Origin of the sequence: Flavobacterium arsenatis (assembly GCF_031456785.1) — a bacterium.
GTDB lineage: Bacteria > Bacteroidota > Bacteroidia > Flavobacteriales > Flavobacteriaceae > Flavobacterium > Flavobacterium arsenatis.
Genome location: NZ_JAVDVI010000010.1, coordinates 1 through 115,343 on the forward strand (window position 1 = coordinate 1; position 115,343 = coordinate 115,343).

Here is a 115,343-nt window from a genome sequence, read left to right on the forward strand (position 1 = left end):
TGCAGTTACACTGGAAGGATTTCTGATAAAACTAACTTTATTTGTCTTCGGGCTCCAATTAAACAAATCAATTAAATAGCAACTTGAATTAAATACTATTTTTTTTATTTTTTCTTCAAAAAATGCACTTCATTTACTTAATATCAGTAATTCTCGTTTTTCTGTTATAACTTTCTTTTATTTCAACAACCAAAAAGCTATATTTACTTTTTAATAAAGATAAATATAGCTTTTTTGCATTTTATGAATTCCGATAACAATACGATTTTAGACGAGATAGAAAAAGAAATTACCGAGCCACAGCTGAATATCCTACTCACTACAGATGAAGATGATTTTAGACCAGTTTACATCTCCGGGAATTTTAATGAATGGCGAACTCAGGACAAGGAATTTTTGATGGAAAAAATAGGAGAGGGTCTGTATCACTTCAAGTTTCCGCATGATTTTGTTTATCCAAAGGAGTTGCTCTACAAATTTACTAAAGGAGATTGGAGTGAGGTTGAAATCGACAAATACGGAAATAGGACGGAAAACCGTTCGTGTAAGCAAAATTCTGGTGTAAGGAAGGAACACGTAGCGAAATGGAGAAAAAATTGGCTTCCGTTCAAGCCCGATTTTCTGCCACAGGTGAAGTTGATTTCAGATGAATTCGAAATCCCACAGCTCAATAAAAAGCGAAAAATTTGGGCGTTGTTGCCACACGATTATGATCTTTCGAGCGAAAGCTATCCGGTTTTATATCTGCAGGATGCCCAGAATCTCTTCAACGAAAAAGCTAAATATGGCAATTGGGAAATAGATAAGAAGCTTGCTGTTATGGCAGAATATAAGATTGGTAAAATCATCGTTATCGCCATCGAGCATGCCGAAAAGGACAGGATAAAGGAGTACAATGTAGGGAAAACCATTTTGGGTTCAGGACAAGGAAAACAATACATCCGTTTTGTAACCGATACTTTAAAGCCCTTTATTGATGCTAATTTCAGGACAAAACCAGAGCGGGAATTCACAGGAATCGGAGGAAGCTCGATGGGAGGTTTGGTGAGTATTTTCAGCGGACTGATGTATCCGGAAGTTTATGGAAAATTGATGATTTTTTCACCTTCACTATGGGTGGTTCCTAAAATGAACATCAATAATGATTTTGAAGAAGAGGCTCAAGATACCAAAATCTACCTCTATGCAGGAGGAGATGAAAGTGCCACAATGATTGATCATGTGAAGAGATTCAAGAAAAAGATACTCAAAAGCGAGTTCATCAACGATAAGATGAAGATAAAATTGAGCATCAATATGGAAGGAAAACACAGTGAGAATTACTGGAGTGATGAGTTTCCGAAAGCAATTGAATGGTTATTTTTTAATACTAAAGACAATTAAATGCAAACAAAAAACATAAATACCCTAGAGAAATATTCAGGAACAATCTTGATTCCGGTTTTCGAAACCCATTCAAAAAGTTTGGTGCCAATTGAGTTTCACGGTGTTTCGGTTGTTTCTAAAGTGTTCTATGGAAAAAAAGATACGCATTACCTGGTTGAAAAATACGATTGTACACACGTTTTTATTGGCTTGGGAAAAGAGATTGATTATAAATCCTTAAAAACAATTTTCAGACGAATTGCCTCCAAACATAAAGATGTTTTTGGGAAAGAAGTAGTTTTGGTGTTGCCAGAACAATTTGATAAGGATAAAGTAGAAGCAAGTATCTCTGGTTTGATGCTTGGAACTTATAATTTTGGACATTTCAAGAAGAGTGATAAGCATCCTTTTCTGTTGGAAGGTTTTGAATTGAATTTGTTTTCAAAAACTGATTTTATTGAAACTGCTGCAAGAGCCGTCAAGATTGCAAAAGCCCAATTGGAAACTTACAATTTGGTCGATTTGCCTCCAAATGTAGTCACACCAAAGTATTTAGCGGAATGGGCAACTGAAAATGGAAAACAATTTGGCTTTAAGGTAGAAATCCTTGGAGCAGAAGCCTGCAAGGAAAAAGGTCTTGAAGCTTTTTTATCGGTAGGAAAAGGAAGCGACAAGGAACCACAGTTTGTCATTATGGAATATGTTCCAGAAAAAACGGATGCAAAAACTAAACATGTCGGTTTGGTAGGAAAAGGAATCACCTTTGATACTGGAGGATTGAACATTAAAACCGCAGGAATGGTTCATATGAAATGTGATATGGCTGGTGGTGGGGCGGTTTTTGGTGCGATGCGATTGATTGCCGATTTAAAACTTCCAGTAAAAGTGACGGCGATTGTGCCTTGTTGCGAAAATTCTGTCGACAGCAAAGCTTTTTTGCCGAGTGATGTGATTGGAAGTTACAGTGGACATTCAATAGAAATTATCGATACCGATGCCGAAGGAAGATTGATTCTAGCAGACGGTTTGTCGTATCTTATCAAAAATTATAAACCAGAAATCATTGTCGATATTGCTACTTTAACGGGAAGCAGTGTCGCAACTTTAGGATTTGAATGTGGTGCTTTGTTCACAAATAATAATGAGATTTCTCAAAAACTGCAACGATCTGGAGATGCAGTTGGAGAACGTTTATGGCAATTGCCACTTTGGGACAGTTATAAATCGGATATTGAAAGTGATATTGCCGATGTGAAAAACTACAGCGGAAAGCCTGTTGCTGGAGCCATCAGTGCCGCTAAATTTTTAGAATATTTTACAGACGAACATAAAGCCTGGGCCCATTTGGATGTGGCGGGAGTAGCTTTTGGGGACGACGAATTTGCAAAGAGTAAACATGCAACAGCCTTTGGTGTACATTTATTAACTAAATTTATTGAAAATCTTTAAGCTATGGAAAATTCTACTAAAACATTCGTTTGCATTTCTAATTATTTCAAAGGAGCTGATTTTTTAATCAATTTAAAAAAGCTCGGAAATACAGTATTTTTAGTTACTTCGGAGAAACTTCGAAACAAGCCTTGGCCATTTGAATATATAGACGAGGTTTTCTATATGGAAGGTCAGGACATCGATTGGAATTTGGAGCATCTATTGCTAGGTGTCGGAAATTTGATGAAGAATCATAAGATCGATGCCATCGTCGCTTTGGATGATTTTGATGTTGAAAAGGCTACTTTTTTGCGTGAAAATCTTCGTATTGATGGAATGGGACAAACAACTGGCCGTTATTTCCGTGATAAATTGGCAATGCGAATGAGAGCCAAAAGTTTCGGGATTCCAATTCCTGCCTTTGCACCACTTTTTAATGATTATGAAATCAATGATTTTGCCGATACAGTTTCGCCTCCATGGGTTCTAAAACCGCGTTCAGAAGCTTCGGCATCGGGAATTATAAAAGTGCACGACAAGGAAAGTTTGTGGTTGCACATCAACGAGCTGGGAAACAATCGCTTTAAATATTTGGTGGAACAGTTCAAGCCTGGCGATGTCTATCATTGTGATGGATTGAATCTGGAAGGCAAGGTTTTGTTTAGCGTTACTTCTAAATATTTGGCCACTCCGATGGAAATTTCCCAAGGTGGTGGCATTTTCAGAAGTGCCAACATCGAATATAATTCTGCCGATGACAAAGCCATCAAAAAGCAGAACGAGGCTGTAATGAAAGCCTTCGGAATGAAACACGGAGCCACACATACGGAATTTATCAAATGCAAGGAAGATGGAAAAATTTATTTCTTGGAAACTTCTTCACGAGTTGGAGGAGCTCATTTGGCAGAAATGGTCGAGGCCGCTTCGGGAATCAATCTTTGGGGAGAATGGGCTAAAATTGAAGATGCTTTAATTAGAGATACAACTTATAAACTCCCAAAACCAAAGAAAAATTATGCAGGAATAGTATTGACTTTATCCAAATATGAATATCCAGATTTGTCTTCTTTTTCAGATGAAGAAGTATGTTTCAGGGTGCCACTGGAATATCATGCCGGATTAATTGTAAATTCGGATAAACACGAAAAAGTATTGGAATTGTTAGACAATTATGCTGATCGTTTGGTGCGTGATTTTGCAGCAGTTGCAAAGCAAGAAAGTGTAAAAAACCTGCATTGACAAAAAAATAATTAGGTATGATAAAAGCTGTCCGTATTTTATCGGACAGCTTTTTTTTGATTTTAGAGAAGCATATGAAACAAATTGGGCACTTTTTCGTCAAAGAAAGATAGAATTTAACTACAATCCGTTAGTATCCTGTTGTATTAAATAGAATCAATGCATTAAATTTGTAAAATGACTCGAAGTAATAAAATCTTAAAAAAATTTTACATCATAACCTTTTTGGTTATGTCTTATTCCTGCTTTGCAGTTATAGACTCAAAGAAGCATTGTGATTCGCTTATCACTGAAGGTCTTCGTGCCTTATGGAAAAAAGACCATGTTAAATCCCTTGAACTTTTAACCGAAGCAAGGGCCATTGCCGAAAAAAATCTTTGGTATGAACAGATGTTTTCTTCTATACAAAGCATAGGCGGAAACTATTATATGATGCTGGATTATGGCGAAGCACTTTCCTATTATCTTAAAAGCCATGAAATCGCAGTAAAGCATCTTGATCCGAGTTATGAGTTCATTATCCTTAATAATATTGCCATAATTTATACAAGTGAAAAAAAATATGATAAATCTGAAAACTATCTAAAACAGGCTCTTGCATTATCCCTGAAGCTAAAAGATTCGGTCAAGGTTGGGTATAGCTACATCAATCTTGCAGAATTGGCCAATAATAAAAAACAACTGTCACAGGCCCGAAATTATGTAAAGCAATCCTTGATTTATCTCAAGGATGCCAAGGATATCAGGGATTTTGCTTCGGTTGTTTTAATCCAGAATGATTTGCTTTCGGGTAATACAGCAAAGGCCAGAACAGACGCCTTAAAATTACTTCAAACCATCAATGCTGACCAATATCCTGAAAATGTTGTGCATCTTCATATCGTTATTGCAAGGTCCTATTTTGAGGAAAAGGACTTTAATAAGGCTTTAGAATATGCCTTCCAAGCTATTTTAGACAAGCCCAATCTTGAAATAAAAAATGAGGTTTTCCAGCTAATGTCTGAAATCTATTTTGAGATGAAGGATTATAAAGGAGCCATTCGCTATAAGGATTCCATAAATGCAACCGACAGAAAGTTGCACGAAATCAAAAACAGCCAGCTTTTTAAAACCAATGAGGTAAAATTCCAGATGCAGAATTACCAAAGGGAGATTGCCGAGAAAGACATCAAGATAGCCTCTGAACGTAACTTTTTCTACAGCATTTTAGCCATAGGAGTTATAGTGATTTTATTTTTAATATTCGTTTTCAGACAACAGCGAATTAAAAACAAGCAGATTAAAGTGATTGCACAGCACAATCAGGAAATCATTGAGTTAAAGCTCCAGAAAGAAATTGATGATAACCTTATTTCGAAGAAAAAGGAAGAAATTGCGTTGTTGGAGCAAGAACGACTGCTGAAAGAAATTGAACTCAAAAATCAAAAGATATCTTCAAAGGCTTTGTTTTCTTCCGGAAGGGACGAAATATTGGAGCAAATCTTAAATTCACTTTCGGATATTCCTCAACTTTCTGGTAATAAGATACTAATCAACCATATCAAGACACTAAAGAATCACATCAAGGCCGATAATGACTGGGAAGATTTTATACTTCATTTTGAAGAGGTCAACCACAGTTTTTTGAAAAAACTAAAAACAAAGCATCCTGATCTGACTCCCAATGATATTCGATTCATTGCCTATATTTATATGGATCTGACTTCGAAAGAAATAGCCTCGATGTTGAGCATTACACTTGAAGCCTGTAGGAAAAGAAAGGAAAGGATTATCCAGAAACTTGGAATTCCTGAAGATGTTTCTTTGAATAGTTATTTGGCGAGTGTTTAATTTTTTTCAACTACAACAATCTCCTCTTCAGGATTTTTAATCCGAATCTTGATCAGTTCGTATTTCCAATTGCCGTTGTCCTTTACAGCAGTAACATCCATTTTACCTTTTCCCTTGGTTCCCGTTACTCTAAAAGTGAGGTCAACAGCGTTATTATCTTCGGCATAAACGACATTACCTTCTATAATCGTCAACTTATCAACGGGTTGGAGATTGCCTAGAACTTGAATCACTCTTTTGTTTTGGCGGGCTTTTTCCAATGCATTTTCATAAAGCGAAGGTTCAGTGTAGGCTTGTGCAAAACTGGTCAAACCGCTAGTGAGGGATAGAAAAGCAATAATTAAAATCAGGAGCGCCGTTATAGGAACAAGCCATTTCCAATTTCTTTTTCCCCAGTTCTTTTCTCGGATTAATTCGTTCATTGTTTTACGATTGGTACTACCAAATGTAATCAAGTTTCAGAATGGCGGTTAAAGAATTATATATTTTATAACATTTTGATTTTTATGATTTGATGAATTTCAAAGTTTTTAAGCCATCTGGTTTTATAAAATACGTTCCATCGGCCAAGTCAGCTACCAAGATAGGCTGATTGCTTTTAATCTCAAAAGATTTTACTTTTTGTCCCAAGACGTTGAAAATGCTTCCGCTTAAGTTTTCCGGAGCATTCGAAAAATAAATATAATCCGAGGATGGGTTCGGATAAAGAACAATTTGCAAAGCATCAACTTCTGGATTCTTCAGGGTTTGATTTGTTAGTTTGGCTACAAAAGGATAGCGTTCGTATTCATCGGCTTCAACCAAAAAACCATCAAAAGCAACATTTCCGGAAGCAAGTCCGGCAACAAAGATGGAGCCATCAGTCCCAATATTAATGCCGTCAATCCGGTCTTCATCATCGCCTCCAAAGGTTTTTGCCATTAAGATTTCGCCATCAGGGCTATATTTCAATACAATTGCATCCCTGTTGCTAAACCCTATGGTTGAGGTTGTAATGGTTGAGCTCCAGTTGACTGTTCCCGTCGTATAACCTCCAAAATAGATATTTCCCTCAGCATCCAAATCCAGTATATTCCTTTCGCCACTCATCAGCGATCCAGAACCAGGAACTTCGCGAACCCATTGAAAATTCCCTGTTGAGTTTAGCTTGGCAATATAAGTGTCCTGATACCCGTCAACAGGTCCTTGGGCAACAATATTGTCAAACGAATACGGTTCAAAAAGTTCTGAAGTCAAATATACTTCGTCTGGAGATTTTGCTTTCACTTGAGGCAACGGACATGTAATGTTATCCAGATATTTCACCCATTGAAATACTGCTGTTGGAGAATATTTGGCAATATAAACGTTATAAGGTAAATCACCAGGAAGTGGAGCAGGTACGTTTCCGAAAGTTGCTCCGGGTTCTGCACAAGAACCAGCCACATAGATATTTCCAGCATTATCTACACTCAAAGAGGAAATTGATTTCACAAATCCTTGGGTAATGGTAGTTAAGGTTTCTCCTGAAGGACTGAATTTTTCAATATAGGAATTCATAAAATCATCATAGCTCACGTAGATATTGTCTGTTGCATCAACAGCAATTCCTCTAGCACTCGAAACAGACGAATTGGGTAAATAAAATTCATGGAACCAAAGAACATTTCCGGCAGGATTAAATTTCACCATCATATAATTGACACCCTGATTGATGCTGATCAGGTCCAAAGTATCGATACTGATATTGTTTACAAAACCTAACATCATGATTACGTTTCCTGCAGAATCTGTTTCCAAGTTATAAACATTGACATTGCCATTGATTTCTTTTGAGAAAAGCAAATTCCCATCAGTGTCGTATTTCTTGTAGAATTGGGTTCCCATGATGTTTTCATATACAAAAGTATTGTCCTTGAATCCTGTCATATAAACATTTCCAAAAGCATCCGAAGCAATGTTGTAGCCAATCAAGCCAGCATTACTGTCGAAATTTATTGTTGGTGTATCAAGCCATTCAACATTTTGAGCTTGGCTGATAAACATGCAAATAGAAAATAGCGGTAGTAGTAATTTTATCTTCATTTTTTTGTTTTTGTTGGTTTCTATTCAGATGTAAAAACACGTAAAAGGTTGCTTACTTTTTTTCTTTTCTGATAATATCATTGGTTTTAAATAAAATATTAAAAGAAAAGAAAGGAATACTATAATGAATTCAAATGTAGAAATAATAACTTTCGTTTCCCAAAAACAGAAAAACAATTTAAATTAAATGATATGAAAGCATTATGGAGAGGTGGTATTAGTTTCGGACTTGTGAATATTCCTGTTCGTTTGTTCAGTGGTTCCGTGACGCATCGGATAGATTTGGATATGATCAGGAAAAAGGACCAATGTGCCATTCAATATGTTCGGGTTTGCAAAAAAGACGGAAAGGAAGTTTCCTGGGACGACATTGCGAAAGGATACAAAAAAGAAAATGGTGATTATGTAATTCTAGATAAGGAAGATTTTGCAAAAGCGATGCCCGAGAAAACCCAAACTATCGATATTTTCGAATTTGTCTTGGAAGATGAAATCCCGTCACAATACCTTGAAAAGCCTTATATAGTAGAACCAGAAAAGGCGGCAAACAAAACTTATGCACTTTTAAGGGCGGCCTTAAAAAAGTCGGGAAAGGTCGGATTATGCAAGTTTGTATTGAGGAGTACCGAACATTTAGGAATCCTGAAGGTGGAGGACGATGCGATTTTATTGATCCAAATCAGGTTCGATCAAGATTTGCGTGATTCATCGGAAGCAAAAATTCCAACGAATATAAAAATTGAAAAGAAAGAACTTGACATGGCATTGACAATTATCGATCAATTGACCGAAAAGTTTGAGCCCGAAAAATACAAAGATACTTACAAAGATGAATTGATGAAACTCATCAAGAAAAAATCAAAAGCACCAAAAGGCAAAAAAACCACTACAAAAGAAACGGAAGCAAAACCTAAAACCTCTAAAACTGCCGCTGATGATTTGTTGGAACAATTAAAAGCAAGCTTGGAAGCGATTAAAAACTAATTCAAAAGCTATGGCACTTGAAAAATACAACGAGAAGCGCGATTTTAATAAGACGAAAGAGCCAAAAGGAGTTAAGAAAAGCTCCAAGGACAAGCTGCGTTTTGTGGTTCAAAAGCATGCCGCTTCTCGTTTGCATTATGATTTCCGGTTGGAGATAGATGGTGTCTTGGTGAGTTGGGCGGTTCCAAAAGGACCTTCGTCCAATCCTTCTGATAAAAGATTGGCGGTTCAAACCGAAGACCATCCGATGGATTATATCGATTTTGAAGGCACGATTCCCAAAGGCGAATACGGTGGCGGAACAGTTATGGTTTGGGACATCGGAACCTATCATGCCGAAGGCTCAACTACTTTGGCAGAAGACAAACGTGTTTTGCGAAAACAACTCAAAGAAGGTTCTATAAAAGTAACGCTCGAAGGCAAAAAACTGAAAGGTTCTTGGCACATCGTTCGGATGAAAGGCGAAAACAGGCAATGGCTTTTGATGAAAGCAAAAGACGATTATGCAAATCAGAAAGAATTTGAAGGCAATTCGGTTTTGTCTGGATTGGATTTTAAAGGAATCGAAAAGACTGATGCGGTTTGGGGCGAAACCAAAAGGCCAGGAGATGATAAAACAGTTTCCAAAAGAACTTCTTCCAAAAATAAAAGTACTGCCAAAGAGGATACTTCAACCGTTGGCTTTACGGCTTCTGATTTGGAAGATGCTGTAAAACTGACAAAATTCCCATACGATTGGCGACCACAATTGGCCACCCTTGCCGATGAGGCTTTTGATAACGAGGAATGGCTTTTTGAAACTAAATTTGATGGTTATCGGGCATTGGCTCAGATAAAAGAAAATGATGTACAGCTTATTTCTAGAAATGGCATCTCCTTCAATGCAAAATATCCTGCTATTGTGGAAGCACTGAAAACCATCAACAAGGACATGATTCTCGATGGAGAAGTGGTGGCGGAAGATGCCAAAGGAAAGAGCAATTTTCAATGGTTGCAACATCTGGAAGATTTCCCCGACAAGGGAAAACTGAAGTTCTATGTTTTTGACATCCTGTATTTCGCAGGGTTCGATCTACGTCAATTGGAATTACTCGATCGAAAAAAAATACTCAAGGCATTGCTTCCCAAACACAAGAGCATCATCTATTCCGATCATGTAATTGGAAATGGAATCAAGGCTTTCGAAGATATAAAAAAGAAAAACGGAGAAGGAATCATCGCCAAGAAAGCGACTTCAAAATACCACGACGGAAAGCGAACAAAGGATTGGCTAAAAATCAAAACCGACCAACAGCAGGAAATGGTTATTGGCGGATTTACCGATCCTAAAGGTAGCAGGAAAGGACTTGGAGCCTTGCTTTGTGGCTATTATAAGAATGGAGATTTTCATTATTCAGGCAAAGTAGGAACAGGTTTTACAGAAGCAATATTGGACGATTTAAGAAAAAAACTAGCCAAGATTGAACGCAAAACGGCTCCATTTATCAAACCACCAAAAATGTCAGGCATCTATTGGGTCAAACCCGAATTGGTAGCCCAAATCAAGTTTTCGGAGTTCACCGAGACAGGAAGCATGCGTCATCCTGTTTATCTAGGTTTGCGGGACGACAAGAAAGCATCCGAAGTTACAATCGAAGAGCCGAAAATAGAAGCCGAAACAATAGCAAATAAATCAAAGTCTGGAAGTAAGCCATCAAAAAAATCTACAACTAAAAAAGGAAGTGATAAGGTAGAATTTACAAACTTAGATAAGTTGTTTTGGCCCGATTTAAAGATTACCAAAGGCGATGTAATTAACTATTATGATGCTGTCGCAGATTATATCATGCCGTATCTCAAGGACCGACCACAATCTCTAAGAAGAACGCCAGACGGAATCAAAAGCGAAGGTTTTTTTCAGAAGGATGTGGCCGGAAAGGTGCCAAAATGGATCAAGACCCGAAAGATAAAATCAGATTCCAAGGAAGAATCTATTGAATATCTGCTTTGCCAAGACAAGGACACCTTATTGTTTATGGCCAATTGGGGATGCATCGAGCTCAATCCGTGGAGCAGTAGGGTAGGTTCGCTCAACAATCCCGACTATATTATTTTCGACATCGACCCGAAGGATGCTCCGATGAAGAACGTAATTGCCACGGCACTCAAGGTAAAAGAAATCCTCGACCAGCTCAAGGTTCCTGCCTATATCAAGACTTCGGGAGGCAATGGCTTGCATGTTTTTATTCCGGTCAAGCCGAAATACACCTACAATCAAACCCGCAATTTCTCGCATTTGGTCAGCCAGATGGTACACCGCGATTTACCGAAAATAACAAGTCTCGAAAGAATGCCGGCCAAGCGAAAAGGCAAAGTTTATCTAGATTTTCTACAAAACGGAAAAGGAAAAACCATGGCCAGTATCTATTCACTTCGTCCGAGAGAAGGTGCAACAATCAGTGTTCCGTTAGATTGGGATGAGGTAAACAATAAACTAGACCTCAAGAAATTCAACCTTAAAACCATCACCAAAAGGTTAGAGGAGAAAGGCGATCTGTGGAAGGATTTCTTTTCGGATGCTGTTGATTTGAAGGAGGTTTTGAAGGGGATGGGGTAGATTTTGAACGTTTTTCAGCTTGGTGGAGGTATTAGAAGCACAAATGTAAATAAAAAGGACTAACGTTCAATTAAGCACGTTAGCCCCCATTATGCCAAGCCGATTTTGGTGGCATTTTTTTTATTTTCTCATTAGGTCAAGTCCTTGCTCAATTGTTACAAATGTTTTATATCCGAGTTCTTTTCTTGCTTTGCTGTCGTTTGTAATAAACTCTACACCCAATACATTTACAAGTCCTTTGTAAAGTGGCGGGTGTCCTTTCAAATTAAATGTTTTCCATACAAATTCCATTACAGTCACCGCACGTTTTGCCATTGCCAACGAAACACTTTTGTCAGGAACGGTTATGCCTTGAGTAGCTACATATTTTTTAATGAAGTCTTTGAATACAGGTGTTTCACCGTCTGTAATAAAATAGGTTTTACCGTTTTGTTCTGATTGGTCAGCTAAGATTAAAGCGTGGCAAACGTTGGCAACATGGCACGTTACTAATCGGTGTTTGCCTCCATCAATAAATTGCATTCTTCCTTTTTTAGTGGCTTCCATAACACCAACCAATGTGTTAGGGTCGCCTTTGCCCCACACTAATGGTGGTCTTACTGCAATGGTTTGAAAGTTTTTTTTGTTTGCTTTCAATACCAATTTTTCGGCTTGTAGTTTTGTTCGTGAATAACCGTCAATAATGTTGTCTGAAACAAAGGTTTCGTCAGCGTTTACGATTGGTTTACCATTCATAATTACCGAAGCGGCACTTAAATACACGAACCTTTGAATATTAGCATTTTGGGCTACATTCAATAAAAGTTCAGTTGCATCAACGTGCAGTTTTTTAAGTTCTTTTTCGGAAGCAAAAAAATCAACCGAAGCCGCTAAGTGAAATACCGAAGTACAATCTTTTACACCATTTGTCAAAGCTTGTTTATCATTTAAATCGCCTTTTACGGCTGTTGCACCTAATTGCTCTACCTTTTGAATGGCTTGTGCCGAACGTGCCAACGCTTTTACCTTGTAGCCATTTTTTATGAGCATTGGGATTAGATTTTGACCTACAAAACCCGACCCACCTGTTACAAATACTTGTTTCATTCTACTATTTATTTAATTACTTTTTGTCCAAATGCTAGTTTGCCCGAATAGTGAAATACCTACATAGCCACGAACTTTAAGTGTATTGTCGGCTTGAAGTGTCAAATAGCAAGAATAGGTCTTCCCACTTCGTGCATCGTAAATGGTGCCGTTTTCCCAAGTGGATTTACCATCAAACTCAAAATTTTTCAACATTACCAATCCTATGATTGGGTCGTTGTGTTTTGATTTGTCAGGGTTTTTAATGTCGGTTTTTGGTTTGCCATTTTCGTTTGGTTCTTTAAGCCATACGATTTTACCAAAGAACTTTTCACCCTGTTGATAGATTTCAACCTTGGCAGCTTTCTCTTGGTTAAGCCAAGTGCCAACAATAGCTGTTTTGGAAGATTGGGCAGTAAGTGTCAGGCCTAGAAATAGAAAGCCTATGAGCATTGTGGTGAGTTTGCCTTTATTAAGGCTTCTCCATCCTAAATTGATGTTGTCCATACTTTGAATTGTTTTATTTTACAATGCAAAGTTGGTAGATGAGAAAGGTAAAAACGTTTACAAAAGACAAGAAAGAAAAACGGTTACGATTTTTCTACAATTCTTTTTCTGATACGGCTCAGTGAAGTGGCTGTAATGCCTAAATAGGTGGCAAGCATATGTTGCGGAACTCGTTGCAGGATTTCAGGATTTTGAGACAGCAATTTTGTATATCGTTCTTCAGGACTGTCTAAAATGAAAGATGTTAATGCTTGTTGAAACTGAATTAACGTTAGTTCTAAAGTCTTTCGCACAAACTCGTTCATTAGCGGAATTTCTTTATAGAGCCTGTCCAAGTCTTTTTTGTTGAGGACAAGCAATTCGGAAGGCTCAAGTGTTTCAATGGTTTCTTTGCTTGTAGTTCCGGTAATAAAACTGTCAAAAGCACCAATAAAACTATTTTCAGTTGTTATGTAAACCGTTATTTGTTGTCCGTCTTTTACATAGTATTTTCTAAGGCAACCTTTGAGTAAGAAGAATAATTTGTCTGTCCGCTTGTCGTATGAAACAAGTTCAGTTTTTGTGGTCACTTGTCTAAAAGACAATGCAGAAGCCAATAGTTCTTTATCAGCTTTTGTGAAGTTCACAATTTTGTCGGTATATGTAAAAAATGTTTCTGTCATTTTTTGTATGCTGTCTGTTTAAAATTGCCACCAACTTGTTTATATATCTGACGATATCAGACATATCTACACAAAAAAGGCTGTATATGTCTGATAAGAGCCATTATTATTCTACATAAATATATATAGACAAAGCTTTCTTCAAGTAAAAATATACAAAATTTACTTACAAACCTCAAAACAATAACTATAAACTCGTAAATAATTTGAAAAAAGAACCCATATATTATACAGATTTCATCTGAGAAAAATCTTTTGAAGCAATGAAGTCTGTGGCAAAAAAAAATGGCACAGAATAAATATCCTGTGCCATTTACCAAATAAACTAACTCAAACCTTATTCGTACACTCTTATATAATCGATTATAAATTCTTGAGGAAAAATGCTGTCGTCAACTTCAGGACCTCCGAAATTACCTCCGATTGCCATGTTTACTAGAATATAAAATGGTTGGTTGAAGGGCCAAATTTCTTCAGTTTTGTTTTCTGGAGCGAACGTGTAAACCAATTTTCCGTCTACAAAAAAGTCCATTTTATCCTTTGTCCAATCTACTGAAAAGATGTGGTAGCCTTCCTCGATGTCCTCAAATTTTGTTTTCTTGGTATTGATGGTGTTCCCGTGGCTGTCCTTTGTATGAAGCGACGTAAAAACCATATCCGGCTCACGACCTACGTATTCCAAGATATCTATTTCGCCACATTTAGGCCATCCCACCTTGTCGATATTGGAGCCAAGCATCCAGAAGGCAGGCCAAATGCCGTGGCCAACAGGAAGTTTTGCTTTGGCTTCGATTCTTCCGTATTGGAATTCCTTTTTTGCTTTTGTGGTGATTCGGGTTGAGGTATATTTATCGCCGTCCTTCCTTGCAGTAATCACTAGTTTTCCACCCACCAATTTATGATTGTCCTTGGTGTAGAGTTGGCGTTCGTTGTTTCCCCAGCCACAGTTTGGGCATCCGTCACCAATTTCGATGTTCCAGACTTTTTCGTTTAGGGCTTTGCCATCAAAGTTTTCTTCCCAAACTAATTTTCGCTTCGCTTGCTGAGCAAATGAGATATTGCATATAATTAATAAGACTAAAATTTTCTTCATTTTAATTTCTTTTTTTGACACGAATTGCACGAATTTGCACTAAATTTTTTGCCACAGATTTTACGGATTTTACGGATTTTTTTTTTGAATCTGTGAACTTATTTGAATCTGTGTTTAATTTTATTATTTAAAAATTTAAGAGGTTTTCTGCTTAGACAATACCTTTTAAACCCATAACCTGTCAACTTTTAACCTATAACCTATTATAACCTGTAACTTTAACCTTTATATTCAAAACTTCCTTCCAATGTAGCATCCGAGCTTCCTCCGATGAATACTTTGAAATCGCCTGGTTCGGCTTCCCATTTGTTGTTTGCGGTATAGAATTCAATCAACTTGCTATCGATTGTAAAGGTTACTGTTTTGGTTTCATTTGCTTTAAGCGAAACTAGCTCGAAGCCTTTTAGTTCCCTCACAGGTCTTGTTACACTTCCAAAAAGGTCTTTCAAATACATCTGAACCACTTCTTTACCTTCGACATTGCTGTTGTTTTTTACATTCACAGAAACGGTTATTTTTCCATCGGCAGTAAAAGAGGTATTGCTTACTTTCAAATCGGAATATTCAAATTTAGAATAGCTCAAACCATAACCGAAAGGGTAGAGCGGGGTGTTTTTTTCATCGATAAAATGCGACCAGAAAACGCTTTCTCCACCTGGTCCGGGACGTCCGGTTGTTTTTTGATTGTAATAGATTGGCACTTGCCCAACGCTTCTTGGAAAGGTCATTGGAAGTTTTCCGCTTGGATTATAATCACCATATAAAACCTGAGCGATTGCATTGCCACTTTGAGTTCCCAATTGCCAAGCTTCTACAATGGCTGGAATATTTTCATCTGCCCAAGTGATGGTTAGGGGACGACCGTTGTTTAGAACCAAAACAATGTTTGGATTTGCATTGAAAACGGCTTCCAGAAGTTCCTGTTGCACACCTGGCAAGTCAAGGTTGGTTCTGCTTCGTCCTTCTCCAGTTTGAAAGCCTACTTCACCAAGTACCATGATTACAACATCGGCATTTTTGGCAGTCGCTACGGCTTTGTCAAAACCACTCTTGTCGGTCGTGTTGATTTTTGTTTCCAAACCAAAAACGGGAGTTCCTAGATATACATCGGCACCTTTTTCATAAACAATTTCGTTTCCTTTGTATTTTTGAAGACCTTCTATAACCGAAACGGCACTACCATCTTTAGAAACCCCTCTCCATCCGCCAAGAGGACTGCTCTTGTCGTTTGCCAAAGCACCTATCACGGCAATTTTTTGTCCGGATTTCTTTAGCGGAAGCAAATTATTCTGATTCTTTAGCAATACAATTGACTTCTTGGCCATATCCAAAACACCTTCGTGCATGACGGCATTGCCAAGAGTTGCTTTTTCTCTTTTTTCGTCGCAGTATTTATAAGGATCATCAAACAAGCCTAGTTCGAATTTTACTCTCAAGATTCTTCTTGCCGCATCGTCAATCACTTCTTGTTTTACTTTTCCTTCTTTTACCAATTCTACCAGATATTCAACATATACGTTCGATTCCATATCCATATCCGAACCTGCATTGGCGGCCAATTCGGCGGCATGCTTGTTGTCCTTGGCATAACCGTGAGCGATCATTTCGCCCATCGAGCCCCAATCGGATACCATGAAACCTGTAAAATTCCATTCGCCTTTAAGTAAATCCCTTTGAAGGTATTTGTTTCCAGTTGCTGGAATTCCATCCAACTCATTGAAAGAATTCATAAAGGTTCTGACACCTGCATCTTTAACTGCTTTGAAGGGTGGAAGAATTATATTGTGTAGGGTTGAGTGATTCACATCAGCGGAATTATAGTCGCGTCCAGATTCGGCAAAGCCATAACCTGCGAAATGTTTGGCACAAGCCAGTATATTTTTATAGCTTGAAAAATTCTCTCCTTGAAAACCCTGTACTCTTGCCACGCCAATCTTGCTTCCAAGATAAGTATCTTCACCAGCACCTTCCATCACACGACCCCAACGAGCATCACGCGAGATATCGACCATTGGAGCAAATGTCCAGTTTAAACCGACAGCGGCAGCTTCTTCGGCTGCCAATGCCGCTGATTTTTTTATGGCTTCCAAATCCCAACTTGCAGCTTCGGCAAGCGGAACAGGACTTATGGTTTGGTAGCCATGGATGACATCATACCCAAAAATAAGCGGAATACCCAATCGGGTTTCCTCTACGGCAATTTTTTGCAAGGCTTTTACATCTTTTACTCCTACAACATTCAGCATCGATCCGACCAAACCTTTTTTGAGGTGGTCGTATTTTTTAGCCGCCTGTCCGTCTTTTGGAGCAGGACCAGTTACTTCCCAGAAACCATTGTATTGGTTCATCTGACCCACTTTTTCTTCCAAGGTCATCAGTTTTAAAATGGAATCCACCCTTTGTTCGATTGGATTTCGTTTTATAACTTTTTTGGATTTTTTTTGAGCCGATGCATTTTGGCTAAACAAGGCAAGTGCTGTTAGGACAACGGATGTATATAGAAACCTTTTTTTCATTGTTTTGTTTTTGGATTATTGGATTCAAAAACAAGGAGGCTAGATGGACTAACCTCCTTTTTTTGAATTGTTTTTGGTATTTATTGGTAAACTCTCACGTAATCAACTTCCATGGTTGACTGAACAAATGCAGGATCAACTGGTCCTCCAAATGTTCCACCCATTGCTACATTTAGGATGATGAAGAAATCGGCATTGAAAGGAGTTGTTCCGTTATTGTTGAACGTGTGAAACAAGTTATCGTCTACAAAGAACCTGATTGTAGAAGCCGTCCATATTACAGAATAGTTATGAAATTCACTTGACACATTGGCAACCGTTGTAGATTGAGTTGGACCACCTCCGCCTGAAAAGCCAGGATAGTGCAAGGTTCCATGGATTATGCCCGGTTGAAAACCTTTGTGCTCCATGATATCTATTTCGCCACAGGCAGGCCAGCTCACTTGACTAAAGTTAGAGCCAAGCATCCAGAAGGCTGGCCAAGTACCTACTCCTTCAGGAAGTTTTATACGAGCTTCTACTTTTCCATAGGTCCAGTCTTGTTTTCCTTCTGTTTTGATTCTAGCAGAAGTGTATGGAGCTCCGCTGAAAGTTTGTTTTTTAGCTGTTATTTTTAGGAAACCACCTTCTACTTTTACATTGTCGGCATGATCGCGGTAGAATTGTAATTCGCCGTTACCCCATCCGCCAGCACCAAGGTCATAACCCCAGTTGGCAGGATTTGGAGCACCAGGAACATCAAATTCATCTGCCCAAACAAGATTTTCAAAAGTTTCTCCAACACCACCGCCACCTTGCACAGGTTTTGTAGTTGTGAAAATATGATACCACGCTAGAGCTGGATCATTCCCCATTATTGCACGAACAACCATTCTATTTTCTGTAATTTCAATAATTTCATAAACAGTTTGGTTGACGAAGTAGCCCATAAAGCCTCCATCAGAAAATGTCATTGTTGTTTTACGGCTTTGATCGGGTGTCAATACAGATTCCGATGGACTCAAGAATACTGATTTCTGTCCAGAAGTGTTTAAATCAAGACACAAATCTCCACCTCCAAAACTATGGAAAGCGGCATTATAGAATGTTCTTCCACCGTTATCCAATTCATATTTCAATTGACCATCTACTAAAGAAAAAGTAAGCTCATTGTCATACAAGCAAGAGCTATCAGGGCTTCCCGCTTTTTCAAAAGGCTGTGCGGCATACCAAATTGGTGAACCATTTTCTCCAGCGTTGTCGTTGTTGGGACCTACACCAAGATGACCTACTTCATTTGCAGCGAAGTACCATTTTTTAGAACCTCCACCTGTTAAGAAATCTATTGCCGCAGGATCTTTAAAGTTACTGAAAACAGTTATTTCAAAACTCATACTTGAGCTTACGCCAGCTGTTCCCGAAGCTAAAACGGTTACGGTATAGGTTATAGTTCCCTCCGTTGTAAATGTTTTTTTAGCTATTCCGCTAGGCGAATTGATTTCGGTACCGTCGCTAAAGATGTATTTAAAGTTGGTAGCATTTTTGGCTTTTGCAGTGAAATCTACCTTACCAGAACCATCTCCATCTGGAAATTCTTCGGAAACACCTAGGATCACCGCTTCCACTTCGATTCCACTTGGAGAGTTGATGTCTCCAAAGGTTTTATCGTCGTCCTGACAGCTTGAAAAAGTCAATAATACCGTAAGTACTATTGCTATATTCTTGATATATTTTTTCATCTTATTTTATTTATTAATTATGGAAATAAACGTTGTCTACGTAAACCGTTGCCGATCCAGTAGGAACAGCTGCATATATAAGCTGTGCAATATGGGCTCTTGTGGTTAGTCCTGTAAAATCACTCAAAGGAATATCTAAACTCAACCATGTGTTTTGGGCTGGTGAGGTAATCACAATTTCGTGTTCTTTATCATCTCCACCTGCATAAGCACCATTGGCTCCAAAATCGACCAACTTGATTTTGAAAGTAGTTGCATTTCCAGTCCATATATCGGTGTGAAAATGTGTCATACTTGTAGCATTGATCATATTAGCTCCTGTAGTTTCGATTCCTACGAAGTCTAAATTTGAATATTTTTTAGTATCATTTCCTGCAATTTGAACTTCTTCCAAAGCAGCACTAGACCAATCTGTTTTCCATGTATTAACTCCTACATTTGTGTAGGCATTACTAAACATCGAAATCACTTGAGATGCTGGAAGAGTAGGAGTTGGTGCTGCAACTGTTGGAACAGCACTTTGTTTGTAGAAATAAACATTATCAATATAAACGCTTGCAGTTCCGGCTGGAGCTCCAACATAAATTAGCTGTGCAATATGGGCACGGGTTGTTAGTCCTGTGAATGCACTTAAAGGAATATCAATTCCAACCCATTGCTCTTGAGCAGGATTTGAAATTACAATTTCGTGTTCAACATCATCGCCACCACCATAGGCTGCATTGGCTCCAAAATCTACAAGTTTTATTCTGAATTCGGTTAAGTTATTCGACCAGATATCGGTATGGAAATGCGTCATTTGTGTGGCATTAATCATAGAAGTAACGGTTTCGATACCCACGAATGTTAGATTAGAATATTTTTTTGTGTCATTTCCGCTGATTTGAAGATCTTCTAGGGTTGCACTTGACCAGTCGGTTTTCCATGTGTCTACCGGAACATTGTCATAAGCATTACTGAATAGCGAAATAACATCTGCACCATTTAGAAGAGGATCTGGAGCAGGTCCTAAATCAAACACTACAATGGTTTCGGTATATTCAGTTGTTGCGGCACCACCACTCAAAGCAACTACTTTTATTTCATAGGTTCCTGCTGTGGCATAGATGTGGCTAACGGTTTCACCTTCCATAAAATCCACAGGGGTTTGATCAGGATCTTCTCCAAAATATACTTGGAAGAAAGTCTCCAGGTTTGCTTTTGCTGTTACCGTAACCGAGCGACTGGCACCTGGAGTAATGGTTACATCCAAATCAGTTGGTTGCAAGAAGGAAACTGTCAATTGCTGTGTAAATTCAGTTTTTAAACCGTTTAAAGCAATTCCGTAGATTTTTACGGTATATACACCTTCGGCATAAATATGCTCGGCAACACCTCCAGCTGGAATCATTGCAGGTTCAAGGGTTCCGTCTCCAAAATATACTTCATAGGAAGTCAATCCATCACCATTTGGTCGGATGGTCACTCGACCAGAGTTGTCCTGCTTTATGGTGAACAGAGCAGAAATGTTTGATGGTGCTTCAATGCCGTCTAGGCTCGTTACATCATCTTCCCCTGTACAGCTCAAAAGAATTGTAAGGAAAAACAAGCTAAAAATGTATTTCAAATTTTTCATATTAAATCAGGTATTAATATTGAGGATTTTGTCCCCAATTTCCGTTAGAGAATTGTATTTCTTCAAAAGGAATAGGGAATAATTCATGTTTTCCTGCTACAAATCCAGGTATTGTTCCAGCAGCTTTTCCGGTTCTAACCAAGTCGAAAAAACGGTGTCCTTCGCCAACTAGCTCCAATCTTCTTTCTCTTAGGATCAAATCAGTCAATCCAGGTCCAGAAACAGTAACATCGTGATTGTTGTTTCCAAAAGCACGTCTGATTACTCTATTCAAGTATTCTCTTGCTTTTGTCTCGTCGATTCCACCAGCACTGTAAGCTTCGGCTGCCATTAAAAGCACGTCTGCAAAACGGATCGAGCGGTAGTTGTTTGGGTTGGTAAGTTTGTCATCGCCAAGATTCAAATCTCCTTGACGAGGGATGTATTTTCTGTTAAAGAAACCAGTGTGTTCGTGACCCACGCCATAAGTAGCACCAGTTTCGGCAGCCCAAGCAACCATGTTCAAGATTGCAATATCTCTTCTGTTGTCGTCTTCATCAAAAGCTGCATAGGCTTCTGCTGTTGGAACGTTGAAGCTGTATCCAGAATCGAATAAAGGTCCAGAATAGGTTCTAGGTCCGTTGAAACCCACTGCTACATTTCCTTCAGAACATTGCAAACAATCAAAAGAAGCACCTTGAGCATCTGTGTATTGTACTTCAAAAACCGACTCGATATTGTTTTCGTTATTGTTTTCAAAAATAGTACTATAATTAGCAACTAGGTCATAAGTTCCAGAACCAATTACCAGTTCGAAAGTTGAAGCTGCTTGAGCATATTTTTTCTGATATAAATAAGCCTTTCCGAGTAAAGCTTGAGCAGCTCCAATTGTTGCTCTACCAGCAGGTTGTGCTCCAGTAGAAAGGTTTTGAATGGCATAAATCAAATCCGATTCAATTACGGCATATACTTCTTCTACAGATGCACGCGGAACGGTTAGCTCATCGCCAACTTTGAATCGTACATCTCCCGTTAAAGGAATTCCTCCGAACCATTTTACCAGTTCAAAATGATAATAGGCTCTAAGGAAACGTGTTTGTGCAATAATGTGTTCTTTTCCTTCAAAATCTGTTTTGTCTTTAAATTCAAGTATGTAGTTGCAACGGCCAACACCTGCAAACATCCAATCCCAGATGTTCTTTAAGTTTGCATTCACAGGAGTGTGGATCATATCGTCTATTTGCTGGAAACCAACAACATCGGTAGCACCACCACCACCAGCTAATGTATTGTCTGAAGCAATTTCTCCAAGCATAACGTTTACGTAAGTAGCGTGCAACAGGTCATAAGCTCCAATTAGTGCATTTTCATAGTCTTCCTTCGAATTGAAGTAATTTTCAGAATCTATTGCATACGGAGGGACACGATCAACAAAATCGTCACTACATGATGTGCTCAAGGCAGTGAAAATTGTGACAGTTGTTATAAATATGATTATATTTTTTTTCATTGTAATTAAGATTAAAAATTAATGTTAGCTCCTAGCATATATGTTCTTGGAACTGGATAAAAGCCATAGTCAACACCTCCACCAATTGGTGCTCCAGATGAAGCAGTAGGGTCATAACCTTTGTATTTTGTAAAAGTATATACGTTATTTACTCCTAAATAGATACGTGCTTTTGTGATCCCTGATTTTCCAAATATGTTGCTATCTAAAGTATATCCCAATTGTACATTTTGAATTCTTACGAAAGAGGCATCTTCAACAAAATAATCAGAAAATAATCCGTTTGCAGTAGCACCTGTTGTAACTCTCGGAACAGAATTGCTTGTTCCTTCACCTGTCCATCTTTCCAAATTGTAATTTAATTTATTACCTAATGCTACATTTCTTTCATAATTACGAACCATATCATTTCCGATAGAAGCAAAAGTGAAAGCATTAAAATCAAAACCTTTGTAGTTGAATTGCATATTGAAACCCATAGTTGCGGCAGGAATAGGGTCTCCTATATTTGTCCTATCGTTTGCGTCAATTTTACCATCTCCGTTTACATCCACAAACCTGATGTCTCCCGGAGAAGTACCTGCTCCAAGTCCAGCTTGAGACGGATGTGCATCAATTTCAGCTTGGTTCTGGAAGATGCCATCTGTTTTGTATCCGTAGAAATAACCGATAGAGTGCCCTACTTCCATTCTTGAAGTACGTGTGCTTTCGCCAAAATTACCACCTTCAACAAATCCTGTTCCGTTGTCTACTTCTGTAACCTTGTTTTTTAGAAAAGTTACATTGTAATTAAGATCAAAACTAAAATCATCTGATATATTATCTTTATATCCTACGGCAAATTCAAATCCGTAGTTCTTAACCGTTCCTGCATTGATAGTTGGCAATCCAGCTCCTGGTGCTGCTGCTCCTGTTGCACCAGAAACAGGAACCCCTACAATTAATAGATCTTTTCGGGTATCATTAAAATAATCGGCAACAAGAGTTACTTTATTGTTTAATAAGTTTAAATCAATACCAAAATCTATTTTTCTAGCTTCTTCCCATTTTACCTCAGAATTGGATATCGCTCCTGGTGCTACGCCATTCACTAAAGCACCGTCAAATACATAGGTTGCTTCACCAGTTAGCAAGCTGGTATATCTATTATTTCCAATTTGGTCGTTTCCTAAAGTACCATAACTGGCTCTTACTTTAAGGAAGTTGACAAATTTGCCTTCCCCAAAAAAGTTTTCATCAGAAACTACCCATCCAGAAGTAAAAGAAGGAAAATAAGCAACGGCATTATCAGGACCAAATTTTGTAGAGGCATCACGTCTGATCATAGCAGAGAAAAGATATTTTCCTTTATAATCGTATTGTAATCTTCCAAAATAGGAAAGTCTTCTTTCGTCGTATGTATAAGAGCTGTTAGTTAAATCGTCTGAAGCACCTCTTGTCAAGCCAATATCGGCATATTGCCAAGAATTATAAGGAACATCAAAACCAGTAGCCGATAGACCGTTACCCCATTCTCTAAAAATAGTGTTTCCTATTGTTACAGAGAAGTTATGTTCATCTTGAATTGATTTTTTATATTCTGCATAAATATCGAATGAATAGTTATTGTCGTTAACAGCACCTTGAGTTACGCTACTTCTGTCAACGTCATAAATTTTACCACCATATTCAATTTGTTTAGCAAATGTTTTCGACTCACTATTTGAGGTATTGAAACCCATTCTTGAAACAAGCGTAAGTCCTTTGGCAAGTTTATAATCTAAACCAAAACTTCCATTTAGTTTTTTATAATTATAGTCGTTATAGGTATTTTCAATTTGTGCAAGTGGATTGATAATTTCTGTACCATATTCAGCAGCATTTGGTACTAATGTAAAATCACCATTAGCATCATAAGGCATCATAGTTGAAGGCATATTCAATGCATTGAATAAAACAGATCCCAATACATTTTCATTTAATGTTTTTCGGTTGAAGTAGGTATAAATTACATTGGTGTTTACTTTCAAACGATCTGTAATATCAGCTGTTAAGCCAATTCGCGCTGTATTTCTTAAAAAGCCAGATTTATTTGAACCCACAATTCCTTCTTGATCCAAATGCGAACCGCTAATAGAATACGTTATATTATCAGAACCTCCAGAAAAATTAATATCGTGATTCACAATAGGAACACCTTTTCCAAAAACTTGATCTTGCCAATCTGTTCCTTTTCCTAGTCCAGAAACATTTGGAAAGGGTAGCGGTTTTCCATCATTTGCAAAAGCTTCATTAGCTAAAAGTGCATAATCAGTAGCATTTAAAACTGAAATCTTACGTGAGGTTTCTTGAAAACCAGTATAAACATTATAGTTAATAGTTGCTTTAGAATTCTTTTTACCTTTTTTAGTGGTAATCAAAATAACACCATTGGCACCAATTGTTCCATATATTGCTGCTTGTGCATCTTTAAGTACTGTTATAGTTTCTATATCATTTGGATTCAGCAAGCCAAGTTCTCCAACATAACCATCGATAATTGCAGTAGGCCTGTTTTCTCCATTGGTTGCAATACCTCTAATTCTGATGTTTAATTCAGCACCAGGAGATCCAGATTGTCCTGTAACCACAACACCTGAAACGGTTCCTTGCAAAGCCTGTTCTACTTTTACAGGTTTTAAAAGCTCTAATGTCTTGGCTTCAACTGTTGAAACGGATCCCGTAACTTCTCTTTTCTTTTGAGAACCGTAGCCAATAACTATCACTTCATCCAAGCTTTTGGTATCTTCTTGCAATGAAACTGCAACATTATTATTAGTAGATGTAACAGTGTATTCAAAATTCGAAAAACCTACATAACTGAACACAACAACAGAACCTGATGGAATTCCCGTTAGCGAAAAATTTCCATCAAAATCAGAGGTGGTTCCTTTCGTGGAATTCTTGATTTGAATGTTTACTCCAGGAAGCGGTAGTCCCGAACCTGATTCCTTAACTGTTCCTCCAATGTCATAACTTTGGGCAAAACCAAAAGCGGAGAGAAGCAGAAAATAAATTAATAGATAATTTGACTTCATAAGTATGTTTTTTGTGAATTATAAAATTAGAACACTTATTTGAGAATAATTCAAAATACACCACAACAAAAAACATACATTACAAAAAAAGTATGATAAAATTTTCAGTATGATAAATGCAGGTCAACGATAACGCCAAATGTTAGGGAATTGTTAACGGTTTTTAATTAACAAATTTTTTGTAAAATGGAGGAATACAACGTTGTTGTTGTGGCAATGTATAGGTGTTTTGTGGTAATGTAGTAGTGAGATTATATTGATAATATGTACTCAACAAGGCCTTGTTCGTGAGGTAAGTCCATTTTTTTACGCAAACGATATCGTTTTATCTCCACACTTCGAACCGAAATATTCAATAACGGAGCTATTTCTTTAGAGGAAAGATTCAACCTCAAGTATGCACAAAGCCTTAAATCATTAGGTGTAAGTGTAGAATGTGCACTTTTAATTTTCTTAAGGAAATCTTTGTCGGCATTGTTAAAAGCTTCTTTGAACAAGTCCCAAGTGTCTTCTTCGCTAATGTTTTTATTGATGGTTGTGATTACAGTTTTGATGTTTTTCGAATTATCGTCGGTTTTCTTCAAATCTTCCTTGATGGAGGTCAATAATTCGTTCTTTTTAATCAGGCTCATGGTCGAAACAGCCAACTCACGGTTCTTGCTGTTCACATCCAACTCCAGTTGTTCGTTTTTGATTTTCAGAAGCTCTTGTTCAACTTCCATTTCCTTCAATTCAAGCTTTCTGTTGTTTTCCTCAATCAATTTATTTTTTTGATTTTGATAATAGGAGTTATAGGTTTTATGAACAAAAAATGCAATCACAAAAACGATTACCAGATAAATTAATATGGCTAAAGTTGTGGCATACCAAGGTCTTTCGATGGTGAATTTATATACAATTGTATTCTCCGAAAGCGAATTTCCAACTCGTGCCCTTGCCTTGAAAGTATAGTCTCCAAACGGCAAATTCTTAAAGCTCACATAGGGTTTGTTGGACCATTCGCTCCAATCCTCAAAATACCCTTCCAACAGATATTGGTATTCCGCAACTATGTATTTGTTGTATTCTGGAACACTGAAATTAAAGGTCAAATTGTTGGAACCAAAATCGATGCTTTCCTCTCCCGAATTGGAAATGTATTGAACATCCGAGTTGCTTTTGTTTTTATAAACCGTATTCAGATTGATGTCGAATTTATTGAAGTTCAACTCATTGATGTTCATGGAATAATAACCATCAGTTGTTCCAATGAAATAAGTGTTTTCGCCAATTCTGGAAATATTTTCATAACCGGGCATCGAATTATTGAGCGAATACGGAATGGGAATGGTGTTGAGTTTTGGCTCGTTGCTTAATTTTCCAACCGTAAAATAATTGATATTATTTTTAGTGAAAAGCCATAATTTATCTGATTTATCCACAATTAATTTCCCCGAACGGTATTCGTCGTTTTCAATTGCCTTGCTCAATATGGAATCTTTTTCAAACTTTTTATTCTTGTTGTTCAGCTTGAATATTCCTTCCTTTGAAGCATAAATAATGGCGTTGTTGAATTTTGCCAAACCCGCATTCTTGCCTTTTGCAGGAGATTTATAGGTTTCAAATTTTACAACTTTCGAGAAGTCGCTGTTCAATGATAATCTGAAAATGGCCTTATATTCGTGGCTAACGATGATTTCATTAGGATCATTTATTTCGAAAAATTTAGAAGAATAATCAAAACCTGCAATCTTGTTTTTGAATTTCCAACCTGTGGGTGTTTTTTCCAGAATACTGATTCCTGAATAATTTCCCTGCATCAGCTTGTTGGAATTATTTGGAAAGTTTTGAAATTTCCAAGTTCCGGATTGGTTGTAAATAACCGTTGAGGTTCCTTCATTGATGGTTAATGTTCCAGAATCGTGTCCACAAAACAAGGTATTGTCGTGTTCAAAAAGCGACCAGACCTGGCCTTTGGTTCCGCTGACAATTTGGTATTGATCGTTTGAATTATTGTTTTTATAAAACAAGCCCTGATTGGTTCCAACATAAATTTTATCATTGAAAACAATCGAAGAATATACGGTTCCCAAAATTCCTGTCTTGTCAAAAAAGGTTTTTATGGGCGATGAGATGTTCAAACAATCGATGCCATTATCCAACCCAATCCAAAGGTTTTTTTCCCGATCTTCAAAAAGCGAAAGAATGGTATTGTTGCTTAATCCTTGATTTTGAGTGATGTGATACAGCGTTTTTCCCTGTGGAGATATGATAAAAATACCATTGGAAATCGTTCCCAATGCAAAGTTGCCATCATTCAAGACGATACTTGCATAAATACTGGTGGAGTTCAGCAAGGCATCGGCTTCGGTATTCCATTTTGCCAAATTTCCTTCTGCGAATTTATAGAAACCACTGTATTGTGTTTGGATGAGTATGCCGTCTGCAACTGAAAAAATATTCAATACTTTTTTGTTCTTGATGATTTCATTTTCTATTAAAACATGGGCATTTCCGTTTTTAATTTCAAAAATACTTCCGTCAACGGTTTGAAAAAAGATGGCATCTTGGGCTTTAAAGGATTTTAAAATGCCACTTTTTGGTGTGATGATCTTGAATTTCTTGGTTTTGGTATCGTAGATGTAAATCCTGTTCAACGATTGAAAGATCACCCAATGATCATAATTGATGATGTTCCAAAACTGCTCATCATCAATTAGTTTATTTTTTATGGTATTGCTTAAAGAAGTATAATTCAGGATTCCTTTCTGATTTTTCATCCAATATCCAAACTCCATGTAGCAACCTGTATAAACCACATTATCAATCACCTTAACCGAACGTAAAATGGTTTCGTTTGGCGAAGGATACAATCTCCAATTTGCTCCATTAAACTCCAACAAACCTTCATTGTTGGCAATGTAAAGGAAATTTTTTTTGTCTTGGTCCAGCATCCAGTTTTGGTTTCCAGCTCCATACACTTCAGAACTGTATTTTACTATGGATGGAAGCTCCTGGGCAAATCCAAGAAATGGGAGTAATATTGAGAGAAATAAAAATTTAAGGGGTAAAATTTTCATAATGTGTTTTAAATCGATTGATAAAGATAGAAATATAAATATTCTTTCTCCAAAAAAGTAGAGATATTTTGAATAGTGCCTAACAATAGAAAAGCACGTTTTCTCTAGGAAAAAACGTGCTTGCTAACTAATAAAGAAAATTTATTTTTTGATGATTCTTGATGTAGATGTTTTGCCATCAACAGTAACTCTAGCGATGTAAACACCACTTTGAAAGCTTGAAAGATCAATTGTTTCAGTAGTTCTTGAAGCGTTCACTGCCAATACTTGTTGTCCAAGAGTGTTGTAGATGGTGATGTTCTCAATTGCTTTATCGGCACTTACATTAAACACATCCGAAACAGGATTTGGATACATTTTTACAGATGCCGTTTTAAAATCAACAGTTCCCAACGGAACATTGCTGAAGTAAACATTGTCAACATAAACTTTAGATCCACCGCCAACAAAGATCAATTGAGCAATGTGTTCTCTCGTTACCAAACCTGTAAAATCAGATAAAGGGATACTCATTGTGGTCCATTGGCTTTGAACAGGATTATTAAAAGTCAATTCGTGTTCTACGTCGTCTCCGCCTTGAAAAGCTCCATCTGCTCCAAAATCTACAAGTTTTATTTTGAAAATAGAGAAGTTCGGCGACCAAACATCAACATTGAAATATTCCATTGAAGTGATGTTAAGCTGATTAGTTACGGTTTCAATTCCAACGAAATCTAGTGCTGTATATTTTTTAGTGTCATTTCCGGCAATTTGAACCTCTTCTAAAATTGCATTGGACCAATCCGTCTTCCAAGTATCAACAGGAACATTTGTATAGGCATTGCTAAACATAGACATTACATTGGCCTGTGGCAAAGTAGGTGTTGGAGCGGCAACAGTTGGATCTTGTGGCAATATTACTTCATTGCTGAAAAATACATTATCAATAAATACTTTTCCACCACCACCAACTAGGATAAGTTGTGAAATATGCTCAAGCGATGTAAGGTTTGTAAAGTCGGCTAATGGAATACTGTAGGAAATCCAAGTAGATTGTGCAGGATTGTTAAAGGTAATCTCATGTTCGGAATCGTCACCAACACCAGGACCATCATAAATTCCATTTGCTCCAAAATCTACGAGTTTAATTCTAAAAACGGTAAAGTCTGGCGACCATACATTGATGTTAAATTTAGTCATACCGCTTGCATTAATCTGCGAAGTCACGGTTTCGATACCTGCAAAAACCAGCGGATTATATTTTTTTACATCGTTTCCAGCAATCTGCTCTTCGGTTAAAGTTGCATCCGACCAATCAGTCTTCCAAGTATCAACAGGAACATTGGTGTAAGTGTTGCTGAACAAAGAAATCACATCTGCCTGAGGAAAAGTTGGAGCTGGAGCCGCAACAGTTGGATCTGTTGGGACATTATTGGCTTCGTTTGTAAAGTATACATTATCAATAAAAACTGTTCCTGCACCTACAGGATTTCCAGAAAAAATGAGTTGTGCAATGTGATCCTTGTTCAATAAATTGGTAAAGTTAGCAAGAGGAATATCAAAACTCACCCAAGTATTTTGTGTAGGGGATTCAAAGGTAACTTCGTGTTCAGAATTATCTGTGCCTCCAAAAACACCATCAGGGCCAAAATCCACCAACTTTATTCTGAATGTAGTCATATTGGAAGTCCAAATATCAACATGAAAATAGGTCATATTCCCAGCATTTATAAGATTAGGACCAACGGTTTCAATACCCACAAAGCTTAGATTGCTGTATTTCTTAACGTCGTTTCCTGCTATTGAAAGATCTTCTAGAGCGGCAACTGACCAATCGGTTTTCCAAGTATCAACCGCTACATTCGTATAGGCATTGCTGAACATGGAAATAACATTTGCAGGATTCCTTGTTGGAACTGCTGGAGCATCTGTTGGAGCTTGTGAAAAAGCATAGGAACAGATTAAAAGAAAAAACGTTTGCGTAATTTTTTTCATGATATAATTGTTTTTTGTTATATCTCAAATTTACCAATGAATAAAGGCACTTCAAGCAAATAATAGCTATATAAAAACTATACAATTGCAAAACTTTCCTAAACTCAACTAAATCCGACATTCTAGGAATGAAGAAGTTCAATTTTTAAGAATTAATTTGTATGGTTTAGAATAAGATAATGCTAAATGTTGTGGTAATGTATTGTTTTTGAAAGATGGAATTTAAGTTCGTTTTTACATAATCAATGAAAATTGGTATAAAAAAATACCTAATTCTTATAATTAGCAGGAAATTAAATTGATAATTAAATTTAATAATGTTTATTTAATTGTATAAATATCTGAATATATGATAATTAATATCTTTTTATTGGCATAAAAGAAATCTTTACTTAAATTTTAACAACGAAATGATAATAAAAGGTTATTTTCGCTCGTTAAACATTAAAAATTATTAAATATGAAAAAGATTAAAACAGTATTGGTTGCATTTGTTTTGGCAGGATTAACATTAACTTCTTGCGGTAGTGATGACAATTCAGGACCAGCAACTCCAGCAACAGTTGTTGGAAAATGGACTCAAACAAGAACCGTAACTAAATTGGGTACTCAGGCAGAAACTTCAACACCTTATGAGTTTAATGTGGCAGGTTGTGACAAAAATTACATTGAATTCGCCACGGCTGGATCGTTGTTTAAGGAACAGTATTTCTTTAAAAATGGAGCGCAAGTTTGTGTGGAAGATACTCAAGCTACTGGAACATGGTCTAAAACAAACGAAACATTGACGATTAATTCACCAGAAAGTGCTTATGATGAAGTTTACAAAATCATAACGCTTTCAAACAGTCAGTTGGTAATTTCTTTTGATACACAAGCTGGTCCGAATACGCTTGTAACAACCTATTATTTTACTAAAATATAATTTCTAAATCCACAAGATTTTAGAAAGTATTCTAAAAGAAAAAGCATTACAATCATGATTGTAATGCTTTTTTTATTGGGTAGATTTTTGGTTTTATATAATTTCAGCACTCAATCCTGCCTCGAGTAACTGTGTGCATTGAGGCTTCAATTCATCTAAACTGCCCGTTTTCACAGTGCATTTCCCTTTGTAATGAACCAAAATCGCACATTGTTCTGCTTGTTCAGCAGTGTGGTGGCAAACCCTGATTAAGGTTTCAATAACATGGTCGAAAGTATTTACATCGTCATTGAACAAAACAATTTCGTTGTTGAATCCAACCGATTCTTCAACCAAAACCTCTTCTAAAACTTTTTCTATCGTGCTCATATTTATCTAATTAAAAATTAAAAATTAGAAATTAAAAAATCATTCTTTTGTATATTTCAGGGAAACCCAATTGTTCCGCTCGAATTTTTTAACGTATGCCAGTCCATTTTCCTTGCAGGAAGCATCAATAAACGGAATATCCTCTTCATAGAAACCACTCAAAAGCAAAATCCCCTCTTTATTCAAGCATTTCGAATAGGCTTCCATGTCGTTCAAAAGGATGTTTCGGTTGATGTTTGCAATGATCAAATCGTAGTTTTTATCTTCCAATAAAGAAGCATCGCCTTCATAAACAGTAATATGTTTGCAGTTGTTTCGTTCGGCATTTTCAATCGAGTTCAAGTAGCACCAATTGTCAATATCAATTGCATCGATTGGCTCGGCTCCTTTCATTTCGGCAAGGATTGCTAAAATGGCAGTTCCGCAACCCATATCTAATGTTTTCAAACCTTTCACCTCTGTTTCAAGCAAATGCTGGATCATCATGTGGGTGGTTTCGTGGTGTCCGGTTCCGAAGCTCATTTTTGGTTCGATGACAATATCAAATTCGGCATCGGTTTTTGGATGAAACGGAGCTCGAACGTGGCATTTTCCATCCACATCAATTGGCTCGAAATTTTTTTCCCATTCCTCATTCCAGTTTACCTGAGCTATTTCTTCTATTTTATAGGAAATTGTAAATTCAGGAGAGTTTAATATTTGAATATCTTCAAGGACGTCTTCTGACCAAAATTGCTTCTGGATGTAGGCTACAACGCCAAAATCACTTTCGGTGAAACTTTCAAAAGGTTTTTCGCCCAATTCGGCAACAAGGATTTCCGAACCGAGTTCTTTCGGTTCAACCGTAAAATGGTATCCTAAATAAATGTTCGACATTTTCTTGTTTTTTTGCAAAGGTACTAATCACTATTCAAACTCTTTTTTAGAATTGATTTTTTATTTTACTTTTGCCCGACTTAACCCAAACTTAACAATGAGAAATCTTACGTTGCTTCTAATGGTGCTTTTTGCATTTTCGCTAAATGCACAAGTTACCATCAAACAGAACAAGGATGATAATGATATAAAGCTTTCGGCGTTGCCTTATTATAATTTCGGAAAAGGAATCGGACTGACTTCTCCAGATAGTTTGTTTCAACTCAATATCCGTTTCAGGATGCAAAATCGTGTCACCTATATTGATAATGAAGAAGAAAAACCTGCCTATGACGGACAAATTCGTCGTTTAAGATTGCGTTTTGATGGTTATGTCGGTAGTCCAAAATTTCTTTATGCCATCCAGTTGTCTTTCGCTCCAGGCGATGTTGGTGAAGTCATTCCTGGTGAAAACATAAACATCATCCGTGATGCTGTGGTTTTTTACAGGCCTAATAAGAACTGGAACATTAGTTTCGGACAAACAAAACTTCCTGGAAATCGCCAACGTGTGAATTCATCGGGAGGTTTGCAGCTAACGGATCGTTCGATAAACAATGCAAAATTTACCATCGACAGGGATTTTGGTTTCCAAGTGCATAACATGAATGAGTATATGGATGAGTTATCCTATAATTTCAAAGGAGCGGTTTCAACAGGTGAAGGCCGAAACGTAACAGGCAAGTCTGATGATGGAGTGGCAGTTACAGCAAAAGCTGAAATATTTCCTTTTGGAGCCTTTCAAAAGGACGGTACCTATTTTGAAGGAGATGTAATTCGAGAGCAAAAACCAAAACTGATGCTTTCGGGAGCTTTTCAGCAAAATAACCATGCAAGACGCACACAAGGACAGCTTGGAGTCGATTTGTTTGAACCAAGAACCATGAAATCGGTGCTCTTGGATGCCATGTTCAAATACAACGGATGGGCGGCAATGACCAGCTATATGACAAGAGCTACCAACGAAAATGCAGTAACCTTCAATCCGGACGATGCCACGGATTTTAATTATGCCTTTGTGGGAGAAGGATTTGATTATCAGTTAAGTTATAATTTTCCTTCCAATTATGAAATCATTGGAAGATTCTCGACCCAGAAAGTAGGGAAGGACATCGAACTTCTGGCTCCAAACCAAAAACAATATAGTCTTGGAGTAACTAAATACATCTGGGAACATTCCTTCAAAGTGCAGACCGAACTAACGTTTGATGCCTTGAATTACTACGACGGAAGCAATAAAAACAACTGGTACCTGCGTTTTCAAGTAGAAATAGGAATATAAATCAACGTGTTGAGTAATATTACTTATTAAATCTGATTAAAATATTGATAACTAGTTTGTTTATGGCTGTTGTTTTCGAGAATATATTCATATAATTATGTAAAACGTTACATTTTTGTTAAATAAGCTAAAAAAACCTCTTAATTCTTTGCTGTATTGATTTTTAAATATATTTTTACGTTAGTTAATTAAACCTTATATTTTTATTATGAAAAAACTATTTTTATTTCTTGCTATGGCAAGTACAACTATGTTCGTATCATGCGGAAGCGATGATAATGGTGGAACACCAGGTCCAGTTGTACCAGTTGCAACTTCCATCACTTTATCTGTAAGTCTTGAAACTATCCAAGTTGGACAATCAGTAACGTTAACTGTAACTGACAACCTTACAAACAATGTAACAAGTACCTCTACTTTTACAGCAAACAACGTTGCTCTGCCAAGTGCGACTTTTACACCAACTGAAGCTGGATCTTTTAGCATCGTTGCTAAATATGAAACAGCTGATGGGGTTTTAACAAGTGCTCCTAAAGTTATTACAGTTACAGCTGCTCCAGTTCCTTCTGCTGGGAAATATACTTTTGCAGGAAACGATTATGAAGTAGATAATATGTTCTTTAGAATTCATGGAACTGGTTCAAATGCAACAGTATTGAATTTTGGTTCAGAAGAGCAACCAGACTATCGTTCACTTTGGGCAGGAATTGCATACAATGGTGCAGAGAATGGTATTGCTACTGCGACTCATTATTATGAATATATGGTAACAATACCAGTTCTATATGATGGTACAAATTTCACATTACAATACCCAGGGGAAGCTGAAGCTGAAGTTTATAATATTTATGCGGATTTTGATCAAGCCCCTTTTGATTTAGAAGCCGTAACGGGGGGTAGTGCAACATTTGATAGTTTTAATTATGTACAAAACGGAGTATCTTCAAGTGCTAACAGCAGTGTATTCGGAGATGGAGCAAACACAATTATTTCTCATGAATTTGATGGAGATTTAACAACTGATTTGGCTCCACTTGGTGTAACTAATTTATTGGGTAGTAGTAGAAGTAATGTTCATAACAAAACTTTTCCAGCTACAATGATTAAAATGAAAGATCTTAAAAAAGTTATTCCAGCTTCAAAAGCAAAGGTTCAGTCTTTTAAAGCTAAGAGATAATTTATATAATTATTTACTAACCCGATTACGAAAGTAATCGGGTTTTTTGTTTTATATAATTATCACAAAAAAGTAATTATTTAATATTATAATAATATCTATCCTACATTTTTTTTCTTAAATTTGAGACTTAACCCTTAAATCTTTTTATTATGAAAAAACATGTTATTGTTTTCGGATTGTTGTTTTTTAGTGTTGTTAGTTTTGGTCAGAATACAAATATATTTCCACTAAATGGTAATGTTGGTATTGGAACAATTACCCCTTTAACAAGACTTGAGGTCTTGGCTACTGGAACTATACCCGCGACGCAGAATATTGGCTACTTTGGATCTATAACAAAAGAATTAACTATAAATTCATATGCGGGACTTTTTATGAATTATAATGCGACGACAAGTTTTCCGACTTCTTATAGATCATTCAAATTACAATATGTAAGTGGACAAAATACTTCCACGACTTTTAATAAAGGTTTTATAGAATTCAATAGGCCCGCCACAACAAACACAACAATTTCTGCAATATCTTTTGGAAATAGTGATATAGAATTCATGCGTATCAACCAAAACGGTAAAGTACGAATTGGAAACGGTGCTAATGATATTAAAACGCCAGATGGCTATAAGCTCTTTGTGGAGGAAGGAATTCTTACTGAAAAAGTAAAAGTGGCTGTTAAAACAACTGGTAATTGGGCAGATTATGTATTCAATGAAGAATATAGCTTGATGCCATTAAACGAAGTAGAAGCTTTTGTAAAAGAAAACAAACACCTTCCTAATGTTCCTTCTGCTACTGAAATGGTGGAGAATGGTCTTGATGTAGCTCAAATGGATGCTAAACTTTTAGAAAAAGTGGAAGAGCTTACTTTGTATATCATTGAGCAAAATAAGCAAATTGAGGAATTAAAAGTGGCTGTTCAAATCTTAATGGAGAAAAAATAATATAAGTTAATTTAAAATAGTTAATTATGAAAAAACTTATATTTTATTTAGTCATCCTATTGGGAGGGTTGCCGACCTTTTCGCAAATTATTAAATCACCGGTAATAAAAGGAGAAACATCGTGTGGAAGCGACATAGTAATGCAGAAGTTATTGGAAGAAAATCCGCATCTGCAGGGGGTATTAGACTCTAACGATGAATTGATACGCAAGAGATATCCTAAACTTAGAAGACGCACAGGAGGACAACCTTTAATAACTATTCCGGTGGTTGTGTATGTTGTTCACGATGGTACTGCAGCTGTAAACATATCCGATGCACAAGTGCAAAGCCAGATTGCTGTAATGAATCAGTTTTTTTCTGATTTCAACATTCAATTCTGTTTGGCTACTCAAATAGAGAATATCAATCATACACCTATTCCGATACTTAGCAATATGACACAGGCAACGCCTGGTATAGTTCATGTTAATAACGCTACATTGGCTAATCATAGCGCTGACAGTTTTACATCGCAATCGCAGTTAATTAGTGGTACGGTAGGAAATGCCCCTATTACACCCGACAAATTTTTGCGTATTTGGGTAGTTAAGAGCATTATGCTTAATAACCAACCTTCAAGCGTAGCGGGCTATTCACCTTTTCCTTTAACACCTTCGGTTTTGGATGGTGTTGTGATGCGTTATGATGTTTTTGGAAGTAATACTGATTGTACTGGATGTTACGCTCTATTGCCAAACTACAATATGGGAAAAGTATTGATTCATGAACTTGGACATTATTTTAATCTTTACCATACTTTTCAGGGAGCTTGTTCGGGTTCGGGTTCAGATTGTGAAACGGCAGGCGATAAAGTATGCGACACACCACAGGCAAACGGACCGGTTGCATCATGCGCAACCCCAATGAACACCTGTACAGCTAATCCGGATATGGATAACTTGAGTAATTTTATGAGCTATACATTTGATTCCTGTAAGGATCATTTTACAACGGGCCAATCAGAACGAATGTACGCCTCGTTATATGAGTTAAGAAGCAAACTTTTCTCAACTCCTAATCTTGTAAATGCAGGCGCTTGTGCGGATAATCTTGTTTCTTCTGAGATTACCGCCGACGAAGTGTTTGTTTGTGCTAATACTGCTATTGCTTTATCAGCTCCCTACACCAGCACAACTGATTATAGCTACTCCTGGAATTTTGGAGATCCTGCATCGGGCAATAATACTGCTAATACTCCGTCGGCTTCTCATGTATATGGCACAGCACAAAGTGGGCCCTATGTGGTGACGCTAACTGTGACCAGAAACAGCGATGGCATAGTGTCGACGTCTCAAATAAATATATTTGTCACCGCCTGCCAGCCAATTACCGGTTCTAATTCTACATGGTTTACTTCGAGAAGCAACCTGCTAAAATTTAACACTGGTATACCCAAATTTGATCCTGCTTTTCCGGAAAATCAGGACTCGGTGTATGCATTGATGAACCAAAACGATTCTCAGGGGAATATATTATTTTATTCCAATAAGCTTAATATATGGAATGCAAACAACCAACCTATCAATTTAGCAGGGCAAATGTTGACAGAGGATTCGTGGGATGGTCGAATCAATTCGATACTGGTGTTACCCAAAACTACGGCAAATTCATATTATGTATTTACGAATTCTGAAGCTACACCGGTACAGGAGGGCAATCTATCGGATATCCACGGATTTCGTTTTCATGAAGTTCAGGTTACAAACGGGATAGCGGCAATGGTATCACAACGGCAACCCATTACAGTACCGGGCAGTGCAGGGTTTAGTACTGCGGCGGGAGCCGCATATAGCGGCGAAGGAATTGTTGCTATAAAAAAATCTAGTTACCCATCAGATAATAACTATTGGATCATAACCAGCTTAAAAAAAGTAAGTAATAGCAAAAGGTATTTAACGGTTTTCAGTTATAATGGAAGCAATATAAATGGCGGCTTAACTTATGTAAGCAGCTTTGAGTTGCCACTCAATTTTCTTCGCCCTACTTTGGAAGCTTCGCCAAATGGAAATAAATTATTTGCATCCTCGTTGTTCACAGATCATTCTTTAGTACTTGATTTTAACAAGACAGATGGAACAATAGGCACGCCGGTTACCCTGAATGGATTATCTAGAATAGAAGGAGCTGCATTTAGCCCGGATTCGCGATTACTTTACATCCTGAGCCAGAAGCGATCAGTTTTTCAGGTAAATCTGAATTCTACAAATCTGAACCAGAGTAAAGTCAAGGTATATACAGATCTGGATTTTATAGAGCAGATGCAAACAGGTCCTGATAGAAAGATATACATCGGTAGTTATACAAATCGACTAAGAGTTATCCATAATCCAGATATACTGTGTTCGCAGGAAGACTATAATGCATGTAACGTTGATCCGAATGGACCTAAAAAAGCGATATCGGTTCCTACTCAGTATTTGTTACTTGGCCCGGGACTGCCGAATGTAATAGATGCAACTCAGGAGAATACATATCCTAATACTACTACATCGATAAGCGGTTACATTACCGGGTGCCATACCTACAAATTTTTCCCTGATCATACCGGCACTTCGTTTAATTGGAATTTTGGCGATAGTGCTTCAGGTGCTGCAAATACATCAACGCTTGCCAATCCTTCGCATACTTTTACAATCGGAAATTTGCCAAGCTATACCTTTGTAGTTACACTCCGAAATGCCAGTAATACTATTTTGGCAACAAAGACAATTACTATTGCCAATACTGTGGCTTACACCATTGAAGGAAGTTATGAGGTTTGTCCTCAATCTGAAACCCCACTGACAAATAACTTTGTTGACCTTCAAAACCATGAATCCATCAAATGGACCATCACTTCGGGTACCGGTGCATTTGAAGGACCGGACAACCAGTCGAATGCTTTGGTGAACTGGAGTATTTTACCGGGTGTGCTCACGGCTACTATTACAAATGCTGCGGGATGCATCACAACTTTGGTGAAAAATATCGCCGAATCTTGTGAAGAAGAAATTTGCCCGGTTAACCTCATATTTAATGCGGTTGATTCCACAACAGCAATCCACAAAGTATCAGGTACTATTGTTACCGAAGTCAATTATTCTGTTCCAACAGGAGTGAGCATTGAAATGCTTGCTGGAGAAAGTATTATGCTAACACCAAATTCATACATCAATTCTGGAGCTGTGTTTACAGCTGAAATAGGGGATTGCTTATCGTATCAAAGCCGACAATCTGAAGAGTATGGAAATGTTTCCCAAGGAGAAACACTAAATTATGACGATGTTATACCAGAATATGCTAGTACAGCGATTAGTATTTTTCCAAATCCGGCCAATAGCCTAATAACCATTTATTCACCCAATTCTGATTTGATGAGTGTTACGATCGTCTCCTTAGACGGAAAGGTCATTTTTAACAAATCGCTCCACAAGGTAAACGAAACTGTAGTAAACATTGAGAGTTTTTCAAGAGGAATATACATCGTCTTAACCCAAACAGCAGATGGGCAGAAACAAAATTCTAAAATAATTAAGAACTAAGATTTGCTTAATGCAGAAAAATGCGGCCTTCATGGACTTACGCCAAAAAGTTAGACGGGGTTAAAAATTAATTAAGATTTTCTGAATGAGCCCGGTGCATACCGGGCTCATTTTATTTAAAAGCCTGATTCTATCTTTACTTCATGTGGAGCTTGGTCGAACTCGTGTTGTCTGGATGCTGATAATTGCAGTCTTCCGTATCCTCAAATCTATTCAAACGGTGGTTACATTGGTAGCCAGCCCTGTAATGTGGCTTACAATTTATATATTTTCCAAACCATAGAGGCAGGTGATATTGTGAAAGAAGAAGCATTCAATACCATAACAGCAGTAAGCACAATCGAACATATTACCATGCTGGTAATGCTGTTCTTCTTAATCCAGGTTTTACAGCCGAAGCAGGTTCTTTTTTTATGCAAATATTTCTGGATGTGTTTATTCGCCTCAACAAATGTCGCAATCAGCAAACAAAGCTAAGATAGTTGCTAATGATGAGGAAAATGTTTTAGAGAATGAACTCAAAAAGGAGTATGTTGTCATTAGTCCAAACCCATCATCATCTACAGTTGATATTTCAGTAGAGAATTTGAAAATGAATAATATTGTGATTAGTTCAATGGATGGAAGAGTAATGTTTAACAAAAAGGTAAATAATGTAACTTCTTATAAGTTGCATATTTCTAGCTACAACAGAGGAGTTTATATGATAACTGTGACTGATTCTCATGGTAAAATTATCACCGAAAAATCATTAAAGAATAAACCTATTTTTATTTTATAGAAAAAGCCACTTTCGAGTGACTTTCTTATCTTGAGAGGAAAATTATTTCCTATTCCTATCCATCCTCATATTAATAAACTCTACAGCAAGCGAAAAAGCAATTGCAAAATATAAATACCCTTTTGGAACGGCACCAACATGCTGTCCTACCAGTTGAGCATTGGAAAGGTGCATGCTTTCGGTCATCAGCATAAAGCCAATCAAAATCAAGAAAGCAAGTCCCAAAATTTGAATCGAAGGGTTGGCATTCACAAAATTCCCGACAGGAACTGCAAACAGCATCATAACACCTACGGAAATAACTACTGCCGTAACCATGATATAAAGAGCTCCTTCGAGTCCGTTGGTCATCCCCACAGCTGTCAGTATTGAATCTACTGAAAATATAAGGTCTATCATCAAGATTTGCACAATTACACTCGAAAAAGATTTCCTAGCTACCTTGCCTAAATTAATTTCTTCATGACCTTTATCTTCCACTTTTTCGCGGATTTCCTTCGTACTCTTATAAATAAGAAACAATCCACCCAAGAGCAGGATCATAGCTTGACCGGTGATATCGGCACTGAACCACCCAAAATCAAATGAAAACCAAGGTGCCTTCATGGCAATCAAAAGCGTGATACCAAACAGCAACCCAATTCGCATGAACATCGCGAGGAATAGACCTATCCTTGTGGCTCTTTTACGTTTTTCAGCTGGCAGTTTCCCTGTGACAATCGAAATAAAGATAATGTTGTCAATCCCGAGGATAATTTCCAAGAAGGTTAATGTTAATAAGGCAATCCAAGCGTCGATAGTTAAAAATACTTCCATCTTTTTTAGTTATAAGTTATTAGTTGTCGGTTGTCGGTTTCTTCGCTTAATCCAAAATCTCAAATCCTCAATCTAAAATCTTTTTCACTGTTCCAGTTTGCTTTTCAGGACTTCCCACAATTCCGAATTCAAATGTATAGGAATCTTTTGTAGTAGACAATATTTTCATTGAAATGGCCTTCTTTTCCTGCATATTTTTCGGGTTGATCTTCTGGATCACATATTCGCAATCGTTGATCCACTTGATGGAAGAGGTGTCTGATTTTCCTTCGTAGAAATCAATTTCCTGATTTTCGGTTCGAATGAAGGTTGTGGTTTTCTTCACGCCATCTACTTCATAATCAAATTGAAATTTTCCAGTCTTGAAATCCTTGCATTTTCTTTCTGGCGTTTCAAAACAGGAGCACAAAAGGAGCAAGGCGAGGAGTGAGGTTGTTTTTTTCATTGCAATTTTTTTAATTCTTCGTCGGTGAAGTTTTTGATGGTTTTTCTTTTGAAAATTTCTCGGCATTGTAATTGTTTGATTTGTTCTTTGGGATCGAAAGGCTGTCCCATTCACCACTCTTCAAAAGCTTGGCATAAAAAACAATCTGCCCGATGTGATAGGGGTAATGGGCCAATTGCCGGTTGATGGCTTCGATAACCGTATGACCTTCGTTTCGGATGTAAATAATTTGAGATAAATTGCTGTTTGTTAGTGTGTTTAAGGTGTTTGTAAAACAATCCCAACCTTTGTTCCATAAGTCTAAAAGTTCTTCTTTTGTTGTAATGGTTTCCTCGAATTCATCATCACGGTTTCGCCATTCCTTTTCGCCATCAGAGGTTAGAAAATCGGTCCATCTTGAAAGCATATTGCCCGAAAGATGCTTTACGATTACGGCAATAGAATTGGTGTTTTCGTTTACAGAAACAAAAAGCTGATCGGGTTCTAATTGCTCAAAAGCTTTTTCTCCCAAAGTCTTGTAATACAGAAATTGCTTTTTAACGCTTTCTAGATAAGAAACATTTGCCTCCATGTTATTGAATTTTGATTCCGTATTTTTCTAGAAGTCCGGGAATTCCCTGTGTGGCAAATTTTGCTTTCCGCATTGGGTTAAATTCAGGGTCGATGGTATAATTGTAGGCGGTTAGAAAATCGACTTCCTTGAGTTCGGTATCATTAAAAATGGCTCCACTCAAATCCGTATTGTCAAAGGTTGAACCTGAAAGGTTGGCTCCGATAAAAATTACATCTTTCAAAGAAGAATTGATGAATTGGGTCTTCGGTATTTTCTTGTTGGCAAACGACGAATAATCCAGAATAGATTCTACAAAATAAACACTGAAAAGGAAATCCTCACATTCATTAAATTGAATGCCAAGCAGTTTGCAGTTCTTGAAGCTCACATTTTTCATGCTTGAACCTGAAAGTTTCGTCATTGCCAGATTGCAATCAATAAACTCACAATCTGCAAAAGTGTTATACGAAAAATCACTGCTCGAAAAATCACAATTCTTGAAAATACATCCTTCAAACTCGCGGTTGTTGATTTTTTTATCAAGGTAGATGACCTTTTCGAAGGTTTTATAGAGGTGAATTAGGTTTTCCATTACTTATCAAACATACTTTTAATAATCGTTTTAATTCCTAAGAAAACCAATACCATTCCGGTAAGGCAAACCAAGATTCCGATACTCAAAATCAACCAATACAGAGGCTGGAGCTTATTTATAAAAGCAAAATGAATAATTGCAGGACCAATAAACAAAGCCGGCAAAGCCCACGACATATAGGAAATTCCCTTGGATAATATTTTTCTATTGGTTCCCACAATTATTTTAGATTTCAGATTTTAGATTTCAGAATGAAACCCTTAACTCATAATTTATAACTTATAATTCTCCACCGCTTTCCTCACGCTTCCATATTTTTTGAGCAATTCCGAAGCTTCTTCGTATGAAACATTGATTTCCGAGATAATCATTTTCACACCTCTATCAACCAATTTATCATTGCTCAATTGCATATCGACCATCTTGTTGCCTTTTACTCTCCCGAGTTGTATCATCGTAGAAGTAGAAATCATATTTAAGACTAATTTTTGAGCAGTTCCGGCTTTCATTCTTGAGCTTCCCGTGACAAATTCAGGCCCAACAATTACTTCGATAGGAAATTTGGCAGTTTGCGATAACGGACTTCTGGCATTGCAAGAAATACTTCCGGTGGAAATATTATTTTCGTTGCATTTTTCCAATCCGCCAATAACATAAGGAGTCGTTCCCGATGCTGCAATTCCGATAACCACATCATTTTCAGAGATATTTTGCTCTTGCAGGTCAAGCCAGGCTTGGGTTTTGTTGTCTTCTGCATTTTCTACGGCTCTTCGGATGGCTTTGTCTCCACCGGCTATAATTCCGTTTACCAAATCGAAGGCAACACCAAAAGTTGGTGGACATTCCGATGCATCTACAATTCCTAATCGTCCAGAAGTTCCGGCTCCAATGTAGAAAAGTCTTCCGCCCAATTTCATTTTGGAAACAATTTCAGTTACCAAATTTTCTATTTGAGGCAATGCTTTTTCAACCGCAAACGGAACGGTTTTGTCTTCGTTATTGATGTTGGCAAGCAATTCTGCAACCGACATTTTTTCTAAATGTTCGTATTTCGAGGATTGTTCGGTGGTTTTGGTGAAGGTAATCATGAATGATTGTTTTGAATTTGTTTGAGTTCGTTTTCGATATAATTTTTCAAATCATTTTTATCTGGTAATTGAACAAGGTAATTTCTCACAAACAAATTTTCTTCCATTCCAGCAGTTGCATATTCTACTAAAGCTTTGTTTTGATTTGTAACTAGTAAAATTCCAATTGTAGGATTATCTGTTTCAAGCTTTATCTCTTTATTGTAATAGTTGATATAAGTATTTAACTGTCCAGCATTATAATGGTTGAAGCTTTCAATCTTGAGTTCAATAAGAATATGGCATTTTAGAATACGATGATAAAAAACGAGGTCGATATAAAAATATTCTTCACCAATTAATATCCTCTTTTGTCTAGATTCAAAACAAAAACCATTTCCCAATTCTAATATAAATTGTTGAATATGAGTTAGTAATTCTGTTTCTAGTTCGCTTTCTGAAACTGTATTTTGATTGGGTAAGTCTAAAAATTCAAAAACATAATAATCTTTCAATATGTTTTTGAACTCTAATTTTTCTGATTTACGGTTAACTTCAGTTTGTAATTCTTTTTTAGCTTTTGATAAACCACTTCGTTCAAAATACAGACTTTCAATTTGTCTTTTAAGCTCTCTCGTACTCCAAATTCCAGTAATACATTCAACTTCATAAAAAGTTCTTTTTTCAGTTTCTGTAATTTTCATTAATTCACTAAAATGACTGAAAGAAAGTTTGGAAAGTAGAGTATCTAGAATATTTATACTTTCATAAGATTGGGCAGGCAGTGTCTGCCCAATTGGTTCTTTTGGATAATTTAGTATTTTGAATTCGGCAGGCAGTGTTTGCCCAATCTCTGGATAATTAAGGTAAAACTGTCTAAATAATTTTAAATTTCTAAATGATAATCCCTTTGTATTTAGAGCTAAAGCCAAATTTTCTATAAGGTTTTCACCATATTTTGCTCGTTCGATTCCTTTTTGTTCAAATTCAACTATATAATAGCCAATCATCCAATTTCTGATTGTTAAAGCTCGATTGACAGCACTAATTGATTGTTGCTGAAGCTTAATGTGGACTTGATTTATATTTTGAATTAATCTACTAAAATTCATTTTGAAATTAAAAAATATTTATAAAGATAAGCATTATTTAAATCAAATTTAATGCGAATGAGGTGCTTCAATCCCTAAAAAGTAAGCCAAGACAATCCCAATTGCAATCATCGATAATTTTGCCAGATTGAACTTGTGGTTTTCACTGCTTTCAAAAATTATCGTTGATGAAATATGGAACAAGATTCCAATGACAACGCCTGTAATTTCTGTATAATAATGATTCAAGGAGGTAAAATATTCTGCTGATAAGGTGCCAAGCGGTGTCATCAAGGCAAAAGTAGCCATAAAGAAAAATACAACCGTTTTATTCAAATGCGAATTCAAGAAAAAAGCGGTAAGGATAACGGCAATCGGCAAGTGATGGATGGCAATTCCAAGTGCCAAATCACTGTGATGGCTAACAGGAAAACCTTCCATAAAAGCGTGAATACAAAGGCTGATGAAAAGAGCCCAAGGCATTTTTGAATCGTCGTGACCGTGAGAGTGAACGTGACCGTGTTCGGCACCTTTCGAAAAGAATTCCAAGATAATTTGGAAAAGGATTCCAATCATTATGAAAATCCCAACCGCATTCGAATGATTGTGGTCGCCATGATGTGCAGATTCGTAAACCTCTGGCAACAAGTGCATCACAGTTATAGAAAGCAAAAAAGAACCGCTAAACGCCATTAGCAATTTCAAGTTGGTTTTTTTAGTTGGTTTCAGGAATAATGCAATTCCATATCCAAGCAAAACCGAAAGTAGGGGTAAAATATAAATCATTCTTTAATATCTATAAATCTAAAATCTGCAATCTAAACTCTGCAATCTAAAATTACTTAAAAACCATAATCAGCCTTTCGCTTTCACTCTTATGGAATTTCTTCAATTTATAATCTCCAAAAGTATCCAGAAGATAAATTCCAGCTTCTTCCATCAGATTTTCGAAATCTTCTAACGTTAAAGCTCTTACTTTTTCAGTAAAATGAAATTGTTGCCCTTTATCTTCAAAATCAATTTCCTTATAAATGTATCCATCAATATGAAAACGCTTGATTTTAAAGTCGATCCCGTCCACCGTTTTCACTTCTTCAGCAACCAAATTAGCGATAACTTGATGCACATTCATAAAATCAATCACAGCAAAACCATATTCGGTAAGGCTTTCTTGGATGGCTTTCAGTGTAGTTAAGTTGTCCGCGTCATTTTCGAAATAGCCAAAACTCGTAAACAAATTCAAGATGGCATCGTACTTCTCATCACACGGTTTTCTCATATCGTGTACCACAAAATGCAATCGCTCGTTTTCGGATTTTTTCGCCTCAGCAATACTGTTTTCAGATAAATCGGCACCTGTAACATCAAAGCCCAATTGGTTCAAATAAATAGAATGACGTCCTTTTCCGCAGGCCAAATCCAGAATTTTTGCTTCTTCCGGAAGATTCAAATAATTCGTAATGTTGTCCATAAACAACTGGGCTTCGGTATAATCACGGTCTTTGTAAAGTATGTGGTAATAAGGCGTATCAAACCAGGATTCAAACCAATTTTGTGATTCAGGATTTTTGATTTGGGATTTAGGATTTGGTAAATCAGACATTTATCGTTTTCTATTAATTCAAGTCTGCAAATTTAGTGTATTTTTGCACCGAATACTTGATTTTACAATGGAAAATAATTTTAAAATGGTTGCCAAAACCTTTTTTGGTTTTGAAGAAATATTAGCAAAAGAACTACAGATGTTGGGAGCTCAGGAGGTTGAGCAAGGTGTGAGGATGGTTAGTTTTAAGGGAGATAAAGGTTTTATGTATAAAGCCAATTTGTCCTTGAGAACGGCTTTGAAAATCTTGAAACCAATTTATTTTTTCCGTGTGAACAATGAAGAAAGCCTTTACAAAGGAATTTCAGGAATCGACTGGTCGAAATATTTGAATTCGAATCAGACTTTTGTGATTGATGCAACGGTGCATTCTGAAAAATTCAACCATTCGGAGTTTGTGGCACAAAAATGTAAAGATGCAATCGTGGATCAATTCAGAACCAGAACCGGACAACGACCGAGCATAGACAAGCAATATCCGGATTTGAGGATTAACATTCATATTGATAAGGACCAATGCTCGGTAGCCTTGGATACTTCAGGAAATTCCTTGCACCAAAGAGGTTACAGGACGGCAACGAATATCGCTCCAATCAACGAAGTTTTGGCGGCAGGAATGTTGTTGCTTTCCGGTTGGGACGGTCAAGGCGACTTTATCGACCCAATGTGTGGTTCGGGAACTATTTTGGCGGAAGCCGCGATGATTGCTTGTAATATTCCAGCCAATATCAACCGTAAGGAATTTGCCTTTGAAAAATGGAACGATTGGGACAATGATTTATTCGACCAAATCGTGACATCTTGTTTGAAGAAAGTGCGTGAGTTTCATTATACGATAAAAGGTTACGACAAAGCACCTTCGGCAGTTAGTAAAGCAAAAGACAACATCAAGAATGCCAATTTGGATGAATACATAAGCATTTCTGAAGAGAATTTCTTTGATACTGAAAAAACATCGAAAGGTCCGTTGCACATGGTTTTCAATCCGCCTTATGGGGAACGTTTGGATATTCAGATGGAAAATTTCTATAAGAATATTGGTGATACTTTAAAGAAAAATTATCCAGGCACAAACGCTTGGTTTATTACCGCCAACCTTGAAGCTTTGAAATTTGTAGGCTTGAAACCTTCAAGAAAAATCAAGCTTTTCAACGGAAGTTTAGAAGCCAGATTGGTGAAATATGAAATGTATGAAGGAAGTAAAAGAACGAAATTTCAAACTTCTGACGATAATAATGATTTAAATTAAAAAAAAATGAGTTTAAAAACCAAAGCCTTTATCTACCAACTTCTAAGTTTCGCAGTATTATTTATTCTTGTCCGTTTTTTGGTTGCCAGTTATTCCAATTTGGAAGGATTTTGGGTGCCATTGACAGCCTTTATTGCAGGAACAATCTTGGCTCCACAATTTCAAGCAGTGAAAACCAATGAAGGCGAAAAGCTCTTTATGAAATGGATTTTTATGAAGGGAATTAAGGAAATTAAATGATTTAAAGATTCTGTCAATTATAAGGCAAATGAAGAATGGGCTTTTGCCCATTTTTTATTAAAATAAATAAATGAAAATAGGTACAATTAATATAGATTGGTTTAAAAAATCAGTTCAATCGAAGCAATTTATTATTGAAAAAATAAATGAGCAAGATTTTGATTTTTTAATTGTAACCGAAAATATTGACGAATTTAAGTTTTCGGAAAATTATTTTGTTTATCATTCTAACCCGATTCCCTTGGATGAGGAATTTGAATTTTTAGATTACGGTAAATATCTAAAAGGAAATCAACCTGTTAGAACTTCAATTTACAGTAAGTATCCATCTATAAAACAAAATACCGTTCGAGATTTTTATACAAGCATTTCTCATGATTTTTTGGTAGATGAAAAAACAGTTACTGTCTACGGAACCATTGTAGGAACTTTAGGGATTCAGCATCAAAAAGATATTGCAAAAAAAGAGCTTTTAAATTTTATTTTTGATGTAGATGAATTAGTAGAAAAGCAAAATGATTTTATTGTTGCAGGCGATTTTAATACTTCTTTTTTGGAATCCGAAAAGCGGGAACTTTCTCAAATAAATTCGCGGGAAGTTTTAATAAATATATCGCATAAATATCATATTCAGCGAATTACAGAAAATATCACTCAAAACATCGACCATATTTTTATTTCCAAATCATTTCCAAAAGCTGAAAGTTTGGTTTGGATAACCGAAGATGAACTGCAAGATAAATACCATAAAGGAGTGTCAATAATTATATGATATTACTTTTTCTCCTCCACAATAGGAACATTTTTCTTTTTATAAATAGGCAATAAATAAGAAACGGTATAGTTAAAACCAACTCCAAAATCGCCATCATAGGTTCGGTTGAAGCCGGGAATATAAAGATTGTCGAAACCTCCAGGTTGTTTGTTGGATACAAGTCGGTTCATTCTAAAGCTGAATCCTACGAAAACATTGTCGAAAACCCTGGTCTTCATTCCAACCACAACTTCTATCCATTGGGCCGAAAGTCCGTCGAATTGAGCTCCACCGTTTGTAGCAGGAAGTTGTCCCCAGTAAGGATTTGGATTGTAAATTTGATAATTGTTTATTTCTTGACTGAAGGAACTCACGCCATAACGCAAACCAACATGGATCATGTTTTCTAGGTCGAGCCAGTTTTCGTGCATATTATAATCAAAACCTACTTTAAAGAAAGTCCCTTTTGTAGTAAAATTGACTTGGTCCTCATCGGTTGTTTTGTTTTCGTTGCCAATTTCTCCCGCCAAATAATATTTCTTGGCCAAACGATAATCACCAACGATTTCAAAACCTTTATAATCCTTGTCATAAACAGAACGGGCAATTTTCAGCAAGTCTACTCCAAAACGAATTCCGTAGCGTTGTGCTACAACCGGAGTTGCTAGTGAATCGGTTTTTTTTTCTTGTGCTACAATTGATGATGAACACAAAATCAATATACTACTAAAGAAAATATATGTTGATATGGGTTTCATTTTCATCGTTTATGTTGGTTTCTTCAATTCTAATATTTCTGATCCAGTTTCCAAGAGTTGCATTTTCGTCATTATTTAAGATGAACGGGTCGGCCTGACCTCCGTTTAAATCAAAGATTGTTTTAAAACCGCAGGCTCTGGACACATATTCGTCTCTTCTGGAATAATTAAATTCCAATGTGTCTACTTGTGCATTGGCAAGGATGGTGTCTTGGGCAAATCGGATAAATCTAAATTTAGAAACATCTAGGTTGGTTTTCAGTGGAATATAAACCAAAGTGTCGTTCCAAAATTGGCTTCCATTACTTGTCAAAACAGGATTGTTATAATTCATACCCTCTCCAACAATCTTTAGATTAGCAATCCTTTTTGGAAGCGATTGGCTGTTGAAATCATAAAATTTAATTACCAACCTCGGGGTTGTTGGTGTTGCAGGATCGCAAATATCATCCTTCTCACAGCTGAAAAGAATGAATGCGATTACAACCAGAACACTAAATATTTTTTTCATCTTAAAATTTACATTTTTAATTTCAATCTCTCAACTTCCAACTTCTAACTTCCATCTTCCATCTTCCATCTTAAATCCTATCTTCTCTCCAAAAGTACAACATTTTCTACGTGATGCGTTTGCGGAAACATATCCACAGGACGAACGCGTGTAACCTTGTATTTTTCGTCCATCAAAGCCAAATCTCGGGCTTGTGTAGCAGAGTTGCAACTTACATAAACCACTTTTTCTGGAGCAATTTTCAAAATCTGTTCAATAACATCCTTGTGCATCCCGTCTCTTGGTGGATCCGTAATAATAACATCCGGTTTTCCGTTTTGAGCAATAAAACTTTCGTTGAAAACCACTTTCATATCGCCAACAAAGAAATCGCAGTTGGTAATTTCGTTGCGTTTTGCATTTTCCTTCGCATCGGCAATCGCTTCAGGAACAGCTTCAACTCCGACAACTTTTTTTGCTTTTCTTGAAACGAATTGAGCAATTGTTCCCGTTCCAGTATATAAATCATAAACAATTTCATTGCCTGTCAAACTAGCAAAATCTCTCGTTATTTTATATAATTCATAAGCTTGTTCCGAATTGGTTTGGTAAAAAGATTTGGCATTGATGCTGAATTTCAAACCTTCCATTTCTTCCAAGATATAATCGCGACCTTTGAATAAGATTACATTCTGGTCGTAAATCGTATCGTTTGGTTTTCCGTTGATGACATATTGCAAGGAAGTGATTTCAGGAAAACGATCTGCCAAGAAATTCAATAGCAATTCTCTTTTTGGTTTATCTTCCTTGAAAAATTGAATCAAAACCATTATTTCTCCTGTCGAAGCCGTACGGATCATCAAGGTTCTCAACAAACCTTCGTGATTTCTTGGATCGAAAAACTCCAGATTATTCTCGTTTGCAAAATCACGAATTTCATTTCGGATGGCATTCGAAGGATCTTGCTGAAGATGACATTTGGTGATATCTAATATCTTGTCCCACATTTTCGGGATGTGAAATCCTAAAGCATTTCTATTTCCTAAATCTTCCGTACTTTCAATTTCAGTTTCGGTTAGCCAACGTGAATTCGAGAATCCGAACTCCATCTTGTTGCGGTACATGAACTGCTCTTCTGAACCTAGAATGTCTTCAAATTCAGGAAGTTCAATCTTTCCGATTCTTTGCAAATGGTTTTTTACTTCATTTTGCTTGTATAAAAGTTGCTGGGAATATTTCATATTCTGCCATTTGCAACCGCCACAAACACCAAAATGCTGGCAAACAGGTTCAACCCTATGCTCTGAAAATTCGTGAAAACGAACCGCTTTTCCTTCGTAATAAGCTTTACGTTTCTTGAAGGTTTGCACATCCACAACGTCACCTGGAACAACATTGGGAATAAAAATAACTTTTCCGTCTGGAGCTTTTGCTACCGAAACACCTTTCGCACCTGCATCCAGGACTTTTATATGATTGAAAACAATCTTATTTGTAACTTTTCTTGACATAGCAGCAAAAATAAGGGATTGATTAGTTTTACAAATTGAATTTGTGAATTATTTTTGAATCGGCTTCAATTTATATTCGTTTTATCCCGATGGGACGTAATCTAAGTTCATAAATAATGTAATTGCATTCAATGAATTTATTTGGTTTTATTTATGCTTTTTTTAAGAATATACGAGGTGTGATAATGAAATGATTGCTAACATTTTTATGTATTTTTGCACCACTAAAAACAAATTCCACTCTAATGGATAATAAAATACTTTCTCTTCTTGCTTCGTTCTTTTTTTCGACTCGCTTAATGGCTGTTTTGTTTATCGGTTTTGCATTGGCGATGGGGATTGGAACTTTCATTGAAAACGAATACAATACGGACACGGCCAGAATTTTGATCTACAACACTCGATGGTTTGAGGCAATTATGTTCTTCTTTTTTGTGAATTTCTTCGGAAACATCAAACGTTATCAATTGTATAAGAAGGAAAAATGGGCAACCTTGATGTTGCACTTGGCTTTTATTTTCATTATTGCTGGAGCTTTCATAACGCGATATATCAGCTATGAAGGGATGATGCCGATTCGTGAAGGCGAGGCTTCGAACCAGTTTTTTTCGGATAAAACCTATCTGACAGTATTTATAGATGGAGAATATAAGGGCGAAATGAAACGTAAGACAGAGGAAGAACCACTATTACTTTCGCCAGTAACGAATAACGATTTTTCGATAAAAGGAAAATTCGATCAATTGCCTTATGAGATAAAATATGAGAATTTTATCATGGGTGCGGTTGAAAAAGTGGAGGAAGATCCAAAAGGAATTACGTTCTTGAAGATGGTTGAATCAGGCGGAGGAACGCGTCATGAACATTATTTGAAGGAAGGCGAAGTACAGAACATCCACAACGTTTTATTTTCGTTGAATAAATATACGGCAGGAGCCATCAACATCAATACAGAAGGAGAAACTTATACCATAAAAGCTCCTTTTGAGGGAGAATTTATGCGAATGGCGGATCAATTTAAAGGTAGTGTAGTGAAAGATACGACCCAACAACTGATGATGCGTTCGCTTTATAATTTGGGTGGAGCACAGTTCGTTTTCCCTGAGCCAGCTATTAAAGGTAAAGTTGGATTTGTGTCCAATAATGATTTTAAAGACAAAGTTACCGATGATGCTTTGATGGTGAAAATCATTGCCGAAGGCGAGGAAAAAGAGGTGACGCTTGTTGGTTCTAAAGGAAAAATGGGAACGCCACAATCGTTTACGCTAGGAAAATTAGACTTTACAATTTTCTACGGAAGCAAGGTTTATGAGTTACCTTTTAAAATTAAATTGAACGATTTTATCGCCTCTAAATATCCGGGAACGGAAAAAAGCTATTCGGCTTATGAAAGCCAGGTTACGGTTATGGATGGCAAGGAACAATTTGACGCTAGGATTTTCATGAACAATGTCTTGGATCATGACGGTTACCGTTTCTTTCAGGCTTCATTTGATCCTGATGAATTGGGAACAATCCTTTCGGTCAACCACGATTTCTGGGGAACTTGGATAACGTATATCGGTTATTTTATCTTGTTTTTTGCCATGATGGCGATTCTTTTCGACAAGCATACACGTTTTGCCGACATCAAAGGTAAATTGGAAAAAGTAAAGGAAAAGAAGGCAAAACTGATTACTATTGTAGTGTTGTTTTTAAGTTTCGGAAGCTTTGCCCAAGAACACGATGGACATACGGATGAAACAAGAGAAGCGGCTGAGAAGTTCATCAACGAACGCATCATAGACAAGGAACATGCCGAAAAGTTCGGACGTTTGGTGATTCAAGATGCGGGAGGAAGGATGAAGCCTGTGAACACTTTTTCATCTGAATTGTTGCGAAAAGTAAGCAAAAGCGAAAAGTACAATGATATGAATTCCGATCAGGTTTTCCTATCGATGACGCAATATTCCAGGGCTTGGTTCGAAATTCCGTTGGTTTTTATTGAAAAAGGGAATGACAGTATTAGAAAGATAATTGGGGTAGATAAAGGCCAAAAACTGATTCCTTTTAGAGCATTTTTTGATGCAGAAGGAAATTATAAATTATCGCCTTACTTGGATGATGCCTATAAGAGTGCGATTCCGAACAAATTTCAAGAAGATTTTATTAAAACTGATAGAAAAGTAAACCTTTTGAATTCTGCCTTGAGTGGCAGCATTCTGAGGATTTTTCCGATTCCGAATGATGAAAACAACAAATGGGTTTCACATATGGAACTTCACGGTGCAGGTTTTAAAGGAATGGATTCCGTAATGACAAAGCAGATTTTACCTTTGTATTTTATGGCTTTGGATTCGGCCCGGACCACGAAAGATTATAAAAAAGCGGATTTCTTTTTGGATGGAATGCACAATTTCCAGAAAAAATACGGTAGTAAGGTAATACCAAGCGACGAAAAGGTTTCTTCGGAGATTGCTTATAACAAGTACGACATCTTCAAGAAATTATATTATATGTATATGTTGGCGGGTGTCTTGATGTTGATTTTTACGATTGTGAACATCTTCTTCGAGAAGAAATCCATTCGTATGGTCATCAACGGTTTCCATATTTTGATAGGTTTCTTTTTTGCTTTGCATACACTTGGACTGATTGCAAGATGGTACATTTCAGGTCACGCACCTTGGAGTGATGCCTATGAATCGATGATTTATGTGGCTTGGGCAACGATGTTTTTTACTTTGGCATTCGACAGAAAATCGAAACTTACTGTTGCTTCTGGAACATTTGTTGCTTCAATGATCTTAATGATTGCACATTGGAACTGGATGGATCCTGCAATTGCAAACCTTCAACCGGTTTTGAATTCCTATTGGTTGATGATTCACGTGGCAGTTATTGTAGGAAGTTATGGACCGCTTACGTTAGCAATGATTTTGGGTGTGGTTTCCTTGATTTTGATGCTGTTTACCAATGAAAAGAACAAGGTGAAAATGAATTTGAACATCCAAGAAATTACCTATATCAACGAAATGGCCATGACGATTGGTTTAGTAATGCTTACCATCGGAAACTTCCTTGGAGGACAATGGGCCAACGAAAGCTGGGGACGTTATTGGGGATGGGATCCGAAAGAAACTTGGGCTTTAATCAGCATTATGGTGTATGCTTTTGTGATTCACGCACGATTTGTGCCATTATTCAGAGGAAAATGGACGTTCAACTTGATGAGTATCTTGGCGTTCTATTCGATCATGATGACCTATTTTGGAGTGAATTTCTACCTTTCAGGATTGCATTCTTATGCAAGTGGCGATCAAGTCGTGACACCGGTTGAGTTTTATTATTCGCTAGCAATTGTGACGGTATTGGCTAGTTTCGCATACTTTAAGCATAAGAAATATTTAAAGAAATAAGCTTCAATGCTTCAACATAAATTTTCACAAATTGATATTGCAAAAGGCTCAACATAAGTTGAGCCTTTCTTATTTAAACCATTAAGGAATTAAGTTTCATTAAGTCTTTAAATCCTTCAATCTTTCAATTTTTCAATCAATCTATACTTTTCCAAGTGTATAAAGTTGTTCTAAAGTAGGAGTAAGGCTTCCGCCAGCTGGTTCAAGTGTGATTCCAAATGCTTCAGCTTCTCCTGTACTGTTTACATTGAACAATCTAGCTTCATTAGCCTTGAAATCTTCCAATAAACCGATGCTTGTTGGCGTAAGAGGATTGAGTTTCAAAGCCCAAACCTGATAGACCATTCCTTCTGGCGGTTCTGGCAATCCAGACGCATCAACGTAAACCGACTGTGTGGCTTGGTTCCAATATACTTTTGCTTTCGATTCTGGCGAAATGGCTTGACCGCCAAGAGCCACAACCGTATTGTTGTTGTCACGGATTATGGACAGAATGCTTTCTGTTTTTTGCTTGTCGATTTGAAGTGAATTGAATTCTTTTTCCAACTCTTTTCTTTCCGATTCAACGTTTACAATCTGCTCTTTGGCATCATCCAGTTGTGTGTATTGATAGCCAACACCAAACATTAAAACTATAGCTGCCGCCCATCCTATGAAAAGGCCTACATTGCTTCTTGGTTTCATCTCAACAACACCTTCTTCAACGCCGTGCTTCTCTAATAGTTGTTTTCTGATTCGATCATAATTGGCAGCCGAAAGATAAGGTGACATGCTGAAGGACAAACTGATTACGGCTTTTTCTATCGATAGAATTTCATCCTTGATTTCGGGATGCTTCTCTGCCATAGCACTCACTTCCTCGGTTTCTGCATCGGTTAGAATTCCAAAAACATAAAGTTCTAAAATTCCAGATTCGATATATTCTCTCACTTCCATCATACTTGTAAAAAGGTTCTTAAATCATTAATGCAGTTTCTGTTCTGGGTTTTCACGGTTCCAAGCGGAATTTCCAATTCTTCCGAAGCCTCTTGCTGTGTATAGCCTTTAAAGAATAAAAGGTTGATAATCTTGATGCATTTTGGCTTCAGTTTCTTTACGAATTCTTGAATTCCAATAGTGTCAATCATGTTCGATAATTTGTTACTGTCATCTAACAGATGTACGAAATTATCAGCCGATAAGTTTTTTTGGTTGTTGTTAAATCCTTTCGATCGGAGTTTGTCGATGGCGGTATTCCGAGCGATATTGAGTATCCAGGTGAAGAAACGGCCTTTACTTTCGTTATAACTTTCGATATTTTTCCAGATTTTTACAAAAACTTCCTGAAGTACGTCTTCTGATTCTTCGTGGTCACGTATTAGATTATAGATGATTCCGTAAAGATTCTTTGAATACATGTCATATAATACCGTAAAAGCTTTGTCGTCCTTTTTAAGAACCAAAGGCAATAATTCTTCCTGTGTCATAGAATTTTAGGTTTAGTTAATACAAATTTATGTATTAGTGATTGATAAATTTAACAATAATCGATTTATATTCATAGGTAAGGAAAAAACATTAACTATTGTTGAACATTGTCTGGCGGTTTGATTTAACAAAATATTGCCAAACCGAATACGCATATTGCTTAATTTTATCGAAAATAAAAAACAATGAAAAATCTATTTATGACTGCCGTTGCAGTAGCAAGCTTGGTAGCCTGCCAAGAAAACACAGCTCAAAACAAAAAGGCATCAACGGCTAACGAAAAAAGTAAAACAATGGACAAACAAAACATCTACCAATTTAAAGTAACCGATTTATCAGGAAAAGAATTTGATTTCGCCTCCCTAAAAGGTAAGAAAATAATGATTGTGAACACTGCTTCAAAATGCGGATTGACACCTCAATACAAGGATTTGCAAGCCATTTACGATAAATTCAAAGATAGGAATCTAGTGATTGTTGGTTTTCCAGCTAATAATTTTATGGAACAAGAACCAGGAAGCAATGAAGAAATTGCAACGTTTTGCGAAAGAAACTACGGCGTGACCTTCCCAATGATGGACAAAATTTCTGTGAAAGGAGATGACATGGCTCCGATTTATCAATTTCTAACTCAAAAAGATAAAAACGGACTTCAGGATTCAGAAGTAGAATGGAATTTCCAGAAATACCTGTTGAATGAAAAAGGAGAATTGATGAAAGTGGTTCCTCCAAAAACGCTTCCAACGGATAAGGAAATTATTGATTGGATTGTGGGATAGTTTTCAGTCGCAGTTTCCAGTCACAGTTTTCAGTCACAAAATGCACTGAAAACTGCGACTGCGACTGAAAACTAAAAAACAAGTTGCATCAAAGAAACATCCAACCATTTATCAAATTTATACCCGGCTTCTTTAAGAATTCCGGTTTCTTTAAATCCGAATTTCTTATGGAATTCAATACTTCCCGAGTTCGAAGCATCGATGACACCAATCATCGAATGATATTTTTGTTCTTTCGCCAAATCAATCAGTTTTTGAAGGAGTAATTTTCCCACGCCTTTTCCGATGGCATTTTCAGTTACATAAACGGAATGTTCTATTGTAAATCGATAGCCCACTTTTACTCTGAAATTTCCAAAGGTTCCAAAACCCAAAACTTCCTTATCATTTTCAGCTACAATAACAGGAAATTTTGAAATTTGCTTTTCCTCAAACCAATTTTTTTGCTCTTCCAGCGTTCGTGCATCATAGTCATAAATGGCGGTTGTGTTCAAAATAGCGTGATTGACGATTTCTAAAATAGCAGGTAAATCGGCAAGAGTGGCAAATCGGATTTTAATTTCCATATTGATTATTTTACACCAAGTTTTAGTAATAATTTTTTAGCATCCGTCGGATTCCATCCCATCGATTCGGAGAAATCTTTAGCCTTTTGGGCATATACAATGGCTTGCTTGTTGTCTTTTGCTTTATGATACAATTGTGCCGTCAACAAATATCCGTCATAGGAGGGTTCTAGCGTAATTGCACGTTCTGTCCATTTTAGGGCGTTGTTCAAATCTGGAATTGTGGCGATGTTCTTCAAATAGGTCTGTCCAATTTCTTTGAGCATTCGGGAATCGTTCCAATAATATTTTTCGACCGATTCAGCTGTTGTTTTCTTATATAGATTCCAATTTTGGGTTCGCTCGGCCAAAGTAACATCAAACATAAAAATCAGCGAATCCGTTTTGTGGAGGCTGATGGTTTTGGCAATTTTTCGGTTTTTGAAATATTGAATCGTATCCAGATTTTCAGTGAAAGGCTTCAAGGATTCCGATACCATACTGTTTATTTTTCGCTCAACCCTCAAAGGCGAAGTCAGCTTTTCAAAAGCGGGCTGATTTTTCAGAACATATTGAAATTCCCTCGATTCAATATCGGTCACAGCATTCGCAATTACTTTCCAGTTCTTGTCGCTCACCAAATCTTGTTCCTTTTGGGTTGCCAGATATTTATGGGCCGGAATCGAAATTTGCTTCCGTTCTTTACCTTTTCCGAGTGTTAGGATATACGCCAGGCATTTGTCAACATTACTTGGATCATTCAAAAATTGTTGCTCCAAGTAAGGCAATTGCATTTTCGGATTGAGTGCATTTTTTGCTTCCTGAATCAGTGCATCGGTTTTGTATTCGCCCGAAAGATTATAAAGTAGAGTTTCATTTTTATCCAAGAAAACAAAGGTAGGATAGGACTTTACGTCGAATTTTTTCTTGATGAAATCTCCATTTTCTTTCTCAACATCCTGCCAAGCACAGATGAAATTCTTCTCCATAAAATCGGCCACTTCAGCAGTATTAAAAACTTCCTTCTTCATTTTGTTGCAATGAGGACACCATTCGGCATAAATCATCAAAAAAATCGGTTTGTTCTCTTTTTTAGAACGTTCGAGTAGTTTTGGCAGACTTTCTTCGCTAAAATTGATGCTGTTTTGAGCTTCAATTCCATTCGATAATAAAAGAAGAAACAAAGAAAAAAATAGAGTTAAATGCTTCATTTTGGATTGTATTTAAAGGGTCAACAGCAACAAATATAGAGAATCATCAGTTAATATATCTTTAATTGTTAGTTAAAAAGCCTTCTTAACTTTGTAACTTTGTAGTTCAGAAATTAAAAAAATGATTTACCCGAAAATACCTTTGGCACAAAGCATCATCGAAATTTGTGCCTCAAAAGGACTCACCAATATCGTCATTTCCCCAGGTTCCAGAAATGCTCCCTTAACCATCGGTTTCGTCAATAATCCTAACTTTAAATGTTTCAGCATCGCCGATGAGCGTTGTGCTGCGTTTTTTGCTTTGGGAATTGCCCAGCAAACCAAGAAACCAGTTGCCCTTGTCTGCACTTCGGGTTCGGCTTTACTCAATTATTACCCGGCCTTGGCAGAAGCATTTTACAGCCAAATTCCGTTGGTGGTCATTTCAGCCGACCGTCCTCATGACAAGATTGATATTGGCGACGGCCAAACCATCCGTCAGGAAAATGTGTTTGCGAATCATATCTTATACAATGCCAATTTGCACGAAGATGCTTCTGCCGAAAACGATTCGAAAATCAACGAAGCCATAAATATTTCTATTTTCCAAAAAGGTCCGGTTCACATCAATGCCCCTTTTGAAGAGCCTTTGTATGAAACCGTTGATGCACTTTCAATAACTATTCCCGCTTCCGCAGATGAACCGCGGATTGTCCCAATTGGGGATTTGAGTGCCTTTGCCGGAACTTGGAACACCGCTTCAAAAAAGATGATTTTGGTGGGAGTGAACGACCCGAATGTAATTGATGAAGCCATCATCCAGCAGTTGTCAAACGACCCATCGGTTATGGTTTTGACCGAAACTACATCCAACCTGCATCATCCTACTTTCATTAACAACATCGATACGATTATCACGCCTTTTGCAACCGAAAATTTTGAGGATTTCCGTCCAGAAATCCTGGTTACTTTTGGCGGAATGGTGGTTTCAAAAAGAATAAAAGCATTTTTAAGAAAATACAAACCGCAACACCATTGGCACATTGACACCTTGAGGGCTTACGACACTTTCGGAGCTTTGTCCGAACATTTCAAAACTTCGCCACAACAGTTTTTCAACGCTTTCCTGCCTTTGACAAAAATTGTGGAAAGCAATTATTTCCAAAAAGGGCAGGACATCAAAACCTTCCGAAAAGAAAAGCACGACCTTTATCTTTCCAAGATTCCGTTCTCTGATTTTATTGTTTTTGATAGAGTAATTTCGGCTCTTCCAAAAGACAGCCACATACAAATCAGCAACAGTTCGGCCATCCGTTATGCTCAACTGATTGACATCGATCCATCGATAGAAGTCTATTGCAACCGAGGAACAAGTGGAATCGATGGAAGCACTTCAACGGCAATCGGAGCTTCTTTCGTCAATAAAAAACAGACGACTTTCATCACGGGCGACATCAGTTTCCTGTATGACAGCAACGCACTTTGGAACAAATACATTCCGTCGAATTTCAAGATCATAATCATCAACAATGGAGGAGGAGGCATCTTTAGGATTCTTCCCGGTCATGCCGAAACGCCTGTCTTCAATGAGTTTTTTGAAACTTCGCATTGCTTCACAGCCGAACATTTGGCCAAGATGTATGGTTTTGATTACCTAACGGCAAGTACTGAAAACAACCTTTCCGAAGCATTATCCGTTTTGTTTTTGCAAAATACTAAACCTGCCATTTTGGAGGTTTTCACGCCAACTTTGGAGAACGATGGGATTTTGTTGCAGTATTTTAGGGAGTTGGTATGAGGAATGATGTTTAAGAGCTATTCAAATTCCACCCATTTCTTCTCAAAATAAACAGTTCCAAGTTTGGTGTCGTTCTGAAGCAAATCGACTTTAATAAAAGACTTTACGTCTCCAACATATTTTAAGGTAATATCCTTCATAGATGAGGTTTCATAGTAGGAACCAAATTCACAATTACAAGGATTGTCCTTTACATCAAACGTAAAAACAGAAAAGAGAATCTTCCTTTTAGATTTCACATCAGGTTTTTCATAACCAAAAATCCGATGGTCTTTCTTGATGTCCGAATACAAGCTTATGGTGCCATTTTGCTTGGAAACTTCTAATTTATTTAGATTGTCGCCGTCTTGAAAGACATAGCCTTGTTTTTCCCAATCGAGGCTGTCTTTGTTAACTTCCTTGGTTTGGGAATAGGTGTTTAGAGAGATGGAGAAGAGGAAAGCGATTATGTATTTCATACTTACATATTTTTATCATCTTCAAAAGGAATATTATGCTCTTTGCAGTAGATTTCTATTTCTGAATCTTTCTCAAAATACTTATCACAAAAATCTATGAATTCTTTTCTTGTGGCTTTTAAATATTTCTCAGGAGCATTTAATGTAGTTTCAGTTTGTGAAATGAATCTCTCAAAATCAGGATTTATTTCGCAAAGTTTATCTATGGTTTTGAAATCTAATTCTCTATATTTTGATACAAAAAGAATTTTACTTTCGTAAGGATTAGCTTTTAGTTCAATTACACCAATTCCAAATGACTGACTTAATCGTTCCATTTCGGAAATCAAATTTTTACTTATTTCAAACGCAACTAAATATCCATAGTTTGCCCAGCTAGAATTTGATACAGCTTGGAAATAACATTTTTTTAATTCGTAATCAGATTTGATTTCTCTTTTTATTTCATAAGATATTAAATCAAAAGCATCATCCTTATTAATAATTTTCATTAATGCATTACTAGCTTTATTTTGAAGATTTAAAAAATTAATTCCAATCATATCTGGATGAATCCATTTTTGATAATCATCTTTACTATTCGCTGATTTTTCGTGAAAAATTGTTTTACTAAAGATGTTTTGACTATTTAAGTAACTACTTAATAGCTTATGTAGATGCCTTTCCTGATATGTTTTAGAAGTTGTCGGAAGTTTTATTTCAATTAAATTTTCAGTTTTTAAGATTTCTGAAAGATTAATTTCTTTTTCAAATTTTGAAGAATAATATTCATATCCTCTTTTACCTTTAACCCTTTTAATTCTTGTGTCATTATGTCTTATAAAACGACCTAATTGTGCAGCAACCGTATCACCTGGCGTTTTTGCATTTGTCCAATCAACATATTGATGTTCATTTATTTTGTCTAAGACTTCAAGATAAGTTAAGGTTCCATTATAATTATCTAAAACAGTAATTAATGCTTCTTTTATTGTCATAATTATTTAATTAAAATTTTGCTATGCTTCCCTATTTGTTATATAGTCTATAATATTTCCAAAACCTTTAATCTTTCCAAATATAGCCAAATTACTCAAGTGTAAATCTTTTAATCTTTAAATACTTCACAAAATCCTTTATCTTTACAATTATCAAAATTAACCCCCATGAAGAACATAATCACGCTCATACTCTTCTTAACAACATTTTTTTCCGCTTTCGCTGCAAAGGTAGATACCCTCGAAATCCGCAGCATTGCAATGGACAAAACATACAAAGCAGCCGTCGTGTTGCCGAATTCTTATACCAAAAGCAAGGCTAATTATCCTGTTGTCTATCTGCTTCACGGGGCCTACGGTCATTTTAGAGATTGGCTCAAGAGTACACCAAACAAGATGCTCGTGCATGATCTGGCCGACCAATACAACATCATCTTTGTCATGCCCGAAGGCGAAAATTTCAGCTTCTATCTCGACAGTCCGGTTAATAAAGAAAGCCAATTCGAAACCTACATCACCAAGGAAGTCATCCAGAAAATCGACAAGACCTACCGGACCATTGCCAAAAAGAACGGCCGTGTCATCACTGGACTTTCAATGGGTGGTCACGGAGCTTTATACCTTTCCACACGCCATCCCGAACTTTTTGCAGGAGCCGGAAGCATGAGTGGAGCCGTGGATATGGGAGGAATCCGTAACCGAGACACACCCGAAAAAATCAACAAATTGATGGAACCGGTTTTCGGACCCGAAGGAGCTTCGCAGGAAGTCTATGATTCGCACGCTGTTATCGGAATGATCAATAAAATAAAGGCCAACAATATCGAACTTATCATCGATTGTGGTGTAGATGATTTCCTGATTGAGCCCAATCGCGAACTTCACCGACGTATGGTTTATGCAAAAGTAAACCACGACTATACCGAACGCCCGGGAGCCCACACTTGGGAATACTGGGAAAACGCATTGCTGTATCATGTCCTATTTTTCGATAAAATCTTCAAGAAAAATGGCACTGCAGTAAAATAAGTTATGAAATACAGTTTCCTCTTTTTATTATTTTTTATAAGCCTTTCGGCAGAAGCACAACTCGCAGGTTGCACGGATGCTTTGGCGAAAAACTACAATCCATCGGCAATTTTAAACGACGGAAGTTGCCTCTATGAAAATATAAAGATCGACCCTATTTTTTCTGTAACCTTATCCGACACTCTGAATGAAACCTCGGGATTGGTTTATTTCGAAAATCAATTGTGGACCCATAACGATGATACCGATATTAACATTTATGCTCTCGACACCATAGGAAAAATAATAGGCCGTTATCCTTTGAACGGACTCAAAAACACCGATTGGGAAGAGATTTCGCAAGACAGTGCTTATTTCTATATCGGCAATTTTGGTAATAATGTAAGTGGAGTTCGCAAAGATTTACAAATTATAAGAATAGCGAAAATGTCGCTCAAGGCAAATAACCCGCAGATGGATACCATCGCGTTTGCCTATTCCAATCAAGTTGAGTTCATCCGAAGCAAAGCCAATACGACTGATTTTGATTGCGAAGCTTTTATCGTTAGCAAGGACAGCATCTATCTTTTTACAAAACAATGGACAGGCAAAAAGACGGCTTTATATGTGTTGCCTAAACTTCCCGGAAGCTATACCGCCAAATTCAAATCAGAATTGGATGTAAACGGATTAATTACAGGAGCAACCTATCTCGAAGATAAAAAACTCATCGCTTTATGCGGTTACAGCAAACAGCTAAAGCCTTTTGTTTACCTTTTATATGATTACAAGAACACCGATTTTTTTTCGGGCAACAAACGAAAAATTACCCTTGCAATGCCCTACCATCAAGTGGAAGGAATTGCAACCGAAAATGGCTTGCTGTACTACATTTCCAACGAACATTTTCGGATGAAACCGATCATCAACAATCCACAGCAATTGCATCAATTGGATTTGAGTTCGTTCCTTCAATTGTACATCAACAGCGAAAACCATTAAAGTTATCTTAAATACTTTTTTTTGGTTTGGTTTTTGAAATACTTTTATAAACCAATAAATTCTTATAAATTATGAAACGTATATTTTTACTATTAGCAGTAGTTGCAATGACCGTCCTACAAAGTTGTGAAGGTGATCAAGGACCTCCGGGAAGAGACGGGCTAGACGGAGCTTCCGTAGAAAGTGAAGTTTTTGAACTTCAAAATGTGAATTTCCAATTGAACCAAAATGAATACATGATTCGAAGAGATTTGAATCCAGCAATTTTTGATTCAGACAACATCTTGATTTACAGAATGACAGGAACAATCAATCCTCAAACTCCAATCTGGCAGTTGATTCCAAGAACGTTATTCTTAAACGAAGGAGAATTGGATTATGATTTTGATTTTAGCAGAGTAGATTTTACAATTTATGCTGGAGGAACTTATAATTTGGCCACTACACCACAGTTCATCAACAATCAAACCTTCAGAATTGTTATCGTTCCTGGTTATTTTTCAAGAGGCGGAAATGCAGTAAACTTTGAAGATTATAATGCCGTAATAGAAGCCTACGGAATTGACGACAGCAATATTAAGATTTTAAACTAAAATTTATTTTAGAAAGCATAAAAAAGGGAAACGTAAATGTTTCCCTTTTTTATTCATAAGACACAATTTAAATTTCTGAAAATTCGTGTCTAAAAAAAATTATTACAATTCCTGCATTCTAAATGCTTTCGTTTTTCTTCTGTGGTAAATATTATTCTCATTGCCAAAATATTTATAGCTCATCAATCTTGCCATCAAATAGCTAACGGTTGATTCAGCACCTTGGTTAAGATTCACATTGGTTTCTTCCAAGCCATCAAAGCATCCGCCTGTACAAGGGTTGTAGATGATTTGTTGCAAATGGTTGTTTCCTAAAAACCAGTTGAAGGCCATTTCCATCTTCTCCAAATAATCCTTGTGCTTAAAGATGTCGTGGAACTTTCTCAAAGTAATGATGGTATAAGCAACATCAATAGGCTGTTCGCCATAAACCTCCGTTTTTTGTCCTTTTATTTCCCAGCTTCGGTTGCTCACTACTTTTATGGCATCATCTGTAAAAGTTTTTGCCATCAAGAAATCCATCGATTCTTTTGCAATGATTTTATATTTCAAATCATCGGTCATCGTGTAAGCACATAATAAGGCTTCGGGCAAAACGCTGTTGGCATACGTCAGATAGCTTTCAAACCATTCCCATCCTGGAGAAGATTCATGACGATACATTTGAACCAATCGGTCAGCCAAAATTTTAGTAAGCTCGATGGCATTTTCATTTTCAACGGTTCTATTATAGTAGTATAATCCTTTTATGATAAAGGCCATTGATCGGGTTGAATGTGTATTTTTCGAACATTCAAAAGTTCTTTCAAATATGCTTTCGGCCTTGTTGGTAAGCTCTTCAGGGATGATATGCGAAAGCGAAATCAAATATCCCAAAGCCCAAATGGCCCTTCCGGTTGAATCTTCAAGATTCACTTCGGCATTTTGACTCGTAAAATTTTTATTATAATCAACATAATTCAAAAACTGGTTGTCAGGTCGCTCACAATAGGCTATAAAATCCAAGTATATTTTAATGTATTTCAAATCAGATGGATCCTGTGTCATTTTATAATGCTGACACATTGCAATCATTGCCCTTGCATTGTCATCAATCGTGTAACCAGAATTAATATCAGGCTGATTCAGAATTGAAAACTGCAACATCCCGAAATCGGTTGTCATTTTCTTAATATGGTCTAAATTGATTTCAGGATTTCTATAATGAAGCTCAATCTGATTTTCTGAAACTTTTTGCAAGAATTGAGCATGTGCAACAGCCGAATTTTCCCAAGCCGTACATGTAATTTTATGCAATCCGTTTGAGATAATGTTTCTTTTTAGTTGAACATCAAATAACAGTCGGTTGACACATTCTGCCAATTCGTTGGAATTTCCAAAGTCGAATAGCAATCCAGTATCGCCTGCTAAAAATTCAACAGCATGCGGAATAGGTGTAGAAACCACAGGACATCCACAGCTTAAAGCGTAGGCAAAGGTGCCGCTAACGGCTTGATTCGGATCTTTGGAAGTAAACAAATACACATCTGTCAGTTGCAGATATTCTAAAAGTTCGTCCAAAGGCAAATATTTGTTGATGAATTTAACGTGATTCTGTAAATTCAAGCTGATGATTTTTTCCTGAAGAAATTCACGATAGATTTCGCCTTCGTTTAAGGCAACTGTCGGGTGAGTTTTTCCGATGATTAGAAAAAGCACTTCCGGAGAAGTTTTGATGATTTTCGGAAGGGCTTCAAGTGTTGTTTCGATGCTTTTTCCGGAACTCAAAAGACCGAAGGTTGAAAGCACTTTTCGGTTCTGTAATCCATATTTTTCCTTCAAATCATCTTTATCTAAATGCGGAACCAAATGCGTTCCGTGAGGAATCACGCTAATTTTAGCTCCTTCCACAACATAATCTCTAGAAAGAATTTCCGAAGCACCATTTGTCATTACGATAATTCCCGAAGCATGATCCAATAAATGTTGCACTTTTTGCTTGAATACTTCGTCGGGTCTTGGAAGAACCGTATGGAATACAAAAACAATCGGCTTGTTTACGTTTGATACGAATTCAAGAAAATGAGTTTCGCCTTCAGAAAACAATCCAAATTCATGTTGCAACAAAACCACTTTGATGTTGTTGTCGGCATTGATTTTTTCTGCCAAGTCTTTATAAGATTGAGCATCCGAAGTGTCCAATATGTATTTTACATCCTTATTTTTATAGGTGTGTTTTTCCTTTTTGCTTTCCAATGCACAAATCTGAATGTCAAACGAATATACAAACTGATTTCTCAAAGCTTTGATTAAGTCTTCAGAATAAGTGGCAATCCCACACTCACGAGGAGGATAGGTTGTCAAGAATAATATTTCGGGGAGCGTTTGTTCCGAAGGTTTTTTCTTTTCCGAAAAAAAATCGGTTGTTATTTTTGAAGAAAGTGGTATAAATTTCAAGCTTCCAGTTTTGTTGTAAAGATTAGCATTTTCCATTTTTGTGCAATTTTAGTAGGTTTAATTTATCTGATGAAAGGAGAAATCAGGGTAGCTTATCAGATTTAGTAAAATTCCCTAAAAATTGCTTTGAACAGTTATAGGATATTTTAAAAATATTACAGAATTCGTGTTTTAACATTTAAGACTAAACAAAAAAGCCTTACATAATTGTAAAGCTTTTAGGTGTATTGTTTAAGTATGCATGCTTTAAATGCAATCAATTGCCTGCCTTACTCAACCAGTCATTTACTCTCTCTTTTGCTACATTGGTCAACTCCTCGCCACTCGACGAAACATTTTTGAATTCTTTTTGAGCTTTTCGCTGTAGGTTATTTAATTTGCTTTTAAAGTTTTCAGCAAGATGTTCAGCCTCGTCAATAAATCTTTCTTTTTTAGTTTTCTTTTTTTTGTATAAAAGAATTCCTACAGCAGTTAGGAGAGCAACTCCCGATGCCACTCCTATAATTAATTTCTTGTTACTCATAAATTTATTTTGTTTAGCAATTTGTTTTCTAAAGTTACCCATAAATAAACTAGCGATGAAATTGATTATGCATTATTTAACGTATTTAACTTTATGTTGGTAATTATATAATGATAGTAAAGGATTATTCTCCGCTAAAATTCCGATATTTCACTTTAATTTGATAAAAAATCATTTTTACCCCTAAAAAAATAGGGTATTTGTTTTTCAAGTTTAAAAAAATAATATCTTTGCATCGAATTAATAGGGGTGTTATAACTTTTAAAACTTTATTTTTATGTCAACATTACGTTTTCAGGCTCTAAAAGAAGCTTCCAGCAGAAAACCAGTTAAATTTGAAGAAGCCGATAGAAAATCAAACATCTTCGGTGCAAATGTTTTTAATAACAAGGCAATGAAGCAATTTTTGACTTCAGATGCTTTCAAAGGAGTTCAGGATGCCGTGCAACACGGAACAAAAATTGACAGAAAATTAGCCGATTATATCGCTATGGGTATGAAAGAATGGGCTCTTTCTAAAGGAGTGACACATTATACCCACTGGTTTCAACCCCTAACAGGAACAACAGCCGAGAAACACGATGCTTTTTTCGAAACGTCTTATGACGGTAGCGATCCATTAGAGAAATTTGGTGGAGCTCAATTGGTTCAGCAAGAGCCAGATGCTTCTAGTTTTCCAAATGGAGGAATCAGAAACACATTCGAAGCTCGTGGTTATACGGCTTGGGACCCAACATCTCCAGCTTTTATCTTCGGAACAACTTTATGTATTCCAACTGTATTTATTTCTTATACAGGAGAAGCATTAGATTATAAAACACCTTTGTTGAGAGCCTTAAATTCAATTGACGAAGCTGCAACAGAAGTTTGCAAATATTTTGATAAGAATGTAAAAAAGGTAACGGCTACTTTAGGTTGGGAACAAGAATATTTCTTGATCGACAGCTCTTTGGCAAATTCTCGTCCTGATATCATCATGACTGGAAGAACACTTTTGGGACATACTTCTGCAAAAGGACAACAATTGGACGATCATTATTTTGGTTCAATTCCTTCTCGTGCCTTGAATTATATGCGTGAATTGGAAGAAGAGTGTATGTATCTTGGAATTCCAGTAAAAACACGTCATAACGAGGTGGCTCCAAACCAATTTGAGTTGGCTCCAATCTTCGAAGAGACGAATCTTGCAGTAGATCACAACTCATTATTGATGGATGTGATGCAGAAAGTAGGAGAACGTCACGACTTTAAAGTGCTTTTCCACGAAAAACCTTTCAAAGGAGTGAACGGTTCAGGAAAACACAACAACTGGTCATTGGCAACAGATACTGGAGTAAATTTGTTGAGTCCAGGAAAAACACCAATGAGCAACTTACAGTTCTTGACTTTCTTTGTAAACACTATCAAAGCGGTTGATACTTATGAGTCATTATTGAGAGCTGCAATTGCAACAGCAAGTAACGACCACAGGCTTGGTGCTAACGAAGCTCCTCCGGCAATTATCTCAGTTTTCATCGGAGAACAATTGACAAGAGTTCTGTCAAACCTAGAAGGTGTATCGGACGGAAAATTATCTCCAGAGGAAAAAACAGATTTGAAATTGAACGTTGTTGGGAAACTTCCAGATGTTCTTTTGGATAACACGGACAGAAACAGAACTTCTCCTTTTGCCTTTACAGGAAATAAATTCGAATTCAGAGCCGTTGGTTCATCTGCAAACTGTGCGAATGCAATGACGACTTTAAACGCAATCGTTGCAAAACAATTGATTGATTTCAAGAAAGAAGTTGATACTTTAATCGAGAAAAAAGATTTGAAGAAAGACGAAGCCATCTTTAATGTATTGAGAGAATACATCAAGACTTCAAAAAATATCCTCTTCGAAGGCGACGGATACAGCGAAGCTTGGGAAAAAGAAGCCAAGAAAAGAGGTTTGAGCAATTTCAAAACTACTCCATCGGCTCTAAAAGCAAAAGTGTCTAAACAAGCTTTGGATTTGTTCAGCGATTTGAAGATTATGAACCACGTTGAGGTGGAAGCCCGTTACGAAATCGAATTGGAAGAATACACCAAGAAAATCCAAATCGAAGGTAGAGTTCTTGGCGATATCGCTAGAAATCACGTGATTCCAACCGCTATCAAGTATCAAAACACCTTGATTGAAAACGTAAAAGGTTTGAAAGAAATCTTTGGATCGGAATTTGAAAAAATCGGTAAGGAGCAAATCGTTCTGATCAGAGAAATTTCGGGTCATATCGAAGGTATCAACACCAATGTTGAAGCAATGACCGAGGCTAGAAAAAAAGCAAACGCCTTGACTGACGGTTATAAAATGGCGGAGTCCTACTGTGACAAAGTGAAACCATACTTCGAAGTAATCAGAGAACACTGCGATAAATTAGAGCTTTTAGTGGATGACGAAACTTGGACATTGACTAAATACAGAGAATTATTGTTCACACGATAATTTCTTCTAAATATCTAAAACACCTGCAAGTTTCTATTTGCAGGTGTTTTTTTTATATAATAATATCCCAAACCAATCGTTTAGTATAAAAATACCCAAATGAAACGAAACTACTTCATCCTACTATTATTTTTATGTATAAACCCCTTATCAGCTCAAGAAAAAATAGACTTATTTTTTGATTTTGATAAAGACATTCCAAACGAAAAATCCACTCAAAAATTAAACAATTGGCTGGAATCTATCGATTCGATCGAGGTTACAAAAATTGAAGGCTATTGTGATTTTGTAGATACAGATGAATATAACAAGGATTTGTCTTTAAGAAGAGCAAATTCAGTTCTGTCAACACTTAAATCTAATAATTTCAATGTCAAAAATGCTGAAATAATCGGTTTTGGAGAAAACTTTCAACAATCAAAAGTACAAAGCGAAAATAGGAAGGCAATTGTTTATTATAAACAAATAAAGAAACCGGAACAAGTTGAACCTCCCAAAGATTCCAAGCTTTCAAAACAAATCACCGAATCTAAAGTAGGGGAGAAGCTCAAACTCGAAAACCTAAACTTCTACAACCATAGCGATATTGTTAGAGTAGAATCCCGACCTATTCTTGAGGATTTATTGCAAATTATGAAAGCCAATGAAAATCTAAAAATAGAAATCCACGGTCACATTTGCTGTATGCTTGACGATTCCCACCAAATCGCATTATTACGGGCTAAGATGGTCTATAATTTCTTAATCCAAAACGGCATCAATAAAAACCGATTGGGCTTTAAAAGTTTCGGAAGTGCCAAGCCAATTTACCCTTTACCCGAAAAAAACGAAGAAGAACGCGACGCCAATAGAAGGGTGGAAATTATGGTAATCAGTAAATAATACCTACATTCGTCATACATTCTATATTAAAATGAAAAAATATCTTTCAATAGTATTGTTTTTTATTGCTGTTTCTGGATTTTCACAGGAACAATTTTCTGTTTTCTTCGAAAGCAATAAATTTGAATTGCAAAAAGCCGAAATAAGTAAATTAAACACTTGGATGGAAGCCAACAAAGAAGTGAAAATCGTCGCCATAAACGGTTACACTGATGAAGATGGAAGTGTAGGTTTCAATGATACTTTAGCCAAAAAACGGGTGAGTTTTATTTTCAACGAAATCGCTGGAAAAGTAAAAATTAGAGAAGATTTCAAAACAAGAAGCTTTGGAAAGCTCCATTCACAAGTAGGAGAAAAAGCCGAGAACAGAAAAGTAACTATCTATTATATTCTTGAAAAAGATTTAGCTCGTGAAGATGAAATTCTAGGCATCAAAAAGGCAGAAGTAGCTGAAGTAAAACCCAAACCAGTTGCGAATTATCCCGATAAAATTTCCATAAGCAATCCAAACGGAACAACCTCTGAATACATGCTTGATGTAAATTTTATGAAGCAAGTAAACGAATCAAAAGCAGGAGAAAAATTAAAAATAGAAAACCTAAATTTCCAATTCAATACCTTCGCAATCGTCAACGAATCAAGAGGGAAATTGTATGAATTATTGCTTGTAATGCAAAACAATCCAACGCTAAAAATCGAAATTCAAGGCCACATTTGTTGCAATCCATCAAATAAAGGCAAGCTTTCCGAAGAACGAGCAAAAGCCATCAAAAATTTCCTAGTAGGACAAGGAATCGACAAAACCAGAGTAACCTTCAAAGGCTTCGGAAGTACACAACCTATCTACCCATTACCAGAAAAATCAGAAGAAGAACGTGCAGGAAACCGAAGAGTAGAAATCTTAATCCTTGAAAATTAAAACAAAAAAAACTGCCATTTCTGACAGTTTCTATATCCTAAAGCTCAAATTAGCTCTTCTCTAAAATCGATTTTTTCTTCTCCAAAGGATTCACTTCCTTTTTCACAATCACCTCACCCTTGATTTTCAATGGCACTTTTCCGCCATCATAATTCACAGCGTTCGACTCAACCGTAATCGTTTTTCGAATCGCACCTGGAGCCATATTGTATTTCACATCAATCTTCCCAGTTTTTCCCGGTAAAATCGGCTCTTTCGGAAACGACGGAACCGTACAACCACATGTTGACTGCACATTCGAAATAATCAAAGGAGCATTTCCCGTATTTTTAAACTCAAAACTTCTCAAACCATTATCCGTTTCCTTCGAAACCGTTCCGTAATCAATCGTATTGTCCTTCGCCGTGAACTCGATTTTCGGTCCAGTTTGTGCCAATCCAGTCGCACTAGCACCAACAAAAGCTAATAAAAGTAATAATTTTTTCATTGTAAAATAGTTATTTCGGTTAGGTAAATTTACTTTCTTTTAATTAAAGTACAAATTATTAAAGTTAATTTTTTATACTCCGTTAATTATTTACTTTTGTATCCATTACAAAAAGAGTACCAAAAGTTTAATTTCTATTTTTAGGAGCGAATCGCTTGGGCTTTTTCAGAAACCATATTCCTGCTGGATGCAAATATCTTTTGTTCTGAACCCCAGAACAAAAGGATATTTTGCAACCATCAGGGCTAGAAAAATAAAACCATATTCCCGTCCCGAGACTTCAGGACAAAATATAAAAGAGCAAATAGAGAAACAAACAACGTCTAGCTTACAACGAATACCGTATAACTTACAACGTATAACATATAACGTATAACAAAAATGACAATTCCATCACAATTCGACGCCAAAGCCATTGAGCAAAAATGGTACGACTACTGGATGAAAAACAATTATTTTCATTCAGAACCCGACCACAGGACACCTTACACCATTGTAATTCCACCGCCAAACGTGACGGGAGTTTTGCACATGGGACACATGCTCAACAACACCATTCAAGACGTTCTAATCCGTCGTGCCCGACTAAAAGGATTCAACGCTTGTTGGGTTCCAGGAACCGATCACGCCTCCATTGCAACCGAAGCAAAAGTAGTAGATAAGCTTAAAAAAGAAGGCATCAACAAGAATGATTTGTCACGTGAAGAATTCCTAAAACACGCTTGGGAATGGACCGATAAATACGGTGGAACCATCTTGGAACAACTAAAACAATTAGGTTGTTCATGCGATTGGGACCGAACAAAATTTACAATGGATCCAGATATGTCGGCTTCTGTAATCAAATCCTTCGTTGATTTATACAACAAAGGAATGATTTACCGTGGCTACCGAATGGTAAACTGGGATCCGGAAGCAAAAACAACTTTATCAGATGAGGAAGTAAATTACGAAGAACAGCAAGGAAAATTATATTTCCTAAAATATAAAATCGAGAGTTCGGAAGAATTTTTAACGATTGCAACAACGCGTCCGGAAACCATTTTTGGAGATACTGCCATTTGCATCAATCCAAACGACGAGCGTTTTACACATTTAAAAGGGAAAAAAGCAATCGTTCCTATTGCAGGAAGAATAATTCCAATCATCGAGGACGAATACGTTGACATCGAATTTGGAACTGGTTGTTTGAAAGTAACTCCGGCTCACGACGTAAACGATAAAGCGTTAGGCGACAAGCACAATCTTGAAGTAATCGATATTTTCAACGACGATGCAAGCTTGAATTCCTTCGGATTGCATTACCAAGGAAAAGACCGTTTTGTAGTTCGAGAAGAAATTGCAAAAGAGCTTGAAGCAAACGGAAGTTTGGCCAAAACCGAAATCCACCTGAATAAAGTAGGAACTTCTGAAAGAACAAAAGCGGTTATCGAACCACGTTTGTCCGACCAATGGTTCTTGAAGATGGAAGAATTGGTAAAGCCAGCCATCAAGGCGGTTTTAGAAACCGAAGAAATTAAATTATACCCAAAAAAGTTTGACAATACCTACCGTCATTGGTTGGAAAACATCCGCGATTGGAATATTTCACGTCAGCTTTGGTGGGGTCAGCAAATTCCAGCCTATTATTATGGCGACGGAAAAGAAGATTTCGTAGTTGCCGAAAATATTGAAGATGCCTTAAAATTAGCACAGGAAAAAACATCAAACTTTAAACTTGAAACAAAAGATTTAAAACAAGACGTTGATGCACTCGACACTTGGTTTTCTTCTTGGTTATGGCCAATGGCCGTTTTTGGAGGCATTTTAGAACCAGAAAATAAAGATTTCAAATACTATTATCCAACAAACGACTTGGTTACAGGTCCGGATATCTTGTTTTTCTGGGTAGCCAGAATGATTATAGCAGGTTATGAATATACAGGTGAGAAACCCTTTAACAATGTATATTTGACAGGATTGGTTCGCGACAAGCAAAGACGAAAAATGTCGAAATCATTAGGAAATTCTCCAGATCCACTTGGCTTGATTGAAAAATTTGGAGCTGATGGCGTTCGTGTAGGATTGCTTTTGAGTGCTTCTGCCGGAAATGATATTATGTTTGATGAGGAACTTTGCAACCAAGGAAAAGCCTTTTCTAATAAAATTTGGAATGCTTTCAAATTGATTAAAGGATGGGAAGTTTCGGATTCAATTTCACAACCAGAATCATCGAAAGTCGCAATCGAATGGTACGAAGCAAAACTGAATCAGACATTGGCTGAAATTGAAGATAATTTCGAGAAGTACAGGATTTCTGATGCCTTGATGGGAATATATAAATTGGTTTGGGATGATTTCTGTTCGTGGTTTCTGGAAATGATTAAACCGGCCTACCAACAACCAATCGACAGCGTTACTTTTGCGAAAGCGATAGAAATGCTAGAAAATAATATGAAGTTATTGCATCCGTTTATGCCATTCTTGACAGAAGAAATTTGGCATTTGATAAAAGAAAGAAGCACAGAAGAAGCCTTGATTATTTCAACTTGGCCGGAATCAAAACCATTCAATGCCGATTTGATTACTGATTTTGAAACTACTATTGAAGTAATTTCCGGTGTGAGAAGTATCAGAAAGGATAAAAACATTCCGTTCAAAGATACAATCGAATTGAAAGTAATCAATAACGATAAGTTTTCAACTTATTTTGATTCGGTTATCATCAAATTAGGAAACATTACTTCTTTTCAATACGTTTCAGAAAAAGTAGATTCAGCCTTGTCGTTCCGTGTAAAATCAAATGAATATTTCATCCCGATTGCAGGAAACATTAATGTTGACGAGGAAATTGCAAAGCTCTCTGAAGAATTGAATTATATCAAAGGATTCTTGAAATCAGTTCAGGTGAAGCTTTCAAACGAAAAGTTTGTTGCCAATGCAAAACCTGAAATCATTGAAAATGAACGTAAAAAAGAAGCCGATGCTTTGTCTAAGATTGCTACAATCGAGCAGAGTTTGGCGAGTTTGAAGTAAGATTTATTTTCACAAAAATAGAAAAGTCCCATTAATTTGGGACTTTTTTTAATGAATAAAATCAATAAAAAAATGCCCCTAGAAAAAGGAGCATTTGAAATATAAATCTTAAAATTTATTGTGCTACAGCAGTTTTTGGTTTAGCACTATCAAACTTTTTAGCAACTTCCTTCCAATTGATTACACTAAAAAAAGCATCGATATAATCAGCTCTTTTGTTTTGATAGTTCAAATAATAAGCGTGTTCCCAAACGTCAAGGGCCAAAACAGGAGTTCCCGTTACACCAATATTCGGCATCAAAGGATTGTCTTGATTTGCGGTACTAGCAACTGATAATTTACCAGCTTTATCAACCAAAAGCCAAGCCCAGCCTGAACCGAATTGTTTAGTTGCAACATCGGTAAATTGGGTTTTAAAATCTGCAAAAGAACCAAAGTCTTTCTTGATGGCATCTGCCAAAGCTCCAGTTGGTTCTCCACCACCGTTTGGTCCCATTACGGTCCAAAAGAAATTATGGTTATAATATCCACCAGCGTTATTTCTAACCGCTTTATTTTCTAAATCTAACTTATTCAGAATTTCCTCGATAGTTAATTTCTCAAGTGCAGTTCCAGCAATTGCTTTGTTCAAATTATTGGTGTATCCCAAATGATGTTTTGAAAAGTGAACTTCCATCGTTTTGGCATCAATATAAGGAGCCAAAGCATCATAAGCATAAGGAAGCGGGATCATTTTAAAAGTTCCTTCATCGGCCATAACATCTGCTGGATTTCCCATTGGAGCATTGGTAACTTCTTTTTCAGGAAGCGGAACTTCGACTTCTTGGAGTTTTTTATCGTTGCAAGATTGTAACGAAACTGCCAAAACAAGGCTTGAAATAAAGTAAACTGTCTTTTTCATAATTAAAAAAATTAGTGTTGTATAAAGATAGGGCTTAATTGAAAAAGGAAATAAATTTTTAAAAATGATTAACGTTTTAATGTTATTCCTTTTCAGTTATGGAATGAATTGCTTCAATATATAATTCCTTTGCCTCTTCAACCGAAAGATGGCTGATTTGCATCCAGGCATTGGTTTTGAAAGCATTTCTCAAGTCAAAATTACTATTAGCTTGGTTGTAATCAATGGTTCCAAAAGTGGATTGTTTGTAATAGGCATAAAGACGCAACTGAACATCTTGGGGCAAGGATGCTTGCGACATTTTTGAAGCAATTTCAACAGCTTCTTGAAACCGAGTTTCTAAATCTCTATCAGACATTGTTTATGATTTCTGAGCAATTATGGTTTTGTTTCCCTTGACAACTTCATTTAGTTTTACATTTAATTCCGTACCTAAAGGCAAAAATAAATCGACTCTCGAACCAAATTTGATAAAACCTGCGTCATCTCCTTGAACTACCTGAGTTCCTTCTACAGCATAATTTACGATTCTCTTTGCAAGAGCACCAGCAATTTGGCGGTATAATATTTCACCGAACTCTTGTGTTTCTATTACAATAGTCGTTCTTTCGTTTTCCTCGCTTGCTTTTGGATGCCAAGCCACAAGGAATTTACCGGGATGGTATTTGCTGAAATTAATTTTTCCGCTTGCTGCATATCTTGTCACGTGAACGTTTATTGGCGACATAAAGATTGAAACCTGCAACCGTTTGTCTTTGAAATATTCACTTTCGTAAACTTCTTCAATGACAACCACTTTTCCATCAACAGGAGCTACTAAAGTTCTATCTTCTGGTCGGATGCTTCTGTTCGGATTTCTAAAAAATTGAAGAATGATGATAAGGAATACCAATGCTATGATTTGGACTGTTTTCAACAACCAAAAGTTTTCCTTAAAAAAATAATCCGCTGCAAATACTATTGCAACTGTAAGCAAACAAGCTCCTAAAATAGTTTTCGCGCCTTCTTTATGAAAATGTAACATAGTTTAAAATTTGATAAAATAAAAATATAAAGGGTGCTACAAATATAACACTATCTAATCGATCTAAAATGCCTCCGTGGCCCGGCATTATTTTTCCGCTGTCTTTTACGCCAGCAATTCGTTTAAATTTTGATTCAATCAAGTCGCCAATTGTTCCGAAAAGGCCAACAATGATAGCAAAGCCTATCCAAATGTTCTGTGCAATTTTCCCTCCTTCAATATAATATTTGGAAATTAAAAAACTTGCAATTACCGCAAAGATAATCCCTCCAAGGAAACCTTCAATGGTTTTTTTTGGAGAAATACGTTCGAATAATTTATGTTTTCCAATTGATTTTCCCACGATATAGGCAAAGGTATCATTTGTCCAGATCAATATAAAGATTCCGATGATAATTTTCGGGTTGTATCCTTTTATTCCGAAAGGAATTTTGGTAATAATAATAAAGGGGAGAATGATGTATCCAAATAAATAAACATATCTGGAAATTGCATCAATTTTAGTTTTCTTATCGTCGAATAAAAAAATAATACATTTTATAGAAACAACTAAAGTTGCAAGGAGTAGTGTAAGGTCGAAGTTTTGGCTTAATTTTATTTTATTTACTGATAGATAAGCAACACTTCCATAAGCAGAAATGGCTATTAAGATTGGAAAAATCTTATTGAGATGAACCAATTCGCAAAACTCATAAACTGCAATAATCAAAAAAATACCAAAAAGAATAAAAAAACTTTCTGTGGAATAAAGGATTGAAGCTATTAGTAAAACGATGTATATAGCACCAGAAATCGATCTCTTTAGTGTTTCATTCATCTTAAAGATCTTCTAAAAGCAATAAATAAAGGTTTTTAGCGACACTTCCGTAATGGAGGAAATCTTCTTCTTTTGCTTTTTCAAAATATTTAATAGTAGTGATATTCGTTGGGTAATTTGTTTCGTACCGCTTTTTAATTTCTCTCAAACCATCACTTTTGTTAGCAATAATTTGACTTGTTGTTGCCATAATGATAATATTAGCTGGCAATTCAAGTGGTTTGTTTTGCTTAATTTGGTTTGATGAAAAAAGGATAGAACCTTCGTCTGCGATTAAGTTCTCGCAACTAGCCAAAAGAAATTTAGGATTTTCAGGTTTGGTATAATTTAGTTTATTTTCTTCTAAAAGGTTAAAAAGTTTCGGCTCATAACAAACCGCTTCACTTTCGAACCAATCGTTCTCTTCAAGAATGTCTTCAAAATGGGTTTTTACTTCTCCGATATTTTCACAATACAAGAATTTACCTCCATTTTTTTTAAAATTCAAGGTAAATAATTCATCGATAGGCGTGTTATCTAATGAAAAAGGGTTGTAGTCGCTGTCTTTTTCCTCATCGGAAGAATCGTTACCAGAACCAAAAAATTTCTTAAAAAGACTCATATAAAATTATTCAACTACTAGATTTGTGACTTGAGAACGTTCAAAGATAAAAAAATCTTAATTCAAAATATTTATTGAATTAAGATTTTTCTAAAAAAAGGTGCAAATACTTATTAAAGAGTTGTTTCTTCCTGAAGATTTGCGTCAAAATTTCTTTTTCCGAAGATATTTTCAAGATCATCCTTGAAAATCACTTCTTTTTCTATCAAGATTGCAGCCAATTGATTCAGCTTGTCTTTATTGTCTTCTAGAATCTGGATGGCTCTCTGGTATTGACTTTCAATTAAATCTGAGATTTCCTTGTCAATTACTTTTGCTGTATCTTCTGAATAAGGTTTAGAGAAATTATATTCGCTTTGACCAGTAGAATCATAATACGTTACATTTCCAATCTTATCATTCAAACCGTAAATTGTAACCATCGCTCGGGCTTGTTTGGTTACTTTTTCCAAATCGCTCAAAGCTCCAGTCGAAATTCTATTGAAAGTAACTTTCTCAGCAGCTCTTCCGCCCATAGTGGCACACATTTCATCCAACATTTGGTCCGGACGAACAATTAATCTTTCTTCTGGCAAATACCAAGCTGCACCCAAACTTTGACCTCTAGGAACGATTGTTACTTTAACCAGCGGAGCGGCGTGTTCTAACATCCAACTCACAGTTGCGTGACCCGCTTCGTGAATAGCAATTGCTCTTTTCTCCTCTGGAGTGACAATTTTGTTTTTCTTTTCTAAACCACCAACAATCCTGTCAACGGCATCAAGGAAATCTTGTTTATCTACTGCTTTTTTATCTTTTCTGGCAGCAATCAAAGCAGCTTCGTTACACACATTAGCAATATCAGCACCAGAGAAACCTGGAGTTTGTTTTGCCAAAAAGTCGGTATCTAAAGCTTCTACTTTTTTCAATGGAGCCAAATGCACTTCAAAAATTTCCTTTCTCTCACGGATGTCTGGAAGGTCAACAAAAATTTGTCTGTCAAAACGACCAGCTCTCATCAAAGCTTTATCTAAAACATCAGCTCTATTAGTTGCAGCAAGAACAATTACATTTGAATTGGTTCCGAAACCATCCATTTCAGTCAACAATTGGTTTAACGTATTTTCACGTTCGTCGTTACCACCTGACATATTGTTTTTTCCACGAGCTCTACCAACGGCATCAATTTCATCAATAAAAATGATGGCTGGCGATTTTTCTTTTGCTTGTTTGAATAAATCTCTAACACGAGAAGCACCGACACCTACAAACATTTCTACGAAATCAGAACCTGACAAAGAGAAAAAAGGCACTTTTGCTTCACCTGCAACGGCTTTCGCCAACAAGGTCTTTCCGGTTCCCGGAGGTCCAACTAATAAAGCTCCTTTAGGAATCTTACCTCCAAGGTTGGTATATTTTTCTGGGTTTTTCAAGAACTCAACTATTTCCTGAATTTCTTCTTTTGCACCTTCAAGTCCAGCAACGTCTTTAAAAGTGATTTTGATATCGTTTTTCTCGTCAAAAAGTTTCGCTTTCGATTTTCCGATATTGAAGATTTGACCCCCACCACCAGCTCCGCCACCAGCTCCGGACATTCTTCTCATTACAAAAATCCAGATGACAATGATGATGATAAACGGTAGAAGAGGCAGGATTATATCGCCAAGACTACTTCTTTGGCTGAATTTGAAATCTTTTAATTTATTCTCTTTAGAAGCTGTTTCTAGCTTTTTCTGGAAAGACTCAATGTCGCCAATTTCAAAAGAGTAGTGTGGTCCTTTGTTTGGTTGGTCCAAAAGGTTTTTTGAAGCTTTTGAATGGATCTTTTCCTTCAAGGCCGCTTCCGTAAGGAAAACTTCTGCTTCCGTTTTGTTGTATATGATTACTTTATCAATTTCACCTTTGTCTAAAAAAGTGTTGAAGGTAGAAGAGGAAATTTCAGTTGGTTTTTCAAAAGCTGAATCGCCACTGAATATTGTAAAAATTAAAAAAAATGCAATAAGTGCACCCGGAATCAACCAAGGACCTATCTTGAATTTATTTGAATTTGGATTATTTTCTTTAGCCATTTTTTAATATTTATTTTGAATGGTTGTGATTTTGGCATCACCCCAAAGGCTTTCAATGTTGTAGTATTCGCGAATGTGTTTTTGAAAAACGTGCACCACAATGTTCACATAATCCATCAAAACCCATTCGGCATTTTCCATACCTTCAACGTGCCAAGGCTTGTCTTTTAATTCTTTTGAAACTGTTTTCTGAACCGAATTGACAATTGCACTAACTTGGGTGTTAGAATTTCCGTTGCAAATGATAAAATAATCACAAGCCGAATTGTCAATTTCTCTTAAATCTAGGATATCAATATCATTTCCTTTAACTTCTTCTATTCCTTTGATAATGTTTGAAAGTAAAACATCATTATTTATAGTTTTTTTCGCCATCTAAAATTTTTCTATTTTTGCAAAGTTATCATTTTTTGTGATTAATTTTGAACCTTAACATAAGATTAAATCCCTATACACAAAATATTTTCAATGAAATTAATCAAACTCGATGCCATAGATTCTACAAATGATTTTCTTAAGGAATTATTGACAAACAATAACCCTGAAAACTTTACCGTGATTACTGCCGAAGCACAAACCAAAGGCAAGGGGCAAATGGGGTCTGTTTGGGTTTCTGAGAATGGTAAAAATCTAACTATGAGTATTTTAGTTAAGGATTTTCTTTTTGATATCAATCAGATTTATAATTTGAATATCTCGGTTGCAGTTGCAATTGTTACGGTTTTACAAACGTATAATATTCCGAAATTAAGTATAAAATGGCCTAACGACATAATGTCAGACAACAAAAAGGTTGGTGGCATACTTATTGAAAATGTGATAAAAGGTGCCACAAAAATTGATTCCATCATCGGTATAGGTTTGAATGTAAATCAGGTAAATTTTGATGGATTGCCCAAAGCTTCTTCGCTTTCGCTGATGGCAAATGCGACTTTTGACAAAGATGAATTGCTTGAGAAGATTGTTGAAGAAATCAAGCTGAATATTTCAAAACTGGAAGCCAATAAATCGCAAGAATTATGGATAAAATATACCGATTTATTATTTAAAAAAGGAGCTCCTATGCCTTTTGAAAACGCTTCAGAAAAGAGATTTATGGGAATTATCCAAGGCGTTTCTAAAATTGGACAATTAGAATTATTATTAGAAGATGATACCGTAAAAACCTATGGCATAAAGGAAATCCAGATGTTGTATTAAATGAAAAAGGCCGAGAATTTCCTCAGCCTAATTTATTTATTCGTGATTCAAAGGAAAATACAATTTGAATTTTGCACCTTGATTTTCAATACCTTCAGCTGTGATTGAACCTTTGTGGACCTGCATTATTTTTTTACACAAAGCCAGGCCTACACCAGAACCTTTGTATGCTTCCTGACTGTGAAGTCGGCTAAAAATATTAAAAATATTCTCTGCAAATTGCTGTTCGAAACCAATTCCGTTGTCAGAAAATTCAAGAACTTCAAACGAATTTGAATTTAATTCACATATCCCTAATGATTTAATCTTTACGATTGGAGTTTTATCTGGAAAGGAATATTTCAATGAATTTTGAATCAGATTGGTAAACAATTGCTTCATCAAGAATGGAATTCCGGTTATTTGAGGCAATGTTTCGATTTGAATAATGGCTTGTTTTTCATTTATCATTTCATTCAAATCAGAAAGAACTTCTACTAAAACATCATGCGGATCTACTGTTTCAAATGAATCATTGATGTGTTGGATTTTTGTATATTTTAAAATATCAATCAATAAGGTCTGCATCCTTTTTGCGGAATTGTTCATTCTTTGTACAGAATTGATTACGGTTTCAGAAAATTGCTCGTCTTCCTTACCCAACAATCTTGAGGAAAGCATTTGGATTTTTCGCAACGGTTCCTGCAAATCGTGTGTACTGATCCAGTTGATGTTCTCTAATTCAGAGTTGGTTTCCTTTAAAAGTTCGCTCAATTTCCGGTATTTTTCTTCCTCCTGACTGATGATTAAAAGATTGAATTGCTTTTGAAGCGTATGAGCATAATTTGCACCAGCATTCAGTTCCGGTTGCAACCAAAGTTTGCTTTGACATTTTACGATTTCCTTGTAAAGTTTAAAAGAATTCCTTGGATATAAACCATTTGCATCTTTTACGATGGCCTTGTTGGGATCGCCTGCCCAATTTATTTCGGTTAAGGATTCAGGTCGGAACCAAATAATGCAATCATCATTTTCTGTGCTCAAGGAATGATAAAGAATACCCGAAGCTTCTTCGCAATAATCATTAACATCGGGTAAAAAATCAAGCAATTTCTCTGTCGAAAAAGTACCATTATTTGTAAAAACAGAAAGCCATTTTATCAATTTATTGATGTTCCTGTCATCAGGTGTCAATCCATTTTTATAGATGGTATTGTTGAAAACGATGGCAACTCCCGAAGCATTGCAAGTTGCAAGCAAATTCTCGTTTTGCACTACTGTTTTAAAGGCATCTTCATTTGCTGAAAGATGCAGTGCATTTAATTTTTCAAGAGCAATATTCGATTTTCGTGCTATTTCATATTCTTCATTGGATTGGCGAATATCAATTTGTGAAGTGATGAAATGTCCTTGCAATTGAGCTGCCAAACGAATTTCTGGCGTCAGATTTTTTTCACTGTAGTGATGACATGCAATCAGCCCCCATAATTTATCTTTATGAATCAAAGAGATGGTTAATGTTGCCCCAACTCCCATATTTTGAAGGTATTGAACATGGATTGGGGAAGTGCTTCTCAAGATGGAAAGACTCAAATCGAGATTTCTATCCTCGCCATTATCAACCGTATAAAGCGGAACAGGAGTATAGTTTATATCAACAATTAACCTCAAAAGATTTTTCATATACAGCTCTCTGGCTTGAACGGGAATATCGGTGTGAGGATAATGAAGTTCTAAAAAGGGTTCCAAATCTTCACGGACACTTTCGGCAAAAACCTCACCGTTGTAATCTTTATCAAAACGATAGACCATCACGCGGTCGTAACCCGTAATTTCACGTATGCCTTTGACTACCATTTCACATAATTCCTTAAGAGTGTGTGTGGAGTTCATATAAGACAAAAACTGTGAAGTCTGGTCGTAAACATCTGCTACTTTTTTTGAATTTTCTTTTGCAGATTCAGCTTCTAAAATATAGATTTCATTGCTTTTGTGAACTGTACATAAAAAAGGATAGCCTAAAAGTTTAAGCTTCAGTGGGGAAGAGGAAAGCAATGCGTTTTTTTTGATATAATCTTTAATCAGAGCTTCTTTTTTTTCTCCAAATATCGCCTTGAATTCGTTTCCTAAAATTGCCTGATGTGTTGATGGTATATAGTCTTGAATATTTCCACTGCAAAAATCAATCTTCCAAGAATGGATGTTGATGCCTAATAAAAAACCGTGTGGCTGGATGCTTCCCGGAATGTGAATTGGTTCGAACTCACAATTTGTAAGGTTTACAATATCACGATTTACAATGTCTTTAATCTTCATATACTAGGCTACGGAATTTTCAGATAAATGTTTATGGATGGCTCTGAAGGCATAATCTGCACCTGAAATAATTTCCTTTTCCGAATTGGTTTGTTGTTCAAAATCAGTCATAGAATTTAAAAATTTCTTCCAAAAACTTCCCGTTTTGTTCCCATATCCACCAAAATAGGACGCGCCATTTTCTTCATCAAAACCAAAGCTTTCTTGAATGTTTTTGATGATAAATCTTCCACCAAGTGTAGATCCTTCAACGACATACATTATTCCCATTGCAAATGGAACTGAAATTCCGGTAGCATCAAAAGGCGAATGATTTTGTTTTTTCTCACTTTTTGTAAATTTCAAATCATTCAGGATAAAATGAGTTTTTTTCCTTTCATTTAAATCTGGAATTGCATCCGAAAGAATCGGATAAATATCTTCTTCTAAATTCTTCACGACATCGTGCATCAAACTTAAATACAAGGCATATTCTTCGATTGTGATTTTTGGATTCACTATCGATTTTGAAATAGGCAACGATTCAAGATTTTTATGCGATGCTGAAGTTTTGTTTCTAAGTTTATCTAAAAACGTAACAGTGGTTGGTTCTTCGATGTTTGAATTTTCAAGACTCATTCAGGGAAATTAATTATTTATGTATACAAAATTTTCTTTGTTCGGCTTGAAGGTATCCCAATTTATATTCAAGGTATATTGGATTGTTTTTTTGAACAGGGAAAAATCCGTAGGTTTTGTAATATAAAAACTGGCTCCAAGCTCGCGACTTTTGGCAATGTTTTTCTCATCGCTGGAAGTTGAAAAGATAACGATAGGCAGATTTTTAAAGCTCTCAGAATTTCTCAATTGTTGCAGAACATCAAAACCGCTGAAGCCCGGCATATTTAGGTCAAGAAATACAATATGCGGATTTGGTGGAGGATTTTCTAAATCGTATAATAATTTTTTTCCATTGTTTTGGGTAACAATATTTAGGTGATCGCCTAAAGCGTTTGTGACTTCGGTAAAGAATTCTAAATCCTCTATATCATCGTCTGTGTAGAATATGGTAATCTCATTTTTCATAATCAATCTTCTTGTAGCTTTTTATACAAATGTAAAGATTAGAAAATAAAAAACGTGTTAAAAACTTCCCAAGGCTGATGTCATTTCGTTTCATTTTAAACAAAAAAAACCTTTCAGAATCATCTAAAAGGTTTGAATTTTTATATGTTGTAAACTACAACTTGTGCATGTTTTGTGCCAAATTCTCAATGAATTTACTGATAGGACCTTTTATCATCATTGCCATCATTGCGTTAAATTCGCCTTCAAAGAAAAGTTGCACATCTGAATTGTTTTCAGAAATAGCATCAATATTGGCAGTCAATGTAAAGGGAAGCTTGTCAGAAGCGGCACCTAAAACTACTTTTGATGGTGCTACCTTATCTTTCATTTTCAATTTGATTTCAGGCATTCCTTTCAATCCAAAAATAAAAGCATTTTCATCAAGCACTTCAAATTTTGCAATGCTATCGGGCATTAATTTTTCAAAATTTTTAACGTCGCACAAAGCATCAAATAGATATTGAGCTGATTTAGGAACGCTAACTTTCGGACTTTCTAAATTCATTTTTATTAGTTATAAGTTGTGAGTTATAAGTTATTAGTTGCTTTTTTAAAAATATAAAGTGAATCTAAAATCTACAATCTACACTTCAACACCCCAAGTTGATGGACTGGTTCTCCATTCTTGCAGTGTTTTTTCTTCTTCTTCTGTGATGTATTTTTTGTTGACTGCCAATGGTAAGAGATTTTCATAATTGCTTAAAGTATATAAATCAACTTTTGCATTTTTAAAATTATCCTCGGCAACTTGAAAACCGTAACTGAAAATTGCAGCCATTCCTTTTACATTCGCTCCAGCTTCTTTCAAGGCTTCAACTGCCATCAAGCTACTGTTTCCAGTACTAATAAGGTCTTCAATCACCACAACATTTTGTCCTTTTTGAAGGAAACCTTCAATCTGGTTCAGTCTTCCATGCTTTTTTGGTTCTGGACGAACATACACAAAAGGAAGTGCCAAAGCTTCTGCAACAAGCAATCCAATCCCGATTGCACCTGTGGCAACACCGGCAATTACATCTGGCTTTCCAAATTGTTTTTCAATGTTTTTCGCAAATTCATCTTTCAGGTAATTCCTGATTGGTGGAAATGAGAGTGTTATCCTATTATCACAATAAATAGGAGATTTCCATCCAGAAGCCCATGTAAAAGGATTTCCTGGATTCAATTTAATTGCATTTATTTGTAAAAGCAATTCGGCAGTTTTGCTGGCTGTATCTTTATTAAAAATCATAGTACAAATGTATAAAGTTTTTGTGAACGACAAACCACTTTTTTTAACTAATCAAATCTTCAAGGAGACCGATTTTCAATTGTTTCTGTTGGAGAGTGCTGATATCAAGCAGATTATTGTAAAAATATTTCAAAATAAAATTCAAAAAGCCTATTTGTACCATCCCGATGAAAAGGAAATTCTGAAAACCTTGAAAACCAAATTGCCTGTTCAAAAAGCAGGTGGCGGATTGGTTTACAACAAGAAAAATGAGGTTTTGTTCATTTTTCGCAACGGAAAGTGGGATTTGCCGAAAGGTGGAATCGAAAAAGGAGAGGAGATTGAATATACTGCTTTACGAGAGGTAGAAGAGGAAACAGGAGTGAATAAATTGGTAATAACCGATAAATTGCAGAAAACCTATCATATTTTTAAGCGAAATGGCAGATACAAATTAAAAATAACCCATTGGTTTGAAATGAGAACCAGTTTTGAAGGTACTCCTCAAGGTCAACTCGAAGAAGGAATTGAAAAAGTAGCTTGGCTTGGTCCAGATGAAATCAAGGAAGCCCTGAAAAACTCCTACGAAAACATAAAGTTATTATTTGAAGAAAAGGCTCCTTGATGTGCTCGGTCTCAACACAAATATTTTTATTGTTGTAAATTTTTAAAAGAAATTGCATCTATGAAAATCTGTAAAATCTGTGTTTAATTCATTTACCTTTGCCAAATGAATCAAAATCACCATTCCAACAACATACTTTTGAATTTAGGATTCGAAAGCCTAAACGAAATGCAGGTTGCTGCACAAGAAGCCATTTTAGAAGAAAGTAATGTTTTATTGCTTTCGCCAACGGGTTCCGGGAAAACCTTGGCGTTCCTGTTGCCGATTTTCGAAATGCTCCAACCCGAAATACTTTCTGTTCAATGCTTAATAATCGTTCCATCAAGGGAATTAGGATTACAAATCGAGCAGGTTTGGAAAAAAATGGGAACTGATTTTAAGGCCAATGTTTGCTATGGTGGACATTCTATCGACACTGAAATCAAGAATTTAAGCAATCCGCCAGCAGTTTTAATTGGAACGCCGGGAAGAATTGCAGATCATATTGACAGAGGAACTTTTAGGACAGATAAAATCGAAACTTTGATTTTGGATGAATTCGATAAGTCTTTGCAACTCGGTTTTCACGAGGAAATGTCGTTTATCATTGGGAAATTATCAAAATTGAATAAGAGGATTTTGGTTTCGGCTACTTCCGATATTGAAATTCCTAAATATACAAGGGTTGTTAATCCGACCATTTTGGATTTTATTCCGAGAGAGGAAGAAATGACCAATCTTTCGATGAAAATGGTGGTTTCGAAAGAAAAGGATAAAATCAATACATTGTTCAGTTTGATTTGTTCGTTGAAATCAGAATCGGCTTTGATTTTCTGTAACCATCGTGATGCCGCTGAAAGAATCAGTGACACTTTGAATGAAAGAGGAATTTATGCAACATATTATCACGGCGGAATGGACCAAGACGAACGCGAACGTGCCTTGATTCAATTCAGAAATGGAAGCGTGAGTTATTTAATTACGACCGATTTGGCTGCACGAGGTTTGGATATTCCAGAAATGAAACACGTTATCCATTATCATTTGCCTTCAAAAGAAGACGAATTTACCCATAGAAATGGTAGAACTGCCAGAATGTTGGCTTCAGGAACGGCTTATATTCTCATACACGAAAGTGAGAAAAAATTAGATTATATTGATTATGGAATGACGGTTTTGAATGTCGAAAATTCGAAAGCATTGCCAAAACCACCTGAATTCCAAACCATTTATATTTCGGGAGGAAAGAAGAATAAACTCAATAAGATTGACATTGTCGGTTTCTTTTCTCAAAAAGGAAAACTAGAAAAAGGCGATTTGGGATTGATTGAAGTGAAGGATTTTATTTCTTTCGCAGCCGTAAAATTCAATAAAGTGAAAGATTTGTTGCACAACATCAAGGATGAAAAGATGAAAGGTAAGAAATTTAAGATTGAAGTAGCGAGGAAAGTCGTGAAGAAAGAGGAGTAAAGTCGCAGTTTTCAGTCTCAGTTTGCAGATTCAAACTGAGACTGCGACTGAAAACTGGATACTATATTTTCTTTACATAAGCCGTAATAATCACAATTTGTTGTCCATCTACTTTTCCTTCGATATAGGTTTCGTTTTCGTGGTCTAATCGGATGTTTCTCACAGCAGTTCCTTGTTTTGCAATCATGCTCGATCCTTTTACTTTCAAGTCTTTGATTAAAACTACAGAATCTCCGGTTTGTAAAATCACACCGTTACTGTCTCGGTGAACCAATTTATTTTCATCGTCTTCGCCTTCCCCAGTTGCTTGAGCCCAAGCCAAATCATCTTCGTCAAGGTACATTTGCTCCAATAATTCTTGGTTTTTCAAACGGCTCAACATTCTCCACGAAACCACTTGAACAGGAAGGTATTCGCTCCACATGCTGTCGTTCAAGCATCTCCAAAGATTGGCATCCATTGTTTCAGGATTTTCAATTTGACTTAAAAGTGTTTCATTTATTAAAATACTTTCGTCGATGCCACCTTTTCTAGTTGGAAGAATTTGATATACTTTTAGGTTTTCTGTAGCACCAGAAAGTTCACATTTTCCGCCACTTCTTTTGATTAATTCTCGTTCTAAACTCATTTTTATCGTGTGTTAATTTTTGGCGAAAGTACTCTTAAAAGAGGTTCTTTGCAAATTTTATTACTTTATCCTAACAGCATCGGGAACCAACATTTGGTATTCGCCACCATTTCGCAAAACATCACGAACAATGCTCGAACTGATGTAGGAAGTATTGGCAGCGGTTAAAAGGAAAACGGTTTCAATCTTTGAAAGTCGTCTGTTGGTATGTGCGATTGCCTTTTCGAATTCGAAATCGGCTGGATTTCTCAAACCACGAAGGATGAATTTAGCTTTCATTTTTTTGCATAAATCAATCGTCAAACCTTCGTAAGTTACTACTGAAATTGATGGTTCATCTGCAAACGATTCTTCGATGAAGCGTTTTCTTTCTTCGAGTGAAAACATGTATTTCTTTTCGGCATTTACACCAATGGCTACCACAATTTTATCAAAAAGTGGAATGCTTCGTTTGATAATGTCGTAATGTCCTAATGTTATCGGGTCGAATGAACCTGGGAATATTGCTATTTTTTCCATAATTATTTCTCTAAAGCCAAATCAATTGCATTTGTAAATAAATCGGTCAATGAAATTCCAGCTGCTTTTGCTTGTTGCGGAATTAGGCTTTCGGTTGTTAGTCCTGGAATGGTATTCATTTCCAGCATGTGTGGTTCGCCATCTACAATGATGAATTCACTTCTGGAGAAACCTTTCATTTTTAAAACTTTGTAAGCACGTTTTGCAACGGCACTCACTTTTGTTGTCATTACATCTGAAATTCTTGCCGGTGTGATTTCCTGTGATTTACCTTGGTATTTTGCTTCGTAGTCAAAAAAGTCGTTTTCGGATACGATTTCGGTAATAGGTAAAACCGTAACTTTTCCTTTATAATTGATAACACCAACCGAAACTTCGGTTCCGTCAAGGAAACTTTCGATGATGATTTCGTTGTCTTCCTTGTAGGCGACTTCGATTGCAATTGGAAGTTCTTCGGCTGTTTTTACTTTTGAGATTCCGAAACTTGAACCTGATTTGTTTGGTTTTACAAAACAAGGCAGTCCTACTTTTGAAATAATTTCTTCGGTATTGATGTGTTCGCCTTTGTTTAGATAATATGAAATCGCGGTTTTGATGCCATAAGGTTTTAAAACAGAAAGTAAATCACGTTTGTTGAATGTCAGTGCAGCTTGGTAATAATCACATGAAGTTTGCGGAATGTTGAGCAGTTCAAAATAGGCTTGCATTAATCCGTCTTCGCCGGGAGTTCCGTGGATGGCATTGAAAACGCAATCGAAAGTGATTTTCGTTCCGTCAACTGTTATTGAAAAATCGTTCTTGTCAATTGGAAATTCAGCATCATTCTCATCTACATAGACCCATTTTTCCTTGAAAATATGAATTCGGAAACCTTTGAATTGATTTTTGTCGAGAAATTGATAGACTACGTTTCCGCTGATGAGTGAAATTTTATATTCGCTCGAATATCCGCCCATGATGATGGCTATGTTTTTCATTTGATGAAAGAATTTTAAATTGATGACTGATGCCCTAGCCCTGATGGAAGCGGTATCCTTTTCCTTTTTTCTTTAAAAAGGAAAAGATTTAGCGTACAGCAGGAGATAGCTCCTAAAAAATAGGATCAAACAAAATTATCATTTTTTTTCAAACGAATTGCCTTTAGTATTTTTATATCTTTGCGGAAATAGATTTTTTATGAGTTTACGCAAGTTTCTTACAAGCAAGGATTTTTTTACGCAAGTAGCAATTGCACTTGTTATTGTGGTTGTGTTGGTTTTTGTACTGTTGAAATGGTTGGATTTTACGACCAATCACGGAGAGGAAATTACGGTTCCGGATTTGAGCAAATTGTCGGTTGAAGCTGCAGAGGAAAAACTGGATGAAGTTGATTTAGAGTATGTTTTGTTGGATACGACTGATTTTCAGGCAGGATATCCTAAATTTTCGGTTGTGAAGCAGGATCCAATTGCCGGAGCGAAAGTGAAATCAGGAAGAAAAATATATATTAAGATTAATTCTGATAAATACCAGGAGGTTATAATTCCGAATTTGATAGAGAAAACTTTGCGTCAGGTTGAGCCAACTTTGGTTTCTTTGGGACTTGAAGTGGGTAAAAAAACGTACAAACCTTATTTAGGAAAGGATATGGTTTTGGAAGTTTATTCAAATGGAAAAAAGCTGAAAGCTGGCGATAAAGTAGCTAAAGCTTCTACGATTGATTTGGTTTTGGGCGATGGAAAAGTAGGTTATGAAGAAGAAACTGATAACGTTGATACTAATATTGACAGTGAAACACCGATAGATGATGAATTCTGAGAACACCGTTGATATAGAATTAGAAGACGATTTATTTGAACATTTTAGGTTTGATGTTCCCAAGGGGCAATTGTTGTTGAGAATAGACAAATATTTGATGCACATGTTGCCGAATGCGACTAGAAATAAAATCCAAAATGCCGCAACAAATGGCAATATCTATGTGAACGATGTTCCTGTGAAGTCCAATTATAAGGTGAAACCTTTGGACGTTGTAAGGATTTTATTGTCGCATCCGCCATTTGAAAACCGTGTTGATCCCGAAGATATTCCGCTTGATATTGTTTATGAAGACGATGCCTTGTTGCTGATTAACAAGGAGCCGGGAATGGTTGTGCATCCAGGACACGGAAATTACACAGGAACTTTGGTGAATGCTTTGGCACATCATTTTGAGAATTTACCGATGAACAGCAGTGAACGTCCGGGGTTGGTGCATCGAATTGATAAGGATACTTCGGGGCTTTTGGTCATTGCAAAAACGGAAGCTTCGATGACGCATCTGGCGAAACAATTTGAAGCGAAAACTACCGAAAGGGAATATATTGCTTTGGTTTGGGGAAATGTAAAGGAGGACGAAGGAACAATTGAAGGAAATATTGCAAGACACGTTAAAGACAGAATGCAAATGGCTGTTTTTGCCAATCCCGAGATAGGAAAGCCTGCTGTAACGCATTATAAAGTGTTGGAACGTTTTGGATATGTAACCTTGATTTCTTGCAAATTGGAAACAGGGAGAACACATCAAATCCGTGTTCACATGAAACATATCGGACATACTTTATTCAACGATGAACGTTATGGCGGTCATTTGATTTTAAAGGGAACTACTTTCACGAAATACAAGCAGTTTATTGATAATTGTTTCAAAGCCTTGCCAAGACAAGCACTTCACGCAAAAACTTTAGGATTTATGCATCCGACAACAGGGGAAATGATGCGTTTTGATACGGAATTGCCTCAGGACATGCAGGATTGCATTGAAAAGTGGCGGAATTACTCAAAGTCGCATACGGCGGAAGAGGAAGAAAATTAGAAAAGGAAACGCCTTGGTTATTAAAATCAAGGCGTTTTTGTTTAAAGCTAAAGCGGAAATAAATTAATTTAACAAATATTTTATGCTTTTTTAATTATTTTTAATACGATTTTATTTATAGTGTGAATATTTAATATATTTTTACACACTTTAAAAAAGCACAAATTATTGAGTCTTTTTGTACGTTAATCAAAAAAAAATAATTAAAAGATTTTATTTATGAGAAAATTTTACTCTTTTCTTATTGTTTTCACTGCGGTTTTTATTTTCAGTTGCGAAAAACCAGAGCCTGAATGTTTTTTAACAAGTCCACAATTGTATGTCAATGGAGTATTATATACTGGACAGCCCATTACGGTTGAGGTTTTGGAAAATGAAAATATTACTATCGGAACTACGCAAAGTCCGGGATTTGAGTACCAATGGACTGGACCAAATGGATTTGAATCAAATCTTGCGAATCCAATTATTATCAATGCTTCCAATGGAGACTCTGGGATTTATAATCTTAGAACTACAAGAGGAATTTGTACAACAGAAACCTCACTTGATTTAGTAGTAAATGCAACAGTAATTCCATGTACTCCGCAAAATAATAAGCTAACCTTTACCGCTTCTGTAACTCCAATGAGTTTTTATGGTTTTTATAATCATGCACCATCAGATTATTACACAATGGTCATTAATAGCTCTCAGGGAGATCTTACATTAAGGTTTTCAGATCAAAATCCTCCGGAATCAGGTGTTTATCCTATAAATTCCCAATCTCCAACATCGCCAGGTTTAGAACAAGTAAGTGTTGCTGTAAACTATAATGGATATTATGGTGAGGCTAGAACAGGAGAGGTTTACCTTACCAAATTGTCTAATGAAGAGTATAAGATATTATTCTGTGATTTTAAATTTTTTAACGGTTATCCGATTGAATTAATAGGTTCAGCTTTAATAAATCAAAATGAATTATGAGATATATAATTTTTTTAAGCATACTTTTCTTTTCTTTTAATGTTCAAGGACAAAACGCCTATTTTGTTGATAAAAAAGGTAAGAAGACCATTATGCGAGATGATGCGGTCGATTTTTATTTAATCGATCAAAGGCTCTCCTATAAGCAAGTAGGTAAAACTTGGGAAAAATATATTAAATTCAGTGATCTTGATTATGCCAAATGGGATGGTTTATACTTTAAAGTATTAAAAATTGGTAAAAGCAAAAGAGATAGAGGTTTGTTTTTACATGCAGAAACTAAAACTCATAAATTATTTACTGTTGCAGTTTCCCAAAGTAGTACAAGTTCAACTGGATTTACACGTTCAACAATGTGGTATCGTGTGCTAATAGTTGATGCTAAATATAACGTTATTGAAGATATGGAATTTAAGTCTTTCAAAGGAGACAAGGAAGAGCGTGAGAAAGTAGGTCCTTTAATACGTAAGTATTTTTCTGATTGTGATACTCTCATTCAGAATTTGAATAGCACGGGAGAAGACGAAGATAAAATACAAGATTTTCTTTCCAGTCCAGCATATATTAACTGTCAATAACAATTAATCTCATCATGAAATACTTTACATTTTTTATAATTTTTTTATTATCATTTAGCATTCAGGCACAAGCACCTCAGGGATTTTCACTATCAGCAGGAGGGAATTATTCGGGTCTTCAATCCGATGATTTACAAAACAGTGCAGCACTAGGTTACAAATATGGAATTGTTTTTACCTTTGGATATCATGAAACCTATAATTATCAAATCGAATTTTTTCAAAATAAAAGTACATTTGATTTACCAACGATTGATGCCGATTATCAATCATCGGGAAGTGCTAAGTTAGATCGCAATACTTCCGATGTAGGATTCTTTTTTAATTATTATGTCATTTTACCAGATGAGGACAAATTTTATATTGGTCCACAAGTAGGTGTTAATTTCTCATTTGGAGGAGGAGAATTGAAGCCCCAAAAAAATGTTGCCCCTGGAGATGAGTATTATTTACCTCATATTTTGAGCTCATATGATCTAACGTCACTATCAAAATTTAATTACGGTGCGGGAATTGGGCTAACAGGAGGTTACAATGACTTTAAATTTGATTTGAGATATACACTGGGATTGAATAATGTTTTGCAAGATGTTCAGACAAATAGTTATGATGAAAATAATCGATATACAGGGCCAGCTTTGGATGGTAAAGTGCAGTCACTTTCACTTGTGGTTAGCTATCGATTAAATAAGCTGTTTGGTTACGAATAAAAGTTACTTAATCTTCAAAAAAAAGCTTCTAAAGTAAAATTTAGAAGCTTTTTTTTGGCAGTCATTAAGTGTTTTAATAGCTGTTTGCATACAAAAACTAATATTTATACAACTGGAAAATGATATGCTTTGATACCGAATTGCATTAAAAATGGAGGAATTATTTGAAGTCGCATACGGTAAAGGAGGAAAGGCTTATCTTTTCAAAGAAAAATGTCCTTTATGGATTACTTTTTTGTCTAAGAAACGTGTTACCTTGAACCAATAATCCGTTGAGGGAAGATTCTCGCCATTGTATTTTCCATCCCATCCTGGACTGTTTTTGTCGAAAGACGTGAGGAGATTTCCATAGCGATCATAAATTTCCACATCAACAGCAAATTGAAATTGGGCATATTTTATTTTCCAGAAATCATTGTAGCCATCGCCGTTTGGAGTGAAAAACCTAGGATAGGTTAGGAGATACACTTGTTCAGTAACTTCAGCACAAGCTTCCAAAACGTCTTTTACATACACCAAATATTCTCCTGCAAGAACATTCTCGAAAACGTTGCTAGTTTGATAGTGTATCCCATCAATCGAATACAAATATTGAGGATTTGCAGGAAGGACAGTGATTGAATTGTTAGCTACTGTTCCATCTTTGGTGATGATTTCTGTAATTTCTGGCGGAAAAATCAAAGAAATTGTCAGTGTTGCAATTTGATAGCAGGAATAGTCATTGTAAAGGAATCTTACATAGATATTTTGAGCGTTTGCCTGAAATGCTTCAAAATTTTGAATTGGATTTGAACCATTTTCAGCATCCACAAGGCTGTTGTGGTAGGAAATGTTATAATCGTTAGGATTTCCATCTAAAAGAAAGGAGATGTAATTTGATAAATTTAATTGCTCGAAATTGTTTCGGTCGGAATCACAAAGATTTAGAGTATAATCTGTTACAGCTACACTACTTTGGGCTGGAATGTTGAATGGTACTCTTTCGCTCTCACAACCTGATACAGTTTGGCTCATATAATAAGTAGCATTAGGATCAACAGCGGTTGTAGTGCTCAATTTTACTTTAGTTGTTAAAGTTTCATAAAATGCGATATTCGTTCCTTCGACATTTACATCTTCTAAACGTAAATTGCTAGTGTAGCAGGGTTGAATTGAGGCTAATGTTGGAGGTGGTGGATTTGGTATTATTGTAACTAAAACTGCAAGCCGGCCTACTACTTGTGGACAATTTCTCTCCTCGTTTTTTTCGGCATAATAGGTTTGTCCATCTTCCAATGGGATGTTGTTTTCCAATTTAACTGTAGAATTTAAGCTTGCATACCAGCTAACATTATATTCATTTGCCTTCAAATCTGCAACGGTTGGGTTTTCACCCGAACAAAAGATGAGGTCATCACCCGTTGGCGGAAACGCTTCACAATAGTTCAATTTCAATAAAAATAATTTCTCCCTACCATTACTTTCAATGATGTATTCGTTTATAGCATGAGGGTCAAAATCGACAATCCATCTAAAACGACCATACATGATAATGTTGTTTTCGCTATCTACTTGCAGCTCTCTAACATCATGGTCTAACTCAATGTAATTGATCAATTCAAGTGAAGCACTCATTTTTAGTAGAATAGTTTTTTCATCGGATATTATCGAGGCAATTTCTTCATTATCACTATTTTTTATAGAAAGTCGATCATTTGTTTTTGAAGTAATAATAAATTCATCAAATTCATTTACGGTAAAAGAAAATATATCTGCCACATATGTGTCATTTAAGCCAGATAATGTGAGATGGGAAATATAGTTTTCATCTAAATCGGTTGTAAAAATAACAACAGGATGTCCATTTCCTTCTTCAAAGGGTAAATTAGCAATAGTGGTATTTTGAAAGACAAAAGTAGATGAGGCATCATATCCAGAAGAAAAATAAAGCTTATCATTGACGATTGATGGATTATTTTGGTATATAAAAAAAGGTAGTTCTAAAAACCATTCCTCATTACCATCTGAACTTATTTTACCTTTAAAAAGAGAACTATCATTTTGATAATTTTCGCCACCAAAATTTATAAAATTAGTGTAACGTCCTATAAGAATAATATCGTCGTTACTTTCGATGGTTAATTTTGAAATAGTAGATGCTGGAGCATCTAGCTCATTCACCCAGATTTCATTTAAATTTTCGTCTAATTTGAGAACTTTAGCCTTGTGAATTGCTAGCATGGGAAAATTTTGTATTCTTTCACTCACACCGGCAATAATATTCTGATTAGAATCGAAAAGCAACCTACCAAAAGAAGAGTTTTGATAATATTTGCCGTTTAGATAATTTCCGTCTGAATTTAATTTGATTATTGCAGAAGAATTATAGTTGGTGGGAGTAGGGATAGTAGGATCTATTAAAGTTTCTTGTTGACCTGGATCAGGATTCAAATCAATGTAAGAACTACCAAATATATTGTATGTATAAACTGTAATTAACAAGTTTTGATTTGCATCCAAATAAAGTCGCATTGCACTGGTATTTACATTAAAATTAAAACGCCTAAACCAGATGATGTTTTTATTTTTATCTAGTTTCACAATAAAAGAATGGAGTAGTCCAGTATCAAAAACTAGAGAACCAGCCCCATTACTAAAATCCTGAAGTCCATCACAATCTATTGCAATATACATATTATCTTGATCGTCGATTAGTAGATCTGAAATAGAACTATAACCACCAAGATCATTTGCAGAATTCGTTTTTAGGGTATTATACACCCATTCAAAATCCTGTCCAAAGGAATTGGATTGAAATACTATTAGAAAAAAAAGTATAAAACCAATTTTTGTATGTAATTGTATGAAACGCATAAAGTTACTGCTTGAATGTGGGGTTTAAAATCTGTATTTAGCGAAGTTAAAGAAAAAAAACGGATTGTCAGAAAAAACAGATTTATTTTGGAATATTTTTCAAATTCTATTACCGATTTATTGTTTCAGCCATTCTTTAAAAGCCTTCATCTTTAACCGACTAATTTTTAATGAAATTAATGATAATGAATTAATTACAACTTCATTTTTATAATTGATTTCCGAAATAAATTTTTTGTTGATGATATGTTTTCGATTGATTCTAAAGAACTGTTTGCCATCAAGCTCCGTTTCGAGTTTTTCTAAAGATGAATGTACGGGAGCCTTAAAATTTTTATCAGTTATCAGGAACGTTGCATTATTTTCAGATACAAAACCAATGATTTCATCGGTCATAATTTTTTTTATTCCTTTTGGTGTAGCAACCAAAAAAGACTTTTTATAAGTGTTTGATAAATTGTTCTTTACGGATTCCAAATCAGCAAGAAAATGTTCTTTAAAAACATCAACTTTCGAGAGCATTTTCTTTAGCTTTCCTCCATCAATTGGTTTTAATAAATAGTCGATTGCATTATAATCAAAGGCTTTCAATGCATATTCATCATAAGCTGTCGTGAAAATGACTTTTGATTCGATTTTAGTTTTTTCAAAAATCTCAAAGCATTTTCCATCCGCCAATTCAATATCCATAAAGACATAATCGGGCATATTATTTTCCTTGAACCAAATTAAAACCGATTTGACCGAATGCAATTGGCTCAAAACAACAAATCCATTTTCCAAGAGCAATTTTTCGAGTCGTTTTCCGGCGGGAATTTCATCTTCAATGATTAATGCTGTCATTTTGTTAAGTGTAAGATGGGGATTTTTACTTCAAAAAAGGTATCGTTGTCAGTTACCGTAATTTCTTTTTTGGTCAGCAACTCATATCTTTTATTGATGTTTTCCAATCCTTTTTTGGTTGAATGAACTGTTTCTTTTTTAATCTTGGTATTTCTGATAATCAATTCGTTTCGATGAATAGAAATTTTGATAGCAATAGGATTTTGTGTATCTAAAATGTTATGTTTGAAGATATTGTTAATCAGTTCTTGTAATGATAAGGATAAGATATATTGAGTTGGAGAAGCTTCATTTTCAATTTCAAAAGCAAAACCGCTTTCAAATTTAGCTTTAAAAATAGCCTGATATTCTAAAATGAATTGTAGCTCATCCTTTAAATGAACAAAATCATTATCATCATTTTTTAAATAATGGCGATAAACGTTTGACAAATGATGCCCAAATGCTATTGCCTTTTGCGGATTGGTTTCGATAAATGCAATTAAAGTATTCAGATTATTAAACAAGAAATGCGGATTGATTTGGTTTTTGAGTTGTAAGTATTCCGTTTCTTTTTTAGAAAAGGATAAAGATAATTTTTGGATTTTGTTGTTGTAAACAAGCATAATAACTGTTAATGAACAGCAAAATAGACAAATCAAGAAGAAAAGTGAAAAGTGAAGAATACCGTTTTCTCCCCAGAAAAAATTTAAAAACAGATTCAGGAAACTTGAAACTACTGAAGCTAAAAATACGCCAATCACAATTTTTTTTCTGAAATAATCAAAATTATAAAACATCCTTAGGGCTATAAATGAAATCAATGTAAATTGTAAGCTAAAAAGACAAACTCTGCCAGTCATATCAACTATTTTAGGAAGAGGAAATCGATTTAGCAAAGGACTAACAATCATTATAAAAAGAAGAAAACTTACAATGAGGACAATTTTTAGGAATATTGAGAAAAAAAATATTGGTTTTTGATTTATTATGATTACCTCTTTTTGAAGTGATCTTTTGTATATCTCAATAACAAATACAATTAGTAAAAAGATACAAACCGCTAATGTTGATTGTAAAAAAGCAACATCATAATTAGAATTATGAAATAGAAAATATCTCCAAAAAAGAGAAAACAGTAAGGTAATTGTAAAGACACTTACGATAGAAAAGCTGTAGGTTTTTAAGGGTTTGATTTTTTTATGATTCAAATTTTCATAAATATAAACATAGCAAAATGAGATTATACTAAAGAAGCTCAATACAAAAAGATTGATATGAAAATGACGTATATCTTCTAAAGATTTCCTGTTAATTATTGCAAAAATAACGATGAAAACAATCGGAATCAAAGTAATAAAAACAAATTTCTTGAAGGATTTCATAACTACAGATTTAAAATTTCAATCAAAAGTGATCCAATTTTTTTATACCAAAAAAATAAAGATAGTGAAACGCACAAATTCGCAAGTGAACGGTAAAAAAAGGTTTCAAAAAAAATCAAAAAAACCAATTTTGAATTCCGATTATAAAAGTTATTTTTGCACATGCAACACAACGTACTTATTTTAGATTTCGGATCGCAATACACACAACTTATTGCCCGACGAGTTCGCGAATTAAATATATTCTGCGAAATTTTCCCTTACAATCATTTCCCGAGTGATTTATCAAGTTTTAAAGCCGTAATCCTTTCAGGAAGTCCATTTTCTGTTCGTGGAGAAGATGCTCCACATCCTGATTTATCTCAGATTCGCGGTAAAATGCCTTTACTTGCCGTTTGTTATGGAGCCCAATACCTTTCGCATTTCAGCGGAGGCGAAGTTGCACCATCAAACACCAGAGAATATGGAAGAGCAAATTTGTCCTTCATCAAAGAAAACGAAACTTTCTTCGAAGGTGTTTCGCAAAATTCTCAGGTTTGGATGAGCCACAGTGATACCATTAAAAATTTACCAACAAACGGTGTCAAATTGGCAAGTACTCACGATGTAGAAAATGCAGCCTTTAAAATTGAAGGAGAATCAACTTATGGAATTCAGTTTCATCCGGAAGTATATCATTCTACGGATGGAAAACAAATGTTAGAGAACTTCCTAGTGAAAATTGCCGAAGTTCCTCAAAATTTCACACCAAATGCCTTTGTAGAGGAAATGGTTGCCGAATTGAAAGAGAAAATTCAAAACGATAAAGTAGTTTTAGGACTTTCTGGAGGAGTAGATTCAACTGTGGCTGCGGTTTTATTACATCAGGCAATTGGTCCAAATTTGCATTGTATTTTTGTAAACAACGGACTTTTACGCAAAAACGAATTCGAAAGCGTTTTACATCAATATAAAGATATGGGCTTGAACGTGAAAGGAGTGGATGCTTCTTCACGCTTTTTAGATGAATTGGCTGGAATTAGTGATCCTGAGACGAAAAGAAAAACCATCGGACGTGTCTTTATCGAAGTTTTTGATGATGAGTCAAAAATCAGCGATGACGTAAAATGGTTGGCTCAAGGAACAATTTATCCTGACGTAATCGAATCGGTTTCGGTAAAAGGACCATCGGCAACCATAAAATCACACCACAATGTAGGAGGTTTGCCCGATTTTATGAAATTGAAAATTGTTGAACCGCTTCGAATGTTGTTCAAGGACGAAGTTAGGAGAGTTGGTGCAACATTAGGAATCGATCCAGCGTTATTAGGAAGACATCCTTTCCCAGGACCTGGATTATCAATTCGAATTTTAGGAGATATTACTCCGGAAAAAGTCCGTATCTTACAAGAAGTTGATGCCGTTTTTATCGACGGATTGAAATCTTGGGGATTATACGACAAAGTTTGGCAGGCTGGAGCAATCCTTTTACCTGTAAACAGCGTTGGAGTTATGGGTGATGAAAGAACTTATGAGAAGGTTGTTGCTTTGAGAGCGGTAGAGTCTACTGACGGAATGACGGCCGACTGGGTTCATTTGCCTTATGATTTCCTGATGAAAGTATCAAATGACATCATCAATAAAGTGAAAGGTGTAAATAGAGTTGTATATGACATCAGCTCAAAACCACCAGCAACTATTGAGTGGGAATAAATATTTTTAAATTTTAGCATTCTGGCTCTTTTTTTGAGAAGGAATGCTAAAATCTTTTTTAACAATACATTTTATGAAGAAGCACCTTTTAGTATTTGCCTCATTCCTTTTGCTTTCAGCAACAGCTTTTGCACAGGATAATTTTATTAAACACACTGTAGAAAAAGGTGAAACGGTTACCAAGATCGCCCAAAAGTATAAAGTTACACCAGCCAATATCTACAATCTTAATCCCGATTCTCAAAACGGATTGAAACCGGATATGGTCTTGCTGATTCCAAAGGGAAATGGTGCCATCATCATAGAAAAACCTGACGCTACAACCAAAACACATACTGTTGCGGCAAAAGAAACCCTTTATGGTTTGTCAAAATTGTATAATGTTTCGGTAGAAGAAATTGAAAAAGCCAATCAAAGTCTAAAAACCGAAGGCTTGAAAGTGGGAAGTACGATTGCAATTCCTGTTAAGAAAGAACTTGCAACTGTTCCTCAATTAGATAAAAAACAAGATAAGAAACAAGATAAAGATTCAAAAAATCCTTCTATCCATCAAGTTGAAGCCAAGGAAACCAAATATTCCATTGCAAAACAATACGGAATTTCAGTTGAAGAGCTAGAAAACAGCAACCCTGAAATTAAAGACGGACTTCAAATTGGATTTCGATTGAAAATTCCAGCAGGTTCGAAAACTATTGCCAAACAAGAAGAAAAAAAGGTTGAAATTGAAACCAAGCCACAAACCAAAACGGTTGATGTTGAAAAAATTGGTTATGTAGTGCAATCCAAAGAAACACTATTTGGTATTTCTAAAAAGCTAGGGATTTCTAAAGAAAACCTAATCAAGTTGAACCCTGAATTGGAAAATGGTTTAAAAGAAGGAATGGTTTTGAATCTTCCAGATAATGAAAGAATTGCTAATTCAGATAGGGCTTTCGCCGATTTGACAAAAACGGTAAACACTGCCAATAGAAAAAAACTGACGTTGTTATTGCCTTTCAATATCTCTAAAATTCAAAGCGATACCGTAAATTCTACTTCTTCAAGGCTTAAAAAAGACAAGTTCTTGAACATGACGCTAGATTTTTATTCCGGCGCTTTGATGGCAATTGATTCGGCTAAAATCTTAAATTTAAATGTAGATGTCAAGATTTTTGATTCTCAAGAAACCAAAAATTCTTCAAGTATTGCAACAATTATCCAGCAAAATAATCTTCAAGAAACCGATTTGGTTATCGGGCCATTCTATCAATCTAATGTTGAAAAAACGGCTGGAATTCTAAGTAAAAATAAGGTTCCTGTAATGTCGCCTTTATCCAAGGAAACAGGAATTTTATACGAAAATCTAATCCAAACAATGCCTTCTGCTGAATATATGAGGGATGCAATGTTTGATTATATGAATTCAAAAGCGGCAAATATTGTTGGTGTTATTGATCCAAAAAAGGTTTCTACAAAGAAGTACATCACTGAAAATCATAAAAATGTAAAGTTTGTTTCTTTTGATGAGAAGGGGAATATTTCGCTTGAAAGTTTGAAATCATTATTGCTTAAAAATCAAAAGAATTTTGTGGTTTTGGAAACCGCAAACACCTACATGATTAAAATAATTATGAATACACTCGTGGCTTCAATGGCAGATTATCAGATACAATTAGTTATCTTGGAACCAAACGAAAAACTGGATTCAGATGAAATTGTGACAGCTAATTTGGCAAAATTAAATCTTCTTTATCCTTCTCTTGCTAGGGAAAATGACAGCCCAGAAGCTCAAATTTTTGAAAAGAAATACAAAGAGGTAAATAAAGTTTTTCCAAATCAATATGCAACACGAGGTTTTGATATAACCTTTGATGCCTTACTTCGTTTGTCGCAAGAACAGCCGTTTGTTGAAACTTTGGAAACAGCCACGACCGAACAAGTAGAAAACAAATTTGAGTATGGAAAAAAAGATGGAAAAGCCTATATCAATGATGGTTTTTACATTCTTTATTTCGATACCGATTTATCTGTTAAAGTAGCCAATTAAGTTTTTGAACACAATTTAGGAATTTTTAATTCCCAATTTTTAATTTTTAATTGAATAATATGACTTCAAAAGTAACCTATCTAGGAGAATTAAGAACTTCATCCGTTCATTTACAATCGGGAACTGAAATCCTTTCAGATGCACCAACTGACAACCACGGAAGAGGCGAGGCATTTTCTCCAACTGATTTATTGGCCAATGCATTAGGAAGCTGTATGGTTTCGATAATGGCAATAAAATCAAAGGATTTAAATGTGGATTTGGAAGGTTCAACAGTTGAAGTAACCAAGATTATGCAAGCCGAACCAAGAAAAATCGCCAAAATTGTAATTGTAATGAATATGTCGGTTCCAGCTGATGAAAAGACAAGGACTATTTTGGAAAGAGCGGCAATGCATTGTCCGGTTTTGTTGAGCTTACATCCAGATATTGAAAAAGAAGTTAGTTTTAATTGGAAGTAGAATTACAAGGCATCTTTGAAATTACTTATCTTTGTAGAACGAAAATGAAATTGATATGGAAGTAACAATCAAAATAAACGAAAAAACCAAAGCAGGAAAAACGTTCAAATCCTTGCTGGAATTATTTGTACAAGAACACAAAGGTGTTGAAATTGTAGAAAATAAAAGTCCTTATAAACCTGAGTTTGTTGAAATGGTTAAGAAACGAGTTGCTGAAGAAAAATTTGTAGCTATTGAAACTAAATCAATATGGGAAAGTATTTAGTCAAGTTTTCTGAAAGTGCAATTAAGGAACTAGAAAAACATAAGAAGTCAGGAAATAAAGCTATTAATAATAAGATTGACAAGATATTTAGCGAATTGAAAGAAACTCCTTTTACTGGAGAAGGAAAACCTGAACAATTGAAATACAACCTTCTTGGTTTTTGGTCTCGACGAATAAACAAAGAGCATCGAATGATTTATAGTGATGACGAAAGCATTGTAACAGTGTATGTCATTTCCGCAATGGGACATTATTCCGATAAATAAATTACTGAAAAACGCCCTTGAACCCAGACCAACAAAAACTCATAAAACTAGCCCATACCAAAATGCCTTTCGGCAAATACGAAGGTTGGCACCTGATTGATATTCCAGAATATTACATCGTCTGGTACAGCAACAAGGGGTTTCCAAAAGGGGAACTTGGACAGCAACTGCAACTTATCTACGAGCTAAAACTCAACGGACTGGAGGAACTTATCCGAAACATCAAAAAGCAATATCCAAAACCGCTATAATTTGAGGATTTGGCAATTTGAAGATTTGAAATCGAATTAAATTCACTACTTTTGCCACGTTTTTTACACAACTACACAAACAACAACACAATGAATCAAACGAAATATATTTTTGTTACAGGCGGTGTGACATCTTCCTTGGGAAAGGGAATTATCGCAGCTTCTCTAGCAAAATTATTGCAAGCCAGAGGTTACAGGACAACCATCCAAAAATTTGACCCTTACATCAACGTTGATCCAGGGACATTAAATCCTTATGAACACGGAGAATGTTATGTAACAGATGATGGAGCCGAAACCGATTTGGATCTAGGACACTACGAAAGATTTCTAAATGTTCCTACATCGCAAGCCAACAACGTTACCACAGGAAGAGTCTATCTTTCTGTAATCGAAAAGGAAAGAAGAGGAGAATTTCTTGGAAAAACCGTACAAGTCGTACCGCATATTACCAACGAAATCAAAGACAGAATGCAATTGTTGGGCAACACAGGCGAGTTTGACATCGTGATTACCGAAATAGGAGGAACCGTAGGAGATATCGAATCATTGCCTTACATCGAATCGGTTCGTCAATTAGTATGGGAATTAGGAGAAAACAACGGAATTGTAATCCATTTAACGCTTGTGCCATTTTTGGCTGCAGCTGGAGAATTGAAAACAAAACCAACCCAGCATTCCGTTAAAACATTAATGGAAAGCGGAATAAAAGCCGATATTCTAGTTTGCAGAACAGAACACGAACTTTCAGACGAATTACGCCAAAAATTAGCCTTGTTTTGCAACGTAAAACGGGAAGCCGTTATTCAATCCATCGATGCTTCAACGATTTACGAAGTGCCAAATTTAATGCTTGAAGAAGGATTAGATGTCGTTGCCTTGAAGAAACTCGATTTGCCTAAAAAAGCGACTCCAGATTTAAAAAACTGGAATGTATTTTTGCACAGATTAAAAAACCCAAAACACATCGTAAACATCGGTCTGATTGGGAAATATGTAGAATTGCAGGATTCATACAAGTCAATTTTGGAAGCATTCATTCACGCAGGTGCTGCAAACGAAACCAAAGTAAACGTGGTTTCCGTGCATTCAGAATACATCGATGCATCGAATGTTGCTCAAAAATTCGAAGGTCTCGACGGAATCTTGGTAGCTCCAGGTTTTGGCGAAAGAGGAATCGAAGGAAAAATCGAAGCCGTTCGTTATGCCCGTGAAAATAACATTCCATTTTTCGGAATTTGTCTCGGAATGCAAATGGCTGTAATTGAATATTCTAGAAACGTTCTCGGACTTTCAGATGCCAATTCGACCGAGATGAATATGGGAACTTCACATCCGGTTATCGACCTAATGGAAGAGCAAAAAACTATCACCGACAAAGGCGGAACAATGCGTCTTGGAGCTTGGAAATGCGACATCAAGGAAAATACCTTGGCACATAAAATATACAATGCTGTAACAATTCTCGAAAGACACCGTCATAGATACGAGTTCAACGGTGAATATCTGGAGAAATTGGAAAAAGCAGGCTTGAAAGCTTCGGGTGTAAATCCTGACACAGGCTTGGTAGAAATCGTCGAAATCGAGAAACATCCGTTTTTCATCGGCGTTCAATACCACCCGGAATACAAGAGTACAGTTGCCAATCCGCATCCACTTTTCGTGAGTTTCGTAGAAGCAACCGTAAAAGCAAAGCAGAAGTAGTAGAATCAGGAGCGAAACAGAAGGCATTTTAGGAATCGTCATTCCTGCTTTCCGTTCCCAATCTTTTTCCTCGCTAAAGAAGCGAGAAAAAAGGATTTCCACTCCAATCAGGGCTAGATAAAAATCCATTCTCGTTTTCAGAATGGTTCCAAAAAACTAAGAATCAAGTTCTCATTTTCTTAATGAAGCTTAATTTCTTAATGGTTTAAAATTTAAAAAAACAAGTTTTAAGTTTAAAAGACTTAATTTCTTAATGGTTCAAAAACAAAACGTCTAACGTTTTCAAAATAAAAGTTTCCAATCAAAAACAGGAAACACATATAAGTGAAACAAAAATAAAAATGGAAGAAAAAAAGTTTGACCTCAATTCAATAATTGGGTTTGCATTAATTTTCGGAATCATGGTTTGGATAATGTTCCAAAACCAGCCTTCAGAAAAAGAACTTGCCGATAAAAAAGCAAAACAAGAGCAAATAGACAAAGAAGCAAAAAATCAAGAAGTTGCCACAAAAGAAACAGCCGTTGTTACTATTACGGATTCAACAGTAGCCGATGCTGCACAACTTGCAAAACTGAAAGGTTCTCTAGGAAACTTTGCCTATTCCGCAACTCTTCCATCAGCAAAAAATGATTTCACAACCATAGAAAACGATTTACTTTCCTTAAAAATAGCCAACAAAGGTGGATATATTGTGGATGCTACCGTAAAAAACTACGAACAATTCGAAAAAGGTTCAGGTAGTTTGGTAAAAATCATCAAGGACAACAACGCAAGTTTGAACTTGAAACTGCAAACACAAGACAACCGTTCTTTGGATACTAAAAACTTGTTTTTCGAACCAACTTTAACCAAAGAAGGTGCTAATCAAGTCTTGACAATGCGTTTGAAATCAAGTGCAAGTGCTTTCTTGGAATACCGTTACGTCTTGAAACCAAACGAGTATATGCTCGATTTTTCTGTCCGTACACAAGGAATGAATTCAGTTTTGAATACTTCCAAACCAATTGATTTGGAATGGAATTTAAAAACCTACCGAAACGAAAAAAGTGTAACCTACGAAAACCGTTATGCCGAAATCGTTTTTGAATACGAAGACGGAAAAGACGATTATACAGGACAAAGTGGTCTTTCAGAAGAAAATCCTTCGGATGTGACATATATTGCTTTCAAACAACATTTCTTTACATCCATTTTATTGACGGATACGCCATTTGCTTCTGCAAAACTTACATCAGAAAATTTGGTTAAGGACGAAGAAATTGATACGGTTTTCACTAAAAATTTCAAAGCAGTCTTGCCATTGGCTTTCAAAGGTGGAGAAGTAAACTACAATATGAACTGGTATTATGGTCCATCGGATTATAGAATTCTAAACAATTATAAAAGAAATCTTGATGAGATTATTCCATTAGGTTGGGGAATCTTCGGATGGATCAACCGTTATGTGTTTATTCCAACTTATGATTTCTTGAGCTCTTTCATCGGTTCTTTCGGAATCGTGATTATTGTGTTTACTATCTTGGTAAGATTGGTAATGTCGCCGGTAACCTATAAATCGTATTTATCTCAGGCAAAAATGAAGGTTTTACGACCAGAAATTGCAGAATTGGGAGAGAAGTTCAAAAACGACCCGATGAAAAAGCAACAGGAAACGATGAAGCTTTACAATAAAGCAGGAGTAAACCCAATGGCAGGATGTTTGCCAGCTTTGATGCAGATTCCGGTTTTCTATGCCTTATTCCAATTCTTCCCATCAGCAATCGATTTGAGACAGAAAAGTTTCCTTTGGGCAAACGATTTATCTTCTTTTGATGCGGTAATCAATTTGCCATTTTACATTCCATTCTACGGAAACCACGTGAGTTTGTTTCCAATTTTGGCTTCAATCGCCATCTTTTTCTATATGAAAATGACAACGGGCGATCAACAGATGTCGGCTCCACAACAGGAAGGAATGCCGGATATGGGGAAAATCATGAAAGTGATGATTTATATTTCGCCTTTGATGATGTTGTTTTTCTTCAATAACTATGCTTCAGGATTGAGTTTATACTACTTTATTTCAAACACAATTACAATCGGAATTATGTTGGTTATCAAGAATTATATCGTTGACGAGAAGAAAATTCACGCTCAAATTCAGGAAAATAAGGCAAAGCCAAAAGCGGAAGGAAAATTCCAAAAGAAAATGAGAGAAATGATGGAACAAGCCGAAGCTCAAAAGGCACAACAAAAAGGCAAGAAATAATTTCTTTATAATATAAAATCAAAAAGCATCCGCCAAAAAACGGATGCTTTTTTCAGTTAAACAAACTAAAAGAAAAAACTAATCTTTATTTATGAACCAGGTAATATAACTTTATCGATTGCATGAACTACACCATTCGAAGCTTGAACATCTGTAGCGATAATCAAACTCACTCTGTCGTTTGCATCTCTAATTTGAGGCCCTGAACTAGGTAATTCAACAGTGAAAGTTCCTCCTTGAAATGTAGTTACAGATTGATTATTAGTTAATGCTGTAGACAAGACATTTGCTTCAGTAACGACATGATACTTTAATGTGTTTTCCAATATGGCTTGAGGAACACCTGCCAAAGAAGACAATTCCAATTCAGCCAATAAATCTACAAAAGCTTCATCTGTTGGAGCAAAAACCGTGAATGGAGAACTTGTAGTTCCAGACAAAATCCCAACAAAATCCGGTTGGTCATTTCGGGTCAGGGCTTGAACTAAAATTCCAAAGCTTGGATTTGCAATTGCATGATTTACAATGGTTGGCAATCCGATAACGCCATTTACAACGTGAATCACACCATTACTGGCTTGAATATTAGCAGTAGTAACAGTAGCTCCACCATTTGTTGTTCCTCCATTCAATACAACCCCATTTGTTGTATTTACAAACATGCTTAAAGTGTTTGAGGTAGAAGCACTTCCTTTTCCAAGTGTTTTCACATAACCAGTTGATAAATCAGTTGAAAGATTTTTGCCTGCTACAACATGATTCAATAACACTTCTTTCAAAACAGCAGGAGGAACCGCATCCAAATTTGCGAATCCATTTGCCGAAAGGAAAGCTGTAAAAGCGGCATTTGTTGGTGCAAAAACCGTAAATGGACCATCTCCGTCTAAAGTTGTAACCAAATTTGCCTTGGTCAATGCCTGAACCAAAATACTGAAGTCAGGATTTGCAACAGCAATATCTACGATGGTTTGCTCTGGAACAACGACAGGACCGTTATCGTCATTACTGCAGGAGGTTAAAAATAATACCGTCAAGGCGGTAATGGCTAGGTTTTTAAATTTGATAAACTTTTTCATATTGTGTAAATTTTAAGGTTTATCAAATTTAAAGAGAAATACTTTTTGTTTAATCTATTTATTAAAAAGTTAAACAAAAAATTATTAGTTGTTTAAACAAGTAGAAGATAAAATAAAGTGGCTTTAAAACAGAAAAATCCGTTACCATAGGGAAAGCAAGGTTTTTTTTAAATTATTGATAGATATGATTCGAATGTAATAAAGGCAACAAAAGTTAAAAAAGTTCGAAGTTTTGAATAAAAATTTTAGTCGAAATTAAAAAAGCCAGTAAAATTCTTTCACTGGCTTTCAATTTGGATTATATTCTATTCATAGTGGAAACCACAATATCGCCATCTTCTTCGGTTGCAGTAGTAGTTACTGTGTTGTTATTGTTGGAAAATACAGTAGTGAATTCTAAAGCATACGGAGAAATTTGCCCGTTGATATAAAAATTAACCTTGTAGGAGTTGGTTGCTATATTAACCCATTTAGTTTCAATAGTTATTCCAGGTTCGTTGGGATCATTTAGAATACATTCCCCATCAACAAGGTCGTAATCTAGCGATAAAAAGATTCCTCCTATTTTAAATTCCGCTTCTTCTTGTAAATCACAAGCGTTTAGTGTCAATGCAACTCCGTTTTCGGAAGCACTAACTTGTTTCCATCTTCCAATAATTGGGTCGCCACCAGTTTCATCTCCTTCACTATCGCTAGAGCACGAGAAAGACAGACTTGCTATTAAAAGCACACTTAAAAATTTTGTAATTGTTTTCATGATTTGTTTTTGATTAAAATTAATGATGTAAAAGTAGGTCTGGTGAGATTTGTAGAAAATACGATAAATGCCTTATTTTTTATACGATTTACTTTAAAGTTTCGTTTTATGATCAATAGTTCTGAAAATATAAAGTATAAATTTGCAGTAAATAATAATGAAGGTTATGAAGATTATAAAACATCTTATGTTGTGTGTTTTTTTAATGACACTATCACAAACAAGCGCTCAAAACGATTTCAACAAGACCGATGCAAACGGAAAAAAGCACGGTTTGTGGAAAGGAGTTCACGAAGAATCAAAAAGGCCAAGGTATGAAGGGACTTTCGAACATGGAATAGAAGTGGGAACCTTCAAATATTTTGACGATACCAAGGCAGGAAGTTTAATCGCAACCCGTGATTTCAGTGAAAACGGAAAAGTAGCTTATACGATTGTTTATGATCAAAAAAACAATATTGTATCGGAAGGGAAAACCGTAAATAGAGTGAACGAAGGCCTTTGGAAATACTATCAAAAAGAATCCAAACAAGTCATGAGTGAGGAAAATTATGTGAAAGGAAAACTTGAAGGTATTAGGAAAGTATATTTTAGGGAAGGTAAAATTGCAGAAGAAACCCAATATGCAAATGGCAAAAAAAATGGTTTATCGAAGGTTTATACCGAAAACGGAACTGTCATTGAAGAGGCCACTTACAAAAATGGCCAATACGAAGGTCCGGCAATTTATAGGGAACCAAACGGCAATATAGCTTCTAAAGGAAATTATAAGAATGGAGCAAAACACGGGACTTGGCAATTTTTTGTAAATGGAAAGTTGAAAAAAGAAGAAAAATATCCGAAGAAAGTTAAATTCGAAAAAAGAACAGACATCCCAAAACAATAGTTTTGGGATTTTTTTTATTATCAATTCTAAAAGGTTTTAAAAACCTGTGAGGTCTTATCTTAAAAAAAAGAAGGATATAAGCAGACTTATACATCCATAAATAATTACAATCGCCTTAACTTTCAAAACAAATATTTAGTATTACTTTTGCACTCTAAAAGTATTTTAAGATGAAACGTGTTGTCGTTGGACTTTCCGGTGGTGTAGATTCGAGTGTTGCGGCTTATTTGTTGCAACAGCAAGGTTATGAAGTGATTGGTCTTTTCATGAAGAACTGGCACGATGATTCGGTTACGATTTCCAACGAATGTCCTTGGCTTGAAGACAGCAACGACGCACTTTTGGTAGCCGAAAAACTTGGAATTCCGTTTCAAACGGTTGATTTAAGCGAACAATACAAAGAAAAGATCGTTGATTATATGTTCAACGAATATGAAAAAGGGAGAACTCCAAATCCGGATGTTTTGTGCAATCGCGAAATCAAGTTTGACGTTTTTATGAAAATCGCATTAGATTTAGGTGCAGATTTTGTTGCAACTGGACATTATTGCCGAAAAGGCGAAATTGAAGTCGATGGAAAACCAGTTTATCAATTACTTTCAGGTGCAGATAATAACAAAGACCAATCGTATTTTCTTTGTCAATTATCACAAGAACAATTGTCGAAAGCTTTATTTCCTATTGGAGAATTGACTAAACCTGAAGTTAGAAAAATAGCTTCGGAAATGGAACTGATTACTGCCGAGAAAAGAGATTCCCAAGGCTTGTGTTTTATAGGAAAAGTACGTTTGCCGGAATTTTTACAACAAAAACTACAACCAAAAGAAGGTTTGATTGTTCAGATTGATAAAAACGACACGATTTACAATCAAAATAAACCCGAAAATGCATCGGAAGAAGCTCTTTTAAAATTCGAAGCACAAAGTTTACCTTATAATCCAAAAATGGGAAAAATTGTAGGGAAACACCAAGGAGCTCATTATTTTACAAATGGCCAACGAAAAGGTCTTGGAGTAGGCGGAACAACCGAACCACTTTTTATAATCGCTACAGATGTTGAAACCAATACGGTTTACACCGGGTTGGGAAGCGAACATCCAGGCTTATTTAAAAAAGCATTGTTTGTAGAAAATTCCGAAGTGCATTGGATCCGTCAAGATTTGGCTTTAAAAGCGGGAGAAAAAATGGAAGTGATGGCGAGAATTCGTTACCGCCAGCCTTTGCAAAAAGCAACGCTACATCAATTTGAAAATGGGATGTATGTTTCATTTGAAGAACCTCAATCAGCGATTACCGAAGGTCAGTTCGTTTCTTGGCATATCGGTGCTGAATTAATTGGCTCAGGAGTTATTTCTTAACTACATATTCAACACGAATTATACAAATTCTCACTAATCGTTATCCGTCCTAACAGGTTTTTAAAACCTGTTAGGACTATCAAAAAACTAATTTGTCTTTTCTACAATAATCAATTCGTTATGCTGTTCAACACGCGGAATTTTTCGAACAATAAAGTCTTTTTTATTAAAAACAGAAACATATTTCTCATTTCGAATGTTATCACTTTCCTTCAAACACATTGTATTGAAAAGGATAAAACCATTTTCGTTTAAAAGAAATCCGATCCTGTTGATGAAAAATTCTTCAAACAAGAAATTCGGCATCGTCGTATCTTGAAAAATATCAATGATGATCAAATCGTATTTTTTCTTGGTTTTCAACACAAATTCAAAAGCGTCATCAATCACGATTTCCAAATTTGGAATTTGATTAAGCTGAAAATATTCATTTGCAAGTGCAATAACCGACGAATCTATTTCAACACCAGTAATCTTGCCTCTGCATCCAATTTCGTTCGCCAGCGTCTTTATAACGCTTCCTCCGGCAACACCAAGAACAAGAACGTGTTCCATCTTGTTTATTTTCTCATAGCCAATGCTTTTCAACCCTTTTCGTAAAATTCTCTGCAAACTGCCATACGAATAGTTCGTGTTGGCCGAATCCAAAACCAATTCGCCATTTGCCCAAGTGACTTCTAATGATTTACTTACGGTTGATTTTTTCTTTAAGATGTTGATAGGAAGAATATAGCTAAACCATTTCTTGAGCATTTGGCAATTTTTTCTCAAAAATAAACGAATAATATTATTTTTACAGAAATATTTCTTGAATGAAACAAATTATTTATAAATGGATATTTTTCAAGCTGATGGTATGGAAAATCGTCGGCGAAATGAATCCAAATATCAAGAAAAGTATAATGATAGTAGTGCCTCACACCAGTTGGCATGATTTCTATATTGGATTATTTGCAAGAGGGATTATTGGTTTGGAAATGAACTATGTAGCCAAAAAAGAACTTTTCATATTTCCTTTCGGGGCTTATTTCCGTTGGATGGGTGGAGCTCCGCTGGACCGTTCTGGGGGAAAGAATATCGTTGACAGCATTGTTTCAATTTTTAAATCGAGAGAAGTATTTCGCCTGGCTATCGCTCCGGAAGGAACGCGTAAAAAAGTAACGGAGTGGAAAACTGGATTCTATTATATTGCTTTAAAAGCTGAAGTGCCGATAATTCCCATCGCTTTTGATTATGGAAAGAAGCAAGTTGTTTTAAATGAACCTTTTTATCCCACAGGAAATATTGAAGCCGATTTTGAAATCCTTAAAAGTTTCTACAAAGATGTAATAGGGAAAATACCAGAAAATAGTTTTTAGGCAAAACCAAAAGAAAAGATTTATCGTAAATGATTATAACGCTGGGAAAGATTGCTAAAGATAAATTTTTGTGTTTTGTTTTATTTGGTTTTGAAAGCCTCAATTCAACTTTTGAATTTGAGGCTTTCTTATTTTTATGACGGATTGAAATCTTTAAAAGTTCCGTCTTTGTAAAAAAACACAATCTTGAAAATGTCGGAATCAGTTTTTAAATTTTGAATTTCCGATGACTTATTTTTTGAAATTTCAACTTCAGTTTCTTGTTTTATTTTTTTTTCAGATGGTAAATCTTGAGTCAGAATAGGAGTGTGGTCTTCTTCTTTTTTCGACAGAAATCTTTCTGTAAAATCAACTTCATCTTTCAATAGATTTCCTTTTCCGTTCAAAATCCAATAGAGATTTACCTCTGGAAAAAGGTCCATAATTTTCATTACAAAATCCAAACTTGGTTTGTTTCTTCCAGATAAAAGATGCGAAATACTCGAACGTTGTACGCCAATTTTATCAGCAAAAGAAGAAGCATTCATACCGAAATGTTCCATTAAAATCTCAAGCCTTTTGATGAAATCGTCTGTGTTTACCATTGTAAATTGTGTGTTTTGTTGAAGTTGTTACAAATGTAAATAAAATCAATTGCAAAGCCTATTTCACAATTGTAAATTATCTAAAATCAGTATTTATTAGTTCTATTTTTTGTTTATATAAAAATATTTAAATTACTGAATATTAAAACTTTGATTACTAATATATGAATTTAAATTATTTTGGTAAACAGTAACTGTTTTTGAATACAATATCTTTAAAATCTTTGTTTACAATATTAAATTTTGAATTAAATCAATACGGTTACAGTTGTAAATGCAAAGATGTTTACTTTTGTAAAACGAAAAAGCAACCCATGGATTACGAAAAAATATTTAGCCAGAACAAGGAAAAAAAAATCAAAGGCCGATATATCACCTTGGATGATATCGAACCTTTGTTGAAGAAATTAAACAGGGAAAATCAACTTCAAATAATTGGGAAATCGGTTCTTGAAAATCCAATTTATTCCTATCAAATTGGAACAGGAAAAATCAAGATTTTGC

At 35.9% G+C, this 115,343-nt stretch carries 104 protein-coding genes and 1 pseudogene (1 of these 105 running past the window's edge); 46 read left to right on the forward strand and 59 right to left on the reverse strand.

All coding sequences use genetic code 11. The features are described from left to right. The first annotated feature begins 243 nt into the window (after positions 1-243). From J2X31_RS11600 to J2X31_RS11615, 4 genes are all read left to right on the forward strand, one after another. A complete protein-coding gene (locus J2X31_RS11600; RefSeq protein ID WP_310026898.1) occupies positions 244-1,383 on the forward strand; it encodes an alpha/beta hydrolase in 1,140 nt (379 codons plus the stop codon). After that, positions 1,384-2,814 (forward strand): leucyl aminopeptidase family protein, encoded by a 1,431-nt coding sequence (locus tag J2X31_RS11605; protein WP_310026900.1) that lies wholly within the window; start codon positions 1,384-1,386, stop codon positions 2,812-2,814. It begins immediately after the preceding gene. 3 nt (positions 2,815-2,817) lie between these two features. Further along, complete coding sequence (locus J2X31_RS11610; RefSeq protein WP_310026901.1) at positions 2,818-4,035, forward strand: ATP-grasp domain-containing protein; 1,218 nt, start codon at positions 2,818-2,820, stop codon at positions 4,033-4,035. 231 nt (positions 4,036-4,266) lie between these two features. Beyond that, on the forward strand, positions 4,267-5,865 hold the full coding sequence (locus J2X31_RS11615) for a tetratricopeptide repeat protein (RefSeq protein ID WP_310026902.1): 1,599 nt from the start codon (positions 4,267-4,269) through the stop codon (positions 5,863-5,865). Here J2X31_RS11615 and J2X31_RS11620 read toward each other — a convergent pair. Beyond that, the gene (locus J2X31_RS11620) at positions 5,862-6,287 is read right to left on the reverse strand and encodes a cytochrome c oxidase assembly factor Coa1 family protein (RefSeq protein ID WP_310026903.1); all 426 of its coding nucleotides are present in this window, start codon (positions 6,285-6,287) and stop codon (positions 5,862-5,864) included. The two genes, J2X31_RS11615 and J2X31_RS11620, sit on opposite strands and share 4 nt — an antisense overlap. 82 nt (positions 6,288-6,369) lie before the next feature. Continuing rightward, positions 6,370-7,929: a T9SS type A sorting domain-containing protein gene (locus J2X31_RS11625; RefSeq protein WP_310026904.1), complete on the reverse strand. Its 1,560-nt coding sequence runs from the start codon at positions 7,927-7,929 to the stop codon at positions 6,370-6,372. A 192-nt stretch (positions 7,930-8,121) separates the two neighbouring features. Between J2X31_RS11625 and ku the strand changes: the two genes are divergently transcribed. Beyond that, complete coding sequence (gene ku, locus J2X31_RS11630) at positions 8,122-8,913, forward strand: non-homologous end joining protein Ku (protein WP_310026905.1); 792 nt, start codon at positions 8,122-8,124, stop codon at positions 8,911-8,913. Positions 8,914-8,923: 10 nt separating this feature from the next. Further along, positions 8,924-11,509 (forward strand): DNA ligase D, encoded by a 2,586-nt coding sequence (gene ligD, locus J2X31_RS11635; RefSeq protein WP_310026906.1) that lies wholly within the window; start codon positions 8,924-8,926, stop codon positions 11,507-11,509. Between the two features lie 120 nt (positions 11,510-11,629). On the opposite strand, the gene J2X31_RS11640 is transcribed toward ligD, so the two are convergent. The 11 genes from J2X31_RS11640 to J2X31_RS11690 all read right to left on the reverse strand — a co-directional run bounded on the left by J2X31_RS11640 (position 11,630) and on the right by J2X31_RS11690 (position 30,263). After that, positions 11,630-12,595 (reverse strand): NAD-dependent epimerase/dehydratase family protein, encoded by a 966-nt coding sequence (locus J2X31_RS11640; RefSeq protein ID WP_310026907.1) that lies wholly within the window; start codon positions 12,593-12,595, stop codon positions 11,630-11,632. A gap of 12 nt (positions 12,596-12,607) precedes the next feature. Next, positions 12,608-13,081 carry a DUF2147 domain-containing protein gene (locus J2X31_RS11645; RefSeq protein WP_310026909.1) on the reverse strand — a complete coding sequence of 158 codons (474 nt, stop codon included), beginning with the start codon at positions 13,079-13,081 and terminating at the stop codon, positions 12,608-12,610. Between the two features lie 83 nt (positions 13,082-13,164). Continuing rightward, the gene (locus J2X31_RS11650) at positions 13,165-13,743 is read right to left on the reverse strand and encodes a Crp/Fnr family transcriptional regulator (protein ID WP_310026910.1); all 579 of its coding nucleotides are present in this window, start codon (positions 13,741-13,743) and stop codon (positions 13,165-13,167) included. A 337-nt stretch (positions 13,744-14,080) separates the two neighbouring features. Then, on the reverse strand, positions 14,081-14,836 hold the full coding sequence (locus J2X31_RS11655) for a glycoside hydrolase family 16 protein (protein ID WP_310026911.1): 756 nt from the start codon (positions 14,834-14,836) through the stop codon (positions 14,081-14,083). A gap of 218 nt (positions 14,837-15,054) precedes the next feature. Beyond that, complete coding sequence (gene bglX, locus J2X31_RS11660; RefSeq protein ID WP_310026912.1) at positions 15,055-17,352, reverse strand: beta-glucosidase BglX; 2,298 nt, start codon at positions 17,350-17,352, stop codon at positions 15,055-15,057. Positions 17,353-17,432: 80 nt separating this feature from the next. Then, positions 17,433-19,070, reverse strand: coding sequence for a family 16 glycosylhydrolase (locus tag J2X31_RS11665; RefSeq protein WP_310026914.1), 1,638 nt, complete (start codon positions 19,068-19,070; stop codon positions 17,433-17,435). Between the two features lie 13 nt (positions 19,071-19,083). Beyond that, on the reverse strand, positions 19,084-20,685 hold the full coding sequence (locus J2X31_RS11670; protein ID WP_310026915.1) for a hypothetical protein: 1,602 nt from the start codon (positions 20,683-20,685) through the stop codon (positions 19,084-19,086). Between the two features lie 13 nt (positions 20,686-20,698). Then, on the reverse strand, positions 20,699-22,174 hold the full coding sequence (locus tag J2X31_RS11675; RefSeq protein WP_310026917.1) for a RagB/SusD family nutrient uptake outer membrane protein: 1,476 nt from the start codon (positions 22,172-22,174) through the stop codon (positions 20,699-20,701). Between the two features lie 11 nt (positions 22,175-22,185). Beyond that, complete coding sequence (locus tag J2X31_RS11680; protein ID WP_310026918.1) at positions 22,186-25,230, reverse strand: SusC/RagA family TonB-linked outer membrane protein; 3,045 nt, start codon at positions 25,228-25,230, stop codon at positions 22,186-22,188. A gap of 251 nt (positions 25,231-25,481) precedes the next feature. After that, positions 25,482-28,289, reverse strand: coding sequence for a helix-turn-helix and ligand-binding sensor domain-containing protein (locus tag J2X31_RS11685; protein WP_310026919.1), 2,808 nt, complete (start codon positions 28,287-28,289; stop codon positions 25,482-25,484). 141 nt (positions 28,290-28,430) lie between these two features. Continuing rightward, complete coding sequence (locus J2X31_RS11690; RefSeq protein ID WP_310026921.1) at positions 28,431-30,263, reverse strand: T9SS type A sorting domain-containing protein; 1,833 nt, start codon at positions 30,261-30,263, stop codon at positions 28,431-28,433. A gap of 460 nt (positions 30,264-30,723) precedes the next feature. Between J2X31_RS11690 and J2X31_RS11695 the strand changes: the two genes are divergently transcribed. Beyond that, the gene (locus J2X31_RS11695) at positions 30,724-31,188 is read left to right on the forward strand and encodes a lipocalin-like domain-containing protein (RefSeq protein WP_310026922.1); all 465 of its coding nucleotides are present in this window, start codon (positions 30,724-30,726) and stop codon (positions 31,186-31,188) included. Between the two features lie 93 nt (positions 31,189-31,281). Here the strand turns inward: J2X31_RS11695 and J2X31_RS11700 are convergent, their stop codons facing one another. Together J2X31_RS11700 and prmA are read right to left on the reverse strand one after the other, a co-directional pair. Then, positions 31,282-31,557 (reverse strand): ATP-dependent Clp protease adaptor ClpS, encoded by a 276-nt coding sequence (locus tag J2X31_RS11700; RefSeq protein WP_310026924.1) that lies wholly within the window; start codon positions 31,555-31,557, stop codon positions 31,282-31,284. A gap of 39 nt (positions 31,558-31,596) precedes the next feature. Beyond that, a complete protein-coding gene (gene prmA, locus J2X31_RS11705; RefSeq protein WP_310026927.1) occupies positions 31,597-32,433 on the reverse strand; it encodes a 50S ribosomal protein L11 methyltransferase in 837 nt (278 codons plus the stop codon). A gap of 97 nt (positions 32,434-32,530) precedes the next feature. Here prmA and J2X31_RS11710 point away from each other — a divergent pair, with 97 nt between their 5' ends. The 3 genes from J2X31_RS11710 (at position 32,531) to J2X31_RS11720 (ending at position 35,875) form a co-directional block, all read left to right on the forward strand. Next, positions 32,531-33,754 (forward strand): porin, encoded by a 1,224-nt coding sequence (locus tag J2X31_RS11710; protein WP_310026929.1) that lies wholly within the window; start codon positions 32,531-32,533, stop codon positions 33,752-33,754. 235 nt (positions 33,755-33,989) lie between these two features. Continuing rightward, positions 33,990-34,931, forward strand: a complete 942-nt coding sequence (locus tag J2X31_RS11715; protein WP_310026931.1) for an Ig-like domain-containing protein — start codon at positions 33,990-33,992, stop codon at positions 34,929-34,931. Positions 34,932-35,083: 152 nt separating this feature from the next. Then, positions 35,084-35,875 (forward strand): hypothetical protein, encoded by a 792-nt coding sequence (locus J2X31_RS11720; RefSeq protein WP_310026933.1) that lies wholly within the window; start codon positions 35,084-35,086, stop codon positions 35,873-35,875. A 251-nt stretch (positions 35,876-36,126) separates the two neighbouring features. Here J2X31_RS11720 and J2X31_RS11725 read toward each other — a convergent pair whose 3' ends face one another. Beyond that, positions 36,127-36,288: a hypothetical protein gene (locus tag J2X31_RS11725; protein WP_310026934.1), complete on the reverse strand. Its 162-nt coding sequence runs from the start codon at positions 36,286-36,288 to the stop codon at positions 36,127-36,129. Between the two features lie 186 nt (positions 36,289-36,474). Here J2X31_RS11725 and J2X31_RS11730 point away from each other — a divergent pair, with 186 nt between their 5' ends. The 3 genes from J2X31_RS11730 (at position 36,475) to J2X31_RS11735 (ending at position 40,219) form a co-directional block, all read left to right on the forward strand. Continuing rightward, entirely contained in the window at positions 36,475-39,438 is a 2,964-nt protein-coding gene (locus J2X31_RS11730) for a M43 family zinc metalloprotease (protein WP_310026936.1), read from the forward strand. 311 nt (positions 39,439-39,749) lie between these two features. Then, the gene (locus tag J2X31_RS18245; protein ID WP_374725223.1) at positions 39,750-39,920 is read left to right on the forward strand and encodes a 3-coathanger stack domain-containing protein; all 171 of its coding nucleotides are present in this window, start codon (positions 39,750-39,752) and stop codon (positions 39,918-39,920) included. After that, positions 39,890-40,219, forward strand: a complete 330-nt coding sequence (locus J2X31_RS11735) for a T9SS type A sorting domain-containing protein (protein WP_310026938.1) — start codon at positions 39,890-39,892, stop codon at positions 40,217-40,219. The genes J2X31_RS18245 and J2X31_RS11735 overlap by 31 nt, the downstream gene beginning before the upstream one ends. 42 nt (positions 40,220-40,261) lie before the next feature. Here J2X31_RS11735 and J2X31_RS11740 read toward each other — a convergent pair whose 3' ends face one another. The 9 genes and pseudogenes from J2X31_RS11740 to J2X31_RS11780 form a co-directional block, all read right to left on the reverse strand. After that, the gene (locus J2X31_RS11740) at positions 40,262-41,035 is read right to left on the reverse strand and encodes a TerC family protein (RefSeq protein ID WP_310026939.1); all 774 of its coding nucleotides are present in this window, start codon (positions 41,033-41,035) and stop codon (positions 40,262-40,264) included. A gap of 67 nt (positions 41,036-41,102) precedes the next feature. Then, positions 41,103-41,480, reverse strand: a complete 378-nt coding sequence (locus J2X31_RS11745) for a DNA topoisomerase IV (RefSeq protein WP_310026941.1) — start codon at positions 41,478-41,480, stop codon at positions 41,103-41,105. Beyond that, positions 41,477-42,051, reverse strand: a pseudogene (locus J2X31_RS11750) (DUF1572 family protein). The gene J2X31_RS11745 and the pseudogene J2X31_RS11750 overlap by 4 nt, the downstream one beginning before the upstream one ends. A 1-nt stretch (position 42,052) precedes the next feature. Then, complete coding sequence (locus tag J2X31_RS11755) at positions 42,053-42,625, reverse strand: pentapeptide repeat-containing protein (protein WP_310026942.1); 573 nt, start codon at positions 42,623-42,625, stop codon at positions 42,053-42,055. Continuing rightward, on the reverse strand, positions 42,625-42,846 hold the full coding sequence (locus J2X31_RS11760) for a DUF6095 family protein (protein WP_310026943.1): 222 nt from the start codon (positions 42,844-42,846) through the stop codon (positions 42,625-42,627). The genes J2X31_RS11755 and J2X31_RS11760 overlap by 1 nt, the downstream gene beginning before the upstream one ends. 54 nt (positions 42,847-42,900) lie before the next feature. Next, the gene (murQ, locus tag J2X31_RS11765) at positions 42,901-43,713 is read right to left on the reverse strand and encodes an N-acetylmuramic acid 6-phosphate etherase (RefSeq protein ID WP_310027105.1); all 813 of its coding nucleotides are present in this window, start codon (positions 43,711-43,713) and stop codon (positions 42,901-42,903) included. Continuing rightward, positions 43,713-44,807 carry a PDDEXK nuclease domain-containing protein gene (locus J2X31_RS11770; protein ID WP_310026944.1) on the reverse strand — a complete coding sequence of 365 codons (1,095 nt, stop codon included), beginning with the start codon at positions 44,805-44,807 and terminating at the stop codon, positions 43,713-43,715. Before J2X31_RS11770 ends, murQ begins: the two co-directional genes overlap by 1 nt. A gap of 48 nt (positions 44,808-44,855) precedes the next feature. Continuing rightward, positions 44,856-45,572: a ZIP family metal transporter gene (locus tag J2X31_RS11775; protein WP_310026945.1), complete on the reverse strand. Its 717-nt coding sequence runs from the start codon at positions 45,570-45,572 to the stop codon at positions 44,856-44,858. Between the two features lie 52 nt (positions 45,573-45,624). Continuing rightward, positions 45,625-46,389, reverse strand: a complete 765-nt coding sequence (locus J2X31_RS11780; RefSeq protein WP_310026947.1) for a class I SAM-dependent methyltransferase — start codon at positions 46,387-46,389, stop codon at positions 45,625-45,627. A 67-nt stretch (positions 46,390-46,456) separates the two neighbouring features. On the opposite strand from J2X31_RS11780, the gene J2X31_RS11785 reads away from it, so the two are divergent. The 3 genes from J2X31_RS11785 (at position 46,457) to J2X31_RS11795 (ending at position 48,650) form a co-directional block, all read left to right on the forward strand. Beyond that, positions 46,457-47,638, forward strand: a complete 1,182-nt coding sequence (locus J2X31_RS11785) for a THUMP domain-containing class I SAM-dependent RNA methyltransferase (RefSeq protein ID WP_310026949.1) — start codon at positions 46,457-46,459, stop codon at positions 47,636-47,638. A 6-nt stretch (positions 47,639-47,644) separates the two neighbouring features. Beyond that, positions 47,645-47,878, forward strand: coding sequence for a hypothetical protein (locus J2X31_RS11790; RefSeq protein WP_310026950.1), 234 nt, complete (start codon positions 47,645-47,647; stop codon positions 47,876-47,878). A 70-nt stretch (positions 47,879-47,948) separates the two neighbouring features. Beyond that, the gene (locus J2X31_RS11795; RefSeq protein ID WP_310026951.1) at positions 47,949-48,650 is read left to right on the forward strand and encodes an endonuclease/exonuclease/phosphatase family protein; all 702 of its coding nucleotides are present in this window, start codon (positions 47,949-47,951) and stop codon (positions 48,648-48,650) included. A 2-nt stretch (positions 48,651-48,652) separates the two neighbouring features. Here J2X31_RS11795 and J2X31_RS11800 read toward each other — a convergent pair whose 3' ends face one another. The 3 genes from J2X31_RS11800 to rlmD form a co-directional block, all read right to left on the reverse strand. After that, a complete protein-coding gene (locus J2X31_RS11800; protein ID WP_310026952.1) occupies positions 48,653-49,390 on the reverse strand; it encodes a DUF6048 family protein in 738 nt (245 codons plus the stop codon). Next, a complete protein-coding gene (locus J2X31_RS11805) occupies positions 49,359-49,901 on the reverse strand; it encodes a DUF6452 family protein (protein ID WP_310026953.1) in 543 nt (180 codons plus the stop codon). The genes J2X31_RS11800 and J2X31_RS11805 overlap by 32 nt, the downstream gene beginning before the upstream one ends. A 77-nt stretch (positions 49,902-49,978) precedes the next feature. Then, the gene (gene rlmD / locus J2X31_RS11810; RefSeq protein ID WP_310026954.1) at positions 49,979-51,391 is read right to left on the reverse strand and encodes a 23S rRNA (uracil(1939)-C(5))-methyltransferase RlmD; all 1,413 of its coding nucleotides are present in this window, start codon (positions 51,389-51,391) and stop codon (positions 49,979-49,981) included. A 245-nt stretch (positions 51,392-51,636) separates the two neighbouring features. Here rlmD and J2X31_RS11815 point away from each other — a divergent pair, with 245 nt between their 5' ends. Further along, positions 51,637-54,789, forward strand: a complete 3,153-nt coding sequence (locus tag J2X31_RS11815) for a cytochrome c biogenesis protein (RefSeq protein WP_310026956.1) — start codon at positions 51,637-51,639, stop codon at positions 54,787-54,789. Between the two features lie 141 nt (positions 54,790-54,930). On the opposite strand, the gene J2X31_RS11820 is transcribed toward J2X31_RS11815, so the two are convergent. Together J2X31_RS11820 and J2X31_RS11825 are read right to left on the reverse strand one after the other, a co-directional pair. Continuing rightward, entirely contained in the window at positions 54,931-55,728 is a 798-nt protein-coding gene (locus tag J2X31_RS11820; protein ID WP_310026957.1) for an anti-sigma factor, read from the reverse strand. Then, a complete protein-coding gene (locus tag J2X31_RS11825) occupies positions 55,725-56,255 on the reverse strand; it encodes an RNA polymerase sigma factor (RefSeq protein WP_310026958.1) in 531 nt (176 codons plus the stop codon). Before J2X31_RS11825 ends, J2X31_RS11820 begins: the two co-directional genes overlap by 4 nt. Before the next feature lie 186 nt (positions 56,256-56,441). On the opposite strand from J2X31_RS11825, the gene J2X31_RS11830 reads away from it, so the two are divergent. Then, positions 56,442-57,035 (forward strand): glutathione peroxidase, encoded by a 594-nt coding sequence (locus tag J2X31_RS11830; RefSeq protein ID WP_310026960.1) that lies wholly within the window; start codon positions 56,442-56,444, stop codon positions 57,033-57,035. A gap of 71 nt (positions 57,036-57,106) precedes the next feature. On the opposite strand, the gene J2X31_RS11835 is transcribed toward J2X31_RS11830, so the two are convergent. Both J2X31_RS11835 and J2X31_RS11840 read right to left on the reverse strand, forming a co-directional pair. Continuing rightward, on the reverse strand, positions 57,107-57,601 hold the full coding sequence (locus J2X31_RS11835) for a GNAT family N-acetyltransferase (protein ID WP_310026961.1): 495 nt from the start codon (positions 57,599-57,601) through the stop codon (positions 57,107-57,109). Positions 57,602-57,606: 5 nt separating this feature from the next. Further along, positions 57,607-58,791: a thioredoxin fold domain-containing protein gene (locus tag J2X31_RS11840; protein ID WP_310026962.1), complete on the reverse strand. Its 1,185-nt coding sequence runs from the start codon at positions 58,789-58,791 to the stop codon at positions 57,607-57,609. A gap of 121 nt (positions 58,792-58,912) precedes the next feature. On the opposite strand from J2X31_RS11840, the gene menD reads away from it, so the two are divergent. Continuing rightward, a complete protein-coding gene (gene menD, locus J2X31_RS11845) occupies positions 58,913-60,568 on the forward strand; it encodes a 2-succinyl-5-enolpyruvyl-6-hydroxy-3-cyclohexene-1-carboxylic-acid synthase (protein WP_310026964.1) in 1,656 nt (551 codons plus the stop codon). A 17-nt stretch (positions 60,569-60,585) separates the two neighbouring features. Here the strand turns inward: menD and J2X31_RS11850 are convergent, their stop codons facing one another. Together J2X31_RS11850 and J2X31_RS11855 are read right to left on the reverse strand one after the other, a co-directional pair. Next, positions 60,586-61,026: a hypothetical protein gene (locus J2X31_RS11850; RefSeq protein WP_310026965.1), complete on the reverse strand. Its 441-nt coding sequence runs from the start codon at positions 61,024-61,026 to the stop codon at positions 60,586-60,588. Positions 61,027-61,028: 2 nt separating this feature from the next. After that, positions 61,029-62,003, reverse strand: coding sequence for an HTH domain-containing protein (locus J2X31_RS11855; protein WP_310026966.1), 975 nt, complete (start codon positions 62,001-62,003; stop codon positions 61,029-61,031). 168 nt (positions 62,004-62,171) lie between these two features. On the opposite strand from J2X31_RS11855, the gene J2X31_RS11860 reads away from it, so the two are divergent. The 3 genes from J2X31_RS11860 to J2X31_RS11870 all read left to right on the forward strand — a co-directional run bounded on the left by J2X31_RS11860 (position 62,172) and on the right by J2X31_RS11870 (position 64,606). After that, on the forward strand, positions 62,172-63,032 hold the full coding sequence (locus J2X31_RS11860; RefSeq protein WP_310026967.1) for an alpha/beta hydrolase: 861 nt from the start codon (positions 62,172-62,174) through the stop codon (positions 63,030-63,032). Positions 63,033-63,035: 3 nt separating this feature from the next. Further along, positions 63,036-64,013: a T9SS C-terminal target domain-containing protein gene (locus J2X31_RS11865; RefSeq protein ID WP_310026968.1), complete on the forward strand. Its 978-nt coding sequence runs from the start codon at positions 63,036-63,038 to the stop codon at positions 64,011-64,013. A gap of 71 nt (positions 64,014-64,084) precedes the next feature. Continuing rightward, complete coding sequence (locus J2X31_RS11870; RefSeq protein ID WP_310026969.1) at positions 64,085-64,606, forward strand: hypothetical protein; 522 nt, start codon at positions 64,085-64,087, stop codon at positions 64,604-64,606. A 102-nt stretch (positions 64,607-64,708) separates the two neighbouring features. Here J2X31_RS11870 and J2X31_RS11875 read toward each other — a convergent pair whose 3' ends face one another. Beyond that, positions 64,709-67,078 carry a glycosyltransferase gene (locus J2X31_RS11875; protein ID WP_310026970.1) on the reverse strand — a complete coding sequence of 790 codons (2,370 nt, stop codon included), beginning with the start codon at positions 67,076-67,078 and terminating at the stop codon, positions 64,709-64,711. A gap of 220 nt (positions 67,079-67,298) precedes the next feature. Continuing rightward, a complete protein-coding gene (locus J2X31_RS11880) occupies positions 67,299-67,565 on the reverse strand; it encodes a hypothetical protein (protein ID WP_310026972.1) in 267 nt (88 codons plus the stop codon). A gap of 277 nt (positions 67,566-67,842) precedes the next feature. Between J2X31_RS11880 and J2X31_RS11885 the strand changes: the two genes are divergently transcribed. From J2X31_RS11885 to J2X31_RS11895, 3 genes are all read left to right on the forward strand, one after another. Continuing rightward, positions 67,843-70,032, forward strand: a complete 2,190-nt coding sequence (locus J2X31_RS11885; protein ID WP_310026974.1) for a glutamine synthetase III family protein — start codon at positions 67,843-67,845, stop codon at positions 70,030-70,032. Positions 70,033-70,131: 99 nt separating this feature from the next. Continuing rightward, positions 70,132-70,914, forward strand: a complete 783-nt coding sequence (locus J2X31_RS11890) for an OmpA family protein (protein ID WP_310026975.1) — start codon at positions 70,132-70,134, stop codon at positions 70,912-70,914. 31 nt (positions 70,915-70,945) lie between these two features. Continuing rightward, the gene (locus tag J2X31_RS11895) at positions 70,946-71,833 is read left to right on the forward strand and encodes an OmpA family protein (RefSeq protein WP_310026977.1); all 888 of its coding nucleotides are present in this window, start codon (positions 70,946-70,948) and stop codon (positions 71,831-71,833) included. 49 nt (positions 71,834-71,882) lie between these two features. Here the strand turns inward: J2X31_RS11895 and J2X31_RS11900 are convergent, their stop codons facing one another. Further along, complete coding sequence (locus J2X31_RS11900) at positions 71,883-72,320, reverse strand: DUF1573 domain-containing protein (RefSeq protein WP_310026978.1); 438 nt, start codon at positions 72,318-72,320, stop codon at positions 71,883-71,885. Between the two features lie 381 nt (positions 72,321-72,701). Here J2X31_RS11900 and J2X31_RS11905 point away from each other — a divergent pair, with 381 nt between their 5' ends. Beyond that, positions 72,702-75,335, forward strand: a complete 2,634-nt coding sequence (locus J2X31_RS11905; protein WP_310026980.1) for a valine--tRNA ligase — start codon at positions 72,702-72,704, stop codon at positions 75,333-75,335. A 115-nt stretch (positions 75,336-75,450) separates the two neighbouring features. Here J2X31_RS11905 and J2X31_RS11910 read toward each other — a convergent pair whose 3' ends face one another. The 7 genes from J2X31_RS11910 to rsfS form a co-directional block, all read right to left on the reverse strand. Next, the gene (locus J2X31_RS11910; RefSeq protein WP_310026981.1) at positions 75,451-76,236 is read right to left on the reverse strand and encodes a superoxide dismutase; all 786 of its coding nucleotides are present in this window, start codon (positions 76,234-76,236) and stop codon (positions 75,451-75,453) included. Between the two features lie 82 nt (positions 76,237-76,318). Beyond that, entirely contained in the window at positions 76,319-76,594 is a 276-nt protein-coding gene (locus tag J2X31_RS11915; protein ID WP_310026982.1) for an acyl-CoA-binding protein, read from the reverse strand. A 3-nt stretch (positions 76,595-76,597) separates the two neighbouring features. After that, positions 76,598-77,260 carry a phosphatidylserine decarboxylase family protein gene (locus tag J2X31_RS11920; RefSeq protein ID WP_310026983.1) on the reverse strand — a complete coding sequence of 221 codons (663 nt, stop codon included), beginning with the start codon at positions 77,258-77,260 and terminating at the stop codon, positions 76,598-76,600. Continuing rightward, positions 77,244-78,077 carry a phosphatidate cytidylyltransferase gene (locus J2X31_RS11925; protein ID WP_310026984.1) on the reverse strand — a complete coding sequence of 278 codons (834 nt, stop codon included), beginning with the start codon at positions 78,075-78,077 and terminating at the stop codon, positions 77,244-77,246. The genes J2X31_RS11920 and J2X31_RS11925 overlap by 17 nt, the downstream gene beginning before the upstream one ends. Before the next feature lies 1 nt (position 78,078). Beyond that, the gene (locus tag J2X31_RS11930) at positions 78,079-78,678 is read right to left on the reverse strand and encodes a lactate utilization protein B/C (RefSeq protein WP_310026985.1); all 600 of its coding nucleotides are present in this window, start codon (positions 78,676-78,678) and stop codon (positions 78,079-78,081) included. 113 nt (positions 78,679-78,791) lie between these two features. Continuing rightward, positions 78,792-80,726: an ATP-dependent zinc metalloprotease FtsH gene (gene ftsH / locus J2X31_RS11935; RefSeq protein ID WP_310026987.1), complete on the reverse strand. Its 1,935-nt coding sequence runs from the start codon at positions 80,724-80,726 to the stop codon at positions 78,792-78,794. Between the two features lie 3 nt (positions 80,727-80,729). Beyond that, positions 80,730-81,101, reverse strand: a complete 372-nt coding sequence (gene rsfS, locus J2X31_RS11940; RefSeq protein WP_310026988.1) for a ribosome silencing factor — start codon at positions 81,099-81,101, stop codon at positions 80,730-80,732. 93 nt (positions 81,102-81,194) lie between these two features. Between rsfS and J2X31_RS11945 the strand changes: the two genes are divergently transcribed. After that, positions 81,195-81,926, forward strand: coding sequence for a biotin--[acetyl-CoA-carboxylase] ligase (locus J2X31_RS11945; RefSeq protein ID WP_310026990.1), 732 nt, complete (start codon positions 81,195-81,197; stop codon positions 81,924-81,926). Positions 81,927-81,962: 36 nt separating this feature from the next. Here the strand turns inward: J2X31_RS11945 and J2X31_RS11950 are convergent, their stop codons facing one another. The 5 genes from J2X31_RS11950 to pyrE all read right to left on the reverse strand — a co-directional run bounded on the left by J2X31_RS11950 (position 81,963) and on the right by pyrE (position 86,559). Beyond that, on the reverse strand, positions 81,963-84,221 hold the full coding sequence (locus J2X31_RS11950; protein WP_310026992.1) for an ATP-binding protein: 2,259 nt from the start codon (positions 84,219-84,221) through the stop codon (positions 81,963-81,965). A 3-nt stretch (positions 84,222-84,224) separates the two neighbouring features. Continuing rightward, positions 84,225-84,839 (reverse strand): biliverdin-producing heme oxygenase, encoded by a 615-nt coding sequence (locus J2X31_RS11955; RefSeq protein WP_310026994.1) that lies wholly within the window; start codon positions 84,837-84,839, stop codon positions 84,225-84,227. 9 nt (positions 84,840-84,848) lie between these two features. Beyond that, positions 84,849-85,286 carry a response regulator gene (locus tag J2X31_RS11960; RefSeq protein ID WP_310026995.1) on the reverse strand — a complete coding sequence of 146 codons (438 nt, stop codon included), beginning with the start codon at positions 85,284-85,286 and terminating at the stop codon, positions 84,849-84,851. A 154-nt stretch (positions 85,287-85,440) separates the two neighbouring features. Next, positions 85,441-85,833 carry an SRPBCC family protein gene (locus J2X31_RS11965; protein WP_310026997.1) on the reverse strand — a complete coding sequence of 131 codons (393 nt, stop codon included), beginning with the start codon at positions 85,831-85,833 and terminating at the stop codon, positions 85,441-85,443. Positions 85,834-85,911: 78 nt separating this feature from the next. Then, positions 85,912-86,559 carry an orotate phosphoribosyltransferase gene (pyrE, locus tag J2X31_RS11970; RefSeq protein WP_310026998.1) on the reverse strand — a complete coding sequence of 216 codons (648 nt, stop codon included), beginning with the start codon at positions 86,557-86,559 and terminating at the stop codon, positions 85,912-85,914. Positions 86,560-86,566: 7 nt separating this feature from the next. Here pyrE and J2X31_RS11975 point away from each other — a divergent pair, with 7 nt between their 5' ends. Together J2X31_RS11975 and J2X31_RS11980 are read left to right on the forward strand one after the other, a co-directional pair. Then, the gene (locus tag J2X31_RS11975) at positions 86,567-87,163 is read left to right on the forward strand and encodes an NUDIX hydrolase (RefSeq protein WP_310027000.1); all 597 of its coding nucleotides are present in this window, start codon (positions 86,567-86,569) and stop codon (positions 87,161-87,163) included. A gap of 105 nt (positions 87,164-87,268) precedes the next feature. Further along, positions 87,269-88,612, forward strand: a complete 1,344-nt coding sequence (locus J2X31_RS11980) for a DEAD/DEAH box helicase (RefSeq protein ID WP_310027001.1) — start codon at positions 87,269-87,271, stop codon at positions 88,610-88,612. A 61-nt stretch (positions 88,613-88,673) separates the two neighbouring features. On the opposite strand, the gene J2X31_RS11985 is transcribed toward J2X31_RS11980, so the two are convergent. The 3 genes from J2X31_RS11985 to J2X31_RS11995 are packed head-to-tail and all read right to left on the reverse strand — an operon-like array spanning position 88,674 to position 90,736. Next, the gene (locus J2X31_RS11985) at positions 88,674-89,240 is read right to left on the reverse strand and encodes a PhnA domain-containing protein (protein WP_310027003.1); all 567 of its coding nucleotides are present in this window, start codon (positions 89,238-89,240) and stop codon (positions 88,674-88,676) included. A gap of 60 nt (positions 89,241-89,300) precedes the next feature. Then, positions 89,301-89,759 carry a pantetheine-phosphate adenylyltransferase gene (coaD, locus tag J2X31_RS11990; RefSeq protein WP_310027004.1) on the reverse strand — a complete coding sequence of 153 codons (459 nt, stop codon included), beginning with the start codon at positions 89,757-89,759 and terminating at the stop codon, positions 89,301-89,303. 2 nt (positions 89,760-89,761) lie between these two features. Next, positions 89,762-90,736, reverse strand: a complete 975-nt coding sequence (locus J2X31_RS11995) for a D-alanine--D-alanine ligase (protein ID WP_310027005.1) — start codon at positions 90,734-90,736, stop codon at positions 89,762-89,764. A gap of 199 nt (positions 90,737-90,935) precedes the next feature. Between J2X31_RS11995 and J2X31_RS12000 the strand changes: the two genes are divergently transcribed. The 5 genes from J2X31_RS12000 to J2X31_RS12020 all read left to right on the forward strand — a co-directional run bounded on the left by J2X31_RS12000 (position 90,936) and on the right by J2X31_RS12020 (position 94,846). Continuing rightward, a complete protein-coding gene (locus J2X31_RS12000) occupies positions 90,936-91,556 on the forward strand; it encodes a PASTA domain-containing protein (RefSeq protein ID WP_310027006.1) in 621 nt (206 codons plus the stop codon). Continuing rightward, positions 91,543-92,592 carry an RluA family pseudouridine synthase gene (locus tag J2X31_RS12005; RefSeq protein ID WP_374725222.1) on the forward strand — a complete coding sequence of 350 codons (1,050 nt, stop codon included), beginning with the start codon at positions 91,543-91,545 and terminating at the stop codon, positions 92,590-92,592. Before J2X31_RS12000 ends, J2X31_RS12005 begins: the two co-directional genes overlap by 14 nt. Positions 92,593-92,811: 219 nt before the next feature. Further along, the gene (locus J2X31_RS12010) at positions 92,812-93,558 is read left to right on the forward strand and encodes a hypothetical protein (protein ID WP_310027008.1); all 747 of its coding nucleotides are present in this window, start codon (positions 92,812-92,814) and stop codon (positions 93,556-93,558) included. Continuing rightward, positions 93,555-94,136, forward strand: a complete 582-nt coding sequence (locus tag J2X31_RS12015; RefSeq protein WP_310027010.1) for a hypothetical protein — start codon at positions 93,555-93,557, stop codon at positions 94,134-94,136. Before J2X31_RS12010 ends, J2X31_RS12015 begins: the two co-directional genes overlap by 4 nt. Before the next feature lie 14 nt (positions 94,137-94,150). Continuing rightward, complete coding sequence (locus J2X31_RS12020) at positions 94,151-94,846, forward strand: porin family protein (RefSeq protein WP_310027011.1); 696 nt, start codon at positions 94,151-94,153, stop codon at positions 94,844-94,846. A gap of 195 nt (positions 94,847-95,041) precedes the next feature. On the opposite strand, the gene J2X31_RS12025 is transcribed toward J2X31_RS12020, so the two are convergent. The 3 genes from J2X31_RS12025 to J2X31_RS12035 all read right to left on the reverse strand — a co-directional run bounded on the left by J2X31_RS12025 (position 95,042) and on the right by J2X31_RS12035 (position 99,732). Then, positions 95,042-97,699 carry a T9SS type B sorting domain-containing protein gene (locus tag J2X31_RS12025; RefSeq protein ID WP_310027012.1) on the reverse strand — a complete coding sequence of 886 codons (2,658 nt, stop codon included), beginning with the start codon at positions 97,697-97,699 and terminating at the stop codon, positions 95,042-95,044. Positions 97,700-97,816: 117 nt separating this feature from the next. After that, positions 97,817-98,542, reverse strand: a complete 726-nt coding sequence (locus J2X31_RS12030) for a LytR/AlgR family response regulator transcription factor (protein ID WP_310027013.1) — start codon at positions 98,540-98,542, stop codon at positions 97,817-97,819. Next, the gene (locus J2X31_RS12035; protein WP_310027014.1) at positions 98,539-99,732 is read right to left on the reverse strand and encodes a sensor histidine kinase; all 1,194 of its coding nucleotides are present in this window, start codon (positions 99,730-99,732) and stop codon (positions 98,539-98,541) included. The genes J2X31_RS12030 and J2X31_RS12035 overlap by 4 nt, the downstream gene beginning before the upstream one ends. 336 nt (positions 99,733-100,068) lie before the next feature. On the opposite strand from J2X31_RS12035, the gene guaA reads away from it, so the two are divergent. From guaA to yidC, 8 genes are all read left to right on the forward strand, one after another. Beyond that, complete coding sequence (guaA, locus tag J2X31_RS12040) at positions 100,069-101,598, forward strand: glutamine-hydrolyzing GMP synthase (RefSeq protein ID WP_310027015.1); 1,530 nt, start codon at positions 100,069-100,071, stop codon at positions 101,596-101,598. Between the two features lie 73 nt (positions 101,599-101,671). Then, positions 101,672-103,624 carry a LysM peptidoglycan-binding domain-containing protein gene (locus J2X31_RS12045; RefSeq protein WP_310027016.1) on the forward strand — a complete coding sequence of 651 codons (1,953 nt, stop codon included), beginning with the start codon at positions 101,672-101,674 and terminating at the stop codon, positions 103,622-103,624. Between the two features lie 59 nt (positions 103,625-103,683). Continuing rightward, positions 103,684-104,085, forward strand: a complete 402-nt coding sequence (locus J2X31_RS12050) for an OsmC family protein (RefSeq protein WP_310027018.1) — start codon at positions 103,684-103,686, stop codon at positions 104,083-104,085. 55 nt (positions 104,086-104,140) lie between these two features. Further along, positions 104,141-104,350 carry a DUF2683 family protein gene (locus J2X31_RS12055; RefSeq protein ID WP_310027020.1) on the forward strand — a complete coding sequence of 70 codons (210 nt, stop codon included), beginning with the start codon at positions 104,141-104,143 and terminating at the stop codon, positions 104,348-104,350. After that, positions 104,335-104,616: a Txe/YoeB family addiction module toxin gene (locus tag J2X31_RS12060; protein ID WP_310027022.1), complete on the forward strand. Its 282-nt coding sequence runs from the start codon at positions 104,335-104,337 to the stop codon at positions 104,614-104,616. The genes J2X31_RS12055 and J2X31_RS12060 overlap by 16 nt, the downstream gene beginning before the upstream one ends. A 17-nt stretch (positions 104,617-104,633) precedes the next feature. Continuing rightward, positions 104,634-104,867 carry a DUF3820 family protein gene (locus tag J2X31_RS12065; RefSeq protein ID WP_310027024.1) on the forward strand — a complete coding sequence of 78 codons (234 nt, stop codon included), beginning with the start codon at positions 104,634-104,636 and terminating at the stop codon, positions 104,865-104,867. 90 nt (positions 104,868-104,957) lie between these two features. Next, positions 104,958-106,571: a CTP synthase gene (pyrG, locus tag J2X31_RS12070; protein ID WP_310027026.1), complete on the forward strand. Its 1,614-nt coding sequence runs from the start codon at positions 104,958-104,960 to the stop codon at positions 106,569-106,571. A 341-nt stretch (positions 106,572-106,912) separates the two neighbouring features. Next, complete coding sequence (gene yidC, locus J2X31_RS12075; RefSeq protein WP_310027028.1) at positions 106,913-108,820, forward strand: membrane protein insertase YidC; 1,908 nt, start codon at positions 106,913-106,915, stop codon at positions 108,818-108,820. Positions 108,821-108,909: 89 nt separating this feature from the next. Here yidC and J2X31_RS12080 read toward each other — a convergent pair whose 3' ends face one another. Next, positions 108,910-109,896: a fasciclin domain-containing protein gene (locus tag J2X31_RS12080; RefSeq protein WP_310027029.1), complete on the reverse strand. Its 987-nt coding sequence runs from the start codon at positions 109,894-109,896 to the stop codon at positions 108,910-108,912. Between the two features lie 298 nt (positions 109,897-110,194). Then, positions 110,195-110,653, reverse strand: coding sequence for a hypothetical protein (locus J2X31_RS12085; RefSeq protein WP_310027031.1), 459 nt, complete (start codon positions 110,651-110,653; stop codon positions 110,195-110,197). Between the two features lie 166 nt (positions 110,654-110,819). Between J2X31_RS12085 and J2X31_RS12090 the strand changes: the two genes are divergently transcribed. After that, the gene (locus tag J2X31_RS12090) at positions 110,820-111,539 is read left to right on the forward strand and encodes a toxin-antitoxin system YwqK family antitoxin (protein ID WP_310027032.1); all 720 of its coding nucleotides are present in this window, start codon (positions 110,820-110,822) and stop codon (positions 111,537-111,539) included. A 170-nt stretch (positions 111,540-111,709) separates the two neighbouring features. After that, complete coding sequence (mnmA, locus tag J2X31_RS12095) at positions 111,710-112,897, forward strand: tRNA 2-thiouridine(34) synthase MnmA (RefSeq protein ID WP_310027033.1); 1,188 nt, start codon at positions 111,710-111,712, stop codon at positions 112,895-112,897. 87 nt (positions 112,898-112,984) lie between these two features. On the opposite strand, the gene J2X31_RS12100 is transcribed toward mnmA, so the two are convergent. Then, positions 112,985-113,650: a spermidine synthase gene (locus tag J2X31_RS12100; protein ID WP_310027035.1), complete on the reverse strand. Its 666-nt coding sequence runs from the start codon at positions 113,648-113,650 to the stop codon at positions 112,985-112,987. 59 nt (positions 113,651-113,709) lie between these two features. Between J2X31_RS12100 and J2X31_RS12105 the strand changes: the two genes are divergently transcribed. Next, positions 113,710-114,255 carry a 1-acyl-sn-glycerol-3-phosphate acyltransferase gene (locus J2X31_RS12105; protein ID WP_310027037.1) on the forward strand — a complete coding sequence of 182 codons (546 nt, stop codon included), beginning with the start codon at positions 113,710-113,712 and terminating at the stop codon, positions 114,253-114,255. Between the two features lie 134 nt (positions 114,256-114,389). Here the strand turns inward: J2X31_RS12105 and J2X31_RS12110 are convergent, their stop codons facing one another. After that, the gene (locus tag J2X31_RS12110) at positions 114,390-114,839 is read right to left on the reverse strand and encodes a helix-turn-helix domain-containing protein (protein ID WP_310027038.1); all 450 of its coding nucleotides are present in this window, start codon (positions 114,837-114,839) and stop codon (positions 114,390-114,392) included. A 314-nt stretch (positions 114,840-115,153) separates the two neighbouring features. On the opposite strand from J2X31_RS12110, the gene J2X31_RS12115 reads away from it, so the two are divergent. Then, positions 115,154-115,343, forward strand: partial view of a M14 family metallopeptidase gene (locus J2X31_RS12115; RefSeq protein WP_310027040.1) — the beginning only. The gene runs 965 nt beyond the window's last position; only the first 190 of its 1,155 coding nucleotides appear in the window; it begins with the start codon at positions 115,154-115,156; its stop codon lies beyond the right edge, outside the window.

Coding starts and splice junctions, on each gene's coding strand:
- J2X31_RS11600 (WP_310026898.1), top strand. CDS start 244: ATGAATTCCGATAACAATACGATTTTAGACGAGATAGAAAAAGAAATT.
- J2X31_RS11605 (WP_310026900.1), top strand. CDS start 1,384: ATGCAAACAAAAAACATAAATACCCTAGAGAAATATTCAGGAACAATC.
- J2X31_RS11610 (WP_310026901.1), top strand. CDS start 2,818: ATGGAAAATTCTACTAAAACATTCGTTTGCATTTCTAATTATTTCAAA.
- J2X31_RS11615 (WP_310026902.1), top strand. CDS start 4,267: ATGTCTTATTCCTGCTTTGCAGTTATAGACTCAAAGAAGCATTGTGAT.
- J2X31_RS11620 (WP_310026903.1), bottom strand. CDS start 6,287: ATGAACGAATTAATCCGAGAAAAGAACTGGGGAAAAAGAAATTGGAAA.
- J2X31_RS11625 (WP_310026904.1), bottom strand. CDS start 7,929: ATGAAGATAAAATTACTACTACCGCTATTTTCTATTTGCATGTTTATC.
- ku (WP_310026905.1), top strand. CDS start 8,122: ATGAAAGCATTATGGAGAGGTGGTATTAGTTTCGGACTTGTGAATATT.
- ligD (WP_310026906.1), top strand. CDS start 8,924: ATGGCACTTGAAAAATACAACGAGAAGCGCGATTTTAATAAGACGAAA.
- J2X31_RS11640 (WP_310026907.1), bottom strand. CDS start 12,595: ATGAAACAAGTATTTGTAACAGGTGGGTCGGGTTTTGTAGGTCAAAAT.
- J2X31_RS11645 (WP_310026909.1), bottom strand. CDS start 13,081: ATGGACAACATCAATTTAGGATGGAGAAGCCTTAATAAAGGCAAACTC.
- J2X31_RS11650 (WP_310026910.1), bottom strand. CDS start 13,743: ATGACAGAAACATTTTTTACATATACCGACAAAATTGTGAACTTCACA.
- J2X31_RS11655 (WP_310026911.1), bottom strand. CDS start 14,836: ATGAAGAAAATTTTAGTCTTATTAATTATATGCAATATCTCATTTGCT.
- bglX (WP_310026912.1), bottom strand. CDS start 17,352: ATGAAAAAAAGGTTTCTATATACATCCGTTGTCCTAACAGCACTTGCC.
- J2X31_RS11665 (WP_310026914.1), bottom strand. CDS start 19,070: ATGAAAAAATATATCAAGAATATAGCAATAGTACTTACGGTATTATTG.
- J2X31_RS11670 (WP_310026915.1), bottom strand. CDS start 20,685: ATGAAAAATTTGAAATACATTTTTAGCTTGTTTTTCCTTACAATTCTT.
- J2X31_RS11675 (WP_310026917.1), bottom strand. CDS start 22,174: ATGAAAAAAAATATAATCATATTTATAACAACTGTCACAATTTTCACT.
- J2X31_RS11680 (WP_310026918.1), bottom strand. CDS start 25,230: ATGAAGTCAAATTATCTATTAATTTATTTTCTGCTTCTCTCCGCTTTT.
- J2X31_RS11685 (WP_310026919.1), bottom strand. CDS start 28,289: ATGAAAATTTTACCCCTTAAATTTTTATTTCTCTCAATATTACTCCCA.
- J2X31_RS11690 (WP_310026921.1), bottom strand. CDS start 30,263: ATGAAAAAAATTACGCAAACGTTTTTTCTTTTAATCTGTTCCTATGCT.
- J2X31_RS11695 (WP_310026922.1), top strand. CDS start 30,724: ATGAAAAAGATTAAAACAGTATTGGTTGCATTTGTTTTGGCAGGATTA.
- J2X31_RS11700 (WP_310026924.1), bottom strand. CDS start 31,557: ATGAGCACGATAGAAAAAGTTTTAGAAGAGGTTTTGGTTGAAGAATCG.
- prmA (WP_310026927.1), bottom strand. CDS start 32,433: ATGTCGAACATTTATTTAGGATACCATTTTACGGTTGAACCGAAAGAA.
- J2X31_RS11710 (WP_310026929.1), top strand. CDS start 32,531: ATGAGAAATCTTACGTTGCTTCTAATGGTGCTTTTTGCATTTTCGCTA.
- J2X31_RS11715 (WP_310026931.1), top strand. CDS start 33,990: ATGGCAAGTACAACTATGTTCGTATCATGCGGAAGCGATGATAATGGT.
- J2X31_RS11720 (WP_310026933.1), top strand. CDS start 35,084: ATGAAAAAACATGTTATTGTTTTCGGATTGTTGTTTTTTAGTGTTGTT.
- J2X31_RS11725 (WP_310026934.1), bottom strand. CDS start 36,288: ATGATTGATATTCTCTATTTGAGTAGCCAAACAGAATTGAATGTTGAA.
- J2X31_RS11730 (WP_310026936.1), top strand. CDS start 36,475: ATGCTTAATAACCAACCTTCAAGCGTAGCGGGCTATTCACCTTTTCCT.
- J2X31_RS11735 (WP_310026938.1), top strand. CDS start 39,890: ATGTCGCAATCAGCAAACAAAGCTAAGATAGTTGCTAATGATGAGGAA.
- J2X31_RS11740 (WP_310026939.1), bottom strand. CDS start 41,035: ATGGAAGTATTTTTAACTATCGACGCTTGGATTGCCTTATTAACATTA.
- J2X31_RS11745 (WP_310026941.1), bottom strand. CDS start 41,480: ATGAAAAAAACAACCTCACTCCTCGCCTTGCTCCTTTTGTGCTCCTGT.
- J2X31_RS11755 (WP_310026942.1), bottom strand. CDS start 42,625: ATGGAAAACCTAATTCACCTCTATAAAACCTTCGAAAAGGTCATCTAC.
- J2X31_RS11770 (WP_310026944.1), bottom strand. CDS start 44,807: ATGAATTTTAGTAGATTAATTCAAAATATAAATCAAGTCCACATTAAG.
- J2X31_RS11775 (WP_310026945.1), bottom strand. CDS start 45,572: ATGATTTATATTTTACCCCTACTTTCGGTTTTGCTTGGATATGGAATT.
- J2X31_RS11780 (WP_310026947.1), bottom strand. CDS start 46,389: ATGTCTGATTTACCAAATCCTAAATCCCAAATCAAAAATCCTGAATCA.
- J2X31_RS11785 (WP_310026949.1), top strand. CDS start 46,457: ATGGAAAATAATTTTAAAATGGTTGCCAAAACCTTTTTTGGTTTTGAA.
- J2X31_RS11790 (WP_310026950.1), top strand. CDS start 47,645: ATGAGTTTAAAAACCAAAGCCTTTATCTACCAACTTCTAAGTTTCGCA.
- J2X31_RS11795 (WP_310026951.1), top strand. CDS start 47,949: ATGAAAATAGGTACAATTAATATAGATTGGTTTAAAAAATCAGTTCAA.
- J2X31_RS11800 (WP_310026952.1), bottom strand. CDS start 49,390: ATGAAACCCATATCAACATATATTTTCTTTAGTAGTATATTGATTTTG.
- J2X31_RS11805 (WP_310026953.1), bottom strand. CDS start 49,901: ATGAAAAAAATATTTAGTGTTCTGGTTGTAATCGCATTCATTCTTTTC.
- rlmD (WP_310026954.1), bottom strand. CDS start 51,391: ATGTCAAGAAAAGTTACAAATAAGATTGTTTTCAATCATATAAAAGTC.
- J2X31_RS11815 (WP_310026956.1), top strand. CDS start 51,637: ATGGATAATAAAATACTTTCTCTTCTTGCTTCGTTCTTTTTTTCGACT.
- J2X31_RS11820 (WP_310026957.1), bottom strand. CDS start 55,728: ATGATGGAAGTGAGAGAATATATCGAATCTGGAATTTTAGAACTTTAT.
- J2X31_RS11825 (WP_310026958.1), bottom strand. CDS start 56,255: ATGACACAGGAAGAATTATTGCCTTTGGTTCTTAAAAAGGACGACAAA.
- J2X31_RS11830 (WP_310026960.1), top strand. CDS start 56,442: ATGAAAAATCTATTTATGACTGCCGTTGCAGTAGCAAGCTTGGTAGCC.
- J2X31_RS11835 (WP_310026961.1), bottom strand. CDS start 57,601: ATGGAAATTAAAATCCGATTTGCCACTCTTGCCGATTTACCTGCTATT.
- J2X31_RS11840 (WP_310026962.1), bottom strand. CDS start 58,791: ATGAAGCATTTAACTCTATTTTTTTCTTTGTTTCTTCTTTTATTATCG.
- menD (WP_310026964.1), top strand. CDS start 58,913: ATGATTTACCCGAAAATACCTTTGGCACAAAGCATCATCGAAATTTGT.
- J2X31_RS11850 (WP_310026965.1), bottom strand. CDS start 61,026: ATGAAATACATAATCGCTTTCCTCTTCTCCATCTCTCTAAACACCTAT.
- J2X31_RS11855 (WP_310026966.1), bottom strand. CDS start 62,003: ATGACAATAAAAGAAGCATTAATTACTGTTTTAGATAATTATAATGGA.
- J2X31_RS11860 (WP_310026967.1), top strand. CDS start 62,172: ATGAAGAACATAATCACGCTCATACTCTTCTTAACAACATTTTTTTCC.
- J2X31_RS11865 (WP_310026968.1), top strand. CDS start 63,036: ATGAAATACAGTTTCCTCTTTTTATTATTTTTTATAAGCCTTTCGGCA.
- J2X31_RS11870 (WP_310026969.1), top strand. CDS start 64,085: ATGAAACGTATATTTTTACTATTAGCAGTAGTTGCAATGACCGTCCTA.
- J2X31_RS11875 (WP_310026970.1), bottom strand. CDS start 67,078: ATGGAAAATGCTAATCTTTACAACAAAACTGGAAGCTTGAAATTTATA.
- J2X31_RS11880 (WP_310026972.1), bottom strand. CDS start 67,565: ATGAGTAACAAGAAATTAATTATAGGAGTGGCATCGGGAGTTGCTCTC.
- J2X31_RS11885 (WP_310026974.1), top strand. CDS start 67,843: ATGTCAACATTACGTTTTCAGGCTCTAAAAGAAGCTTCCAGCAGAAAA.
- J2X31_RS11890 (WP_310026975.1), top strand. CDS start 70,132: ATGAAACGAAACTACTTCATCCTACTATTATTTTTATGTATAAACCCC.
- J2X31_RS11895 (WP_310026977.1), top strand. CDS start 70,946: ATGAAAAAATATCTTTCAATAGTATTGTTTTTTATTGCTGTTTCTGGA.
- J2X31_RS11900 (WP_310026978.1), bottom strand. CDS start 72,320: ATGAAAAAATTATTACTTTTATTAGCTTTTGTTGGTGCTAGTGCGACT.
- J2X31_RS11905 (WP_310026980.1), top strand. CDS start 72,702: ATGACAATTCCATCACAATTCGACGCCAAAGCCATTGAGCAAAAATGG.
- J2X31_RS11910 (WP_310026981.1), bottom strand. CDS start 76,236: ATGAAAAAGACAGTTTACTTTATTTCAAGCCTTGTTTTGGCAGTTTCG.
- J2X31_RS11915 (WP_310026982.1), bottom strand. CDS start 76,594: ATGTCTGATAGAGATTTAGAAACTCGGTTTCAAGAAGCTGTTGAAATT.
- J2X31_RS11920 (WP_310026983.1), bottom strand. CDS start 77,260: ATGTTACATTTTCATAAAGAAGGCGCGAAAACTATTTTAGGAGCTTGT.
- J2X31_RS11925 (WP_310026984.1), bottom strand. CDS start 78,077: ATGAATGAAACACTAAAGAGATCGATTTCTGGTGCTATATACATCGTT.
- J2X31_RS11930 (WP_310026985.1), bottom strand. CDS start 78,678: ATGAGTCTTTTTAAGAAATTTTTTGGTTCTGGTAACGATTCTTCCGAT.
- ftsH (WP_310026987.1), bottom strand. CDS start 80,726: ATGGCTAAAGAAAATAATCCAAATTCAAATAAATTCAAGATAGGTCCT.
- rsfS (WP_310026988.1), bottom strand. CDS start 81,101: ATGGCGAAAAAAACTATAAATAATGATGTTTTACTTTCAAACATTATC.
- J2X31_RS11945 (WP_310026990.1), top strand. CDS start 81,195: ATGAAATTAATCAAACTCGATGCCATAGATTCTACAAATGATTTTCTT.
- J2X31_RS11950 (WP_310026992.1), bottom strand. CDS start 84,221: ATGAAGATTAAAGACATTGTAAATCGTGATATTGTAAACCTTACAAAT.
- J2X31_RS11955 (WP_310026994.1), bottom strand. CDS start 84,839: ATGAGTCTTGAAAATTCAAACATCGAAGAACCAACCACTGTTACGTTT.
- J2X31_RS11960 (WP_310026995.1), bottom strand. CDS start 85,286: ATGAAAAATGAGATTACCATATTCTACACAGACGATGATATAGAGGAT.
- J2X31_RS11965 (WP_310026997.1), bottom strand. CDS start 85,833: ATGAATTTAGAAAGTCCGAAAGTTAGCGTTCCTAAATCAGCTCAATAT.
- pyrE (WP_310026998.1), bottom strand. CDS start 86,559: ATGATTTTTAATAAAGATACAGCCAGCAAAACTGCCGAATTGCTTTTA.
- J2X31_RS11975 (WP_310027000.1), top strand. CDS start 86,567: ATGTATAAAGTTTTTGTGAACGACAAACCACTTTTTTTAACTAATCAA.
- J2X31_RS11980 (WP_310027001.1), top strand. CDS start 87,269: ATGAATCAAAATCACCATTCCAACAACATACTTTTGAATTTAGGATTC.
- J2X31_RS11985 (WP_310027003.1), bottom strand. CDS start 89,240: ATGAGTTTAGAACGAGAATTAATCAAAAGAAGTGGCGGAAAATGTGAA.
- coaD (WP_310027004.1), bottom strand. CDS start 89,759: ATGGAAAAAATAGCAATATTCCCAGGTTCATTCGACCCGATAACATTA.
- J2X31_RS11995 (WP_310027005.1), bottom strand. CDS start 90,736: ATGAAAAACATAGCCATCATCATGGGCGGATATTCGAGCGAATATAAA.
- J2X31_RS12000 (WP_310027006.1), top strand. CDS start 90,936: ATGAGTTTACGCAAGTTTCTTACAAGCAAGGATTTTTTTACGCAAGTA.
- J2X31_RS12005 (WP_374725222.1), top strand. CDS start 91,543: ATGATGAATTCTGAGAACACCGTTGATATAGAATTAGAAGACGATTTA.
- J2X31_RS12010 (WP_310027008.1), top strand. CDS start 92,812: ATGAGAAAATTTTACTCTTTTCTTATTGTTTTCACTGCGGTTTTTATT.
- J2X31_RS12015 (WP_310027010.1), top strand. CDS start 93,555: ATGAGATATATAATTTTTTTAAGCATACTTTTCTTTTCTTTTAATGTT.
- J2X31_RS12020 (WP_310027011.1), top strand. CDS start 94,151: ATGAAATACTTTACATTTTTTATAATTTTTTTATTATCATTTAGCATT.
- J2X31_RS12025 (WP_310027012.1), bottom strand. CDS start 97,699: ATGCGTTTCATACAATTACATACAAAAATTGGTTTTATACTTTTTTTT.
- J2X31_RS12030 (WP_310027013.1), bottom strand. CDS start 98,542: ATGACAGCATTAATCATTGAAGATGAAATTCCCGCCGGAAAACGACTC.
- guaA (WP_310027015.1), top strand. CDS start 100,069: ATGCAACACAACGTACTTATTTTAGATTTCGGATCGCAATACACACAA.
- J2X31_RS12045 (WP_310027016.1), top strand. CDS start 101,672: ATGAAGAAGCACCTTTTAGTATTTGCCTCATTCCTTTTGCTTTCAGCA.
- J2X31_RS12050 (WP_310027018.1), top strand. CDS start 103,684: ATGACTTCAAAAGTAACCTATCTAGGAGAATTAAGAACTTCATCCGTT.
- J2X31_RS12055 (WP_310027020.1), top strand. CDS start 104,141: ATGGAAGTAACAATCAAAATAAACGAAAAAACCAAAGCAGGAAAAACG.
- J2X31_RS12060 (WP_310027022.1), top strand. CDS start 104,335: ATGGGAAAGTATTTAGTCAAGTTTTCTGAAAGTGCAATTAAGGAACTA.
- pyrG (WP_310027026.1), top strand. CDS start 104,958: ATGAATCAAACGAAATATATTTTTGTTACAGGCGGTGTGACATCTTCC.
- yidC (WP_310027028.1), top strand. CDS start 106,913: ATGGAAGAAAAAAAGTTTGACCTCAATTCAATAATTGGGTTTGCATTA.
- J2X31_RS12080 (WP_310027029.1), bottom strand. CDS start 109,896: ATGAAAAAGTTTATCAAATTTAAAAACCTAGCCATTACCGCCTTGACG.
- J2X31_RS12085 (WP_310027031.1), bottom strand. CDS start 110,653: ATGAAAACAATTACAAAATTTTTAAGTGTGCTTTTAATAGCAAGTCTG.
- J2X31_RS12090 (WP_310027032.1), top strand. CDS start 110,820: ATGAAGATTATAAAACATCTTATGTTGTGTGTTTTTTTAATGACACTA.
- mnmA (WP_310027033.1), top strand. CDS start 111,710: ATGAAACGTGTTGTCGTTGGACTTTCCGGTGGTGTAGATTCGAGTGTT.
- J2X31_RS12100 (WP_310027035.1), bottom strand. CDS start 113,650: ATGCTCAAGAAATGGTTTAGCTATATTCTTCCTATCAACATCTTAAAG.
- J2X31_RS12105 (WP_310027037.1), top strand. CDS start 113,710: ATGAAACAAATTATTTATAAATGGATATTTTTCAAGCTGATGGTATGG.
- J2X31_RS12110 (WP_310027038.1), bottom strand. CDS start 114,839: ATGGTAAACACAGACGATTTCATCAAAAGGCTTGAGATTTTAATGGAA.